A 111,566-nucleotide genomic window follows, 5' to 3' on the forward strand; every position below is an offset into this window, starting at 1 on the left:
TCGGACCGCCTTCCAGCGGGCCCTCCGGGCGCTTCGTTCTTTCGTGTTTCCAGCTTACCAGATGTTTTCCGCTCCGTTTTCCGGAGTTTCATTCACCGATTCGCTGCTGTCTTCTGCGGCTTGGCGCCCCGTTCGACGTTTCAAACTGTAGCCGACCCCCGCTCCGGAAAGCGAATCCAGCCGCAATCCCCATAAACGCGCACGCCGAATTCACCTCGGGCCGCGACACGAAAAAGCGAATGCGACACAGCCCAGGACGGGAAGTGGTGTTTCAAGGGATTGGCTGCTCCGGGACCGTCCGCGCCGACGCGTGTCCGGTGCTCCCAGCCGAGCAGCTAGAGAACACTACGCCCAACAGCCGCCCCACGCAAACGGGCCGGTCACCGGTGGCGGGCTCAACGCTCGCGGCCGCGGGCCTTCAACGGGACGGCGGGGAGTTCCGGGGCGGCGAGCCGGGCGCCGGCGTAGCCGTGGACCTCGCCGAAGCGGTCGCCCGTCATCCAGTCGGCGCGGGCCAGGGCGATGTCCTCCGTCGAGCGGCCGATGAAGTTCCACCACATGACGATCTTCTCCTCGAAGGGCTCGCCCCCGAGGAGCAGCACCGAGCCGTCGGAGTGGGCGTGGAGCGGGAGCGCGCGACGGCCGCAGCCGAGGTAGAGCATCGAGCCGGGTTCGACGGGGACGCCGTCGACGTCGATCCGGCCGGTCATCGCGAGGACGGCGTACTCGAACTCGGGGACCAGCGGGAGCGTGAGGTGGGTGCCCTCGGTGAGGGCGAGGTCGGCACCGACCAGGGGGCTGTGGGTGGTGCCGGGCGAGGTGGCGGTGTCCAGGGTGCCGAGGATGACGGTGGCGCGCAGGCCGGGGGCGGTGACCACTGGCAGGTCGGCGTGGTGCTCGAAGGTGGGGGCGGTGTGCCGGTGGGCGTCCGGGAGGGCGACCCAGAGCTGGGCGCCGTGCAGGTAGCGGGCGTGCGGGCGCGGGGACTCCTCGGAGTGGGAGATCGCCCGCCCGGAGGTCATCAGGCCCAGCTCGTAGGGCCGGACGGTCTGCAGGCTGCCGAGGCTGTCGCGGTGCAGGACCTCACCCTGGTGCAGCCAGCTGACCGTCTGCAGGCCCATGTGCGGGTGCGGCGGCACCTGCATGCCGGGTTCGTCGGCGATGTCGTCCGGGCCGTAGTGGTCGACGAAGCACCAGGCGCCCACCATCCGGCGGCCCAGGGTCGGGAGCAGTCGGCGGACCGCCGTGCTCTCGCCGAGCTGGACCTGGCGCCCGGTCAGCAGGTCCTTGACCGGTCCGCTGCTGGCCTCGCGGCCGCAGGTGGTCGGGGCGGGCTTGAGGTCGAGGTTGCTCATCGCAGTTCCACCACCGTCATGGGAAGAGCCGGGCCGGGGAGGGCGCACCGTCACCGATCATCCGTGACGGTGCGGAGTTCCTCCACCCGTGCCCGGCCATCCGGCACCGCCGCGGGGGTGCCGCGGGGGCGGGGCGGCTCAGTGCTCGCAGGCCCACCAGGCGTCCTTGCTCGCCCCGGAGGCGAGCTCGCGCAGGTTGCGGACGGCCTCGGCCGGGTCCGCCGCGCCGTAGACGGCCGACCCGGCCACGAACACGTCCGCGCCGGCCTCGGCGCAGCGCTCGATGGTGGCCGCGGAGACGCCGCCGTCGACCTGCAGCCACAGCTCCAGGTCGTGCTTGGCGATCAGCTCACGGGTGCGGCGGATCTTCGGCAGCATGATGTCGAGGAAGGCCTGGCCGCCGAAACCGGGCTCGACCGTCATGATCAGCAGCATGTCGAGCTCGGGCAGCAGGTCCTCGTAGGGCTCGATCGGGGTGCCCGGCTTGAGCGCCATCGAGGCGCGGGCGCCCTTGGCGCGGATCTCGCGGGCCAGCCGGACGGGGGCGGCGGCGGCCTCGACGTGGAAGGTGATCGAGCCGGCGCCGGCCTCGACGTACTGCGGGGCCCAGCGGTCCGGGTCCTCGATCATCAGGTGGCAGTCGAGCGGGATGTCGGTGGCCCGGGCGAGCGACTCGACCACCGGGACGCCCAGGGTCAGGTTCGGCACGAAGTGGTTGTCCATGACGTCCACGTGCAGCCAGTCGGAGCCCCGGACGGCCTCGGCCTCGTCGGCGAGCCGGGCGAAGTCGGCGGAGAGGATGCTGGGGCTGATCTGGGGCATGGCCGACTACCTTCGTACGAGGGCTTGCGAGGGCTGGGCACCCGGGGGGCGGGCGCCTCGCCCCATCATCTCGCGCCGTACGGCCGTCGACCGCACCCGCCGAGCGGCGCGTGACCGTGATCACACGCCGCCCGGGTTGCCGGGGCCGTCCTGGTGGCGGTCAGCTCTGGAGCGACCGTCGGCGACCGTCGGCGATCGCGAGCGCCCCGCAGCGACCCCCAGCACCCCCCGGCGCCCCCCGGTGCCCGCCCGCTCGTCGGGCCCCGCCCAGGATGAGGAAGAGGAAGGTGTCTCGATTGTCCGAACCCGTCCACCCCGCCCGCGCACTGTGGTGGCTCTTCGAACCGGTGTACGCCGTCACCTTCCTCCAGCCCGAGAGCCGGGCGGCCTTCGAGGCCGCCGGACTGGACGGTGGCTGGCCCGGCTACTTCGCCGCCCGCTCGGCTCCGCTGGGCGCGGTGGGCGCCCCGCCGGTGATCGCCGCGTTCTTCAACTTCGCCCCGGCGGCGGTCGAACGCGCCCTGCCGGAGGTGTGGTCCCGGGCGAGCCCCGAGCGGGCGCTCGCGGCCAGGGCCGAGGGCTCGGCGGCGGTGCTCGCCCGGCTGCTGGCACCGGTGGCGCCCGAGCTGGTCGAGGCCGTGGCAACCGCGCTGGAGGAGGCCGTGGACCGGGCGGACTGCGCAGGCCGGGTGCTGGCCGCCGCCAACGCCGCGCTGCCCCGACCCACGGACGTGTACGGGCGGCTGTGGCACGCCGCGACCGTGCTGCGCGAGCACCGCGGGGACGGCCACGTGGCCGCACTGGTCGCCGCCGGGCTGGACGGCTGCGAGGCGCCGGTGCTGCACTGCGCCACGGGCGCCGCCCGCGCGGTGCTCCAGCCCCTGCGGGGGTGGACGGACAAGGAGTGGGAGGCGGCGACGGCCCGGCTGGTCGGCCGGGGCTGGCTGACGGCGGCGGGCGCGGTCACCGAGCTGGGCCGGATCCGGCACCGGGAGCTGGAGGCGGCCACCGACCTGGCCGCCGGCCGGGTCTGGGAGCACCGGCCGGACGGCGAACTCGACCGTCTGACGGCCGCGTTGCGGCCGATCGCGGCGATCTGCCGGGCTCGGATGCCGATCGACCCGCTCGCGATGCCGCCCGTGCAGGCCTGAACGGTTCTGGGCCGTCCCAGCGGCTCCGGGCCTCCGGGCGGGTCAACGGGGCCCTCCCGGAGACCGCCCGAGCCCCACCCGCAAACCCGCCCGCAAGCCCGCCCGCAGACCCACCCGAGCCCCACCCGCAAACCCACCCGGCCGTCCCCCGCCCACCCCCACGTGACCGTCGTCACACCCCGCCGGGGATTACCGGGGCCGTCCCCGTGGTCATCAGCACGTGAACGGCCCACACACCCGCCCGGGCGGCCCCGGCGCTCCGCCACCCGCGCGACCGCCGCGGCCGTACCGACCAGCCGAGCTCCCCGCGCCCGCCCGGAGCCCCGTCCGAGGAAGGTCTCCTGATGACCGATCTCGTCCATCCCGCCCGCGCGCTCTGGTGGCTCTTCGAGCCGGTGCACGCCGTCACCTATTTCGAGCCCGAGTGTCGCGACGCCTTCGAGGCGGCCGGCCTGCGCGGCTTCTGGCGCGGCTACTTCGCCGGCCGCTCCGCCCCGCTCGGCGCGGTGGACGCGCCGCCGGTGACCGCCGCGTTCTTCAACTTCGCCCCGGCGATGGTCGAGCGGGCCCTGCCCGCGCTGTGGTCGCTGGCCGGCCCGGAGGAGGCGCTGGCCGCCCGCACCAAGGGTGCGGGCGCCGCGCTGGCCCGGCTGCTGGAGCACGTGGACCGTGGTCTGGTCGAGCGGGCGGTCGAGACCCTGGAGCAGTCCGCCGAGCGGCTGGACTGCGCCGGCCGGGTGCTGGCCGCCGCCAACGCGGCGCTCCCGGCCCCGCCGGGGTTGTACGAGCGGCTGTGGCGGGCCGCCACCGTGATGCGCGAGCACCGCGGGGACGGCCACGTGGCCGCGCTGGTCGCCGCCGGGCTGGACGGCTGCGAGGCCCTGGTGGTCCGCTGCGCGATGGACATGCGGCGCGAGCAGCTCCAGCCGGTGCGCGGCTGGACGGACACCGAGTGGGAGGCCGCCGCCGAGCGCCTGGTCGAGCGGGGCTGGCTGACCGCGACCGGCTCGCTGACCGAGCTGGGCCGGACCCACCACCAGGCCCTGGAGGCCGCCACCGACCTGGCCGCCGCGCGCGTCTGGGAGGACTACCCGCGCGCCGAACTCGATTCCCTGGCCGCCGCGTTGAAGCCGATCTCGGCACTGTGCCGGAGCAGCCTGCCGTTCTACCCGGTGGGACTGCCGGACAACACCTGACCGTCGTCGGCGCCGGGCGGGCCGAGCACGATCCCCCGCCCGGCGTAGAACTGCCCGAACGCGCGCCACGGCACCCGGGCGAAGGCCTGCGACTCCCCCGGGAAGCCGGACGGGTTGTGGATCAGCAGCGCCGTCGCGGTGGCCCCCACCGCCAGCACCAGGTGGCCGCCGCGCCGCACCGGCTCGGGCCCGTGCGGCTCCCGGATCGACGGGTGCACCGAGAGCATCACCAGCCGCCCGGCCGCCAGCTCGTCCGCGACCTCCGCGGGCGTCGACTCCGTCGCCCGGGCGGCCAGTCCCCAGCGCCGCCGGGCGTAGTCGGCGAACGGCACGTGGACCAGCCCGCGCAGGCTGTCGCCGTCCCGGACGTACGCGCCGGCCGCCAGGCACTCACGGGCCAGCACCATCGCCGCCGGGGTCACGCCCCACCAGTGCTCCAGGGCCATCCGCAGGCAGGCCACTCCGCAGAGCCGCCAGGACCACCAGGCGTACTCCTCCGGGGTGGCCGCGCCGGACTGCCCCCAGCGCGGGTCCCGCGCGGCGTCCAGGCGCCCGTCGACGATGTCCCGCACCAGCTCGGCGGACTCCCACTGCGCCCGGTACGGCACCTCGTGCACCACCCGCGCCGGCCGCACGGCGCCCTCCTGATCGACCATCCCCCGACGCTCCCACACCGGGGTCGCCGGACGGACTCACGACACTCCTTGAGCGCCCGTCCGGTCGTCCGCGCCGTACGGGCAGCTCAGGCCGTCCGGGCCCGCCGCCGCACCGTCCGCCTGCTCCGCGCCCGCCGCCTTCTCCGCGCCGCCCGCACCACCCGCACCGTCCACGCCACCCGCACCGCCCGCACCGTCGCCCGAGCGGAAGGCCAGGCGCTGCGCGGCGTGCCGGCCGCGCGCCTCCAGCGGCAGCTGCCCGGTGGCGCCGGCCAGGCCGAACGCCGGCATGTCGAAGTAGATCGACTCGTAGCCGCCCTCGGGGACGATGTAGGTCTCGTGCCAGAGCCCGACGTGGCCGCGCAGCTTGCCCTCGCGCATCTTCCGGTTGGCTATGCCCCAGACGGTGTGGTGGAAGCCGTCCGGTGCGCTCGCGTAGCGGTACAGGTGCTCCTTCGACTCCCAGTACTGGACGACGTAGTACGTCCGTGGCGAGGCGGTGAGCAGGATGCGTCCGCGCAGGCCGCGCTCGGGGCTGCGGCCCAGTTCGTACAGCATCCGGAACATCGCGAACATCACCGGGCCCCAGTGGTGCACCGCCCAGAAGCGGTTGATCCGCATGCCGATCAGCAGCACCACGGTGTCGCCGGTGGCGGCGGCGGTGGTGTAGCCCGGTTGCGGCTTGGCGAACAGCTGCATCTGTGCCTCCCGGTACTCGCGACTCGCGCTCATGTAATCGGTGATTACATCAGCGCGCACCAGGCCGGTCAAGGCTCGCCGCAGCCACAATTCCGTTACTGCTCAGGCGGGTTGACCGCCCCCGCGATCCCCGCTCGGAAGGTGTCCAGGACCCGGACGGCCAGCTCCTCCGCCCGCTCGGCGGGCAGGTAGCCGTCCACGATCATCTGCGCCAGCCCGTACACCAGCGCCTGCCCGGACAGCAGCACCAGCTCCGGATCGCCGGGGCCGACCCGCCCGGCCTGCTGGTCCGCCACGACCAGATCGGTGAACGCCCGGTCCAGGCCGTCCAGTTGCTCCCGCAGCTGCGGGTCCCGGGGCGCCGCGAACACCCGCGAGCGCACCAGCTCGAACCGGCGCGGATGGCGCAGCGCGTACCGGACGAACCCCAGCCCGAGCGCCCGCATCGCCGACCCGCCGACCGCCTCGGCGGCCGCCACCTCCGCCTCCTGCCAGCGGGCGAAGTCCGCCAGCACCCGGTCCGCGACCGCCGTCAACAGCGCCTGTTTGTCTGCGAAGTGACGGAACGGCGCCCCCGCCGAGACCCCCGCCCGGCGGGCCACCTCCCGCACGCTCACCTTCTCCTGGCCCTGCTCGTCCAGCACCTCGAACGCCGCCGCCACCAAGGCCTCCGGCAGCGCCCCGTGGTGGTAGGCGCCCCGGTCCCGCTCCCTGATCCGTTCCGTCATACCCGTCTTGCTACCACAGCGGGCAGGGGCCCCGGGTCGGGCGGCCCGGCCCCGGCACCCCGTCGTCCGGGGCCCGGCTCCGGCACCCGTCTTCCGGGGTGCCGGGGCCGGGCCGCCCGCGGGCCTACCAGGCGTAGTCCTCGGGGGCCGGCTTGTGGCCGGGGAAGAGTTCGTCGAGGCGGTCCAGGGTCTTCTGGTCGAGGTCCAGGTCGAGCGCCCGGAGGGCGGCGTCGAGGTGGGCCGGGGTGCGGGGGCCGATGATGGGGGCGGTGACGGCGGGGCGGGAGAGCAGCCAGGCGAGCGCGAGGTCGGCCGGGTCGGTGCCGAGTTCGTCGGCGAAGTCCTCGTAGGCCTGGAGCTGTTCGCGGTACTTGTCCAGGCGTTCGCTCGCGTAGCCCGTGGCGCTGCGGCCGCGGGTGCCCTCGCGCTCCTTGCGCAGGACGCCGCCGAGCAGCCCGCTGCGCAGCGGGGACCACGGGATCAGCCCGAGGCCGTAGTGCTGGACGGCGGGGATGACCTCCAGTTCGATCGCCCGGTCGAGGAGGTTGTAGAGGGACTGCTCGCTGACCAGGCCGAGGAAGTGCCGGGAGCGGGCGGCCTCCTGGGCCTGGGCGAGGTGCCAGCCGGCGAAGTTGCTGGAGCCGACGTAGATGATCTTGCCCTGGGCGACCAGGACCTCCATCGCCTGCCAGATCTCCTCCCAGGGCGTGGCCCGGTCGATGTGGTGCATCTGGTAGAGGTCGATGTGGTCGGTCTGCAGGCGGCGCAGGCTGGCCTCGACGGCCTTGCGGATGGCGAGCGCGGAGAGCTTGCCGTCGTTGGGCCAGTCGCTCGTGTTCGCGTAGGCCTTGGTGGCCAGGACGGTGCGCTCGCGGCGGCCGCCGCCCTGGGCGAACCAGCGGCCGATGATCTCCTCGGTGCGGCCCTGGAGGTTGCCCTCGCTGTCGCGGCCGTAGGAGTTCGCGGTGTCGAAGAAGTTGATGCCGCGCTCGTGGGCGGTGTCCATGAGGCGGTGGGCCTCGGCCTCCTCGGTGTGGGGGCCGAAGTTCATGGTGCCGAGGCAGAGGCGGGAGACGGTCAGGCCGGTGCGGCCGAGGTGGGTGTACTCCATGGCGCCCCACCTAAAGCCACACCGGCCACGGTGTCCAGCACATTACGGTGACCCGGCGGGTCATCGTCCGTGGGTGGCGAACTTCCGTACGGCCAGCGGCCCGCAGAGTGCCAGCAGGGCGGCGCTCCACAGCAGCGTGGCGAGGACGGCGTGCTGCATCGGCCAGGCGGAGCCGGGCGCCGCCGGGTTGCCGAAGAGTTCCCGGCTCGCCTCCACCACGGAGCTGATCGGGTTCCAGTCGGCGATCACCCGCAGCCAGCCGGGCATCCCGCCGGTGGGCACGTACGCGTTGGTGACCATCGCCAACGGGAAGACGATGACGGAGAGTTGCCCGGCGGCCTCCTCCTTGCCGACGGCCAGGCCGAGCAGCGTGCCGACCCAGGTCATCACGAAGCGGAAGAGCAGCAGCAGCGCGAACCCCTCCAGCGCGTCGGCGGCGCCGTGCCGGGCGCGCCAGCCGGCGGCCAGCCCGACCAGGGCCAGCAGGGCCAGGACGGCGACGCTGACCAGCAGGTCGGCGAGGTTCTGCCCGAGCAGCAGTCCGGTGCGGGAGACCGGCATCGAGCGCAGCCGGTCGGTGACCCCGCGCCCGACGTCCCGGGCGGCACCGACCATGGTGGGCATGATGCCGTTGGTGGCGACCATGGCGAACAGCCCGGGCATCAGGAACTCCCGGTAGTCCCCGCCGCCGGGCACCTGCATGGCGCTGCCGAAGACGTACCCGAAGACCACCACCATGATCACCGGAACGCCCAGCGAGGCGGCCAGCAGGCCGGGCGAGTGGCGGTAGTTGAGCAGGACGCGGAGCATCGACGTCCAGGTGTCGGAGAGCAGCCGGGCGCCGACCGAGGGGCGTGCGGCGGCCGGGGCGGCGGTGCCGACGGCGGTGCGGACGGTGGTGGCCATCAGGCGGCCCTCCCCGGCTCGGCGCTCTCCCGGGACTTCCCGGTGAGGGCGAGGAACACGTCGTCGAGCGAGGGCGCCCGGACCGCGACGTCCTCGGCGACGACCCCGGCGCCGTCCAACTCCCGCACCAGCGAGGGCAGCAGGACGGACGCGCCGGGCGCGGTCAGCACCGTGACCGTCCGCTCGGCGACGTCCACCTGGGCGTCGTTGCCCGACAGGGCGGACAGCACCACGGCGGTGGCGGCGAGCTGCTCCACCGTGGCCAGGGTGACGGAGACCTGGCTGCCGATCGCCGCCTTGAGCCGCTCCGGTGGGCCGGTGGCGATCGCGGCGCCGTGGTCGACCACCACGATGTCGTCGGCGAGCCGGTCGGCCTCCTCCAGGTACTGGGTGGTGAGCAGCACGGTGGTGCCGCCGTCGGCCAGCTCCTTGACGGTCTCCCAGATGCCCTGGCGGCTGCGCGGGTCGAGCCCGGTGGTGGGCTCGTCCAGGAAGAGCACCGGCGGGCTGGTGACCAGGCTGGCGATCAGGTCGAGGCGTCGGCGCATGCCGCCGGAGTAGGTGCGCACCAGCCGGTCGCCGGCCTCGGCGAGGCCGAAGCGGGTGAGCAGTTCGTCGGCGCGCGCCCGGGCCCGGCGGGCGCCGAGGCGGTGCAGCCGGCCGAACAGCCGGAGGTTGTCCCGGCCGGTGATGCCCTCGTCCAGCGCGGCGTGCTGGCCGGCCAGGCCGATCGCCCGCCGGACCTCCTCGGCCTCGCGGACGGCGTCGTGCCCGGCGACCCGGACGGTGCCCCCGTCGGGGGCGGCCAGGGTGGCGAGGACGCGGACGGCGGTGGTCTTGCCGGCGCCGTTGGGGCCGAGCAGGCCGCAGACGGTGCCGGCCCGGACGGTCAGGTCGAGGCCGCGCAGGGCCTCGGTGGCTCCGAAGCGTTTCCGCACGCCCGCCATCTCGATGACGGGTCGGGAGGTGTCGGACATGGCTCCGCCCTTCTCTAGGTACAGCGTACGTAGAATCTGGACGCCATGCTACTACGTACGACGTACGTATCTAAGATGGGGGAGCGAGGTGATCTTCCAGTGCCGTCCAGCGACTCCCCCACCACTCCTGATCAGCCGAATCGGCCCGATCGGACCGAGCGGCCCACGCCCCCCGAGGCCCCCGAACTGATCTGGCTGCGCCCCGAGCGCACCGGCCGCGGCCCACGACCGGCCCACAGCCGCGACTCCATCGCGGCGGCCGCCATCGTGATCGCCGACGCCGAGGGCCTGGAGGCCGTCTCGATGCGCCGGGTCGCGGCCGCGCTCGGCGCGGGCACCATGTCGCTCTACAACTACGTGCCGAAGAAGGAGCACCTGCTCGACCTGATGCTCGACGCGGCCACCGCCGAGTACCGGCTGCCGCCCGCGGCGAGTGGCGACGTCCGGGCCGACCTGGCGAGCCTCGCGCACGAGCAGCTCGCCATCTTCCGCCGCCATCCCTGGCTGCCCGCCCTGGTCATGGCCCGCCCGGGCATCGGCCCCAACGCCCTGCGCTACACCGACCACTTCCTCGCCGTCACCGCCCCCACCGGCCTGCCGGGCGGGGCGCGGATGGAGGCGATGGCGCTGTTCAACGGCTTCATCTGCCAGTTCGCCCAGTACGAGCAGACGGCGGCCGCGGGCGCCAAGTGGCAGGCGGAGATGGTCGGTTACCTCACCCAGGCGGCGCTGAGCGGCGCCTACCCCCACCTCGCCCAGGCCTTCGCCACCGCGGGCCCGCCCGCCGACCCGGACCAGGTCTTCGACCGCACCCTGGACCGGGTCATCCACGCCATCCTGGCGCCCGCGCCGGGGGGCTAGGTGTTCTGTCCCGTGAGGTCAGCCCAGGACCTCCCGGGTCAGCACCCCGGCCGCCCGGCCGTCCACCAGCACCACCACCGCCGGGTGCCCGCCCGCCAGCGCCGCCCGCGCCCCGGCGGCCGACTGCCCGACCCCGACCGTCGGCAGGGCCGGCCCGAGCAGCGGGCGCACCGGGTCGTCCGGCTTGGCGCCGCCGTCGGCCAGCGCCGCCGTCAGCACCTCCCGGGACACCGAGCCGACCACCTCGGTGGCGCTCACCCCGTACGGTCGCGCCGCCCGGGCCAGCACCGCCGGGGCGACCCCGCCCGGCGCCGCCCGCAGCGCGTCCAGCGCCCCGGCCACCGCCAGGTCCGCGCCGACGGCGACCAGCGGCCCGGCCGCGCCGAGCAGGCGCCGCAGGCCGTCCCCCTCCGCCGGGTCCTCCAGGAAGCCCCACTCCCGCATCCAGGCGTCGCTGTGCACCTTGGACAGGTAGGAGCGGCCCGAGTCCGGCAGCAGCACCACGACCAGGTGCTCCGGCCCCAGCCCGCGCGCCACCCGCAGGGCCGCCGCCACCGCCGTGCCGGAGGACGGTCCGGCCAGGATGCCCTCCTCGCGGGCGAGCCGGCGGGCCGTCAGCAGCGACTCGCGGTCCGGGATCCGCTCGAAGGCGTCGACCACCTCCGAGCGGTAGGCCTGCGGCCAGCGGTCCTCGACCGTCTCGGGGTGGAGGAAGTGGCCGATGCTCTCCACGAACCACGGGCTGCCGTCCCCGCCGCCGTAGGAGGAGGACTCCGGGTCCGCGCCGACGACCGTCACCGAGCCGCCGGACACCTGCTTGAGGTAGCCGCCGGTGCCGGTGACGGTGCCGCCGGTGCCGACACCCGCGACGAAGTGGGTCACCCGGCCGCCGGTCTGCTCCCAGACCTCCGGGCCGGTGGTCCGGACGTGCGCGTCGGGATTGGCCAGGTTGTCGTACTGGTTGGCGAGCCAGGCGCCGGGGATCTCCTCGCTGAGCCGCCTCACCACGTTGAACAGGTGCCGCGGGTCCTCCTGCGCGACCGCCGTCGGCGCGAGCACCACCTCCGCGCCGTACGCCCGCAGGATGTCCGCCTTCTCCGGCGCCGCCTTGTCCGACACCCCGGCGATCACCCGGTAGCCGCGCCGCCGTCCGACGATGGCCAGGCCGATCCCGGTGTTCCCGGAGGTCGCCTCGATGATCGTGCCGCCCGGGCCCAACAGCCCGTCCCGCTCGGCGGCCAGCACCATGGACAGCGCGGCGCGGTCCTTGACGCTGCCGCCGATGTTGAGGAACTCGGCCTTGGCGTAGACCGGCGCGGCGATCCCGGCCCCCAGCCGGGCCAACCGGATCAGCGGCGTCCCGCCGATCGCGTCCAGGACGGATTCGTGCACTGCGGTCATTCGGCAGCTCCCTCACTGCGTACGGACGTGTCCGCCCGAGCCTGCCCACGCCCGCGCCCGGCCATCCGTCCGGCGCGCGTCGCCCGCCCGGGCGGCCCCCCCGGGGTGGAGCGGGCCGAGGAGTGCCGGGTGGAGTCCTCCTGCGAGCGGGAGCAGGCCGCCGCCGTGCTGGGCGCCGTGCGCGCCGCCCACCCGTACGAGGAGCCGGTGGTCAACTTCCTGCCGCTGTACGACCCCGCCGCGGACTGAGCCGGACGGCCCGCCCGCCCCATCCGCCCCACCCTCCCCGGCCCGGGGAAATCCCCTCGTCCCGGCCGTCGCGACGCCGTACCGTGGTCCGGTCAACGATCTTGGAGCACGTGGAACGGGGCGGTACACCATGCAGGACTACCAGGGCTGGGTCGACGAACGCTACGGCGCCGTCGCCGACGCCTTCGCCGGCAACTTCGCCGACTTCCCCGAACTCGGCTCCGCCGTCACGGTCTTCGTCGGCGGCCGCAAGGTGGTCGAGCTCTGGGGCGGCACCGCCGACCAGCGGACCGGCCGGGCCTGGACGCAGGACACCGTCGTCCCGGTGTTCTCCTGCGCCAAGGGCGCGGTGAGCATCAGCGCCCTGCTGCTCGCCCAGCGGGGCCGGCTCGACCTGGACGCCCCGGTCGCCCGCTACTGGCCCGACTTCGCGCGCCACGGCAAGCAGGACATCACCACCCGGATGATCCTCGGCCACCGGGCCGGCATCCCGGCGCTGGACGCGGTGCTGCCGTTCGAGGAGGTCGCCGCCCGGGAGCCGGTGATCCGCGCGATCGAGGCCCAGCAGCCGCTCTGGGAGCCGGGCGCCACCTACGAGTACCACGGCCACGTGTTCGGCTTCGCGGTCGGCGAGGTGATCCGCCGGATCACCGGCCTGACCGCGGGCGCGTTCCTCCGCGAGGAGATCGCCGAGCCGCTCGGCCTGCCGCTGTGGATCGGTCTGCCGGAGAGCGAACTCCCGCGCTTGGCACGGCTGGTGGAGGCCGAGGGCCGCCGCCCGATGCCCGGCCCCGAGCACCTGCTCACCCGGATCGTCACCATGAACGGCGCCCTGGTCTTCCCCGGCCTGGACGTGCCGCACGGCTGGAACGACCCGGCCCTGCACGCGATCGAGCTCCCCGGCGCGGGCGCGGTCGCCTCCGCCACCGGGCTGGCCGGCCTGTACGCGGCCACGGCCACCGGCCTGGACGGCGGCCCCCGGCTGCTCTCCGCCGACACCCTGACCGACGCGGTGCGCGAAGTCTCCTCCGGCCAGGGCTTCCTGGGCTTCGACATGGGCGCCCGCTGGGGCTCCGGCCTGCTGCTGGACTCCGCCGGCTTCCGCCCGCTGCTCGGCGCGCGCAGCTTCGGCAACGACGGCGCCGGCGGCCAGTTCGCCTTCGGCGACGACGAGTTCGGCGTCGGCTTCGGCTACGTCGCGAACCGGATGATCGGCCACGGCGACGCCCGCGCCAACCGGCTGATCGAGGCGGTGCGCGGGTGCCTGGGATGACGGAGTTCCTCGACCGGCTGGTCGGGCTCGCCGCCACCGCCGACCTCGGCGGGCTGGGCTACGACGCCTCGCTGCCCGGACTCGCCGCCCGCTTCGGCGATCCGTACGACTCGGGCCGGGTCCACCAGGGCAGCCGCTGGCCGCACGCCTTCGGCTGGGGCGACGCCTGGACGGTGTTCTGCCGCTGCCGCCGGCTCCGTTCCTTCTCGCTGCCGACCTGGCACGGGGAGCTGGAACTCCCGGCGGACGGCGCGGGGTTGCGGACGTACGACACCCGCGTCACCGAGTCCGCGCTGGTCGCCGCGCTGACCGCGGCCGGCCTCGCCTGGGAGACGGTGACCTACGAGAACATCCCCGACCAGCGCACCCTGGAGGTGGCGCCGGCCGAGGAGGTCCGGGTGGCGTTCGTGCTGGTCGACCGGATCTCGCGGGACGAAGCGCCCGTGGACGACTGGCTGTTGTACAAGGTCGGCCTCTGGGGCTACGACCACCCCGACTGCCCCGAGCCGGACCGCACCCTGCCGGACGACGGCTGGGGTGCGGCGGAACTCTGAGCCGGCGCCGGGCCGTTCCGTCCCCTGTGCGGAACGGACCGGCGCCGACCGGCTACTTGAGCAGGAAGTCGTAGACCGCCTGCCGTCCGGCCGGGTTGGCCGCCCGGGTCTGCACCGAGTGCGCCGCCCCCGGGACGATCACGACCTGCGGGTCGTGCGTCAGCTTCGCCTGCTGGTACAGCCACTCGTACGGGGTGGACAGGTCCCGGTCCCCGCCGAGCAGCAGCACCGGCACGTCGGGCAGCTTGCGGTGCGCCGGGGGCAGCGGCGGCACCGGCTCGCGCGGCCAGTCCAGGCAGACCAGCAGGCTGCCGAGGCCGGTCGCGGTCGCCGGGTCGTACGGCCAGGTCTGCTCGGCCGTCAGGTTCTTCCGGGTCCGCTCCAGCGCGGCCGCCCGGCCCGCCACCGGGGTGTCCGAGGAGCCCCACGGGTAGCGCCCGTCGGCGCACAGGGTGGCGGCGTGCAGGCCCTGGCTGAGCAGTTCGGCCGGGGCGGCGTCGTTCTTGTGGACGTCGTCGATGAAGGACTGGAGCTTCTGCGGGTTGCCGCCGGCCGCTTCGTGCAGGGCTTCCGGCACCCCGCCGTAGTTGGGGTCGGCGAACTCGTAGCTGGTGAGCGCGTCCAGGATCTGCGCGCCGTTGCCGTACTTCCGCACGGTGGTGGCGAGGTCGGCGGCCGGGTCGGTGGTGCAGCCGGTGGCCTGGCAGGCGGTGCGCAGCACCCGGGCGGTGGCGGGCAGCGCGGCCAGGTCGAGCGGGTCGTAGCCGCCCTGCGGCACCACCGAGTCGAGCACCAGCCGCTCCACGTGCGCCGGGTGGGCGAGGGCGTAGCGCTCGGCGACGAAGGTGCCGTAGGAGACGCCGTCCAGGGTCAGCCGGCGGTCGCCGAGGGCCTGGCGCAGCAGGTCGATGTCGCCGACGGTGTCCGCGCTGCTGTAGTAGCGGGCGTTCGGGCCGAGGGCGGTGGCGCAGTCGGCGATGGACTGCTTGCGGGGCACGGCGAGGTCGGAGGAGCCCATGTCCTCCTGGAGGCCGGGGCACTGGAGGGCCCGCTCGCCGGTGCCGCGCTGGTCGTACATGATCAGCCGGTAGTCCTTGAGGACGGGCTCCAGCTTGCTCGCGATCCGGCGGATCAGCGGGACGCCGGGCTGGCCGGGGCCGCCGGCGAGGAACAGCAGGTCGCCCTTGGGGGCGTCGGCGTTGCCGGTCATCGCCACGTCGAGCTGGAGGGTGCCGGGGGTCCGGCCGCTGTGGTCGAGCGGCACGGTGAAAGTTCCGCAGGTGAATTCGGGCGCGCCCTGGCAGGGTGCCTGCCCGGTGACGCCGCCGCCGTGGTGCTGTGGTTCGGCCGGGGCGGCGACGGCGGGGCCGGCCAGGGTGGTGCCGGCGACCACCGCGACGGCGCCCAGCAGGGCGGCGATGCGGCCGCGCGTGCTCGTCATGTTCGTCGAGGTTCCTTCCGCTCGCGCCGCGTCCGTCCTGACGCGGTCACGGGAGAAGCCTGCGCCCGGGCGACTTCGAAGGCGAGCATTCGTGCCAGGATTCGACCAGGGTCGAAGGGTTGACGACCGAAAGGACGACAAACCCGACCGTTCCGGCAGGCTGGCAGAGGGGTGGACGGCATGATCCGGCTCACGATCGACTCGACCGGGCTCGCCCGCACCCGGTTCGTCGTCTCACCGCTGCACGAGGCGGTCAACACCCTGATGGCCGCCTCCGCGCTCAACTCCCGCACCGGCCCGTACGCCTGGGTCGGCCGGACCCGCCGGGTGCTGCGCCGGGAGGGGCTGGAACTGCTGTCCGGGCTGGCGCTGGAGCGGGCCGGCGGCTACCTCCCCGACTTCCTCGCCCCGCACCCGACCGGGCCGGACCCGACGATCGCCGAGCAGCTGGCGGCCGTCCGCCGCGCCGACCCGGACCGGGTGCTGGCCGAGCTGGACACCGTCCAGCACGGGCTGCCGGCCGCCAACCTGGCCGGCCGGCCGCTGCCGGACGTGGTGCTGAGCACGCTGCGGCGCGGCCCGCGCCACTTCGCCGAGCGGGTCGCCGACGAGCTGGGCCGGTACTGGGAGCTGGCGGTCGCCCCGTACTGGCCGGACGCCCGCGCGGTGCTGGACGCCGAGATCGACCAGCGCGGCCGGCACGTCGCCCGGTACGGCACCGGTTCGCTGTTCAACTCGCTCTCCCCGGAACTCTCCTGGTCGAACGGCCTGATCCAGCTGGAGAGCCGCTTCGAGGTGAACCTGCCGGCCCGCATGGTGCTGCTGATGCCGACGCTGGTCAGCCGCTCGATCCACGTCATCCTCGACACGGTCGACGGCTGTCACCGGGCGCCGACGCTGATGTACCCGATCACACCGTCCGTGCCCGCGCCCCGGACACCCGCGCCCGCCCTGGCCCAGCTGGTCGGGCCGACCCGGGCGGACCTGCTGGCCGCACTGGTCGACCCGGCGACCACCGCGGCGCTGGCCGCCCGGCACTTCCTCAGCGCCGGGACGGTCTCCTACCACCTGGGGGTGCTGCACCGCTCGGGCCTGGTCAGCCGGGTGCGCAGCGGGCGGGAGGTGCTGTACCGGCGGACACCGCGCGGGGAGGAGCTGGTGACGGCGCGCTGAGGAGCGCACCGAGGAGCGCACCGCGACGGGCGTATGAGCGGGCGCGTGCTCCTGATCTCGCGCCCCTCAGGTCCGTTTCACACCAACGCGCGCGGGAGCACCACCCGCACCCATTCCTCCGGCTGCGACAGGTGCGGAGCGTGACCGGCGCCCTGGTAGAGGTGCCGTTCCGCCTTCGCGAGGGTGAGGTCGATGATGTCCAGCACCTCGCCGTACATCGGCGGACTGTCGTCGCTCTGCGTGAGCAGCACGGCCTCGTTGAAGCCGCTGAGCGCGGTCAGGTCCAGATCCAGCGCGTCCGGGTCCCGCAGCTCGTCCAGGTAGGTCGGGGCATTGCGGATGAAGGTGTGCCGCACCGGCGCGGGCAACTGGGCCCACGCCCCCGGCCCGAAGGCGACCGTCTCGACGAACAGCTCCGCCGCCGCGGCCGACTCCGCCTGCTCCAGCAGCTCCCGGACGGCGGCGGTCCGGCCGGCGAGGGCGGCGGCGATCGGCCGCAGCTCCGGGTCGGTGAGCAGGATGCCGGTGCCGGGCGGCTCGTGCACGGCGACCCCGCGCAGCAGGTCGGGCCGGGCGGAGGCGAGCCGCAGCGCGATCAGCGCACCGTACGAGTCCCCGTAGACGAAGGCCGGAGCGAGCCCGAGGCCCTCGATCAGCCCGGCCAGGTCGGCGGCGTCCTCGTGCACCGAGCCCTGGGTCAGCGGGTCCTCGCTGCGGCTGTGGCCCCGGCGGTCGTAGGCGACGACGGTGGTGGACTCGGCCAGGCCCGGCATCACCCGGGCCCAGGAGTCACCGTCGGTCCACGAGCCGTGCACCAGGACGACACCGGGGCCTTCGCCTTGGGCCTCGTAGTGCAGCCCGACCCCGTTCACCCTGATCTCGGCCATCACGAGCCTCCCGATGTCGGCGGTGCTCCCTCACCAGCCTGACACAGGCGCGCGGAACGGACAGTCCGGTCAGATCGGGGACTCGAAGAGGTGCGGCTCCCAGTGACCGAGCCAGGAGCAGGTGGAGGAGGGCAGGGCCAGGCCCTCGGTGGACTCGTCGTAGGGGAGGAAGGAGGTGGGCGCGAACCAGCCCTCACCGGGGTCGATGCGCAGGCGGAGCAGGCGCAGCGGGCGGTGCAGGGCGAGGTAGGTGCGCAGGTCGTCGGTGGAGGGGTGGTGCTCCTCGTAGCGCTCCTGGACGCAGCGGCAGATGGTCAGGATGTCGGTGTCGGCGAGGAGGAGGTAGCGGGGGCCGGGGCCGAGGTTCACGCACAGTCGCCGGCGGGCCTTCCGGCGCTCGCCGTAGGGGAGGTTCTGGTGGTTGTCGACGTGGAGGCCGGGGCGTCGGCCCGACTCGGGGAGGACGTGGGTGGTGGGCTGCCCGGGCGGGTCCTCGGCGTCACCGAGGGTGATCGGGTGGGGGTCGCCGAGGGTCTCGACGAAGGCGGCGACGGTGTCGCGGTCGGTGACGGTGTCGGGGAGCCGGAACAGCTCGATCAGACCGGAGGCGGGGGTGAAGTAGCCGGGCGCGAACCGCTCGGGGTAGCCGCCGGGCAGGGGCTCCCAGGCGGCGGGGTCGGGGACGACGGCGCAGGTCTCGTAGTCGGGCTCGAAGTAGAGCCGGCGGGGGCGGCCGTAGTCGCAACGGGCGTGCAGGGCAGCCGGGTTGCGGAAGGCGATCGCGGCGGGGTGCATGGCGGGTGGACTTCCTTGCGGGGTGGTCGGCGGGGGGGGGGGAGTCAGGCGAGGAGGACGCGCGCCCAGACGCGCTTGCCCGAGCCCCGGCGGACGACGACGCCGAAGTCGAGCGAGAGCTCACGGACGAGCTGGATGCCCCGGCCGCCCTCGTTGAAGCGGCGCAGGCGGGGCTTCTGGAGCGGCAGGTCGAAGCGCGGGTCCCACACTTCGAGGCGGCAGTCGCCGCCGAACTCCTGGAGGTAGAGGCGGACTTCGCCGTGGCCCTGGCAGGCGTGGACGACGGCGTTGGTGACGAGCTCGGAGCCGATGAGGACGAGGTCGTCGACCTTCTCGCCGCAGTAGCCCCAGAGGCCCAACTGGTTGCGGATGTGGCGACGGGCGGTGCGGACCGAGGTGGCGTGCTCGGTGAGGGTGAGCTCGGAGGTGCGGAGGAGAGGTGTGCTCAACGCGGACATGGGTGCCCCTTCGCTTCGACACGACGTCAGGTGCGTGTCCGTGCGGTCACGTTGAGTGTGGGGGAGTTCGATTCGAAAACGCAACAAGAACGCCCTAGAAAATCGGTGGATCTTGAAACGGGCTTGAGTCTCGCGGCTCTCTGCGGTGAGACTGGCCACCAGCGTTGAAGGGAGGGAACCCACTTGAACACGAACCTGTCAGCGATCCGGCAGATCCGATTGGGCGACGAGCTGCGTGCCTTGCGACTGGACCAGAACAAGAAGCTCATCGAGGTCACGAAAGACCTCAAGGGCTGGAGCCCTGCTCGCCTGAGCAAGATGGAGCGAGCCGGCCAGCCAATCGGGCCGGCCGACCTCGCCACGCTGCTGGACTGTTACGGAATCACTGGTGCAGATCGCGACTACTACGAGAACCTGCTCGGCAGCGGCCCTCCGAAGCAGTGGTGGCGAAGTCTTGACTACGCAGACGCCATCACACCAGCGTTCGCGGAATACCTCGCCCTCGAAGCCGAGGCCTCACACATGGTGGACTACTTCTTCTCCGGCTTCCCTGGATTGATCCAGACGGAGGCCTACGCGAAGGAGATGATCGCCGCTGGCACCGATGCCCCCAACGAAGAGGAAGTCGAAGCGGGTGCCGAGGTTCGGATCCTCCGACAGCGCCGCCTTACAACGGAGCCCCCGCTCACGTTCGAGGCTTACTTCGGCGAGGTGGCGCTGCTCGTATCGGGCGACCAGGGTGTCCTCACAGAACAGATCCGCCACACCATCGAGGTCGCTCAGTACCCCAACGTAACGCTCCGGATGGTGCCACTGAGTGCAGGTCGGCCCGGCATCCTCACATCCGGCCTCACCCTGATGCACTTCCCCGCCGACCTCGAAAACAGCTTCGTATTCATCGAGGCTGTCGGCGGTATGCTCCCCCGCAAAAGGGGACGCGACGTTCGACGGGCAGAGCGAGTCTTCGCCCGCGTCGGACGATTCGCGCTGTCGCCCGAAGACACCATCACCGCCCTTGAACGTAAGTTGGAAGAGCTAACGTGAGCAAGCACGACCCGTACATGCACGACCCTGCCGACGCAGAGTGGGTCAAGTCCCCCTTCTCGGGGGAAGGCAACGGCAACTGCGTGACCATCGCCCGCTTCGCCAACGGCGACGTCTGGCTCGGCGACGACAAGAACCCCCACCGCCCCCACCTCGCCTTCGACCAGGCCGAGTGGACCGCCTTCATCCAAGCCATCGAAGCCCGCGACCCCCGCTTCACCGCCTAACTGACCCTCCGGCCCGGCCCGTTCACCAACGGGCCGGGCCGCTGCCCACCGGGAGGTCTCATGCACGACCCGTACAACCACAACTCCGCCGACGCCGAATGGGTCAAGTCCCCGTTCTCCGCCGACTCCAACGGCAACTGCGTGATCATCGCCCGCTTCGCCAACGGCGACGTCTGGCTCGGCGACGACAAGAACCCCCACCGCCCCCACCTCGCCTTCGACCAGGCCGAGTGGACCGCCTTCATCCAGGCCATCGAAGCCCGCGACCCCCGCTTCACCGCCTAACTGACCCTCCGGCCCGGCCCGTTCACCAACGGGCCGGGCCGCTGCCGCCTAGGACAGGCTCGGTGTGACGTCACCCCGGGGGCGACCAGTCCTGGTCCGCGCAGGTCAGCCACCGGTCGGCGGCCGTGCGTGCCTGGTCCGCCTGTTCCGGGGTCACGACGCCCTCGGCGTCCGGCGCCCGGTCGAGGAGATCCCGGACCATCCTCATCTGGTCCGCGCTGACGACCCACCGTAGCCAGGTGGAGGAGCCGTCCTCGTGCCAGTCCATGATGTTCAGGGTGTGCCGAACGCTCATCATGTCCTCCCGCGTGTCGGCCCGGGCGGGCCCGGGCGCGCCTGGCTCCGGCCCAGGGCGGGCCCGGGCCGACCGTCACCCGGCGAGGCGGACGCGTTCGGCCTGCGGTCCCTTCTGGCCCTGGGTCACGTCGAACTCGACCCTCTGGCCTTCCACCAGTTCACGGAAGCCCGAGCTGTCAATGTTCGAGTAGTGCACGAACACGTCCGGACCACCGCCGTCCTGCTCGATGAATCCGAAGCCCTTCTCGGCGTTGAACCACTTGACTGTCCCAGTAGCCATGACCCCTCCTGGGAAACGAGGCTGCGCTTCGCCGGGTCGGACGAAGCCGGTGCCGGAAGACTCGCCGACAAGAACCGACCTGGACACTCGTTCGGCAAAGAGCGGCTACCCGGTTCCACCGTAGAACCGGTACGCAAGCCTGTCCTGCGGAGAACTCGGAGGCAGCCGGCCTCCCCGACCACGCGGACCTCTCCCGCACGGCCCGGCCGCCCCCGGGCCCGAACGACACGGAGCCCGGGCCCCGCCGGGGTTCCGTACGACCAACTGCGCTACCGGTCCGGCCCGTTCAGCAACGGGCCGGGCCACTCCCTCAGCTGATCCCCCGGACCGGCGGCTCGTCCCTGGTGCCGTCCTCGGCGACCACCGTGAACTCCTCCCGGCCCGCCGCCGAGAGGTCCACCGGGTAGAGCGAGGCGGTGTCGTTGACGTCCAGCTCGCGGCTGCGCCGGCCGGTCGCCGCGTCGATCAGGGTCAGCCTGTCGCGGGTCATCGCCCACACCGACGTCCCGTCGACCAGGACGCCCGTCACCTGGTCGTCCAGGCCCGCCGTCCACTGCTTGGAGCCGTCCGCGAGGGAGTACGCGACCAGCCGCCCGGTGGCGGTGCGGCTCGGGTGCGGGCCGCCGCTGATGCTGACGTCGCCCTGCCGCTCCCCCGGCACGATGAACAGGTCGCCGACCACCACCCCGCCGAGCAGCGGCCGGGCGGTGAACTCGTCGAAGGCGTGGACGCCGCCCAGCATCACGTCGAGGTCGTACTCGTCGCCGGAGACCGCTATCGAGGCCCGCTGCTTCCCGGCCCGGTCGAAGCTGAGCACCGCGTGGGTGCCGCGCTCGGCCTGGGCGTCGACCCAGACCGCGAGCGGGTCGACGGAGACCACCATGAAATTCTTGAGCCCGCCCTCGGCCGGCACGGCGGCCCGCGTCCGCCCCTGCCCGTCCCCGGGCGCCAGGGTGCGCACGACCGCCGTCCCGTCACCGCACTCCGCGGCCGTCACCACGCCCTGGTCCCCGCCCGCGACCTCGATCGGGGTACACCCGGTGTCGGGCGCGCTGCGCCACAGCTCCCGGCCGTCGGCCAGCCGGACGGCCCGCCAGCCGTCGGTGCCCTGCAGCACGGCCTGGGCGCCCGCGACCGCGACGAGGTCGGAGTCCGCGCTGTCGCCGTCCCGGGCGGGCGCGGCCACGGTGGCGGTCCAGCCCTGCTTGCCGTCCGCGAGGTCCAGCGACGTCACCGCCGCGCAGGGCTTGCCGTGCGGGGAGTGCCCGACCAGGCCGATGCCGCCCGCGCCGATCCCCCGGCTCATCGTGCACACGGAGTCGGAGCCGGGCGGCGTCCACTGCCAGGCGACCGCTCCCCCGCGGCTGCGGTAGGCGACCACCTGGTCGGGGCGGACCCGCACCACCAGGCTGCCGCTGGTCCAGCTGCCGACCGCGCGGACGCTGGACGGCCGGTCCGCCGGGGCCTTCCAGGCGTCGTTGAGGCCGTCCCCGGCGAAGCAGAGGAAGATCGCCAGCCCCAGCACGGCGCCGACGGCCGCCGCGGGCAGCCCGCGCCTGGGGTGGATCAGCGCCCAGACGAAGCCGGCCCCGCAGGGCAGCAGGCCGAGGATGCTGATGGCGCCCAGATAGCCCAGGCTGTCGCCACCGAACCCGTTCGCCGGGCCGAACAGCACGGCCAGGCCCATGCTCGCGAACATGGCTCCCAGCACACCGCCGGTCAGTACGGCCCCGGTCTCCCTGTGCTCGGCGAACCTGGCGGCCCACCTCGTCCTCGCCCGGACGACGCTGTCCTCGGGCCGCTCGGCCATGCCCGTCTCTCCCCTGCGAAGCGCCGCCCCCGCAGTGGGGCGTCGATCATCGGATCGTCGCAGAACGGGGCAAGATCCTGAACAAAGAGCAGGGAAAACCACGTCCTTCCCTGCACATGGGAGGCCCTGACCGGCGCGATCGTTACGAATCGCGCCCTACCGCCCCGTGCAGCACCCGCGCCCGCTCCGGGGCGCCGGCGGCCGCCGGCGCCCCGGCAAGCGTCGTCCTGCCCGCACCGGCCCCGCCGGTCAGCGTCACCAGCATCTCCGCCCCCTCCTCATCAGCCGCGGCCCGTCAGCTCGCCGCCCAGCCCGGGAGCCCCGGAAGCACCGCCTCGGCGAGGCGGTAGAGGGCGGCGTCGTCGATCGGCAGCGAGTCCTTGCGCCAGACGCTGACCTCGAAGCTGCCGCCGCTCCCGTCCGGGTTCTTCGCGACGGCGAGCGCGTGGGCGGGGGCGCCGGTGCCCGTGGTGGACTTGCCGCCACCGAGGGAGAAGGACAGCGTCATCGTGGGGGCGCGGTAGAACAGCGCCTTGTGCCCGAGGACGGGTGCGCGCGGGTCCGCCGACGAGTAGAGCCGGGCGTAGTCGTCCACGTCGACGTCCGTGCTGTCCGCGAGCTGGACGTAGAGCTCGCCGAACTGCACCTCCGCCGCACCGTAGCCGTCCTTGTCCGGGCCCGGCCCGCCGCTCAGCGTCATCCCGGCCTGCGCCACCAGCACCCGCTCCTTCGGCACGCCCATCAGCACCGGCAGGTCGGGGCGGTTGAGCGCGGCGCACAGCGCCGGGTACCTGGCCGAGTCCGTCGGCTTCGCCGGACTGCACTTCGCCGGCGTGCTGCTCGGCCCGAGGCCCCGGCCGTCCCCGGTCAGGTACCAGAGGCCGGCGAACAGCGCCCCCACCAGGACCACCGCGAGGGCGACCTGCAAGCCCACCCGCGGCGCCCGGGCGTCGGCTTCGGGGCCGGGCTCCGGCCCCGTCCCGGGCTCTGCCTCGGCCTCCGGTTCCGGCTCCGGCTCGGTGGTGCCGGTCTCCACGATTCCCCCACGATCACCAGTCACCGGCGGACCCTATCCCCGTCGGCGCCCGTCCGCACCGGCATTTCCCCGACCCCGAGGCCGACCCCCGAGGCCCGCCCCCGAGGTCGGCTCCCGAGGCCGGCTCCCGCCCGCGTGGGGAGCCCGCCCCGAACGGCCCGGGCAGGCCGCCCCGGGAGCGGAAGGGGTGGCGACGGCCACGACGTGTCAGTCCGCGAAGACGGCCCGGTCCTTCACGAACTCGACGTACTCGAACACCGCCCCGCCCGGGTGCCGGACGGTCGCGTTGCGGCCGGTCGGCACCTCGTTGGGGCCGTCCAGCAACTCGCCCCCCAGGGCGGCCAGCAGCGGCCCGAGGCCGTCCAGGTCGTCGACCAGCAGCGTGCTCTGCACCCTGCGGAAGCGCGCCAGCGCCTCCTCCGGGCCGGCGACGACCAGCAGGCCGCCGATCCGCGCGACCTCCACCCCCGCGTAGGGGAAGCGCAACCCCTCGCGCTCGCCGGTGAGTTCGCGCAGCGTGGGCAGGACCTCGTCGAGGTCGTCCACGTACACCCGGGCCAGCGTCTCCAGCACCTTCATCGTCGCAACCTCCGGAGGATCCGATCGACCGTCAGAACAGTTCGAATTTCCCGAACTGTCGAACTGGGATACTAGACAGCGTGCCGCCCCGCCGCCAGGGCCGGCCGGAACCAGTGCCGGACCCGAGGAGCCCGAGGACCCGATGCGGACCCTGACCCAGCCCCACCCCGAGGACGTCGACCTCGCCACCGTCCTGCACGCCCTCGGCGACCCGGTCCGGCTCCAACTCGTCCGCCGCCTCGCCGAGGAGGGCGAGACCACCTGCAGCCCCGAAGGGCTCACCGTCCCCAAGTCGACCCTGTCCAACCACTGGCGGATCCTCCGCGAGGCCGGCCTGGTCACCGTCCGTACCAGCGGCCGGACCCGCCTGGTCACACTCCGCCGCGACGAGCTCGACGCCCGCCTCCCCGGCCTGCTCGCCGCCGTGCTCGACGCACCCGCACCCGCACCCCGCCGCGACCGGTGACGAACGCCCCTAGGGCGTGTCTGACAATTCCCGCCGGGCGCGCGACGCCGGGGCACGCACCTCGCCGCGTTGTCGTCAGTCGCCGATGCTCCGCATGGACTCCCTCCTCCGCCTTGCGATGCACGCACCCCAACGCCGCACGCTGATCCGACGCGAATTGTCAGACACGCCCTACCCCCGAGGCAGGTTGAGGCCCACCGGGGCACGGGCGCCGGATCGCGGAGACGCACGCATCCGACGCCTCGCCGCCGTCAAGGCGCTGCTCCCCGGCGCCACCGGCCCCACCGAGGACGCCGCCCGGTCCGCCCGGGAGGCGGCCACGACTGGGACTCGGCGCACGATCAACCAGCTCAAGCACTCCCGAGCTGTGGCGACACGCTACGACAAGCGCGCTTACGTCTTCACCGGCGCCGTTACCGTGGCCTCGATCCGCCTGTGGCTCAGCCTGTGCGTCACGCCGATTCCAGGGAGTCGGCCCGCCTCTCCAGGTCCGCCGCGATGGTGTCCCAGTCCGGGCCGTGCGACCACAGGCTCCGCGCCGCCTCCCGCAACAACGCCGGCTCATCCGGCCGCTGCAGGAGCACGAGCCGATACGCCAGGTTCCGAACCCACACCGGCAGGTAACCGTCGACCAGGTGCGGGCACAGCTCCCGCAGCATGGCCAGGATTGCATCCGCGTCGGCAAAGGTCAGCCGCTCGACGAAGGAGAACTCCGTGTGCTCCCTCGTGCACTCCGGCGTGGGTCGGTACTCGTCTCCGTAAAGACACCGGGCATGCTCCGTCAACGTGCTGTGCATGGCGAACAGCCTACGCAGCATGATCCGCCGGACAGCGCCGAGGCCGCCCTGCTCCGCCGCCGGGCCGACAGGCTGCGCGGCCACGCCGAGCAGCTGCGGCGCAGCGTGGACAACACCCGCCGACAGGCCTGGGACTTCCCGGCCGAGGCGGCGGCCGAGGCCGGGCTCGGCCCGGTCCCGGAACCCCGGCAGCAGCCGATCACCCCGCCCGCGCAGCAGCGGCGACGGCTCCCGAGCAGGCAGGAGCTGCTCGCCGGACCCTCCCGGACGGGCGGGCGGAACGGGCCGGGGCGGGCCGCGAGCGGCCCATCGGTGAGATCAACGTCCGTTTTCCCAGCACGAGTTGGGAAGGGGCCAAGCTTGGCCCGCCGCCGCTGCCGCCCGCCGCGCTCACCCGACCGGGTGAGCCTCCACGCCCGACCGTACGCGCACGCACGGCCGCTCGTTCTGCTGTACATGATCCCCGCGCTCCGCACAGCTCCCGCACGCCCCGGGCACAGCGTCACCCCGAGGCCGCCGTGGCGGTGATCGGCCGGGCCACGGCGGCGGTGCTCTCCCTCGCCATCCTGCTGGTCCCGGCGGCCGTCAGCCCGGTCGAGCAGCGGACGCCCCCGGTCGGGGACGGGTGGTGGGAGGTGTCCGCCAACGCGGCCAACGTCCGGCTCGACCACTTCGGCGGCGGCACCGTGATCGGGCTGGGCCGCTCCGGCGACCGGGTGGAGGTCGTGGACACCTGGACCTCGCCGCTGGGCGCCCGTTGGGCGAAGGTCATGGTCACCCGCACCCGGGTCACCGGCTGGGTGCTGTGGTCCCTCCTCACGCACCGCGACCCGCCGCCGGAACCGTAGAATCCGGCTGTTCGGCTGTCCGCCGTCCCACCGGACCTCACCGTCCCCAGACCGACACCCCCCGACCGTCATCCCCCGACCGTCGTCCCACGACCCTCCCCCCAGGAAGGACCGGCGTGTTCCGAGCGCAGCGCCCGCACACCGCACAGCTGACCCCGTGGGAGGGCGGCGGACCGGTCTCCGGCGTCGCCCTGCTGCTGCCCGGCGGGTTCATCCGGAGCAAGTTCGGGCCGCTGCGGATCGCCGAACTCGGCCTCCAGGGGCTCGCCACCGAACTCACCGACCGCGGCCGCCCGCACGGCCTCGCGGTGCACCTGCTGCGCTACCGCCACAGCGGCTGGAACGGCGCCGACGCCGACACCGCCGTCGACACCCAGTGGGCGCTGGAGGAACTCGACCGCCGCTACCCGGGCGTGCCGGTGGTGCTCATCGGCAACTCGCTCGGCGGGCGGGCCGCGTTCTGGTGCGCGGGGCACCCGAACGTCGTCGGGGTGGCCGGGCTCGCCCCCTGGCTGCCCACCGGCGACCGGGTCGACCAGCTCGCCGGACGGCGGGTGCTGATCGTGCACGGCACCGCCGACCACAGCGCGGCCAACGCCGCCCAGTCCCTGGAGTACGCGCTGCGCGCCCGGGAGGTCGCGCCCGACCTCGCGCGGTACGAGGTACCCGGCGGGAGCCACTACCTGGTCCGGCAGAGCGCCGACATCAATGCGCTGACCACGGACTTCACGCTGAGCGTGCTGGGCGCCGAGGCCTCGGCGCTGGCGACGGGGGCGGTCTGCACCCGGCTGCCGGTCCGGGCGTAGCCGCCGGACGGGCTCCCGGCGCCTGACGCCGGACGGCTGACGCCTGGCCCTGGCCCTGCCGATCGGCAGGGTCGGGTACCGGACCCGGTGCTCGCTTTATGCCGATCGGCACATGTGGGGAGGGGGTCGGGGCGGCCAGTCTTGGAGTCACCGAGACGGCGGCCACCGGGGCCGCCGGAAAAGGGGGGTCTCCACCGTGTTCCGCTTCGCCCGTACCGCCCGTACCGCCCGTACCGCCCGCACCCGCGCCACCCGCACCGCCGCGGCCGTCCTCGCGGGGCTCGCCCTCGCCGCGCTCACGGCGCCCGCACCGGCGGGTGCGGCTCCCTCCGCCGATCCCACCGCCCGGGTCAGTGGGTCCGGCCGGATCCACTACGCCCCCCGCCCGGACGACGAGATCCGGTTCACGGTCGACGCCGTGGCCGCCCCCGGCAGCCGTCCCCTCCCCGGCATCCCGCACGGTCTGCCCACCGACGCCCGGGGCACCGTGCACTTCTCCCACCGCGTGGTCGAGACCGGCGAGGTCCACCAGGCCGACGCCGCGGTCGACTGCCTCGCCACCGGTGGCCCCGTCGCCACCCTGACGGCCGTGATCACCAAGTCCGACGCGATGCCGGTCGGCCAGCGAATAGGCCTGAGCATCTACGACGCCCCCGGCCACGGGCGGGACCGCCTCGGCTTCTCCTGGGGCGTGGGCAACCTGGACGTGGACAAGGACGGCAAGCCCTACCAGCCCGTCGTGGGCACCTGCATGGCGCTGGCCCCCTTCGCCCCCGTCACCAGCGGCGGCTTCACGGTCCACTCCGTCGAACTGCCCTCCCCGTCCGCCCCCTGACCCGACCCGAAACAACTGCTGTGCCGGTAGCCGCTGTCCTGGGCGGCCGTCCGCGCCAGCGCGTACTGGAGCGGCACGGCAACGACCGCGACCGGCAGCACCAAGCAGAGCGCCAGCTGTCCCGCACCGGACGGCAGCGCCTTCCGCCGCCCGACCGTAAGCAGTTGTCCGCCACCCCAGCAGACCGCCACGACCCCCAGCACCAGGCCGGCCCAGGCCAGCGGCAGCACGTACGCCGGTGAGCCGGGGCTGTCCCGACAGTGGCTCACCAACGCCCGTACGTCATCGTCCGCGAAGAGCGTCGGCACACCGCAAAGCCAGCCCGCGCCGACCAGCACCAACGGGCCTCCGGCCCGGCCCCACCAGCGCGAACCGCGTCCTTCACGCACCGACCGCTCCGACTCGACACCCATCCGCGCCCATCCACACCCACTCGACCGATCTACCCGCCCCGTCCACGACGCCCGCCACCGACCGCCGGTTCCCCGGCCGAGCGGCGCCGAACCAGAACGCCGGCGGCCGATCGCCGGAATGACAGAACTGACGTGACGTCAGATCGCGTCCTCAGGGCTGGCACCGCAGAACCCACCCACCCCACCGGCCCTGGAGAGTTCATGCCCATCGCCAAACGCACCGCCCTCGCCCTCGCCGGCCTGCTCCTCGCCGCCACGCCCACGGCTGCCCGGGCCGACGACACCGCACCCCGGGGCGGCCCCGACAGAGCCGCGCTCAACGCCGCCATAGCCGCCCGACCAGGGGATCCCACCGCCGGTGCGCTCGCCCGGGTGACGGTCGGCGGCCAGGCGTGGCGCGGTACCGCCGACGACCCGGTGAGCGGGCAGCCGGTCGCGCCGAACGCCGCCTTCCGGATCGGAAGCATCAACAAGACCTTCGTGGCCGCCGTGGTGCTCCAGCTCGCCGCCGAGCAGCGAATCGACCTGGACGGGACCGTCCAGCAGTACCTGCCCGGGGTGCTGCCCGACGGGACGGGCGGCAGCCCGGTCTACCAGCCGGTCACCGTCCGCCGACTCCTCGACCACACCAGCGGACTGCCGCAGGCCGTGGAGGGCCCGGCGGGCGTCGAGGACGGCGACCACGACGGCCTGATCGCCCAGCGCTTCGGGATCGAGACCTTCGACGAGGTCGTCCAGCGCACCCTGCGGCCCACCGACCGGCCCTGGCCCGTGCCGACCACGCCCGGCACCGAGCAGGAGTACAACAACTTCAACTACCGCCTGGCCGGCCTGCTCGTCGAACGCGTGACGGGCCGCTCGCTCCAGCAGGAGGTGACCACCCGCATCTTCGACCCCCTCCACCTGCGGCACACCGAACTGACCGGGGGCGCACCGCAGATGCCCGAACCGCACCTGACCGGATACCTCGACAGCAACGCCGGCATCCCGACGGACGTCTCCGAGCAGGGTGGCAACTCCGAGTCGATGATCTCCACCCCGGCCGACCTGGACCGCTTCCTGCGCGCCCTGTTCGACGGCGAGCTCCTGCCGCCGCAGCAGCTGCACGACCTGTTCACCCTGCCGCGCGACGCCTCCGGGCAGTTGCTGCCCTACCACGGCACCGACGACTGCCGCTTGGGGCCGGACAAGGGCAAGGCCTGCTACAGCGCCGGGCTGCTGTCCCTCCCGTTGCAGGACGGCACCGTGGTCTGGGGCAAGACCGGGCACGACCTCGGCTACTCCGGCGGCTACTTCGCCACACCGGACCTGCGCAAGCGCCTGGTCTACTCCGTCGGCTCCAACGGCGGCACCCCGCCCCAGGCCCTGCGCCTGGCGGCCACCGTCTTCGGTCCCTTCGCCCGTTGACCCCACCGGCTCAGCGCCCGGCAGCGGCTTCGCGCCAGCGGCCGGGCGACGCCCCGGCGAGCCGCCGGAAGAAGGCGGCGAAGTTGGCGGCGTCGTCGAAGCCGACCCGCTCCCCGCACCGGGCCAGCGACAGGTCCGTGTGCGCCAGCAGTCGCTTGGCCTCCAGCAGGATGCGCTCGTCCAGGACGCGCTTCGCCCCGAGCCCACTGGCCGCGCGGCTCGCCCTGGTCAAGGTCCGCACCGTGTAGCCGAGTTCGTGGGCGTAGTCGGCGACGTGGTGCCGCCGGGCGAAGCCCTCCTCGACCGCCGTACGGTACCGCCGGAAGACCTCCCGGTCGCCGGCCGCCGCCGACGGCCGTACTGACTCGGGCGGGCCGACCCGGAGCAGCAGCGCCGCCAGCAGGTGCCCGAGCAAGGCCCCGGAGAAGGGCTCCTCCCGGGCCACCGCCGCCGCGTGCTCCCGCGCCAGGTGCTCGACCCCGGCCAGCACCAACCCCCAGTCCTCCTCGTCCACTTGCCAGCAGGACGCCCCGAACGCGGCAAGCCCGACCGCCCCGACCGCCCCCGCCCCCAACGCCCCCGCCAGGACCTCCGACTCGAACAGCACCAGCGGCCCGTCCACCCCGTCGACCTCCGCCCACCGGTGCACCGCACCTGGGCGGATCCAGACCACGCTCCGCTCCTCCAGCGGGTGGTCGACGAAGTCCGCCACCTGCCGACCGCTGCCCGAGCGCACCAGCGCCAGCACGTGGAAGTCCGGCCGCTGCGGCCGCTCCCGGCGCCGGGCCCGGTCCATCCGGCGCAACCGCTCGAAGCTCAACACCTCCACGCCGAACCCCGCCGACCCGGCCTCCGGGCTGTACCGCACCTGCCGGATCCCTGGAGCTTGTCCGTTTTCCACTGTCACCGTGCACCTTTCGACCGGGCCTCGGGCCCGCTCCCGACCGTAGCCTCCTGGGAACACCCACTCCGAGGAGACCACCATGCTGCCGGAATCCACCACCCGCCCCGACCCTGCCCAGGCCCCCGTCCACCCCCGCACCGCTGTCCCCGTCGACGGCGGCACCCTCCAGGTCCAGCACCAGGTCCAAGGCCGGCACCAGCTCCAGCGCCAGGGCCGACCCCAGGCCCAGCCCCAGGCCCAGCACCAGGCCCAGCAGCAGGCCCGGGGCGGCCCCACCCTGGTCCTCGCCCACTACTGGGGCGGCTCGGCCCGTACCTGGGACGCGTTCGTCGGCCACCTGCCGCCTGGGCGCAGCACCATGCGCTACGACCAGCGCGGCTGGGGCCGGTCCCGCGCGCTGCCCGGCCCGTACCACCTGGAGCAGCTCGCCGAGGACATCCTCGCCGTCACCCGTCGCCTCGGCCTGGACCATTTCGTCCTGGTAGGCCACTCCATGGGCGGCAAGGTGTGCCAACTCGCCGCCGCGCGAAGGCCGGAGGGCCTGGCCGGACTCGTCCTGGTCGCCCCCGCCCCGCCGCGGCCGGCCCCCAACGCCACTCTCGACCACCGGCAGGCGCTCGCCCACGCCTACGACTCACCGCAGTCCGTGGGCCACGCCCTCGACCACGTCCTGACCGCCACCCCGCTGCCGCCGGGGGTCCGCGCCGCCGCCGTCCAGGACAGCATGGCCGCCGACCTCCCGGCCCGCGAGGAGTGGCCGCTGCACGGCCTCGCCACCGACATCACCGCCGCCAGTGCCCGGATCCAGGTACCCACCCTGGTCCTGACGGGCCGGCACGACCGGGTCGAACCGGCGGACCTGCTCCGCACCCACCTGCTTCCCCACCTCCCGCACGCCCGCCTCACGGTCGTCCCCGGCGCCGGCCACCTGCTCCCGCTGGAAGCCCCCGCCTCCCTCGCCCACGCCGTCGAGTCCTTCACGGCAGGCCTCGCCGCACCGGCCGACCTCCGGTGAGCCGCGCCACGGCACACCGCCGACCCGGCCACCGGAATCGCATTGGCGGTCCGCCGTGTCCACTGCCTATCGTCGGGGCATGACCACCCGAACCTTCCGCATCATGGTGCGCGGCGTCTTCGACGGGCTCGGCGACGAGCAGCGCGCCGAGCTCCTCGCCGCCGCCCCCGAGCACGACGTGCTGCACGCCGCCTTCACCCGCGAGGGCCACCTCAGTTACGACCTCACCGCACGCACCGCCTTCACCTTCCGCTTCCTGGACGAGGGCGAGACCGAAGAGGACATCCTGGGGGCCACCGAGCGGGCCGAACGGACCGCGCAGTCCTGGCTGACGAGCCGTGGCTACGGCTACAAGAACCTCCGCTCCCAGGCCGAGGACCTCTCCCAGGCGCCGCTGGGCAAGCGCCGGCGCCGCGCCGCCGGCACCACCGGCTGACCGACCCCCTCCCTCTGCCATCTCCTTGACGGCTCCGCCCGTGCATATACTTGAGCAGTCAAGGAGGTGGCAATGACAAGCCCCGCGAACCCCGGCCCCAACCCCGACACCGCCCCCAACCCCGGCCCCAACCCCGACACCGCCCCCCGCCCCGACCCGCTCGACACCGCACTACGTCTCGTCCGCGCCCAGGCCGCCGTGGTCAAGCGCTTCGACGCGAGCCTCAGCGGCCTGCACGGCGTGAGCCTGTCCGACTTCACCCTGCTGCTGCACCTCGCCCAGGCCCCCGGTGGCCGGATGCGCCGGGTCGACCTCGCCGAGGCCCTCGGCCTCACCGCCTCCGGCGTCACCCGCGGCCTCGCCCCGCTGGAGCGGATCGGCCTGGTGACCCGCGAGGCCGCCGCCCGCGACGCCCGGGTCGCGTACGCCGCCCTCACCCCGACCGGCCGCGAGCGACTCGCCGAGATGCTGTACACCGCCCGCCAGGTCGCCACCGAGCACTTCGCCACCGACCAGTGGAGCGGCGAGGACCTCACCCAGCTCTCCGCCCTGCTCACCCGCCTCGGCGGCACCGCCCCCGAACAACGCCACATCCCGAAGCCCTAGGCTGGACCCAAACCACCGGCACCACCGGCACCACCAGCACTCCCCGGCATCTCCAGCACCACTGACACCACGACGCACCCCCCGCGAAGGGCACCGCCATGACCAGCACTCCCGGCCCGCCGCCCCGCCCGGCGCCGCGCCGGGAGCCCGCCCTCGCCGAGGTCCAACGCGCCCACTGGCAGCAGACCTACCGGGCCCACCCCGGGATGTACGGCGGGCAGCCGTCCGCTCCCGCCCGGTACGCCGCCGGGGCCTTCGCCGCCGCCGGCGCCCACGAGGTGCTCGAACTGGGCGCCGGCCACGGCCGCGACGCCCTCCACTTCGCCCGCGCCGGCTTCTCCGTCCTGGCCACCGATTTCAGCCCGACCGGTCTGGAGCAACTGCGCACCACCGCCGCCGCGCAGGGCCTGGCCGAGCGGGTCCGCACCGCCGTCCACGACGTCCGCGACCCGCTGCCGCTCCCCGACGCCTCCGTCGACGCGGTCTTCGCCCACATGCTGCTCTGCATGGCGCTCTCCACGCCCGAGATCGAGGCGCTGGTCGCCGAGGTCCGCCGGGTGCTGCGCCCGGGCGGCACCTTCGTCCACACCGTCCGTCACACCGGCGACGCCCACTACGGCGCCGGCACCGACCACGGGGACGACATCTGGGAACACGGCGGCTTCGCCGTCCACTTCTTCCCCCGCGAGCTGGTGGACCGGCTCGCCGAGAGCTGGCACCTCGTCGAGGTCCACGCCTTCGAGGAGGGCGACCTGCCCCGCCGCCTCTGGCGCATCACCCAGGAGATCCCCCGATGACCACCCCCGACGACGCCGCCGTCCGCCCCGCTGCCGACGGTACGGCCCCCGACCTCACCGTCGACGGCACCGGCCTGCTCTGCGTCCAGCTCCTGCTCCGCCTGCGCAAGCAGATCGCCCACCTCCCCGCCGGGGCCGTGGTCCACATCCTGACGACCGATCCGGCCGCCCCGCTCGACCTGCCCGCCTGGTGCCACCTGACCGGCCACGCGTACCTCGGCCCGGTCCCGTCCCCGGCGCCGGACCACGACGTGTACGCCCTGCGCCTCACCTCCGCCCCCGTCCCGACCCGTCCCGACCGCCCGTGGCACCCCGCCCCGACCACCTCGAACACCGCGCGCGACACCGACGGCACCCCCGAGGGCACCCCCGAGGACACGACCGCCCCGCACTGAGCACCCCCGGCCGCGCCCGCCCCACGGGAGCCCGCCCCACCCGAACCCGGCCGAGCGGAAATTCCCGCGCGCCGACCGCCTCCCCGGTGAAGACTGCGGCCATGCCCACCGCAGCCCCTCCCCCGGACGGTCCGCGCGCCAACCGCCTCCTCGGCCACCCGCCCGAGGCCCGCCTCCTGCTGCTCAATTGCGACGACCTCGGCCTGGACGAGTCCGTCAACCTCGCCGTGGTCGAGGCGGTCCGGCAGGGCATCGCCGCCTCCGCCAGCCTGATGACCCCCTGTCACGCCGCCCCGCACGCGCTCCGCCTGCTGCGCCGCCACCCGGAGATCCCCTTCGGCGTCCACCTCACCCTGGTCTGCGAGGCACCGCACCTGCGCTGGGGCCCGCTCGCCGCCCGCGAGCGGGTGCCCTCCCTCCTCGACCCGGACGGCGAGTTCCACGCCCCCACCCCGGCCGGCCGGGCCGCACTCGCCGCGAACGCCCGGATCGAGGACGTGGAGCGCGAGTTCCGCGCCCAGATCGACGCCGTTGAGGCGAGCGGCCTCAGCCCGACCCACCTGGACTTCCACTGCCTGGCCGACGGCGGCCGCGAGGACGTCCTCGACCTCACCCTCGCCCTGGGCGCCGAGTACGACCTGGCGGTGCGGGTCTGGCTGCCGCCCGCCCTGGACCGGCTGCGCGAGCACGGGCTGCCGGTGGTCGACCACGGCTTCCTCGACAGCTTCGCCGTGCCGCCGGGGGACAAGCCCGCCCACTACGCCCGCCTGCTCGCGGCCCTCCCGCCGGGCCTGACCGAATGGGCTGTCCACCCGAGCCTCGCCACCGGCCCGCACCCCCGCCTCCCGCCCTCCATCACCGCCACCGACCCCGCCGCCACCGGCCCCGCCGGCGCCGACGACGGCTGGCGCGTCCGCCGCGGCGACTACGACTTCCTGGTCTCCCCCGAGGCCCCCCGCCTGCTCGCCGAGCACGCGATCACCGTGCTCGGCTACGACGCCCTGCGGGAAGCCTGGCGGGCCGCCCGCGGCCGGGCCGCGCCGCGCGCCCGCGTCGGACCGGTGTGCCACGATGAGGAGAAAACGTAACGGCACGGCCCCACAGGGAGGTTGACCACCATGGACTCGATCCTCAACTGCCACTGGCACGACCAGGACGGCGCGTGGGAACTGACCGTCCGTCGCAACGGCCCCGCATGGGAGCTGTTCGCGGCCGCGCCGTTCGGTGCGGAGTCGCTCCCCTTCGCCGACCCGGACGAGGTCCGCCGGCTCGCCCAGACCCTCCTCGACCTGCCCGCCGAGCCCGAGCCGTACGAGTTCGAATGGACGCTCTCCCGGACGGACTTCGCCCACACCGAGCGGGAGCGCACCCTCTTCGCGACCCTCGCCGTCGGGTTGGACCCCGACGACGGCCACCGCCCGTACCTCGCCTACCAGTCCTCCTACCACCTGCGCGGGTTCGCGGCGCTCGGCCTGGAGGTGATCTGCGAGGACCCCCCGGTCGACCACCTCCGCGCCCAGGCCCACGCCTTCCTCACCAACTGCCCGGCCCCGCCTCCCCTCCAGCCGTAGCCCCGGCCGCCCGGACCACCCGCACGGCGTGCACGGCCCGCACCGCCCAGTCCAGCACCTCACCCGAACCCTCGGGCGCCACCCACCCGTTGACGACCGCCAGCAGCTCCAGGTACCGCTCCCGCCGGGGGTCCGCCATCGCCCGCAGTCGCTCCACCAGTCGATCCACCAGCGGCTCCGCCGGACCCGAGCCCAGCAGGCCCGCGTACCGCTCCAGCAGGGCCGCGACCACCCGCGCCGCCTCCACCGATCCCGGCTCCACTCCCGCCGCCACCGCCGGCCCGACGGTCTCCCGCACCAGCACGGCCAGCCCGGGCCGGGGCGGCGCACCGGGCGCGGCCTCCGCCGCCTCATCCTGCGCCAGTGCGCGCAACAGCTCCCGGAACCCGTCGTCCCCGGCCAGCAGCGCCAACTCCACCCAGGCCTCGACCTGTTCGTCCGACGGCTGCTCCGGCAGCCGGGGCGTCAGCGACGCGGCCGGCCCACCCCAGCGCCCCTCCCCGCCGCACACCTCAGCCCCGCCGGACACGGCAGCCGTTCCGGACACTGCCCCCGTTCCGGACACTGCCGCCACGCCGAACACCGCCGCCAGGAACTCCCCGACCAGGCGCCCCCGTTCGTCCTCCGTCAACCTGGCCAGCCGGTGCACGAGCGTCAACTCCTCCGTGGTCGCCCCGCGCGCGGCCACCGTCCGCAGCACCGCCTGCCGCAGCCGCAGCACCCGGATCCGGACGTCCAGCGCCGCGGCGTGCGCCGCCGCGACCTCGGACAGCGCGCGCTCCCGGCCCAGCACCTGCCGGATCTCCGGCAGGCCGAGCCCGAGCTCGCGCAGGGTGCGCACCAGATCCAGGCGGGCGACGGCGTCCGCGCCGTACCGTCGGTGGCCGGCCGGGGTGCGGTCGGCCGGCGACACGATCCCCTGGTCCGAGTAGAACCGGACGGTCTTCACCGTCAGCCCGGTCCGCCGGGCCAGTTCACCGATCGTCAGGGCCGGTCCTACCGGCCGGAGCGCGTCGCCGTTCATGCCCACCACCCTGCCGCCTCCCCCTACGGGAGGTGCAAGCAGAGAGGTTCAAGCGTGGTGCGACCAGTGGTGCGATCAGAGGTGCGCCCCGACCTGCGACCAGCTGCTCAGGCCGTCCGCCGCAGCAGCGCCAGGTACATCGCGTCCGTCCCGTGCAGGTGCGGCCACAGCTGCACGTCCGGCCCGTCGCCGAGCGCCGGAACGCCGGGCAGCAGCGGCCGGGCGTCGATCCACTCGACCCGGCCGCCCTGCTCGCGCAGCACGTCGTCGACCACCGCCCGGGTCTCCGCGAGGTGCGGCGAGCAGGTGGCGTAGCCGACCACGCCGCCGATCCGGGTGGCCTCGACCGCCGAGCGCAGCAGGTCCCGCTGGAGCGGGCCGAAGGCCGCGACATCGGCCGGCCGGCGCCGCCATCGCGCCTCCGGGCGGCGCCGCAGCGCGCCCAGTCCGGAGCAGGGAACGTCGACCAGGACCCGGTCGAAGCCGCCGGAGCGCCAGGCCGGGCGCGTCCCGTCGGCCGCGATCACCGTGTACGGGCCGGGGTTGCCCTCCAGTGCCCGCGCCACCAGCCGGGCCCGGTGCGGCTGCTTCTCGCTCGCGACGAGTCCCGCACCCCGCTCCGCGGCCAGGGCGCCGAGCAGGGCGGCCTTGCCGCCCGGTCCGGCGCAGCCGTCCAGCCAGAGCCGGTCCGGGCCGTCCAGCGGCGCGTTCGCGAGCGCCAGGGCGACCAGCTGGCTGCCCTCGTCCTGGACGCCGGCCCGGTTCTCCTGGACGGCGGTCAGCGCACCGGGGTCGCCGCCCTCGGCGAGCCGCAGCGCGAACGGGGACCAGCGCCCGGGCTCGGCCTCGGGCAGCACCTCGGCGAGCTCGCCGACGGTGGCCCGGCCGGGCCGGGCGACCAGGGTGACCTCGGGCCGGGCGTTGTCGGCCCGCAGCAGTTCCTCGATCGCGGTGCGCCCGGAGGCGTCCGGCTGCCAGCGGCCGAGCGAGTCCCAGAGTGCGGAGACCACCCAGCGCGGGTGCGAGTGCACAACCGCCAGGTGGTCCTCGGCGTCCTTGTCGTACGGCGGGGCGACCCGCTCGATCCAGGCGTCCAGATCGTGGGCGCTGATCCGGCGCAGCACGGCGTTGACGAACTTGGCCTTGCCGTCGCCGAGCACCACCCGGGCCAGCTCGACGGTCGCCGAGACGGCCGCGTGGCTGGGGATGCGGGTGGTGAGCAGCTGGTGGGCGCCGAGCGAGAGCACGTCCAGCACCGGCGGGTCGACCTTGCTCAGCGGCCGGTCGATGCAGGCGGCGATGACCGCGTCGTAGGTGCCCTGGAGTCGCAGGGTGCCGTAGACGAGTTCGGTGGCGAGGGCGGCGTCGCGCCGGTCCATGCCCTTCTGCTCGGCCTCGCGGAGCAGGGAGGGCAGGATCAGGTTGGCGTACGCGTCGCGCTCGTCGACGGCGCGCAGCGCCCGGAACGCGACGATCCGGGCCGGGTCCTTCTTGGGCCGCCGGTGCGGACGGGGGGCGCGCTTGGCGCCGGCGGGAGTGTTCGGGGGCGTGCTCACGGATACCTCAAAAGTGCTGCGGTGGTTATTTCGGTACGGATCAAACAGTTCAACGGTTCAAACGAATCGAACGAACCGAAACGGATCGCACGGATCGCACGGATCGCACGGATCAAGTGGATCGTACGGATCACACGAACAGTAACGCCAAAACGGAGGCTCAGCCTCCGAACCGCTCCCCGGCCTCCAGCCGCGCCCCGCGCGCCCAGTCGGCGGCCCGCATCTCCTTCTTCCCCTGCGGACGCACCTCCGCCAGCTCCAGGTCGTGCGAGCCGGTACCGACCCGCACGCTGTTCTTGCCGACCATCGCGACCTCGCCCGGCGCCAGCTCGGCCGACTCCGGCAGCAACTTGACCGGCCCGGTGACCTTGAGCCGCTCGCCCCGGAACTCCGTCCAGGCGCCCGGCGCGGGCGCGCACCCGCGCACCACCCGGTCGATCCGCAGCGCGGGGTGGTCCCAGTCGATCCGGGCGTCCTCGACGGTGATCTTCGGCGCGAGGGTGACGCCCTCGGCGGGCTGCGGCACGGCGTGCAGCGAGTCGTCCTCGATGCCGTCCATGGTGGCCACCAGCAGCCGGGCGCCGGAGACCGAGAGCCGGGTGAGCAGTTCGCCGCTGGTGTCGCTCGGGCGGATCTCCTCGGTGATCACGCCGTAGACCGGGCCGGAGTCCAGGCCCTGCTCGATCAGGAAGGTGGAGGCGCCGGTCACCTCGTCCCCGGCCAGCACCGAGTGCTGGACGGGGGCCGCGCCGCGCCAGGCGGGCAGCAGCGAGAAGTGCAGGTTGACCCAGCCGTGCTTGGGGATCTCCAGGGTGCCGGGGCGCAGCAGCGCGCCGTAGGCGACCACCGGGCAGCAGTCGGGGGCGAGCTCGGTGAGCCGGGCGACGAAGTCCGGGTCGCTGGGCTTCGCCGGCTTGAGGACCTCGATCCCGGCCTCCTCGGCGCGCTGGGCGACGGGGCTGGCGACCAGCTTGCGCCCGCGCCCGGCGGGGGCGTCGGGGCGGGTGACCACCGCGACGACCTCGTGCCGGTCGGAGGCGATCAGCGCGTCGAGGGCGGGAACGGCGACCTCGGGGGTGCCGGCGAAGACGAGACGCATCAAGTGCCTTTCTGCATACGAGAATCGAGGAACGAGCTCAGCGCGCGGAGCCGAAGGTGCTGTGCGGCGAGACCTTGACGACGGGCGCCGGCCCGGTGCCCCAGTCGGCCTCCCGGATGGCCTTCAACGCGGCCTTGCGCTGCTCCCGGTCGAGCCGGTCGATGAAGATGATGCCGTCCAGGTGGTCGGTCTCGTGCTGGATGCACCGCGCGAGCAGCTGGGTGCCCTCCAGCGTGACCGGATCCCCGTACATGTTGAAGCCCTTGGCCACCACGCCGTACGCGCGCTTGGTGTCGTAGCGCAGTCCGGGCAGCGAGAGGCAGCCCTCCGGGCCCTCCTGCTCGTCCTCGCTGAGCGACAGGTCCGGATTGATCAGGTGCCCGGTGACGCCGTCCACGTGGTACGTGAACACCCGCAGCGAGACGCCGAGTTGGGGCGCGGCGAGGCCGGCGCCGGGGGCGTCGAGCATGGTGTCGGTGAGGTCGGCGACCAGCGTGCGCAGTTCCCTGTCGAAGGTGGTCACCGGCTGGGCGGTGGACCGCAGGACGGGGTCTCCGAAGAGACGGATCGGCTGGATCGCCACGGGGTACGGGCTCCTGTCCGGGCTGGGCTCGGGCTTCGGGCAACGGCTGCTTCCCGCCAAGTCTATTCAACCCACCCGGGCGCTCCGACGGGCCGTCCTCGGACGCCCGCACCGGCTTCCGGCATATCCCGAGTCTGCCGAGCCGCGTTACCCCGGCCCCCGCTTCGGCGTTGGTCAAGAGAGATTGACCGGGGCCGGGCGCACGGGACACCGCGCCCCGGCTGAGCTGAACCGTACGGAAGGTGGCACGTAGGCCATGGCCGAGCAGATCAACCACGACGCCCGGGCGCGGGCGAGCCTGCACCTGCTGGTGCGGGACATCGAGCGGGTGAGGCGCCAGGTCGACGCGCTGCGGACGCTCACCGCCCAGCTGGGCAACGTATACCGACCCCGCCGTCCGAGCACCTCGGCCGGCTTCGTGGTGTACGGGCGGGCGCCCGCGCCGACCGTGCGCCTGGCGCAGGAGCTGCGGGAGAGCGTGGAGACCCTGGTGGCGGCGGCGGTCGAGTTCGACCGGGCGCTGGGCTTCTCCTGGGACTCGGTGGGCTCCGCCCTCGGGGTCACCAAGCAGGCGGTCCACCGCCGTTACGGGATGCGCCGCCCGACCAGCGAACTCCTCGCCGCCAGCGGCGCCGTCCCCGGCCCCGCCCGCCCGGACCGCTCCGAGGAGCTGCCCGTCCCCACCGAGCGCAGCGGCGGCCTGGCCGCCACCGTCCCGGCGGCCCGCCAGGGCGGCCTGGACCGCTCCAGCCTGGAGCGCAACGCCCTCGACCGCACCCCGATCGACCGCACCCCCGTCGGCACGCCCATCGACCGCACCCCCATCGACCGGACCCCGCTCGACCGGACCTCCGTCGACCGCGACCTCACTCCCGCCGAGCGCCCGCCGACCGGCATCCCCCTCCGCGGCTGACCACCCGCGCCGACGACCGGGCCACCCCGGGGCGGGGTGGCCCACTCACCCCGCCCCCGGAGGCCCGCCACCCTCAGGCCTGCCGCCCCCCACAAGCCCGCCACCCCCGACGCCCGCCGCTACCCGATGTCCGTCGGATCCACCCGCACCCGCACCGGCTCCGCCGTCCGCAACGCGATCCGCGCGATCTGCGCCGCCTTGAGCGCCGCCGCCAGCGCGGCCCCCTGCCCGGGCGCCACCCGCAGCAGCGCCCGCTCCTGCTCCTCCCCGCGCAGCGCGGGCACCGCCACCGGCCCCAGCACGTCCGCGCCCTCCGGCAGCCGGATCAGGTTCAGCAGGTCGGCGACGGCCGCCGGGCTCCCGCTGACGGCGGCCATCCGCGACACCGGCGGGAAGTGCAGCTGCGCCCGTTCGTCCCGTTCCTGTCCGGCGTGCCCCAGCGGGTCCCAGCGGACCAGGGCCTGCACCGGCCGGGCCGAGGGCTCGGCGACCACGACGACCGTCCCGCCCTCCCCGGCGGGCCGGGTCAGGGCGGCGGCGGCCAGCCAGAGCCGCAGGGTCTCCTCCCCCGCCCGCAGGTCGGGCCTGCCGAGCAGGGCCCAGCCGTCCAGCAGCAGCACCGCCCCGTACCCAGTGCCGCCCTCGACCACCGGCTCCGCGCCCGGGGTGGAGATCACCAGCGAGGGCTCGTCCGGCACGGTGTCCAGCACCGCGTCCCGCCCCGAGGTCCGGACCGGGATCCGTGGGAACGCCTTGCCCAGTTCCTCCGCGGTGCGCCGGGCGCCGACCACCTGGGCCCGCAGCCGGAAGGAGCCGCACTCGGGGCAGTGCCAGTCGTTCTCCGCCTCCCCGCACCAGCCGCAGCTGAGCGAGGCGTCGGCCGAGGGCGCCTCCAGCGGCCCCTCGCAGCGCCGGCAGCGGGCGGGTGCGCGGCAGCGACCGCAGGCGAGCCGGGGCACGTAGCCGCGCCGGGGCACCTGGATCAGCACCGGGTGCCCGGCCGCCAGCGACTCCCGGGCGGCCTCCCAGGCGACCGAGGGCAGCCGGGCGGCCTGGGCGGCGGCGTCCCGGTGCTGGTCCTGGTCGGTGACGGTCCGTACCCGGGGGGCGACCTGCCGCACCGTCTCCCGGTCGGCGACCAGCGGCCGGGCCCAGCCGGTGGCGACCAGCTGGGCGCCCTCCACGGTCACCGCGTGCCCGCCGAGCAGCACGGCCGCTCCCTCCTCGGCGGCGCGCAGCAGCGCCACCTCGCGCACGTGCGGGTGGGGGGCGCGCGGGTCGCTGTGGCTGCCGTCCCCGTCGGACCAGACCACGACCAGTCCGAGGTCGCGGACCGGCGCGAACATGGTGGCCCTGGTCCCGATCGCGGCGCGCACCGAGCCGCGGCTGACCGCGAGCCAGCGCCGGTAGCGTTCGCGCGGGCCGAGGTCGGCCTCCAAGGCCATGTGCATCCCGGGGCCGAGCAGCTCGGTCAGCGCCCGGTCGACCCGGGCGACCGACCGGCGGTCCGGCAGCACGACCAGGGCGCCGCGCCCGCCGGCCAGCGTCGCCGCGACCGCCCGGGCGATCTCGTACGGCCAGCCGGGCCCCGGGAGCGCCGCCCACACCGCCCTCGGCGAGCCGCCGCCGGCCAGCGCGGTGAGGAAGTCCGGCCCGGCCGGGTAGCGCTGCCAGCCCCCGGGCGCCGGGGCCTGGGGGCGCGGCAGCGGCGCCGGGGAGGGCTCGGCCTCCGCTTTGGCGTGCCGGGGGGGTACGGCGAGCTGGAGCACGTCGGCCAGCGTCCCGGCGTACCGGTCGGCGACGGTGCGGCAGAGCCGCAGCAGCTGCGGGCTGAGCACCGGTTCGGGCGAGAGCACCTGGGCGAGCGGGGCGAGCGGGCCGGCGAAATCGCTCTTCTCCAGCCGGGCGACGATGAACCCGTCGTGCAGTTCCCCCCCCTCGCGCTGGCCCTTGACCACCCTTGCCCCGAAACGCACCCGGACCCGGACGCCGGGCTGGGCCTCCTCGGCCATCGCGGCGGGCACCTCGTAGTCGAAGAGCTTGTCGATGGTGAGCACGCCCTTGTCCACCACGACCCGGGCCACCGGCAGGTGCTCGGCCCGCTTGGCCCCGCGCCACGACCGGGGCTTGGCCCGCTTGACCGTCTCCCGGATGAACGCCAGCTGCTCCGGCTCGGCGCCCCCGTTCTCCCCTGTGCTGCTCATCGCTCCCAAGTACTACCAGGTCACACCGACAGGACGCACAAAGCAGAGCGGCGCCCGCCCCCGCGACGGGGGTGGGCGCCGCTCGGCAGAGCCGGGACGTCAGTCCTGGACGGCAGCCTTGAGCTGCTCCACGCGGTCGGTGCGCTCCCAGGTGAAGTCCGGCAGCTCACGGCCGAAGTGGCCGTACGCGGCGGTCTGGGAGTAGATCGGGCGCAGCAGGTCCAGGTCGCGGATGATCGCGGCCGGGCGCAGGTCGAAGACCTCGGAGACGGCCTTCTGGATGCTGAGGACCGGGACGGTCTCGGTGCCGAAGGTCTCCACGAACAGGCCGACCGGCTCGGCCTTGCCGATCGCGTACGCGACCTGCACCTCGGCGCGGCGGGCGAGGCCGGCGGCGACGATGTTCTTCGCCACCCAGCGCATCGCGTACGCGGCCGAGCGGTCCACCTTGGACGGGTCCTTGCCCGAGAAGGCGCCGCCACCGTGGCGGGCCATGCCGCCGTAGGTGTCGATGATGATCTTGCGGCCGGTGAGGCCGGCGTCGCCCATCGGGCCGCCGATCTCGAAGCGGCCGGTCGGGTTGACCAGCAGGCGGTAGCCGTCGGTGGTCAGCTTGATGCCCTGGTCGGCCAGCGCCTTGAGCTCCGGCTCCACGACGAACTCGCGGATGTCCGGGGTGAGCAGCGACTCCAGGTCGATGTCACTGGCGTGCTGGGTGGAGACGACCACGGTGTCCAGGCGGACGGCCTTGTCACCGTCGTACTCGATGGTGACCTGGGTCTTGCCGTCGGGGCGCAGGTACGGGATGGTCCCGTTCTTGCGCACCTCGGTGAGGCGGCGGGAGAGGCGGTGCGCCAGGGTGATCGGCAGCGGCATCAGCTCGGGCGTCTCGTCGGACGCGTAGCCGAACATCAGGCCCTGGTCGCCGGCACCCTGCTTGTCCAGGTCGTCCTCGTCGCCCTCGACCCGGGCCTCGTACGCGGTGTCGACACCCTGCGCGATGTCGGGCGACTGGGCACCGATGGACACCGACACGCCGCAGGAGGCGCCGTCGAAGCCCTTCTTGGAGCTGTCGTAGCCGATCTCCAGGATCTTGTCCCGGACGAGCTGGGCGATCGGGGCGTACGCCTTGGTGGTCACCTCGCCGGCCACGTGCACCTGGCCGGTCGTGATGAGCGTCTCCACGGCGACCCGGGACGTCGGGTCCTCCCGCAGGAGAGCGTCAAGGATGGTGTCGCTGATCTGGTCAGCGATCTTGTCGGGGTGTCCCTCGGTCACGGACTCCGAGGTGAACAGGCGGCGAGACACAGCGCTCCCTGGGGTTGCAGCGGCTGCTGACTGAAGGCCCCCGGCGAACCGGGGACATCCGGAAAGACTTGATTCCTGGAGTCTAACCGGCTGCTTCCGCCGAACGTCACCCGCTTCCGGAAATCAAGAACGTTCTCAAGCGGGAATCCATCGGGATTCGAGCGGGAATCGATCAGTTCCGACCCGATTCCAGCCGCTTTGCCACCAGATCCCAGACCACGTCCGCGAGCACCTCCTTGGGGCCCACCGGTACGGGGGTCTCGCTGCCGTCCGCTCCCAGTACCACGGCCTCGTTGACGTCCTGCCCGAAGGCCTTGCCGTCGCCCACCTCGTTGACCACCAGCAGGTCGCACCCCTTCCGGGCGAGCTTGGCGCGACCGTTGGCGAGCACGTCGTCGGTCTCCGCCGCGAAACCCACCACCAGCTGGCCCGAACGGGGGCGGTGCGCCGACAGCTCGGCCAGCACGTCGGGGTTGCGGACCAGCGCGACCGGCGCCGGCTCGACCCCCTCGACCTTCTTGATCTTGCCGGTGGCGTACTCGGCGGGCCGGAAGTCCGCCACCGCCGCGGCCATCACCACCGCGTCCGCGTCCGCCGCCGCCGCCAGCGCCGCCTCGCGCAGCTCCAGCGCGGTCGAGACGTGCACCACGTCCACCCCGGCCGGGTCGGGCAGCTCGGCGTTGGCCGAGACGAGGGTCACCCTCGCCCCGCGGGCCGCGGCGGTCACGGCGAGCGCGTAGCCCTGCTTGCCGGAGGAGCGGTTGCCGAGGTAGCGCACCGGGTCCAGCGGCTCCCGGGTGCCGCCGGCCGAGACCACCAGGTGCCGGCCGGCCAGGTCGGTCGACACCGCCCCGCCGCGGCGCAGCACGGCCCGGCAGGCCTCGAAGATCGCGCCGGGCTCGGGCAGCCGCCCCTTGCCGGTGTCCTTGCCGGTCAGCCGCCCGACGGCCGGCTCCAGCACGATCACGCCGCGGCGGCGCAGGGTGGCGACGTTCTCCCGGGTGGCCGGGTGCTCCCACATCTCGGTGTGCATCGCGGGCGCCACCACGACCGGGCAGCGGGCGGTGAGCAGGGTGTTGGTGAGCAGGTCGTCGGCGAGCCCGTGGGCGGCCTTGGCGATCAGGTCGGCGGTGGCGGGGGCGACCACCACCAGGTCGGCCTGCTGTCCGATCCGGACGTGCGGCACCTCGTGCACGCGCTCCCAGGTCTCGGTGGCGGCCGGGCGGCCGGACAGCGCGGCCCAGGTGGCCTCGCCGACGAAGTGCAGCGCCGCCGCGGTGGGCACCACGGTGACCTGGTGGCCGGACTCGGTGAACCTGCGCAGCAGCTCGCACGCCTTGTAGGCGGCGATCCCGCCGCTGACACCGAGGACCACGCGGGGGGCGTCCGCACTCGCGCTCATCTACCGGCCTTTCTCCGCATCGGGCACCCGACAGCTCGGGAACCCGCTCACCCTACGACCCCTCGACGATCACTCGCACCGTGCCCCACCACCCGCGCGACCGAGCCCGCACTGCCGGCCCGCGGAAACGCCGGAGGGCCGGGCGGAAAGGTTTCCGCCCGGCCCTCCGGGGAAGTCGCGGGGCTGCCTCAGGCGGCGCCCTCGACCGCCTCGGCGGTCAGCATGCCGGCGTTGATCTCGCGCAGCGCGATCGACAGCGGCTTCTCGTGCACGTGGGTGTCGACCAGCGGGCCGACGTACTCCAGCAGGCCCTCGCCGAGCTGGGAGTAGTAAGCGTTGATCTGGCGCGCGCGCTTGGCGGCGTAGATCACGAGGCTGTACTTCGAGTCGGTGGCCTCAAGCAGCTCGTCGATCGGCGGGTTGATGATGCCCTCGGGCGCGGTCATGGAAGAGGACACGCGAAAACCTTCCGAAAGGGTGGAAAAGACTGACAGGTCAGGCTACACCGAGCAAGGCTAGCAGTTCGGCCGCTACCTGCTCGACGGAGGTGTTGACAAGGGTCCTGTCGAACTCGGCCTCGGCCGCGAGCTCGACCTTGGCCGCCTCCAGCCGCCGATCGATCACGTCCTGCGGCTCGGTGCCCCGGCCGGTCAGCCGACGGACCAGCTCGTCCCAGCTCGGCGGAGCCAGGAAGACCAGCTGGGCGTCCGGCATCGACTCGCGCACCTGGCGGGCGCCCTGGAGGTCGATCTCCAGCAGGACGGGCTCACCACGCTCCAGCTTCTCCAGCACCGCCGCGCGCGGGGTGCCGTAGCGGTTCCCCGCGAACTCGGCCCACTCCAGCAGTTCGCCGTTGGCGATCAGCTTGTCGAACTCGTCGTTGTCGACGAAGTGGTACTGGACCCCGTTCTTCTCGCCGGGCCTCGGGTGCCGGGTGGTGGCCGACACCGAGAGCCAGACCTCGGGGTACATCTTCCTCATATGAGCGACGACCGTGCTCTTGCCGACCCCCGAGGGGCCGGAGAGCACGGTCAGCCGCGGACGCTCACTCATGCACCGATTATCCCGGATCGCGGACGATCCTGGGACCACGGGGGCACGGTCAGGCGGCGCCACCGCCGAACTCCCGCTCCAGGGAGGCGATCTGGTTCGTTCCGAGACCGCGGACACGGCGGCTCTCGCTGATGCCGAGGCGCTCCATGATCTGCTTGGCACGAACCTTGCCGACGCCCGGAAGGGACTCCAGCAGGGCCGACACCTTCATCTTGCCGATGACGTCGTTGTCGTTCTTGCCGGCCTTGATCACCTCGTGCAGGGAGGCGCCGGAGTGCTTGAGCCGGTTCTTGACCTCGGCGCGCTCCCGGCGAGCCTCGGCGGCCTTGGCGAGCGCGGCGGTGCGCTGTTCAGGGGTAAGGGGCGGAAGAGCCACGCCGTTCACCTCAGGGTGTGGAAGGAAGGGATTGAGCTATGACTGGTTCGGTACCTAGGACACCGTCCGCAAGGGGAGCCCAATGGGGAACCACAGGGCCCTGACCTGCGGGAGCTACAGGATTCGCGGCTCGCCGATGACCTATCGCCGGACACTACCCGGATTGCGGCGCCACGTCAGGAAAAGAACACGAAAAGTCCTGGTCAGCCAAGGCCGACCAGGACTTTCCAGGGCAAAATGACCGCGATTGCGAGACTTTGGCGGGCTCGATGTGACGGCGCTCACGTCAACTCCGGTGCCGCCCCGCCGTCCTGCGGACACTGCGGACGGTCACCGATCGGCTACCGCGGCCCCACCGGCCGGACCGCTCCGGCCACTTGACGGCACCCGCCGGCGGCTACTTGACGGCGGCTACTTGACGGCGTCCGCGAACTCGCCGACGAAGCGCTCCGCCGCCGCCCGCAGCGCCGGAACCGACGGCCCGTGCTTGAGCACGTCCCGGCTGACGCTCGGCACCACGTTGATCACCGAGGCGCCGAACACCCGCGGCAGGTCCGCCATGGTCGCGCCCTGGGCCCCGATCCCGGGGGCCAGCAGCGGCCCGTTGATGGCCAGGTCCACGCCCGCGTCGGCCAGCGTCGCGCCGACCACCGCGCCGAAGGAGCCCAGCGGCGCGGCGTCCGCGTTCTCCGCCGCCAGCTGGCGCAGCACCGAGGCCGCGACCGGCTCGCCGTCCGCCCCGACGGCGCGCTGCACCTCGGCGCCCTCCGGGTTGGAGGTGAGCGCCAGCGCGAACACCCCGCAGCCCTGCTCGCGGGCCAGGTCGAGGGCCGGACGCAGCGAACCGAAGCCCAGGTACGGGCTGACCGTGACGGCGTCCGAGAACAGCGGGCTCGCGGGCGACAGGAAGGCCTCCGCGTAGGCGGCCATGGTGGAGCCGATGTCGCCGCGCTTGGCGTCCATCAGCACCAGCGCACCGGCCGCCCGGGCCTCCTCGACGGCCTTCTCCAGCACCGCGACGCCCTTGCTGCCGAAGCGCTCGAAGAAGGCGGCCTGCGGCTTGAGCACCGCGACCCGGTCGGCCAGGGCCTCCACCACGGTGCGGCTGAACGTCTCCAGCCCCGCGAGGTCGTCGCCGAGCCCCCAGGCGGAGAGCAGGGAGGCGTGCGGGTCGATGCCGACGCAGAGCTGGCCGCGGGTGTCGAGGGCCTGGCGCAGCCGGGCGCCGAACGGGGCGAGGGTCATGTCGTCCTTTCCAGGGGTGGTACGGCCTGCTGCGAGACCGGTCAGGGGGGTCAGGCGCCGCGGACGGCGCTGCCGACGGCCGCGGCGAGGTCGCGGAAGCCCGCGGCCCGGATCCGGGCGGAGAGGCCCCGGTGGATCCGGCGGCACCAGAACGGACCCTCGTAGATGAAGGCGCTGTAGCCCTGCACCAGGTCGGCGCCGTGGATGATCCGCTGCCAGGCGTCCTCGGCGGTCTCCACGCCGCCGACCGAGACCAGGGTCAGCCGGCCGCCGGTGCGGGCGCGCAGCCGCTGGAGCACCTCCAGGGCGCGGGCCTTGAGCGGGGCGCCGGACAGGCCGCCCATGCCGATCTCCTCGACCCGCTGCGGGTCGGCCAGCAGGCCGTCCCGGCCGATCGTGGTGTTGGTGGCGATGATGCCGTCCAGGCCCAGTTCCAGGGCGAGGTCGGCGACGGCGTCGACGTCCTCGTCGGCCAGGTCCGGGGCGATCTTGACCAGCAGCGGCACGTGGTGCGCGGTGGTGCGGTCGGCGGCCTCGCGCACGGCGGCGAGCAGCGGGCGCAGGTGGTCGACGGCCTGGAGGTTGCGCAGCCCGGGGGTGTTCGGGGAGCTGACGTTGACCACCAGGTAGTCGGCGTACTTGGCGAGCCGCTCGGTCGACTTGACGTAGTCGGCGACGGCGTCGGCCTCCTCGACCACCTTGGTCTTGCCGATGTTGACGCCGATCACCGGGGTGGAGCTGGTGTGCGGGCGGGCGGCCAGCCGGGCGGCGACCCGGGCCGAGCCCTGGTTGTTGAAGCCCATCCGGTTGATCAGCGCGCGGTCCTCGACCAGGCGGAACAGCCGGGGCGCCGGGTTGCCGGGCTGGGGCTCCCCGGTGATGGTGCCGATCTCGACGTAGTCGAAGCCGAGCATGGCCAGGCCGTCGATGCCGACGCCGTTCTTGTCGAAGCCGGCCGCGAGCCCGAACGGGCCGGGCAGGTCGAGGCCGAGGGCCCGGGTGCGCAGCGCCCGGTCGCGCGGGGCCAGCACCAGCCGCACCAGGGTGCGCAGACCGGGTACCGAGGAGGCCAGGCGGATCCAGAAGAAGGCCAGGTGGTGCGCCTTCTCCGGGTCCATCCGCTTGAACACGAGGTCGAACAGGAACTTGTACAAAGCGGGGTCAACTCCCGGGGCAAGCAGTGGATTCGGGCAGGCGAGTGGGGGGCACCGATCCGGCTCCGGTGCCCCCCACTGCGGTGGTGCTACTTGCGGCCGGCGTTGATCAGCTCGGCGTGCTCCTGGAGCGACATCACTCCGACCTCGTCGCGCAGCAGCGCGTCCATGCCCTGGACGGCCGCGCCCATGGCCTGGACGGTGGTCAGGCAGGGCACCCCGCGGGAGACCGCCGCGGTGCGGATCTCGTAGCCGTCCAGGCGCCCGCCGGTGCCGTACGGCGTGTTGATGATCAGGTCGACCTCGCCGTCGTGGATCAGCTGGACGATGGTCTTCTCGCCGTTCGGGCCCTCGCCCTCGCTGTGCTTGCGCACCAGCGTGGACGGGATGCCGCCGCGCTGGAGCACCTCGGCGGTGCCGGCGGTGGCGAGCACCTCGAAGCCGAGGCCGACCAGCGCCCGGGCCGGGAAGACCAGGTTGCGCTTGTCCCGGTTGGCGACCGAGACGAAGACCTTGCCCTTGGTCGGCAGCGCGCCGTAGGCGCCGGCCTGGGCCTTGGCGTAGGCGGTGCCGAAGACCTTGTCGATGCCCATGACCTCACCGGTCGAGCGCATCTCCGGGCCGAGCACGGTGTCCACGCCGCGGCCGTGGATGTCGCGGAAGCGGCTCCACGGCATCACCGCCTCCTTGACCGCGATCGGCGCGTCGGCCGGCAGCGTGCCGCCGTCGCCCTCGGCCGGGAGCAGGCCCTCGGCGCGCAGCTCGGCGATGGTGGCGCCGAGCGAGATCCGGGCGGCGGCCTTGGCCAGCGGCACCGCGGTCGCCTTGGAGGTGAACGGGACGGTGCGGGAGGCGCGCGGGTTGGCCTCCAGCACGTAGAGGATGTCCCCGGCCAGCGCGAACTGGATGTTGATCAGGCCGCGGACGCCGACACCGCGCGCGATGGCCTCGGTGGAGGTGCGCAGGCGCTTGATGTCGTAGCCGCCGAGGGTGATCGGGGGCAGCGCGCAGGCGGAGTCGCCGGAGTGGATGCCGGCCTCCTCGATGTGCTCCATGACGCCGCCGAGGTAGAGCTCGGTGCCGTCGTAGAGCGCGTCGACGTCGATCTCCACCGCGTCGTCCAGGAAGCGGTCGATCAGCACCGGGTGCTCGGAGATCAGACCGGCGTGCCGCTCCAGGTAGGAGGCGAGCGAGGCCTCGTCGTAGACGATCTCCATGCCGCGGCCGCCGAGCACGTAGGACGGGCGGGCCAGGACGGGGTAGCCGATCTCGTCGGCGATCGCCTTGGCCTCCGCGAAGGAGAAGGCGGTGCCGTGCTTGGGGGCGGGCAGCCCGGCGTCGCGCAGCACGCGGCCGAAGGCGCCGCGCTCCTCGGCGAGGTCGATCGCCTCGGGCTGGGTGCCGACGATCGGCACGCCGTTGTCCTTGAGCGCCTGGGCCAGGCCGAGCGGGGTCTGGCCGCCGAGCTGGACGATCACACCGGCCAGCGGACCGGCCAGCTGCTCGGCGTGGACGATCTCCAGCACGTCCTCCAGGGTGAGCGGCTCGAAGTAGAGCCGGTCGGAGGTGTCGTAGTCGGTGGAGACGGTCTCCGGGTTGCAGTTGACCATGACGGTCTCGAACCCGGCCTCGGCCAGCGCGAAGGAGGCGTGCACGCAGGAGTAGTCGAACTCGATGCCCTGGCCGATGCGGTTGGGGCCCGAGCCGAGGATGATCACGGCCGGCTTGGTGCGCGGGGCGACCTCGCTCTCCTCGTCGTAGGACGAGTAGAAGTACGGGGTCTTGGCGGCGAACTCGGCGGCGCAGGTGTCGACGGTCTTGAACACCGGGCGGATGCCGAGCGCGTGGCGCACCTCGCGGACGACGTCCGTGCGCAGGCCGCGGATCTCGCCGATCTGCTGGTCGGAGAAGCCGTGCCGCTTGGCGTGGCGCAGCAGCTCGGGGGTGAGCTCCTCGGCCTCGGCCAGCTCGCCGGCGATCTCGTCCAGCAGGAAGAGCTGGTCGACGAACCACGGGTCGATCTTCGTGTACTCGAAGACCTCCTCCGGGGTGGCGCCGGCCCGGATGGCGTCCATCACGGTGTTGATCCGGCCGTCGGTCGGCACGGTGGCCTTGACCAGCAGCTCGGTCTTGTCGCCGAGCGGGCCGGTCCAGTTGAACTGGGAGCCCTTCTTCTCCAGCGAGCGCAGCGCCTTCTGCAGCGCCTCGGGGAAGTTGCGGCCCATGGCCATCGCCTCGCCGACCGACTTCATGGTGGTGGTCAGCGTGGCGTCGGCGCTCGGGAACTTCTCGAACGCGAACCGCGGGACCTTGACCACGACGTAGTCGAGGGTCGGCTCGAAGGAGGCCGGGGTCTGCTCGGTGATGTCGTTGGGGATCTCGTCCAGGGTGTAGCCGACGGCCAGCTTGGCGGCGATCTTGGCGATCGGGAAGCCGGTGGCCTTGGAGGCGAGCGCCGAGGAGCGGGAGACGCGCGGGTTCATCTCGATGACGATGACCCGGCCGTCGACGGGGTTGACGGCGAACTGGATGTTGCAGCCGCCGGTGTCGACGCCGACCTCGCGGATCACGGCGATGCCGATGTCGCGCAGGATCTGGTACTCGCGGTCGGTGAGGGTCATCGCCGGGGCGACGGTGATCGAGTCACCGGTGTGCACGCCCATCGGGTCGAAGTTCTCGATGGAGCAGACGACCACGACGTTGTCGTTCTTGTCGCGCATCAGCTCCAGCTCGTACTCCTTCCAGCCGAGGATGGACTCCTCCAGGAGCACCTCGGTGGTGGGCGAGAGGGCCAGGCCCTGGCCGGCGATCCGGCGCAGGTCCTCCTCGTTGTGGGCGAAGCCGGAGCCGGCGCCGCCCATGGTGAAGGAGGGGCGGACCACGACCGGGTAGCCGCCGAGCGTGTCGACGCCGGCCAGCACCTCGTCCATGGTGTGGCAGATGACCGAGCGGGCGGACTCGCCGTGGCCGATCTTGGCCTTGACGGCCTCGACGACGCCCTTGAACAGCTCGCGGTCCTCGCCCTTGTTGATCGCCACCACGTCGGCGCCGATCAGCTCGACGCCGTACTTCTCCAGCGTGCCGGCGCTGTGCAGCGAGATCGCGGTGTTGAGCGCGGTCTGGCCGCCCAGGGTCGGCAGCAGCGCGTCGGGGCGCTCCTTGGCGATGATCTTCTCGACGAAGTCCGGGGTGATCGGCTCGACGTAGGTGGCGTCGGCGATCTCCGGGTCGGTCATGATCGTGGCCGGGTTGGAGTTGACCAGCACGACCCGCAGGCCCTCGGCCTTGAGGACGCGGCAGGCCTGGGTGCCCGAGTAGTCGAACTCGGCGGCCTGGCCGATGACGATCGGGCCGGAGCCGATCACCAGGACGGACTTGATGTCAGTGCGCTTAGGCACGCTGGCCCTCCATGAGCTTCACGAAGCGGTCGAACAGGTAGGCGGCGTCGTGCGGGCCGGCGGCCGCTTCGGGGTGGTACTGCACGCTGAAGGCGGGGACGTCGAGTGCCTGCAGGCCCTCGACCACGTCGTCGTTGAGGCAGACGTGGGAGACCTCGACCCGCCCGTAGGGGGTGTCGCTCACCTTGTCCAGCGGCGCGTTCACGGCGAAGCCGTGGTTGTGGGCGGTCACCTCGACCTTGCCGGTGGTGCGGTCCTGCACCGGCTGGTTGATGCCGCGGTGGCCGTACTTGAGCTTGTAGGTGCCGAAGCCGAGGGCGCGGCCGAGGATCTGGTTGCCGAAGCAGATCCCGAAGAACGGGGTCCCCCGCTCCAGCACGCCCTGCGCGACGGCGACCTGGTGGTCGGCGGTGGCCGGGTCGCCCGGGCCGTTGGAGAAGAAGACGCCGTCCGGGTTGACCGCGTAGACGTCCTCCAGGGTGGAGTTGGCGGGCAGCACGTGCACCTCGATGCCGCGCTCGGCCATCCGCTGCGGGGTCATCGCCTTGATGCCGAGGTCCAGCGCGGCGACGGTGAACCTCTTCTCACCGACGGCGGGCACGATGTACGGCTCGGTGGTGGCGACCTCGGCGCACAGGTCGGCGCCCTTCATCTCGGGCGACTGCTGCACCCGGGAGAGCAGGGCGGCCGGGTCGGCCAGCGCCTCGCCGGAGAAGATGCCGCAGCGCATCGCGCCGCGCTCGCGCAGGTGGCGGGTCAGCGCGCGGGTGTCGATGCCGCTGATGCCGACGACGCCCTGGCGGGTCAGCTCCTCGTCCAGCGAGCGGCGGGAGCGCCAGTTGGAGGCCACCCGGGCGGGGTCGCGCACGACGTAGCCGGCGACCCAGATCTGCTTGGACTCGTCGTCCTCGTCGTTCCAGCCGGTGTTGCCGATCTGCGGCGCGGTCATCACGACCACCTGGCGGTGGTACGACGGGTCGGTGAGGGTCTCCTGGTAGCCGGACATGCCGGTGTTGAAGACCGCCTCGCCGAAGGTCTCGCCGGTCGCGCCGTAGGCCTGGCCGCGGAAGGTCCGGCCGTCCTCCAGGACGAGCACGGCCGGGATGCGCTCCCGCCGTTGGCGCTGCGTGGTGGGGGCAGGTGCGGTCATTGCGCGGCCTCTTCCGTCTTCTTCGTCTTCGTGGTACGTGTTGCGAGCTCGTTGATCGCCTCGACCCAGGCGGCGTGCTCGTCGGGGTGGTCGGCCCGGAAGCCGGAGTCCAGCTCGGTGCCCTCGTGGGCCCAGGTGACGACCAGCAGTCCGGAGGGGACGACCTTGCCGGCGATCCCGGAGTCCGTCCGGGCACCGGTGAGGTGCTCGGCCGGGATCCAGAGGTCGACGTCGCCGGGGCGCCGCACCAGCAGGCCGTCCGTGCCGAGGGTGAGGTCGGCCCGGCTGCGGGTGCCCAGGCCGTGCGCGACGACCCGGTCGAGCCAGTTCCCGGCGGTGGTGGTGCCGTGGTACCGGCCGCTGGTCTCCAGGATGGTGCGTCCGGCGCGGGCCGGCACGGCGGGCAGCGGCGGGATCCCGGACTGCAGGGTGCGGCGCCAGTTCCAGCCCTGGCGCATCAGCCAGTAGATCAGGCCGATGATCACCAGCAGTCCGACCGACCAGCCGATGTAGCCCGGCCAGTCGGTGACCCTCGCCTGCTCCCTGGCCAGCGTGACGTAGCCGGTCACGCCAGGCCGCCCTGCTCGGCCAGCTCGCCGGCCAGCACCGTGGCGCGGCCGCGCAGGAAGGTGGCGTGCACCCGTCCGGGCAGGTCCATGCCCTTGTAAGGGGTGTTGCGGCTGCGGGTGGCGAAGCTCTCGGGGTTCACGGCCCCACGGTACGCGGGATCGAAGAGCACCAGGTTGGCGGGCTCACCCACCGAGATCGGCCGGCCGTGTCCGGTGAGGCGGCCGATCCGGGCCGGGCGGTGCGACATCCGGTCGGCGACGCCCTCCCAGTTCAGCAGGCCGGTGTCGACCATGGTCTGCTGGACGACCGACAGCGCGGTCTCCAGGCCGACCATGCCCATCGCGGCCACGGCCCACTCGCAGTCCTTGTCCTCGGCCGGGTGCGGCGCGTGGTCGGTGGCGACGGCGTCGATGGTGCCGTCGGCCAGCGCCTTGCGCAGTGCCTGGACGTCCTCGGCGGTGCGCAGCGGCGGGTTCACCTTGTACACCGGGTCGTAGGAGCGGACCAGCTCGTCGGTGAGCAGCAGGTGGTGCGGGGTCACCTCGGCGGTGACGTCCCAGCCCTTGGACTTGGCCCAGCGGACGATCTCGACCGAGCCGGCCGTGGAGAGGTGGCAGACGTGCAGCCGGGAGCCGACGTGCGCGGCGAGCAGCACGTCGCGGGCGATGATCGACTCCTCGGCGACGGCCGGCCAGCCGCCGAGCCCGAGCTCGCCGGAGACCTGGCCCTCGTTCATCTGGGCGCCCTCGGTCAGCCGCGGCTCCTGGGCGTGCTGGGCGACGACACCGTCGAAGGCCTTGACGTACTCCAGGGCGCGGCGCATCAGCACCGCGTCGTCCACGCACTTGCCGTCGTCGGAGAAGACCCGGACGCCGGCCGCGGACTCGTGCATCGCGCCGAGTTCGGCGAGCTTCTTGCCCTCCAGGCCGACGGTGACGGCGCCGACCGGCTGCACGTCGCAGTAGCCGGCCTCCTGGCCGAGCCGCCAGACCTGCTCGACCACGCCGGCGGTGTCGGCCACCGGGGTGGTGTTGGCCATCGCGTGCACGGCGGTGAAGCCGCCCATCGCGGCGGCCTGGGTTCCGGTGAGCACCGTCTCGGCGTCCTCGCGGCCGGGCTCGCGCAGGTGGGTGTGCAGGTCGACCAGGCCGGGCAGGGCGATCATGCCGCTGGCGTCGATCTCGATGTCCGCCTCGACCGCCAGGCCGGTGCCGATCTCCTGGATGACGCCGTCGGCGAGGTGGAGGTCCTGCGGGGCGCCGCCCAGGATCCTGGCGTTGCGGATCAGGTAGCTGACCTTGTTGTCGGTTCGCTCGCTGCGCTCGTTCACTGGGCGGTCTCCACGGAGTCGGTGCGGGGGGCGGCGGCGGTGTCGGCGAGGGTGGCCCCGCCGAGCAGCAGGTACAGGACGGCCATCCGGACGGAGACGCCGTTGGCGACCTGCTCGACCACGGTGCAGCGCGGCGAGTCGGCGACCTCGGCGGTGATCTCCATGCCGCGGACCATCGGGCCGGGGTGCATCACGATGGCGTGCCCGGGCAGCTGGGCCATCCGGAGGCCGTTCATGCCGTAGCGGCGGCTGTACTCGCGCTCGGTCGGGAAGAACGCGGCGTTCATCCGCTCGCGCTGCACCCGCAGCATCATCAGCGCGTCGGTCTTGGGCAGCACGCTGTCGAGGTCGTAGCTGACCTCGCAGGGCCAGTTCTCGATGCCGATCGGCAGCAGGGTCGGCGGGGCGACGAAGGTCACCTGGGCACCGAGGGTGGTCAGCAGGTGCACGTTGGAGCGGGCGACCCGGCTGTGCAGGATGTCGCCGACGATGGTGATCCGGCGCCCGGCCAGGTCGTTGCCGAGGCCGGCGTTGAGGTGGCGGCGCATGGTGAAGGCGTCGAGCAGGGCCTGGGTGGGGTGCTCGTGGGTGCCGTCACCGGCGTTGATCACACTGCCGTGCAGCCAGTCGGACTGGGCCAGCCGGGCCGGCGCGCCCGAGGCGTGGTGGCGGATGACGACGGCGTCGGCCCCCATCGCCTGGAGGGTGAGCGCGGTGTCCTTGAGGCTCTCGCCCTTGGAGACCGACGAACCCTTGGCGGAGAAGTTGATGACGTCCGCGGACAGCCGCTTCTCGGCGGCCTCGAAGGAGGTCTTGGTGCGGGTGGAGTCCTCGAAGAAGAGGTTGACGACGGTGCGGCCGCGCAGCGTGGGCAGCTTCTTGACGGCCCGGCCGGAGAGCTGGGCGAGCTCCTCGGCGGTGTCCAGGATCAGCAGCGCGTCGTCGCGGCTGAGATCGGCGGCGGAGACGAGGTGGCGCTTCACGCGGCTACTCCGGGAGGTGCGGTTCGGTGGGCTGGGAGGCCAGGGCCTGCGTGCTGCGGGCGGTGTGGTCGCGGTCGCCGACCAGGACGGCGTCCACGCCGTCGGTGTCGGCCAGGCGGACCTGCACGGCCTCGCGCAGCGAGGTGGGGAGGTTCTTGCCCACGTAGTCGGCCCGGATCGGCAGCTCGCGGTGGCCGCGGTCGACCAGGACGGCGAGCTGCACGGCGCGCGGGCGGCCGATGTCGTTCAGCGCGTCCAGCGCGGCGCGGATGGTGCGGCCGGAGAACAGCACGTCGTCGACGAGGATGACCAGCTTGCCGTCGATGCCGCCGGGCGGGATCTCGGTGTGCTCCAGGGCGCGGGCGGGCTTCAACCGCAGGTCGTCCCGGTACATGGTGATGTCCAGGGTGCCCAGCGGGATCTCGCGCCCGGTGATCTGGGCCAGCCGGCCGTGCAGGCGGCGGGCGAGGTGGACGCCCCTGGTGTGGATGCCGAGCAGCACGACGTCCTCCGCGCCCTTGGCGCGCTCGACGATCTCGTGCGCTATCCGGGTGACGACCCGGGCGATGTCCGTGCCGTCCAGCACCTGGTGCGGCGGCCGCGGCGTGGGTTCGTGATGTGTGGTCATGCCGAAGCGGACCTCCTTCCCCGCCTCACTGGACGGGCCTTAAAGGATGTCTGGGATTGCGCCCCCGCCGACCGGGCGTGGGCTTCGGGTCATCCTATCAGCGCGCCGCACGGCAAACGGACCTCCACCATTCCGCTTCTCCGGGTTCACGCACCGGATGCGCCGATGATGCGGGCCATTCGCACGACTGCCCCATTCGGCTTGACGCAACTACCTTACTCTACGTAACCTCACAGTGAGTTACGAGACAGGCGTCGAACCCACCGGTAACGACGCCGGCAACGCCCGTGACCCACCACTGAACGCGAAGCAATCTCGTCCGGGGAGATCAATGTCCAGCGACTACGCGAAGCAGCTCGGAGGCAAGCTCCGAGCGATCCGCACTCAGCAGGGGCTCTCCCTGCACGGTGTCGAGGAGAAGTCCCAGGGGCGCTGGAAGGCAGTCGTCGTCGGCTCGTACGAGCGCGGCGACCGTGCGGTCACCGTGCAGCGGCTGGCCGAGCTCGCCGAGTTCTACGGCGTGCCGGTGCAGGAACTGCTGCCCGGAGGCACCCCCGGCGGCGCGGCCGAGCCGCCGCCGCGCCTGGTCCTCGACCTGGAGAGACTGACCCAGGTCCCGTCCGAGAAGGCCGGTCCGCTGCAGCGCTACGCGGCGACCATCCAGAGCCAGCGCGGCGACTACAACGGCAAGGTCCTCTCGATCCGCCAGGACGACCTACGCACGCTGGCCGTCATCTACGACCAGTCGCCGTCGATCCTCACCGAGCAGCTGATCTCCTGGGGTGTGCTCAACCCCGACGCGCGCCGCGCGGTGCGCGAGGAGGACGCGAGCTGACGCTCGCCACACCGGCTCCGCCGGGAAGCGGGTCTAGGCCGGCAACGGCCAGCAGAAACGTCACGGCGCGGCCCCCGGTGCCGGGGGCCGCGCCGCGGTGTGCCGGGCGGTCACCGGCTCAGCAGACCGTGCCCAGGCTGTAGCCCGGCTGCGCCGCCACGCCGTCCAGCCGCACCGGCCGGGCGGCCGGCGCCCAGTCCGGGCCGCTGCTCGACCAGGCCCATGCGGCCGGCAGGAAGCACTCGTCGGCGGCGCCGCCGCGGGCTCCGTCGGCGTCCGCACCGCGGGCCCCGCCGGAGGCCGCCGTGCCCTGCGAGCCGTGCAGTACCGCGACGCCCGGCAGCTCCAGCGCCAGCCCGGCGCACAGCACCGCGCAGACCAGCTCCAGGTCCTCGTCGTTGATCCGCACCACGCCGTCCTCCCACTGCAGGACCCGGGCCGCCGCGGCCAGCCGCCCGCCCGGCGCGTCCACCCGCACGCGCAGCTCGTACACCCCGGCGCCCGCGCCCACCAGCATCCGGCGGAACACCTCGCCACCGCGCTGGTAGGCGGCCCGCACCCAGCGCGCGTGCTCCTCGTCGGCCTCCCCCGCGCCCCCGTACAGCCCGCCGTCGAGCAGCAGGTCGGCGTGGCAGAGCGTCAGCCCGTTCTCCCGGGCCCGGACCAGTCGCGGCACGAAGTCCCCGGCCAGCTCCTCGCCCTGGTAGGGCAGCAGCTGGGTCTGCAACGGCGGGTTGACCAGGTAGCGGTCGCGGGCGGCGGGCTCGGCCGGGTCCAGGCCGTGCAGCAGGCAGAACTCCTCGAAGTCCTGCGGGTGGAACATCCGGGCCCGGACCGTCTCGAACCGCTCCAGCGCGTCGGCCAGCAGCTCGGCGGTGTCGGCCAGGTAGCGCTCGTAGTCGGGGGCGTCGCACACGCCCCAGGCCCGGGCCCGCGCGAAGTCCGCGGCATTGGTGAGCACACCGAGGACGAACGCCTGCTCGGCCCCCTCGACCCGCTGCGGCCGGTGCGGCGCCCGCAGCGCGGGGCGCAGGCCGCCGGCGGTGCAGTCGGAGTTGCGGCGGGCGCGGCCCTTGCGGCTGGTCATCGGTGGCTCCTGACATCTGCGGAGGGCCGTCGAGCGGTGACGGTCAGCGGCGGGGCTCGCCGCTGACCGTGTTACTCCCCAGTTCCGCGCGCCACACACGTACGGCGTGTCACGGAAATGTAACCACCGGTAATAGGGGTCGCCGCCGCCTCAGCGCGGCACCCGGGCCAGCTGGCGGGACTGGGCGACCAGGCGTCCGGCCTCGTCCCAGACCTCGGCGTCCTCCTCGAAGTAGCCGCCGGCCACGTTGCGGGTGGAGTGGACGACCCGCAGCCAGCCCGGGGCGGGCCTGGCCCGCAGGTGGACGGTCAGCTCGACGGTCGGGGCCCAGCCCGGCAGGCCGAGGTCGAAGGTGACCGGCGGGAGCGCGTCGGCGACCAGCAGGAGCAGCAGCGGGTCGGGGTCGCGGCCGTCGGCGAGCCGGAACCAGCCCTGGATCCGGCCGTGGCCGGAGGGCCGGCCGAGCGCCCAGCCGACGGTGGCCGGGTCGAGCCGCAGGTCGAAGCGCTCCAGCAGGGCGGCCTGCTCGATCAGCTGCTTGGGCGCGTGCTCGACGCCGATGCACTGGTCCGGCGGCGGCAGCTGCGGCGGGGTCGCGGTGGTGCGCACCTCGCCGTCCGCGGCCGAGAGGTCGCCGTGGCTGGCCACCACGCGCAGGCGTTCGACGCCGTCCTGGCTGAGCGAGGCGGTGCCGGTGGAGAGCCCGCGGCCGGTGCGCAGCACCTCGGTGCGGACGGTGGCCGGGCCGGGGGTGGAGGCGGACAGGTAGTAACCACTGATCGACACCGGGTCGGGGTGCCGGCCGTGCTCCAGCGACAGCGCGTGTCCGGCCACCGCGAGCAGCAGCCCGCCGTTGACCCCGCCGCCGATCTGCCAGCCGGCGCCGAGCTCGGCCTCGTAGCGGCCGGCCTCCTCGGGGTGTCTGGTGAGGGCGATGCCCCGGTCGAACTCGCTGCGGGTCGCGGTGGTCATGGCTGTGGCCTGCCCTTCGGGTCACCGACGGCGCCGTCGGCGAAGTTACTGACGAGTAGGGCCACCCTACGCCCACCGGGTGAAACGCGGAACGGCCGCAGGCCCCGGAGTTCCGGGGCCTGCGGCCGACTGCGAGCGGCACCGCCTAGCGGCGGATGCTCGGCTTCAACTCCAGGAAGCGGGCGAGCATGCCGTTGACGAAGGCCGGGGAGTCGTCCGTGGAGAACTCCTTGGCGATCTCGACCGACTCGTCCAGGACGACCGCGTCCGGGACGCCGTCCTCCCAGATCAGCTCGTACGCGCCGAGCCGCAGGACGTTGCGGTCCACGATCGGCATCCGGTCGAGGGTCCAGCCCACCGCGTACTGCTCGATCAGGTCGTCGATGCGACGCGCGTGCTGGACGTACCCCTCGATCAGCTCCATGGTGTACTCGCCCACCTGCGGGGTGCCCTCGTCAGGCTTGGGCTCGCGGGCGCGCGCCACCCAGTCGGCGAGGACCTGCTGCGGGTCGACCCCGCGGTGGTCGGCCTCGAAGAGGATCTGGAAGGCCCGGGTGCGGGCCTTGCTACGTGCGGCCGACACGGACTTACTTCACCCGGCCGAGGTAGCTGCCGTCGCGGGTGTCGACCTTGACCTTCTCGCCGGTGACGACGAAGAGCGGGACCTGGATCTCGGCACCGGTCTCCAGGGTGGCCGGCTTGGTGCCACCGGTGGAGCGGTCGCCCTGGACGCCCGGCTCGGTGTGGGAGATCTCGAGCTCGACGGAGGTCGGGAGCTCGATGTAGAGCACCGCGCCGTCGTTGGTCGCGACGAGGGCCTCGAAGCCCTCCAGCAGGTAGTTGGCGGCGTCACCGACGACGGCCGGCTCGATGGTGAGCTGGTCGTAGGTGTCCATGTCCATGAACACGAAGTTCTCGCCGTCCTTGTACGAGAACTGCATGCCGCGCTTGTCGACGTTGGCGGTCTCGACCTTGGTGCCGGCGTTGAAGGTCTTGTCGACGACCTTGCCCGTCAGGACCTCCTTGAGCTTCGTACGCACGAAGGCCGGGCCCTTGCCGGGCTTGACGTGCTGGAACTCGACGACGGACCAGAGCTTGCCGCCCTCCAGCTTGAGGACCATGCCGTTCTTGAGATCGTTCGTGGAAGCCACGGGCGCACTTACTCCTGGATATAGCTGTCAAGGAACCAAGGGTCGCGTCCTGCCGCCGTCGGCCCGGGGGCCGCCGTCACAGGGCGAGGAGCTCCTTGGTGGTGATGGTGAGCAGCTCTGGCCCGCCCTCCTCGAGGGGGCGCACCACGAGCGTGTCCTCGATCCGGACCCCGCCCTTGCCCGGGAGGTGGACCCCCGGACCGACGGTGACCGGCACGCGGCTGTCCAGTTTACCCATGTCCGACGGACCGAGGCGCGGCGCCTCCCGGATCTCCAGCCCGATGCCGTGGCCGACCGGGTGCGGGGAGGCCTCGGTGTGCCCGGCCGCCTCCAGGACCTGCCGGGCCACCCGGTCGGGTACGCACTGCTCCACGCCCGGGCCGAGCGCCTCCCGGCCGGCCCGCTGGGCGCGGAAGACCAGCCGGTGCAGCTCGACCTGCCAGGGCGCGGGAGCGGCCCCGATCACGAAGGTCCGGGCGGTCGAGACGCCGTAACCCCGGTACTGGGCGCCCAGCACCACGGTGAGGAAGTCGCCCTCCTCCACCCGGCGGTCGGTGGGCTGGTGGGCGGGCTGGCCGGAGTGGCTGCCGGTGCCGACCGACACCGGGAAGGCCGCCCGGTCGGCGCCGTGGTCGATCATCCGGCGCTCCAGCTCCATCGCCAGGTGCCGCTCGGTCCGGCCGACCAGGATCGACTCCAGCAACTCGCCCAGCGCCTGGTCGGCGATCTCGGCGGCGATCCGCAGGTCCGCGATCTCGTGCTCGTCCTTGACCACCCGCAGCCGCTCCACCACCTGGCCGAGGTCCGTCAGCCGGCCCCCCTCCAACAGGCCCGCGACCGCCCGGTGCCGGGTGACGGTCAGGTCGTGCTCCTCGACCGCCAGGTCGCGCACCCCCAGCCGGCCCGCGGTGGCGGCGGCCGCCAGGGCGGTGTCCGCCCCGGCCACCACCGGCACCTGGGTGACGTCCGCGGCGATCAGGTGCTCCCCCGAGTCGTCCGGCGGCAGGTCGTCCGGCAGCGTCAGCAGCACCCGGTCCCGGGTCAGCAGCAGGGTCGCCCCGCAGGGCGCGCAGCCCGTCAGGTACCGCACGTTCGCCGCCCGGGTGATCAGCGCCGCATCGGCCCCGGCCGCGCTGCAGTGCTCCCTCACCCGCTCCCGCCGCCCCGCGTACGCATCCGCCATGCGTCGAGCCTACGAACCCCCGGCCCGAACCGCCCGCCGAGCACCCCCGAGGGATGCGCCGACACCCCACTGCGCCCCGCGCGACCCTGCTCACCCCCTGCCGCCCGCCGTCACCTCCCCTCCGGGTCGAGCAGGCCCCGGCGGTAGGCCCGGACGAGGTTCTGCGGGACGAGCAGCTCCCGACCGTTCAGGGTGATCGGGACGAGCTTCGGGCCGGTCGCCTTCCACTGGGCGCGGCGGTGCCGGGTGTTGCTGCGCGAGGTCCTGCGCTTGGGGACTGCCATCGGGGCTCCTTGTCGGGTGGTGCCGGGCCTTCGGGTGCTGCCGGAGGCGTACGGGGTCGGTCAGAGGCGGACGGGGTCGAGGAGGTCCCGGAAGCCGTCTGGGAGGGCCTTCCAGCCGGTTTCGCCGGCGGCGAGTTCGGCGTCGGTGAGCAGGCAGGAGTCGAGCAGTTCGGTGAGGCCGTCGACGTCCAGCCCCGCCGCGGTGAAGCTGAGCTGCTGCACCCGGTCCCCGTGCACGGGGTGCCAGTCGAGGGCGGCCGCGGCGCGGCGGGCCGGCGGGTAGCGGTCCCAGGCGGCGTCGGACAGGGCGGTCAGCCAGGGGCCGCACTCCTCGACCGCGAGATTGGCCCCGGCCGCGTCCCAGGCGAGCATCAGGTCGGGCCGGTTGGCCAGCCAGAACCGGCCGCGGCTGCGCTGGGCGGCCGGGACGAGCAGTTCGAGGGCCCGGTGCAGCCGTTCCGGATGCAGCGGGCGGCGGCGCTCCCAGACCAGGGTGCTCACCCCGGCCTCGTCGCTCTCCTGGGGGAGCAGCGCGATCGCCGGGTTGATGCGGTCGCGCGCGGCGGCCACGTCGAAGCCGCCGAGGGCGGCCCGGGTGAGCGCGCCGGTGCCGAGCCGGACCACCCGGGCGGTCGGGTGGAGCTGGCGCAGCAGCGCGAGCCCCGGCGCGTGCGCGGTGGCGCGCGGCACGGCGAGCGTGGTGGCGTACTCGACCTGGTGGGCGAGCGCCTCGGCGCGGGTGCGTTCGTCCCGAGCGGCGGTGTGCTGCCCGTGCTCCACCAGCTCGTCGGGGACGGAGAGTTCGCCGATCAGTCGGTCCGGGTCGACGGCGGCGACCACGCCCGCGAGTTCGATCGCCGCCGCCAGGGGGCGGCCGTCCACCTCGCCCCCGGCGAGCACCTCGACCGCGGGGTGCGGGTCGCTGCCGCCCCAGAGTTCGACCACCGCGAGCCCGTACCGGCCGCCGTCGGCGAGTTCCAGCAGCCGGGGCAGCAGGTCCTCGCGCAGGGCGCAGCACGGGCAGTCGTTCACCAGCGGGCCCGACCCGGTGTCGAAGGCCCCGCCGGCGTCCCGCAGTTCGCGGTGGACCAGGCCGCGCGAGGCGTCCCGCAGGTCGTGCCGCAGCACCACGGCGTCCACCGCGGCGGCCGTCAACTCCTGGACGGCGGCGTGGCGTTCGTCCGGGTGCAGCCCGGCGACCACCACCACCGGGAGCCTGGTGCCGTCCATGCCGCTCACCAGCTCGCCTTGCGCACGCCCGGCAGGTGTCCGGCGTGGGCGTGGACGCGCAGGTTGACCCGGGAGAGGCCGAAGGCGCGCAGGTAGCCGCGCGGCCGGCCGTCGACGGCGTCGCGGTTGCGGACCCTGGTGGGGCTCGCGTCGCGGGGCTGGCGGGCGAGTTCGGCCTGGGCGGCGGCGCGCTCGGCCGGGGCGGTGCCGGGGTGGGCGATGATCCGCTTGAGTTCGGCCCGGCGCTCGGCGTAGCGGGCGACGGTCGCGCGCCGCTGCTCGTTCTTGGCGATCTTGCTCTGCTTGGCCATCAGACCTTCTCCCCGCGGGCGCGGATGCGGGCGACGGCGGCCTCGACGCCGATCGTGTCGACGGTCTTGATCCCCTTGGCGCTCAGCACCAGCCGGACGTACCGGCCCTCGCCGGGCAGCCAGTAGCGCTTGCGCTGGATGTTGGGGTCGAAGCGGCGCGGGGTGCGGCGGTGCGAGTGCGAGATCGCGTTGCCGAAGCCGGGCCGGCGGCCGGTGAGCTGGCAGTGGGCGGACATGGGTGCTCCCTGGCGTCCGGGAATGGGCAGGACGGAGGTCACGTTACACCAGATGAAAATGACATCCATTTCGGTGTACGGTTCCGATCCAGCCCCGCGAACCCCGCACCACGTGGCCCCGGGACCGCGACGGCCCAGGAGCCCGAGACCCCAGGAGGACGCCCGATGGCCCGCAGCGAACTGCGCCCCGTGATCAAGCTCCGCTCCACCGCCGGCACCGGCTTCACGTACCTGACCCGCAAGAACCGCCGGAACGACCCGGACCGGATGGTCCTGCGCAAGTACGACCCGGTCGCGGGCCGGCACGTCGACTTCCGCGAAGAGCGCTGACCGCACCCACCCCTCGGAGGAGCCCCGCCATGAAGCCCGGAATCCACCCCGCCTACCGCCCGGTCGTCTTCCGCGACAAGGTCGGCGGCCTCGCCTTCCTCACCCGCTCGACGGTCACCGGCGACCGCACCGTCGAGTGGGAGGACGGCAACACCTACCCGGTGATCGACGTGGAGATCTCCTCGGCGAGCCACCCCTTCTACACCGGCCAGTCCCGGGTGCTCGACACCGCCGGCCGGGTCGAGCAGTTCCGCCGCCGCTACGGCGACCGGCACTGACGACGGAACGCGAACGGCGCCTCCCCGGCTCGGGGAGGCGCCGTTGTCGGCGTCGGGTGCCCGGTGGTCACCGCACGGCCGGCGCGCGGGGTGGCGAAGGAGCGGCTGCGTCCGGTCCAGGTGGCCGGCGCCGGGCTCGCCGTGGCGGGCACCCTGCTGCTCGCGGCAGCGTGACCCCGACCGCTACCCGCTGCTGCGCTACTGCTGCTGCTGCGCGGGCGTCCAGCGCTTCTCGACGCCCGCCAGCTTCCAGTACCCGATGGCGATCGCCCACACCACCACGAACAGCCCGGCGATCGCGTAGCCGACGTTGTCCAGCGAGATGTCCGCGATGAACCCGGTCACCGGGTCGGTCAGGTCGAGCTTCTCGTGCAGCACGCCGACCAGCTCGATGGTGCCGATGATGAAGGCCACCGCGATCGACAGCCCGGTGATGGTCAGGTTGTAGTACACCTTGCGCACCGGGTTGGAGAAGGCCCACTGGTACGCGAAGTTCATGAACGTCCCGTCCAGGGTGTCGAACAGGCTCATCCCGGCCGCGAACAGCAGCGGCAGGCAGACGATCGCGTACCAGGGCAGCCCGGCCGCCGCGCCCGAACCGGCCATCACCATCAGGGTGACCTCGGTCGCGGTGTCGAAGCCCAGGCCCAGCACCATGCCGACCGGGAACATCTGCCCGGGCCGGGTGATCGAGCGGGTCGCCCGGTTCAGGATCCGGGCCATGAAGCCGCGCGAGTCGAGGTGCGCCTCCAGCTCCGACTCGTCGAACTGCCCGGCCCGCATCGAGCGGAACACCTTGAGGATGCCGAGCAGCGCCGCCAGGTTGAGCGCGCCGATCAGGTAGAGGAAGGCGCCGGAGGCCGTGGTGCCGACCAGCCCGAGCCACTTGTGGGTGGCCGAGTCGTCGTCCATCAGCGTGTTCGCCAGCTGGGCGCCGCCCGCCACCAGGGCGGCCATGACGACCACCATCGAGGAGTGGCCCAGGGCGAACCAGAAACCGACCGAGACCGGCCGCTTGCCGTCCGCCATCAGCTTGCGGGTGGTGTTGTCGATCACCGCGATGTGGTCGGCGTCGAAGGCGTGCCGCATGCCGAGGGTGTAGGCGGTGATGCCCAGGCCCACCCCGAAGACCTGGGTGCCGACGGCGTAGTTGTGCGGCGCGACCAGGAAGACGAGGGTCCCGAAGGCCACCACGTGCATGGCCAGGATCACCCCCATCAACCCGGCGGTCCGGAGGGTGTCCTCGCGCTTCCACCGGAAGGTGGGCAGGACGGAGGGGGCGGGGCCCGCCTCGGCGGGCGCGGCGGTTTCGGGCAGGGTCATCTTCGGTTCACGCTCCAGCACCTCGTGGAATGACTTCGTGAGATGCCGTGGCCGGTCTCCTGGCTTACGGGGCTTCCGGACCCGCCTTCCCAGGTGCACGAAGCACCCAGTGGCACGTGGATCCGGACGACTGTCCCCCGATCACAGTGGCGAGGGCCGCTCCGGAATGGGACCTGTTGAGGGTCCGTCACCGGTCTTCCCGAGCACCACGGCGGGGAACACCGTAGGGGCAGGACCGCACCCTCGCAAGGTTGCGCACCTGTGCAGGTGTCCAGGATCACAGGTCGTGAGCTGCCAGAATGTCCGCATGCATCTCGTACCGGCCGACCGCGCGGGCCACCGCACCATCGACGGACACCGGGTCTGCGAGGCCATCGCCGCCATCGGGGACACCGCCCACGTCCGGACCTGGGCCGAGCGGTTCTCCCTGCTCTCCGACCCCGGCCGGCTCGCCCTGCTGCTCGCCCTCCACCGGGCCGGCCCGCTCGCCGTCAGCGACCTGGCGGTCGCCACCGGCATGCGCGACCCGGCCGTCTCCCAGGCCCTGCGACTGCTCCGCACGGCGGGCGTGGTCACCGGCGACAAGGACGGACGCGTGGTGCGCTACCGGCTCGTGGACGACGCCATGCGCCCCCTCCTCGACGAGTGCGCCGCCGCCGACCACGAGGAGCCCGCCGCGGCGGCGGGCTGACCGACACTCGGCAAACCACGCCGGGGGCGCGGCGGGATGAGTACGATCACGATGTGCCGTCCCACCCCCACGTCCGGCCAGCCGACCGCTGGAACACCCGCCCGGTCAAGGCCCGCGTGCTGGCGGTCGCCCGCACCCTCACCTCGGCGACCCGGGTCCTGGACGTCCTCACCCTGCTCGACCCGGACGGCATCGAGCGGTACTTCACCGTCAACCCCGGCTCCGCCTTCGCCGACCGCGCCCTGGACGAGTACCTCCACGGCCTGCCCGGCTACACCGTGCTGGACTGGGAGGACGCCGTCCGCCACCGCTTCGACCTGGCCGTCGCCTGCGCCGTCCACGCCTCCATGCACCGGCTGGACGCCCGTCTGGTCGTCCTCCCGCACGGCGCCGGCTACAACCGCCTGGTCACCGAGTCCACCGGCGACGCGGTCAGCTCCGCCGGCCTCTCCCGCAACGAACTCACCCACCACGGAAGGGTGTTCGTCGACGTCCTCGGCCTCTCCCACCCCGAACAGCTGGACCGGCTGCGGAGCTCCTGCCCCGAGGCCCTGGACGTCGCCGAGGTCGTCGGCGACCCGTGCTTCGACCGGATCCTGCGCAGCCGACGCTCCCGCGACGGCTACCGCGCCGCCCTCGGCGCCGTCGACGGCCGCCGGCTCGTCGTCGTCGACTCCACCTGGAGCGAGCACTCGTTATTCGGCCGTCACCCCGACCTGCCGCAGCGGCTGGTCCGCCAACTGCCCGCCGACGAGTACGCGGTGGCCGTCGTCCTGCACCCCAACATCTGGAGCCGGCACGACCCGGCGGCCCTGCTCGACGACGCCCGGCGGATGGGCCTGCGCCTCGTCCCGCCCCACCAGGGCTGGCAGGCCGCACTCGTCGCCGCCGACTTCATGATCGGCGACCACGGCTCGGTCTCCTTCTACGGCGCCGCCCTGAAACGGCCCACGATGATCGTCGCCACCGGCGCCGCCGAACTCGACCCGCGCTCCCCCAGCTACGCCTTCGGCCAGGCCGCGCCCGCGCTCGACCCCGACGGCGACCTCGCCGCCCAGCTCGAACTGGCCCTGGTGCGAGCCCAGGACGACCACACCGACCTGACCGCCATCACCGACCGCTCGCTCGCCCACCGCGGCGAATCCGCCCGGCTGCTGCGCCCCCTGCTGTACTCCTTCCTCGACGGCCTCGACGAACCCGCCGGTGAACCCGTCCTGCCGCCCTACCCCAGGCCCGCACCCCAACCCGCCGGCGCCGAGCGGCCCAGCGCGTACGACGTCGAGGGCAAGAGCGAGGGGACGGAGGTCAGCCTGCGGCGCTACCCCTTCCACCCCGACGACCACACCCCGCGCGGCTTCCACGCCCTCACCGACGAGCACCCGGGCGACGCGCTTCGGTACACCGCCGAGGTCCTCGCCCGCACCGAGGCCAGGGCCGAACGCCCCGCCGTCGACTGGCTCGCCGAGACCGCCCTCGAACTGCCCGGCCTCGCCGTCGCGGTGGCCGCCCTCGGGCCGGCCCGGCACCTGCTCCGGTTGCCCGGCGGCCGACTCCTCGAAGCCCACGCCGAACGCGACTTCGGCGGCCCCGACCCCGTCCTCGACCCCCTGCTGCTCGGCTCCGCCGTCGCCTGCTGGCTCTCCGACGGCGGCGACCCGGCCGGCCTGCCCGAGCACGGCCTCACCGTCCGCACCGGCCGGCACTGCACCCGGGTCGCCTTCACCGCCGGGCCCTAGCCGGCCAGCTCCCGCAGCCGGGCCCGGCTCCGCTCCGCCAGCTCCGGGTCGTCCAGTTCCTCGGCGAGGGCGAGCAGCAGGGTGTGTGCCTGGGCCTCCTTCGGGTACGCCTTGCGCTCCTCGGCCCGCCGGACGCAGTCGCCCGCGTCCGCGACGGCCAGGTCGAGCCGGCCGAGCGCGCGGTGGGCCCGGGCGCGGACCAGCGGCAGCTTCATCAGCATGTCCCGGTCGTCCGTGTCCACGGCCCGGGCACCGGCCTCCGCGAGCACGGCCAGCGCCTCCTCCGGGCGGCCGTCGGCGATCAGGGCCTGCGCCAGGTTGTAGCTCTGCACGATCTCGCCGTGGGCATCGCCGCGGTTCTCCTCCAGCGCCAGCGTGAACCTCTCGACGGCGTCGCCGGGCCGGCCGTCGGCCAGGCACAGCAGGCCGTCCGTCTCGTACAGCACGCCCACCACCTGACGGTCGGCCACCAGCGGCACCTGCTCGGTGGCGAGCGCCAACTGCTCGGCGGCGAGCCGGAAGTCCTGGCGCTCGTAGTGCGCCCGGGCCAGCTGGTTGTGCATGCGGACCACCGCGTCCGGGTTGTTGGCCCACCGGGCCGACTCGATGCCGGTCCGGTGGGTGGCGATCCAGTCCTCGTAGAGCTTCCGGCCGTGGTAGAGCGGCCACAGCGACTCGCACAGCCACCACGCCTCGTCGTGCCACTGCTGGTCGGCCGCCGCCTTCACCACCGCCCGCAGGTTCGCCCGTTCCGCGTGCAGCCACTCCAGCGCGTCCGCTCCGGACGGGAAGCCGGGCAGACCGTCGCCGGTCGGGTCCTGCAACCGGAGCCGCGGCCCGGTCGCCCGGTCGGCCACCGACGCCCTGCCCCGGTAGTACGCCACCACCCGGGCCAGCAGCTCGGTGCGGTCGGGCAGTTCACGCGCGCAGACGTAGGCGTGGGTGCGCACCACCTCGTGGGCCTGGAAGCGGTCGTCCGCTCCCTGATCGACGACCACGTCCAGGAGGTGCACGGCACACAGCTCGTCCAGGGCGTCCTCCGCCGCTTCGACGCCCACCGCGGCCGCCAGTTCGGCCGACACGAACGGGCCCGGGTGCACACCGATCAGGTGGTAGAGCGCCCGCCCCTGCGGCGAGAGCCGCTCGTACACCGGGTCGTACGTCCCCCGGAGGTTCCCCTCGTCATTGTCCAGCACCGCCAACCTGCCCTCCTGGTGGGAGAGTTCGGCGATCACCTGACCCACCGACAGCCGACCCCGGCGCAGCAGTTGGCTGCCGACCGCGTTCAGGGCGATCGGCAGCCCGTCGCAGCGCTCCACCAGCGCCGCCACCTCGTCGTCGGTGCCGCGATCGGCGCTCAGCCAGCCCCGCACCAGAGCGGCCGCGGCCGTCGGGCCCAGGCGGTCCAGCCGCCGCACCTCGGCACCGTCCATCCGCAACGCGTCCAGCCGCCGTCGGCTCGCCACCACCACCATCCCGCTGGAGGGCAGCAGGGCGCGGACCTCGGCGGCGTGCTCGGCGTTGTCCAGGAAGACCAAGCAGCGCTGCTCGGCGGTCACCGTCCGGAACTCCCCGAAACGCTCCGCCTCCGCGTCCGGCGGCCGGACCCCGAGGGCGCGGAGGAAGCCCTCCAGTACCCCGGCCAGATCCACTGCCGAGCGGTGCCGGTAGGCCTTGAGATCCGCGTAGAGCACACCCCCGGGGAAACGCTCCGCCTGCTCCTTCGCGAACCTGGCCACCAGTTCGGTCTTGCCGACGCCGCCCAGGCCGGTGAACACCACGATGGCCGGTCCGCCCTGCCCGGCCTTGCCCGAAGCGGCGGCGAGCGCGGCGAGTTCGCGCTCCCGGTTGACGAAGCTCTGCCGCGGCGGCCTGACCTGGTACGGGACCCGGTGCTTCGGGGGCAGCCGGACCGTGACGTTCCCGCCCTGGATCACGTTGCCGTGCACCACCGTGTCCGACACGCTGTTGGACACCTCGTAGCCGTCCACCCGTCCGCTCCCTCCGACCAGCCCCGGCCCAGCCTACGGCGTCGGGCGGTGCGTGGCGCCTGAATCCTCCTCAGGCCGCCTGGCAGGTCGGGCACCAGAACAGGTTGCGCGCCGCGTGCTCCTCCGTCCGCACGTCCGTGCCGCAGACCAGGCAGGGCATCGCGGCGCGGCGGTAGACGTACACCTCGCCGCCGTGGTCGTCGACCCGGGGCGGGCGGCCCATCGCCTCGGGGGTGTGCTCGGGGCGCACGGTGTCGATCCGGCCGGCCGCGACGCCCTGGTGCATCAACTCGACCAGGTCGGCCCAGATCGCGTCCCACTCGCGGCGGGTGAGGTCGCGGCCGGCCCGGTGCGGGGCGATGCGGTGGCGGAACAGCACCTCGGCGCGGTACACGTTGCCGACCCCGGCCAGCACCTTCTGGTCCATCAGCAGCGCGGCGACGGTCGTGCGGCTGCCCGATATCCGGCGCCAGGCGGCCTCCGGGTCGGCGTCGGCGCGCAGCGGGTCGGGGCCGAGGCGAGCGGCGACGGCGGCCTTCTCGGCCCCGGTGACCAGCGCGCAGGTGTTGGGGCCGCGCAGGTCGGCGTAGCCGTCGTCGTTGGCCAGCCGCAGCCGGACCAGCCCGACCGGCTCGGGCGCCGGGCCGGTGCCGAAGGTGAAGCCGCCGTAGAGCCCGAGGTGGACGTGCACCCAGCCGCCCTCCTCGAAGCCGAGGAAGAGGTGCTTGCCGGTGGCCTCCGCGCCGGTGAGCAGCTGCCCGTCGAGCGCCTTGGCCTCGTCGGCGAAGCGGCCCTGCGGGCTGGAGACCTGCACCGGGCGGCCGCCGAAGGCCTGCCGGTTCTGGCCGGCGAGGCGGTGGATGATGTGGCCTTCCGGCACGGACGTCAGCTCCCCGGGTGGTTCTGGCAGGACCCGTCCATCATCTCAGCCGCCCCGGCGGGGCCCGCACCACGTGGTCAGCGGACCGGCATGCCCATCAGCCGGGCCAGGATGACCCGGTCCAGCTCGGCGGCCGTGCCGGCGACGTCCAGGTACGAGTTGTCGATGATCGGCAGTCCGGAGTTGTACCAGCCGGCCATCCGCCCGTGGATGCGCGCGACCTCCTCGTCACCGAGCCGCCTGGTGCCGCCGCGGCGGGCGTTGCGGCGCAGCACCGAGTCCAGGCTGGGCAGCAGCACCACCGGGATCATGCCCGGGCCGATGTGCCGCTTCCAGCCGCCGAGGCCGATCGCCGGGCGGTCCGGGAAGACGGCGTCGTCGATGATGCAGGAGATGCCGTTGGCCAGGTAGTTGCGGCAGGCGAAGCCGCAGGTCCGGCGGGCCAGCCGGTACTGGGCCTCGGAGGCGTTGTTCCAGCCGGCCTGCGGGTTGGCGAAGCCGGACTGCACCCACTCGCGGACGTCGTCCAGGCTGATGTGCGCGGTCGGGGTGCCCCGGCGCTCGGCCCAGTACCGGGCGACGGTGGTCTTGCCCGCCCCGGCCGGGCCGATCAGCAGGACGGCGATGGGGCCGGCGGGCGCGTGGCGCTGCGAGGGGTGGGCGGGGAGCTGGACGGGCGTGCCGGCGGGCAGCACGAAGTGCCCGGTGCCGCCGGCCGGGAGGGGCGCCGGCGACGGCACGGGGTTCGACACCGGGTTCGACACCGGAGCCGGCGCGGGATTCGGCGCGGGAGCCGGAGCCGCCAGGGTGGCCGGAGCCGGCCGGGGTGCGGCCGGCGCCACGGCGACCGGAACCGGCGCGGCGACAGGCGCCGCAACGCGAGCCGGGACGGGCACGGCGGCCGGCGGCGGGGGAGGCGTGGTGGCGGGCGCGGCGACCGGGGCCGGAGCGACCGGCGGCGGGGGAACCGGCGCCCCCGGCGGAAACACCCCCGCGCCGCCTCCCGGCGGCACCGGTGGAGCGGCGGGACGCGGCGGGACCTCCCCACCTCCGGCGTACTGCGTCACGGCACCTCCCGACACCTCTCAGCGGGGACATTACACGGCGGCCCGGCAGCGGGCACAGTCCGCCGCCGGGCCGCCGAACGCGCCCTGCTCCCCCGGCCACGGGCGGTTTCGGCTCAGGTCGACCCGTGGTCGACTACCGTCAACTCAGGTCAACCGTCGGCCAACCCACGCCCATACCAAGGTCAACTCACGTCGAATCCGATCGGTTCCCGTCACAGCCGTTCAGCGACCGTCGACGGCACCCGGCCGTCACCGCACTCCTCAGCGCGAGGCGAGCTGCTCCGCCAGCGCCCGCAGCGCCAGCTCGTACGACCCGATCCCGAAGCCCGCGATGGTGCCGGAGGCCACCGCCGCGATCACCGAGTTGTGCCGGAAGGTCTCCCGGGCGTACGGGTTGGAGATGTGCACCTCGATCAGCGGCGCGGTGCGCTGCGCCGCGGCGTCCCGCATCGCGTACGAGTAGTGGGTGAACGCGCCCGGGTTGATCACCACGGGCACCTGCCCGTCGGCCGCCTCGTGCAGCCACTCCACCATCTGCTGCTCGGAGTTGGTCTCGTGCACCTCGACCTCGAAGCCGAACTCCTTGCCCAGCGCGGTGCAGCGCTCGACCAGCCCGGCGTACGAGGTGGCGCCGTAGACGTCCGGCTCCCGGCTGCCCAGCCGGCCCAGGTTGGGGCCGTTGAGCACCATCACCCGGGTCACGCCGCGACCTCCGCGTACGCGGCGACCAGCAGCGACGGGTCGGGGCCCTCCAGCACGGAGGTCTTGCCGAGGCCGTCCAGGACGATGAAGCGGATCAGGTCGCCGCGCGACTTCTTGTCGATCTTCATCGCGTCCAGCAGCTTCGGCCAGGCGTCCGCCCGGTAGGTCAGCGGCAGGCCGACCGAGGCCAGCACGGTGCGGTGGCGGTCGGCCGTCTCGTCGTCCAACCGGCCCGCCAGCCGGCCGAGTTCGGCGGCGAAGACCATGCCGATGGAGATCGCCGCGCCGTGCCGCCACTTGTAGCGCTCGTTGCGCTCGATGGCGTGGCCGAGGGTGTGGCCGTAGTTGAGGATCTCGCGCCGGCCGGACTCCTTGAGGTCCCCGGAGACGACGTCGGCCTTGACCTGGATGGCCCGGCGGATCAGCTCGACGGTGTGCGGCCCGGCCGGGGACTTCGCACCCTCCGGGTCGGCCTCGATCAGGTCGAGGATGGCCGGGTCGGCGATGAAGCCGCACTTGATGACCTCGGCGAGACCGGAGACGTAGTCGTGCCTGGGCACGGTCTCCAGGGTGCCGAGGTCGGCCAGCACACCCACCGGCGGGTGGAAGGCGCCGACCATGTTCTTGCCCTCGGCGATGTTGATGCCGGTCTTGCCGCCGACGGCCGCGTCGACCATGCCGAGCAGCGTGGTGGGCATGGAGATCCAGCGCACCCCGCGCAGCCAGGTGGCCGCGACGAAGCCGGCCAGGTCGGTGGTGGCCCCGCCGCCGAGGCCGACCACGACGTCGCTGCGGGTGAAGCCGGTCTGCCCGAGCACCGACCAGCAGTACGCGGCGACCTCGGCGCTCTTCGCCTCCTCGGCGTTCGGCACCTGGAGCGCGATCGCCTCGTACCCCTCGCCGGCCAGGTCCTCGCGGACGGCGTCGGCGGTGGCGGCCAGCGCCTCCGGGTGGATGATCGCGACCCGCTTGGCCCGGGTCCCGATCAGCGGCGCCAGCTCGCCGAGCAGCTGGTGCCCGATCAGCACGTCGTACGGGTCGTGGCCGGCGCTGCCGCCGACGTGAATCCTGACGGTGGTGTCAGTCATGGGGGGTGTTCAGCTCCAGTGCTTCCAGTACGGCGTCCGCGACCTGCTCGGGGGTGCGGTCGGCGGTGTCGACGACGGCGGTGGCCACCTCCAGGTAGAGGGGGCGGCGGGCCTCCATCAGCTCGCGCCAGCGCGCCCGGGGGTTGACGGCCAGCAGCGGGCGCGGGGCGTCCAGGCCGACCCGCTTGACCGCGTCGCCCAGCGGGACCTCCAGGAGGACGACCGGCAGCTCGCGCAGCAGCGCGCGGGTGGCCTCGGCCATCACCGCGCCGCCGCCGAGCGCCAGCACCCCGTCGTGTCCCTCGGCGGCCGCGCGCACGGCGCGGACCTCCAGCTCGCGGAAGTGCGGCTCGCCCTCGTCGATGAAGATCTCCGGGATGGGCTTGCCGGCCAGCGCCTCGATGTCGGCGTCGGTGTCCCGGAAACCGACGCCCAGGCGCTCGGCCAGGGCCCGCCCGACGGTGGACTTGCCACTGCCGGGCGGGCCGACCAGCACCACGACGGGCTTCGTCATCGGATGATCAGGTTGTCGAGGTAACCCTGGACGTTGCGGCGGGTCTCGGAGACGTTGTCGCCACCGAACTTCTCGTTCACCGCGTCCGCCAGCACCAGCGCGACCATCGCCTCGGCGACGATGCCGGCGGCCGGCACCGCGCAGACGTCCGAACGCTGGTGGTGCGCCTTGGCCGGCTCACCGGTGCGCACGTCCAGGGTCTGCAGCGCCCGCGGCACGGTGGCGATCGGCTTCATCGCGGCGCGCACCCGCAGCACCTCACCGGTGGACAGGCCGCCCTCGGTGCCGCCGGAGCGGCCGGAGGTGCGCTTGACGCCCTCGGGGGTCGGGACGATCTCGTCGTGCGCCTGCGACCCGGGGACCCGGGCCAGCTCGAAGCCGTCGCCGACCTCGACGCCCTTGATCGCCTGGATGCCCATCAGCGCGGCGGCCAGCCGCGCGTCCAGCCGACGGTCCCAGTGCACGTGCGAGCCGAGGCCCACCGGCACGCCGTACGCGAGCACCTCGACCACGCCGCCGAGGGTGTCGCCGTCCTTGTGGGCCTGGTCGATCTCGGCGACCATCGCCTTCGACGCGTCCGCGTCCAGGCAGCGCACCAGGTCGGCGTCCAGCCGGGCCTCGTCCGAGGGCAGCGGCACCACGCCGGCCGGCGCCTTGGCGGCGGCCAGCTCGACCACGTGGCTGACGATCTCGATCCCGGCCACCTCGCGCAGGTAGGCGCGGGCGACCGCGCCCAGCGCGACCCGGGCCGCCGTCTCCCGGGCGCTGGCGCGCTCCAGGATCGGCCGGGCCTCCTCGATCGAGTACTTCTGCATGCCGGCCAGGTCGGCGTGGCCGGGCCGGGGGCGGGTCAGCGCCTCGTTGCGGGCCAGGCCCGCCAGCACCTCGGGGTCGACCGGATCGGCCGACATGACCTGCTCCCACTTCGGCCACTCGGTGTTGCCGACCATGATCGCGACCGGGCTGCCCATGGTCAGACCGTGCCGGACGCCGCCGAGGAAGGTCACCTCGTCCTGTTCGAACTTCATCCGCGCCCCGCGGCCGTAACCGAGCCGGCGGCGCGCCAGCGCGTCGGCCACCACGTCGGTGGTGACCGGTACACCGGCGGGCAGGCCTTCCAGCGTCGCGACGAGTGCGGGGCCGTGCGACTCCCCCGCCGTCAGCCAGCGCAACGTACCCAACGGAGCTCCTTCATCAGCGGGCCGGCCCACGGCACCGCCGGGGCCCGCCCGAGCGTGCCTTCTGTCCGAATCCTTTCATGACCCGGCAGCCCCCGGGGGCACAGTCCGCGTGACGGACGGCAACCGGTCACTCCACGAAACGATTCGGCCGCGCGCGGCGGGCTCAGCGCCCGGCGAGCGCCTTCTCCCCCGCTTCGCGCATCGCCGCCAGCGGCCCGGGCGCCCGCCCGGTGAAGGCCTCGCTCTGCAGCACCGCCTGGTGGACCAGCAGGTCCAGCCCGCCGAGGACGGTCGCCCCGCGTGCGGCACAGGCGGCGGCCAGCGCCGTCGGCCACGGGTGGTACAGCACGTCGAACAGTGCCCCCGGGTCCGCGGGCAGCCGGGCGGCGAAGGCGTCGGTCGCCCCGACCGGGGTGGTGGAGACGGTCAGCGGCCGCTCCAGCGCCTCCGCGCCGCGCTCCCAGTCCGCGGTCCGCACCGCCACGCCGAGCCGCTCGCCCAGCTCGGCCATCTCCCGGGCCCGCTCGGCGCTGCGCACGTAGACCGTCACCTCGCCGGTGCAGACCTGGGCCAGCGCGGCCAGCGCCGAGGAGGCGGTGGCCCCGGCCCCCAGCACGGCGGCGGCGGACACCTCGGCGATGCCGCGCTCGCGCAGCGCGTTGACCAGTCCGGGGACGTCGGTGTTGTCCCCGGTGCGCCGCCCGTCGGCGGTGAACACCACGGTGTTCACCGCGTCCACGGCGCGGGCCGTGGCGCTGACCTCGTCCAGCAGCGGGATGATCGCCCGCTTCAACGGCATGGTCAGCGACAGCCCCGCCCACTCGGCCTCGTCCAGCCCGGCGAGGAACCCGGGCAGGGCGGCCTCGTCGACCTCGAAGCGGTCGTAGCGCCAACCGTCCAGCCCGAGCGCCGCGAAGGCGGCCCGGTGCAGGTCGGGCGAGAGCGAGTGGGCGATCGGCGAGCCGAGGACGGCCGCCCGGTGCTTGCTGGTCAACACTGCCTCTCCGTGAACGACGGTGCGGTGACGGCTACTCGGGTGTGCCGGCTACTTCGTGGTGCAGTGCAGGCCGACCTTGTCGAAGCCCTGGCCCGCCGCCTTGCAGTACGCCTCGACGTTGGCCGCGTGCTCCTTGTCCGTGTCGGCGAACAGGGTGTTGGTCGGGGACATCGCGATGAAGTACAGCCACTTGCCGTCCGCCGGGTTGAGCACCGCGTTGAGCGCCTCGTCACCGGGGTTGGAGATCGGCGTCGGCGGCAGGCCCGGGTTGATGTAGGTGTTGTACTTGTTGGACCCGTCGTTGATGTCCTTCGACGTGAGTTCCTTGCGGCCCAGCGAGTACTGCAGCGTGGTGTCCATGCCGAGCGTGTGGCGCACCGTGTCGCTGGCCAGCCGGTTCTGGATGGTCCTGGCCATCTTGGCGAAGTCGCCCGGGTTGTTGCCCTCGCGCTGCAGGATGCTCGCCTCGATGACCACCTCGTAGCCGTTCTTGAGGCCCGCCTTGGAGGCCTGGCCGTCGAGGTTGGCGTACTTGTCGGTGGCGGTCTTCACCATCTGCTTGAGCAGGTCCTCGGGCTTCATGCCGTCGGCGATGTTGTAGCGGGTCGGCCAGAGGAAGCCCTCGATGTTGCCGTTCGCGTACGCGGGCAGCCCGAGGTCGTTGACCTGGGCCTTGGCGACGTTCGCCGTGGTGCCCTTCTGGAGCTTCAGCTTGTCGTCGATCTTGGCGAAGATCTCGGAGGAGTTCTTGCCCTCCGGGAACACGATCGCCGCGCCACCCGCCTGGTCCAGCAGTTCCTTGACCGCGGCCGCGGCCGGCATCTCCTTCTTCAAGGTGTAGAAGCCGTACTGGATCGTGGCGCACTTGGGCTCGGCGTCGCAGGCCTTGGTGAAGGCGTCGACGCTCTTGACCACGCCGGCGGCCTTGAGGGCGGCGCCGATCTGCCCGCCGACCGCGCCCTGCTTGACCTCGATCTGGACGGAACCGGTGCCCTCGCCGGTGTAGTCCGGCGGCGGGCCGAAGTGGTCCTGGTAGAAGCCGTAGCCCCACCAGCCGGCGCCGCCGAGCAGCCCGAGCAGCACCACGGCGACGACCAGGCAGGCGCCGCCGTTGCGACGGCCCGCCTTCTTGCCGCTCTCCTTGCGCTTCTTCTTCGCCTCGCGGGAGTCGTCCTGCTCGCCGAGGAAGCCGCTCTGCTCGGCCTCCGCGTGCTCATCGACGTAGCGGTCGCCCTCGTGGCGCTCCTCCTCGGCGCGGCCGTCCCACTCGCCCTCCGCGGGTTCGTGCGCGCCGCCGACCGGATCGGCGCCGGACTCCAGCGCGGCGGCCTCGGCCTCCCAGTCGATGCCGTCCGGGCCGGGACCGGAGGCGGCCTCGGGCGCCGGGGCCGGGCGGGCGGCCTGCGGCCGGGCCTGTTGCGGAGCGGGCTGCTGCATGCCGGCCTGCTGCTGGGGCATCCCCTGCTGCATCTGCTGCGCCTGCTGCGGCATGCCCTGCTGCTGCATCGGCATCTGCTGCTGCCCGTACCCCTGCTGGGGCATCCCCTGCTGCATCTGCTGCGGGTAGGCCTGCCCCTGCTGGCCCATGCCCTGCTGGCCCATGCCCTGCTGCGGGTACCCCTGGTCGTAGCCCTGCTGCGGCATCTGCTGCTGCGGGTACCCCTGCTGCGGCATGCCCTGCTGCTGGTGCCCCTGCGGCGCCATCATCTGCTGGGGGTGGCCGCCGTGCATCGGCTGCTGCTGCATCTGCTGCTGCTGTTGCTGCGCCTGCGCGTACCCCTGCTGCGCGTCCCCGTACGGCTGCTGGCCGTGCTGGTCCTGCTGCGGGTACTGCTGCCACTGGCCGTCCTGCTGGCCGGGGATCGGCTGCTGGCCGCCGTACCCGGGATCACCGGGGTGCCACGGCTCGCCCTGGGGGCCGTAGCCCCGACCCAGATCGGTCATTGATCCCCTTAACCGACGGTGACGACCGGAGGATCGGACCGGCCGTCCGGGACGACGCGGTCCCGGCTGATTCTCGAACCGGCGTGCTAGCGCAGCGCCTGGGAGGAGACGTTACCGTACCGCAGCCGTACCCCCGCCCGGGCGGACGCACTGTCAGTGAGCGACCTCACGCTCGGCGTACGGGGCCGTCACGGTGCGGCGGCGCCCGGTGTCGAGGGGGTGGCGGCGGCGCTCGGAGCGGTGGGGTCGGGGGCGCTCGGCTTGGCCGCCCGGGCGGCGTTGAACTCGGCGACGTTCTTCTGCTGCACCTCGAAGCTGTCGGTGAAGCGGGTGTCCCCGGGCTTCACGGTCACGAAGTAGACCCAGTCCCCCGGCGTCGGGTCCAGCGCCGCCATGATCGCCTGCCGGCCCGGGTTGGAGATCGGCGACGGCGGCAGGCCCGGGTGCAGGTAGGTGTTGTAGGGGGAGTCCAGTTTGGTGTCGGTGACCGTGGTGTTCAGGGTCGAGCGGCCGAGGGCGTAGTTGATGGTGGAGTCCAGCTGGAGCGGCATCCCCTTTGCCAGCCGGTTGTAGATGACCCGGGCCACCTTGCCCATGTCCTCGGTGTTGTCGGCCTCGCCCTGGACCATGCTGGCGACGGTGACCAGCCCGTACAGGCTCTGCCCGAGGTTCTGCGCGACGACGTTGGCGTCGTCCCGGCTGAACTCCTTGCCCGCCCGCTCGACCATCTGCTTCAACAGGTCCAGCGCGGTGGTCCCGTCGGTGACGGCGTAGGTCGCCGGGAACAGGTAGCCCTCGGGGCTGCCCTTGGCGAAGTCCGGGAGGCCGAGTTCGGCGCCCTGGTCCTGGGCGGCCTTCTGGGTGGTGCCCGCCGGGAGGTTGAGCTTCTTGTCGATCGCCGCGTAGATCTGGTAGCCGCGCCAACCCTCGGGAATGGTCAGGCCGTTGGCGTTGGCCGGGTCGATCAGGACGGACAGCGCGGCGGCGGCCGACATCTTCTGCTTCAAGGTGTACGTGCCGGGCTGGATCCGCCCGGCGGCGGCCGCGCTGCCCTTCGCCGCCCGGGTGAAGGCGAGCGAACTGGCGACCACCCCGTTGCGGACCAGCGCGGAGGCGATCTGGGACAGGCCCGCGCCCTCCGGCACCGAGACCTGGACGCTGCCGTTGCCCTGCCCCGCGTAGTCGGCGGCCGCCGCGGGTTTGCGCTGGTGCTGGAACCAGGTGTAGCCGGTGAGCCCGATCCCGCCGAAGACCGCGACGAGGGCGAAGGCGGTGAGGCCGCAGGCCAGTCCGTTACGCCGTCGGTGCGGATCCGGCGCATCGGAGCGCGGCCGGGGCGCTCCCGGAGGACGGCCCTCCGGCTCCAGCACCGGCGCACCCAGGTGCCCCGGGGTGAGCCCCGGGTGGAAGTCCTGGTCGGTCATGGCTCGCGGCCCCCTCGGCGGTCCCGAATCGCTGAGAATCGCTCCGGGCCGACACGAATCGATGCAGATCGATCCGAAACGGACACGGAAACGAACGAAAGAGGGGCCCGTGCGGACGTGTCCGCACGGACCCCTCTTCGGGACGTTAGAGCAGGCCGGTCAGCCGGCCGCCTCGACGCTCTCACCGGGCGGGCGTCCGCTCACCCGTTCGGACTCAAGGGCGGTCTGCAGGATCACCACCGCGGCGGCCTGGTCGACCACCGAGCGGCCCTTCTTCGCCTTGACCCCCGAGGCGCGCAGCCCGTGGGTCGCGGTGACGGTCGTCATCCGCTCGTCCACCAGCCGCACCGTCACCGGGTAGAGCCGGTTGGCCAGCCGCGTGGCATAGGCCCGGACCTTCTCCGCCGCCGGGCCCTCCCTGCCGCTGAGCGAGCGCGGCAGGCCGACGACCACCTCGATCGCGTCGTACTCCTCGACGATCGCGGCGATCCTGGCCTGCGACTTCACACCGGCCGGAACGGTCTCCACCGGCGTGGCGAGCACCCCGTCGGGGTCGCAGGACGCGACCCCGATCCGGGCGTCACCGACGTCGACGGCGATCCGCCGCCCCCGCCGGAAGGGCCTCTCCTCCTGCTCCATCAGCTGGCGCGCTCCGCGACCAGGCCGCGCACCGCGGCGATCGCCTCGCCGACCGCGGCCGGGTTGGAGCCGCCGCCCTGGGCGACGTCGTCCTTGCCGCCACCGCCGCCGCCGAGGGTCTTGGCGGCGGTACGGACCAGCTCGCCGGCCTTGATGCCGCGGCTGCGGGCGTCCTCGTTGGTGGCGATCACGGTCAGCGGGCGGTCGTTGGCCACCGTGAACGCGGCGACCACGGCCGGGCGGGCGCCCAGGCGGCCGCGCACGTCCAGGACCAGCTTGCGCAGCTCGTCCGCGCCCACGCCGTCGGCGACCTGCGCGGCGACCACGGCGATGCCGTGCACGTCCTCGGCCGAGTCGGCCAGGCCCGCCGCGGCGGCCAGCACCTTCTCGGCGCGGAAGCGCTCGATCTCCTTCTCGGCGTCCTTGAGCTTGGTGAGCATGCCCGAGATCTTCTCCGGCAGCTCCTCCGGGCGGCCCTTGACCAGCTCGGTGAGCTGGGCCACCACGGTGTGCTCGCGGGCCAGGAACTTGTACGCGTCGACGCCGACCAGCGCCTCGACCCGACGCACGCCGGAGCCGATCGAGGCCTCACCGAGCAGCTTCACCAGGCCCAGCTGGGCGGTGTTGCCGACGTGGGTGCCGCCGCACAGCTCCTTGGAGAAGTCGCCGATCGAGACGACCCGCACCTCGTCGCCGTACTTCTCGCCGAACATCGCGATGGCGCCGGCCTTGCGGGCCTGGTCCATCGTCATGACCTCGGCGGTGACCTCCAGCTCGCGGCCCAGCACGTCGTTGATCTTCTGCTCGACGTCCACCAGCACGCTGCCCGGAACGGCGGCGGGCGAGCCGAAGTCGAAGCGGAAGCGGCCCGGGGCGTTCTCGGAACCGGCCTGGGCGGCCGTCGGGCCGAGCGCGTCGCGCAGCGCCTGGTGGGTCAGGTGGGTGGCCGAGTGGGCGCGGGCGATCGCCCGGCGGCGGTCGGTGTCGATCGTGGCGTACGCCGAGGCGCCGAGCACGACCTCGCCGAACAGCACGCCGCCCGAGTGCACGATGACGCCCGGGACCGGCTGCTGCACGTCGCGGATCTCGACGACCGCGCCGGACTCCAGCCGGATCCGGCCGTGGTCGGCGAGCTGGCCGCCGCCCTCGGCGTAGAACGGGGTGCGGTCGAGGATCAGCTCGACCTCGTCGCCCTCGGAGGCGGCCGGCGACGGGACGCCGTCCACCAGCAGGCCGACGACGGTGGCCTCGCCCTCGGTCAGGGCGTAGCCGGTGAAGACGCTCGCGCCGGACTTGTCGGCGACCTCGCGGTACGCGGCGACGTCGGCGTGGCCCATCTTCTTCGCCTTGGCGTCCGCCTTGGCGCGGTCCCGCTGCTCCTGCATCAGGCGGCGGAAGCCGGCCTCGTCGACCTGGAGGCCCTGCTCCTCGGCCATCTCCAGGGTGAGGTCGATCGGGAAGCCGTAGGTGTCGTGCAGCTTGAAGGCCTGCTCGCCGGAGAGCACCGCGCCGCCGGACTGCTTGGTCTCGGTGACCGCGACGTCCAGCAGGTTGGTGCCGGCCTTGAGGGTCTGGAGGAAGGCGACCTCCTCGCCGATGACGACCGTCTCGATGCGCTTGCGGTCGGACTCCAGCTCGGGGTACTGCGGGGCCATCGCCTTGATCGCGACGTCGATGAGCTCCTTGGCCACCGGCTCGGTGGCGCCCAGCAGGCGCATGTTGCGGATGGCGCGGCGCAGGATGCGGCGCAGCACGTAGCCGCGGCCCTCGTTGCCGGGGGTGACGCCGTCGCCGACCAGCATCAGCGCGGTGCGGATGTGGTCGGTGACCACGCGCAGCGAGACGTCCGACTTGTGGTCGGCGCCGTAGGTGTGGCCGGTGAGCTCGGCGGCGCGGTCCAGGATCATCCGGCTGGTGTCGATCTCGAAGAGGTTGTCGACGTCCTGCAGGATCGCGGCGAGGCGCTCCAGGCCGAGACCGGTGTCGATGTTCTTGCTCGGCAGGTCGCCGAGGATCTCGAAGCCGTCCTTGCCGTCGCCGTGGCCGCGCTCGTACTGCATGAAGACCAGGTTCCAGATCTCCAGGTAGCGCTCGCCGTTGACCGCCGGGCCGCCCTCCTCGCCGTACGCGGGGCCGCGGTCGTAGTTGATCTCCGAGCACGGGCCGCACGGGCCGGGCACGCCCATCGACCAGAAGTTGTCCTTCATGCCCAGGCGCTGGATGCGCTCGGAGGGCACGCCGATGACGTCGCGCCAGATCTGCTCGGCCTCGTCGTCGTCCTTGTAGACGGTGATCCAGAGCTTCTCCTTCTCCAGGCCGTAGCCACCGTCCGCGACGGGAGTGGTGAGCAGCTCCCAGGCGAACTTGATGGCTCCTTCCTTGAAGTAGTCACCGAAGGAGAAGTTGCCGCACATCTGGAAGAAGGAGCCGTGCCGGGTGGTCTTCCCGACCTCCTCGATGTCGAGGGTGCGCACGCACTTCTGGACGCTGGTGGCGCGCGAGAACTGCGGCTTGACCTCGCCCAGGAAGTAGGGCTTGAACGGCACCATGCCGGCGTTGACCAGCAGCAGGGTGGGGTCGTCGGCGACCAGGGACGCCGACGGAACGACGGTGTGGCCGCGCTCCTCGAAGAAGCGCAGCCAGCGGCGGCGGATCTCAGCCGACTCCATTAGTGGTCCTTCCGGTTCGTTCCGCCCCGCGGCAGGGCTCGGCGGGGCGTTTCTTCAATGGTCTGTGGGACGGTGCGGCCCCCGCCGTCGGGCAGGGCGCGGGCGGGGGGCAGGGCGGCGGCCGGGCGACCGGGCACCGCCGAGATAGCTCGGTACTGCGGCTCGCCGCGCAGCACCCGGCGGGTGCTGCGGGGCTCCGCCACGGCGGTGCCGTGCAGTCCGAGGTCGTCCTTGAGCTGCTCCTCGCGCTCGGCCATGCCGGAGCGCACGTCCTGGGCGAACTGCTTGGCCCGGTCGCCCAGGTGCAGCGCACCGCGCGCGGCGGTGCCGGAGAGACTGTCCGGGGTGAGCCGCTGCACGGCGCCGTTGGCCTTGTTCATGGCCCACACCGCGGCACCGGCGCCGACGGCCATCCAGAAGATCCGTGCCATGCGGTCAGCCCCTCACCGCTCGCCGGACCCGGGAGAACAGGCCGCTCCTGGGCGCGGTCGCGGCGCGCACCTCGGCCCGGATCAGCCGGGCCAGCTCGTCGCGCTCGGCGGGCTGCACCGGCACGCTCGGCAGGGTGCCCTGCTGCTTGGCGACGGCCTTGCGGACGCCGTAGCTGAACGCGGCGACCTTCATCAGCGGCCCGCCCAGCGTGGCGGCCGCGGTGGAGGAGAGCGCCTTGGCGTTGGCGGCGGCGTCCTGGACGTTGGCGGTGATCTCGTCCACCCGGTCCAGCTGCTCGTTGGCGCTGCGCACCGCCGCACCGGCGTCGGCCAGCAGCGGGACGGCCTGTTCGGTGACCGCGGAGACCAGGACGGTGGCCTCCTTCAACACCCGGGAGAGGCGCACCAGCACCACCGCGAGCAGGGTGACCAGGACCGCCCAGAACACGGCGACGAGCAAGCCGGCCAGCTCTCCCACGGACACTTCTGCGCGCTCCCTCGCCTTGCGGTTCCCAACCGAACCCTATCGCGCCCGGGCCCGCTTTCCGGACCGGGTCACGGCCGTGGCCTCGCCCGGATGTGCGAACCGCGCGCGTAACCTACCGTCCGGTCACCTCGTTCAGCCAGGCGGGCCGTCGCCCGTACGGCCCGACGCACGCCCGGACCGCCACGGTCCGGGCCGGGAACAACGGGGAGCAGCGCTTGGCCGGCGACTGGACAGCACAGCCCGCGGTGTGGCCGCGCGAGCCGGAACCGGGCCGGCTGCCGGCCGAGGTGACGGGCTTCGTCGGGCGCGAGCGGGAACTGGCCGAGCTGGCGGGCCTGCTCGCCGGGGCGCGGCTGGTGACGGTGACCGGGCCCGGCGGGGTGGGCAAGAGCCGGCTCGCGCTGCGGGCGGCGGCCGAGGCGGCCGGGGCCTTCCCGGACGGCACCTGGTTGGTGAACGTGGCCCCGGTGCAGGACCCGCTGCTGCTCGGCCACGCCGTGCTGGAGGCGCTGCGGCTGACCGACGGCACCGCCCGGCCGCCGCTGGACGTGCTGGGCGAGCACCTGACGGGGCGCCGCCTGCTGCTGGTGCTGGACGGCTGCGAGCACCTGGTGGAGGCGTGTGCCGAGCTGACCGACGCGCTGCTGCGCGCGCTGCCCGGGCTGCGGGTGCTGGCCACCAGCCGCGCCGCGCTGCGGGCCTCGGGGGAGCACCTGCTGACGCTGGCCCCGCTGCCGGTCGACCCGCCCCCGGAGCTGCCGGAGGCCCCGGGGCCGCTGTCGGACGCGGTGCGGCTGTTCGCCGACCGGGCGCGGGCCGTACTGCCGTCCTTCGCGGTGACGGAGGCGAACGCGGAGGCGGTCGGCCTGCTCTGCCGTCGGCTGGACGGCATCCCGCTGGCCGTGGAGCTGGCGGCCGGGCGGCTGCGCGCGCTGTCGGTGGAGCAGATCACGGCCCGGCTGGACGACCGCTTCCGGCTGCTCACCGGCGGCTCCCGGACGGCCCTGCCGAGGCACCAGACGCTGCGCACCACGATCGGCTGGAGTCATGAGCTCTGCACGGTGCAGGAACGTTTACTCTGGGCCCGCCTGTCGGTCTTCGCCGGCAGTTTCGACCTGGAGGCCGCCGAGTACGTCTGCGCCGGCGAGGGCATCGAGCCCGAGGACGTGCTCGACCTGCTCGACGAACTCGTCGCCAAGTCCGTGGTGCTGCGCGAGGACAGCGCCTTCGGCGTCCGCTTCCGGCTGCTGGACACCCTGCGCGAGTACGGCGGCCACTGGCTGCGCGCCGCCGGCGAGGAGCAGCGGCTGCTGCGCCGCCACCGGGACTGGTACCTGGGCGTGGCCACCTGGGGCGAGGTCGAGTGGTTCGGCCCCCGGCAGGCCGAGACCGCCGAGCGCACCCTGCTCGCCCACGCCAACCTGCGCGCCGCGCTGGAGTTCTGCCTCGCCGAGCCCGGCGAGGAGCAGCTCGCCCTGCTGCTGGCCGGCACCCTGTGGTTCTACTGGGTCGGCTGCGGCCACCTCGGCGAGGGCCGGCACTGGCTGGACCGCGCGCTCGCCCTGGACCGCGAGCCCACCGAGGTCCGGGCCAAGGCCCTCTGGGTGACCGGCTACATGGCCACCCTCCAGGGCGACCTCGGCGCCGCCCGCCCCGCCCTGGAGGAGTGCCGCCGCCAGGCCCTGGACACCGGCGACGACCGGGCCCTCGCCTACGCCGTCCACCGCCAGGGCTGCGCCGCCCTGATCGGTGACGACCCGGAGCGCGCCGCCGAGCTGTTCGAGGAGGCGCTCTGGCACTACCGGACCATCGGCGAGCTCAACAGCAACGTGGTGATGGCGATGGTCGAGCTGGGCCTCGCCTACCTCTTCCAGGGCGACCCGGACAGCGCCGAGCTCTGGTTCGGCCAGGCCCGCGAGGTGTGCGAGGAGCACGGAGAGCAGTGGGCGTACGGCTACGTGCTGTACGCGATGGCGTACTCGCACTACCTGGACGGCGCCGTCCAGCCGGCCCGCGCGCTGGCCCGCGAGTGCGTCCGGCTGAACCACCGCTTCCACGACCTGCTCGGCATCGTGCTGGGGATCGACCTGCTGGCGCTGCTGGAGACCGAGCCGACCGGTCCGGGCGCGCCGGCCGCCCTGTGCGAGGCCCGGGTGCTGCAGGGCGCCGCGCACCGGATCTGGCGTACGGTCGGCAACCCCTTCCTGGGTTCGCGCTCCTTCTTCGGCCCCCACCAGGAATGCGCCGAGCGCGCCCGGGCGGGGCTGACCGAGCAGGAGTACGAGGACTGCTACCTGGCGGGCGGGCGGCTGGACCTGGACGCCGCGGTCGGCCGGGCGCTCGGCGACGGGGGCTCGCCGGGCGGCCCGGAACCCGGCGCCGGGCCCTGTTCGGTGCCGCCCGCGCCGGCCCCGGCACCGGTGCGGAATAGCTGAAACTTGCGGATTGCTTGAGAAGGCAAGGATCCACCCGGAAGGAGCACCATGGCCGTCCACGACGAGTACCGCCTCGCGAACTTCTACTTCGAGTCCAAGGCGTACACCGACGCCGCCCGCATGCTGGAAGGCGTGCTGGCCGAGGAGCCGGCCAACCTCTCGGTCCGGCTGCTGCTGGCCCGCAGCTACTTCCACTCCGCCCAGCTCGGCCGCGCCGAGGCCGAACTGCGCCGGATCCTCGACCTCGACCCGGCCGAGGACTACGCCCGGCTGATGCTCGGCCGCACCCTGGAGCGCCAGGGCCGCGGCCAGGAGGCCCGCCCGCACCTGCGGCTGGCCGCCGCGATGACCGGCGCGGAGCTGTAGCCGGGCGGAGCTGTGGCCGGAGGGCCGGCCGGCACCGGAAAAGGGGCGAGCCCCCGCCGCCTCGAAAGGCGACGGGGGCTCGCTGCCGGTTCAGCGAACTGCGAACCGAGCGCGGGTCAGCGCGAGTAGTACTCGACGACCAGCTGCTCGTCACAGATCACCGGGACCTCCTTGCGCTGCGGCGCACGGTCCAGGCGGAAGGCCAGGGCCTTCAGGTTGACCTCGAGGTACTTCGGGGTCTGGCCCTCACCCGCGTAGCCACCCTCACGGGCGACCTGGAAGGGGACCTTCTCCTTGGAGCGCTCGCGGACGGTGACCACGAAGCCCGGCTTCATCTGGAACGACGGCTTGTTGACCTTGCCGCCGTTGACCTCGATGTGGCCGTGGACGACCATCTGGCGGGCCTGGTAGATGGTGCGGGCGATGCCCGAACGCAGGACCAGGGAGTCCAGACGGGTCTCCAGGTCGGCGACGAGCGCCTCACCGGTCTTGCCCTCGGCCTTCTTCGCGCGGTCGAACGCGCGGGCCATCTGCTTCTCGCTCAGGTCGTACTGGGCGCGCAGACGCTGCTTCTCGAGCAGACGGACCTTGTAGTCCGAGTTCTGCTTGCGACCACGGCCGTGCTGGCCGGGCGGGTACGGGCGGGCCTCGAAGTACTTGACGGACTTCGGGGTCAGCGGCACGCCGAGCGCACGCGCGATCTTGACCTTGGGACGCTTCTGGTTCGCCATGAACCAAACCTTCCTTGCTTACGAATACGGCTTTCACCAGGTGTTGACGGAGGTCGCATGTCGCGACCCGGAGAAAACCCCGACGCCTGTGCGAAGGGATCAGCCGCTCTCCGGAGCCGGGCACATGAAGTGCTGGTCACACGAAGGGCCCGGATAACCGGGCCGTCCGCGACACCGAAACGGTGCGCGACGCTCCTGGTGCGGGCCTCCCGGAGGAGGCCTACGGCCGATGTCCCGCTGGTGCGGCCGGTCGGTGGGGTCTCCCCCGCCGCCGTCCCGGGACATGGCACTCCGACGAAGTATACCCGTCGATCACTCGCCCTTCGTCCCGGGCTCCTCCTCTGCCTTCCGCTCCGGCTTCGCGGCCTTCTCCTCGGCCTTCCGCTCCGGCTTCGCGGCCTTCGGGTCCGCCTTCTCCACCCGGCGCTCCCCCCGCAGCCGCCCGCGCGTCCACTCCACGGTGTCCGCGTACCGGACCTCGCCGCCGCGCCGGTTCGGCCGGTAGTACTCCCGGCCGTGCACCGAGTCCGGCGCGTACTGCTGGGCGGCGATGCCCTCCGGCAGGTCGTGCGGGTACTGGTAGCCCTTGCCGTGGCCGAGCTTGCCCGCGCCGCCGTAGTGGGCGTCCCGCAGGTGCGGCGGGACGGCCCCGGCCAGCCCCTGCCGGACGTCCGCCAGCGCCGCGTCGATCGCCAGGTAGGCCGAGTTGGACTTCGGCGCCAGGGCCAGCGCGATCGCCGCCTGGGACAGGATGATCCGGGCCTCGGGGAAGCCGATCAGCGCCACCGCCTGGGCCGCCGCCACCGCCGTCTGCAGCGCCGTCGGGTCGGCCAGGCCGACGTCCTCGCTGGCCGAGATCATCAGCCGCCGGGCGATGAACCGCGGGTCCTCCCCCGCCTCGATCATCCGGGCCAGGTAGTGCAGGGTGGCGTCCACGTCGCTGCCGCGGATCGACTTGATCAGCGCGCTGGCCACGTCGTAGTGCTGGTCGCCGTCCTTGTCGTAACGGACCGCCGCCTGGTTCACGGCGGTCTCGGTGGTGGCCAGCGAGATGCTCGCCTCGCCCTTCTCCAGCGCCGCCCCGGCCGCCGCCTCCAGCGTGGTCAGCGCCCGCCGGGCGTCCCCGCCGGCGAGCCGCACCAGGTGGTCCTCGGCCTCCGCGGTCAGCTCCAGCGCACCCTCCAGGCCGCGCTCGTCGTCCACCGCCCGGCGCAGCAGCGCCCGGATGTCCTCGTCGGTGAGCGACTCCAGGGTGAGCAGCAGCGAGCGGGACAGCAGCGGGGAGATCACCGAGAAGTACGGGTTCTCGGTGGTCGCGGCGATCAGGGTGACCCAGCGGTTCTCCACGGCGGGCAGCAGCGAGTCCTGCTGGGCCTTGGAGAAGCGGTGGATCTCGTCCAGGAACAGCACCGTCTCCCGGCCGGACATGCCGACCGCCCGCCGGGCGCCGTCGATCACCGCCCGGACCTCCTTGACCCCGGCGGTGATCGCGGACAGCTCGACGAAGCGGCCCTCCACGGCCTGGCTGATCACGTGCGCCAGGGTGGTCTTGCCGGTGCCGGGCGGCCCCCAGAGGATCACCGAGCTGGTGGCGGCCGGCCCGCGGGAGTTGGCCACCAGCCGGCGCAGCGGCGAGCCGGGCTTCAACAGCTGCCGCTGCCCGGCGACCTCGTCCAGGGTGCGCGGGCGCATCCGTACGGCCAGCGGCGCCCGGCCGGGCTCCCTGGTCTGGAGTTCCTCGGCGGCGGCGGTGAAGAGGTCCGGTTCGTCCACACCGGAAGCCTAGTTGAGGCCGCCGACAGAGCTATTGCGCCGGGGTCCGCCGATCCAGCAGGACCACCTCGAACTCCTCCAGCGACCGCAGCGTGCCGCCCAGCGCGGCCAACGCCCGCGCCCGGGAGTCGGCCGTCGGCCCCCGCGCGGCGTCGAAGCTCGCCCGGTCCGCGTAGATCGAGCCCACGGACAGCCGGCCGGTCGCACGGTCGGCCAGCATCGAGCCGGTCACGAAGCCGGGCTTCTTCTCCAGCACCGGCAGCACCTGGTCCCGGAAGATCTCGGCGGCCGTGTCCACCTTGGCCGGGTCGACGTCGGACCTCGTCAGCCGGAACATCGCACCGGGTCCGGCCACACCGGGCGGCGCCGTCGCCACGGCCTCCCAGAGTTCCGTGGTCACGGTGCCGGCCAGCGGCGCCAGCAGCTCACGTCGGCGCTCACCGAGCGCCGCGTCGCTGTCGCGCTCGGCCTGGGCGGACTCCCACCACGAGCCCATCGTGATCTTGCCGACGGTCCGGTCCGCGAACAGGCCGTAGCCGCGGTACCCGGGCTGCCCGGAGAGCAGGTCGACGGCCTCCGTGGCGAGGCCGTCGAGGGTCTCGCCGATCCGGTCCGGATCACCGGTCGCGTAGACGGTACGGACGAACATGAGCGCGCCTCCTGTGCACGCCCGGGCGCCACGCGGGGCCGTTCGGTAGCAGCGCCCGGCCGGGGCCCCGTCTACTCCAGTCTGGCAGCGTGGTCCGGGACGTACTTCTGCAGGTCGCGCGGGGGCCGCTGGTAGCCGCGCGGGGCCGGGCGGGGCGGCAGCTCGATCCGCGGCGGGGCGACCTCGTGGTACGGGACGGTGGAGACCAGGTGGGCGATCATGTTGATCCGGGCCCGCCGCTTGTCGTCGCTCTCCACCACGTGCCAGGGCGACTGCGGGATGTCGGTGTAGACGAACATCTCGTCCTTGGCCCGCGAGTAGTCCTCCCAGTGGGTGATCGACTCCACGTCCATCGGGGAGAGCTTCCAGCGCTTCATCGGGTCCTCCAGCCGGTCCCGGAACCGCTGCTCCTGCTCGGTGTCACTGACCGAGAACCAGTACTTGCGCAGCAGGATGCCCGCCTCGATCAGCATCTGCTCGAAGGTCGGGCACTGGTGCAGGAACTGCCAGTACTCCTCGTCGCTGCAGAAGCCCATCACCCGCTCGACCCCGGCCCGGTTGTACCAGCTGCGGTCGAACAGGACGATCTCCCCGGCCGCCGGGAGGTGTTCGACGTACCGCTGGAAGTACCACTGGGTCTTCTGCCGCTCGGTCGGGGTGGGCAGCGCCGCGACCCGGGCGATGCGCGGGTTCAGGTACTCCGTCACCCGCTTGATCGCCCCGCCCTTGCCGGCCGCGTCCCGCCCCTCGAAGACCACCACCAGGCGGGCGCCCTCGACCCGCACCCACTCCTGGAGCTTCACCAGCTCCTGCTGCAGCCGCAGCAGTTCCCGCTCGTACGGCTTCTTCGCCAGTCGTTCCGGCTTCGCGGTCCGCTGCTGCCCCTTGGCCACTCTCGGGTCCTCCGTCCGACTCCTGCCGATGACCCTTCACCGTAGGCGCAGAACGGTGACCCCGCAGGTCGGACCGGAGGAACGGGCGAACCGGGTCGCGGTGCCGCCCCAGGGCCCTAGACCGCGACGAAGGGCTCCGGGTAGCGGCACAGCCCGCGCGGGTCGCCGTCGTACGCCGCCAGCGGCAGCACCTGGAAGTACGCCTCCGGCACCTCGAACGGGCCGGAGACCTCGTGCCGCCCGGCCGGGATGAAGCCGAACCGTCCGTAGTACTCCGGATCGCCGAGCACCACCACCAGCTTCTCCCCCGCCTCCTCGGCGGCCGACAGCGCCGCCCGGACGACGAGTTCGCCGACGCCCCGGCGCTGCCACTCGGGCGCCACCGCCACCGGCGCGAGCGCCAGCGCGTCCCCGGACCCGCCGCCGTCACCGACCCGCAGCCGGGTCAGCAGGGCGTGGCCGACCACCAGCCCGGCGTCGTCGACCGCGACCAGCGACAGCCCGGGCAGCCAGGCCGGGTCGCGGCGCAGCGCGTCCACCAGGTCCGCCTCGTCCGGCCCGGGGAACGCGGCCATGTGCACGCGCCTGGTCGCCGGGGCGTCCTGCGGACATTCGACTCTCGTGGTGACCTGCATCGAGTCAACCCTCCCTGTGTCACACCACGTTGTGGACCGGCCCCGGACGGTGGGTGGACCGTCCGGGGCCGTTGCAGGTTAGCGCGTATGACGAGGCGTCAGCTCTTGGGCTGTGCCTCGGACTTGGCGTCCTCGCGGACCTTGGGCTGGGCGTCCACGCCGGCCTCGCGGCGCTGGGCCGGGGTGATCGGGGTCGGCGCGCCGGTCAGCGGGTCACCACCGGTGGACGTCTTCGGGAAGGCGATGACGTCGCGGATGGTGTCGTAGCCACCGAGCAGCGTGACGATCCGGTCGAGGCCGAAGGCGACCCCACCGTGCGGCGGCGGGCCGTAGTTGAAGGCGTCCAGCAGGAAGCCGAACTGCGAGGCCGCCTCCTCCTCGGACAGGCCGATCGCGTCGAACGCCCGCTTCTGGACGTCCCGCTGGTGGATACGGATCGAACCGCCGCCCAGCTCCGAGCCGTTGAGGACCAGGTCGTAGGCGTTGGACAGGGCCGAGCCCGGGTCGGTGTCGAAGGTGTCCAGCGACTCCGCGGTCGGGGCGGTGAACGGGTGGTGCACCGCGTGCCAGCCCTGGAACTGGCCCTTGTCGTCCTCGATCGGCTCGAACATCGGGAAGTCGACGACCCAGAGGAAGGCCCACTGGGACTCGTCGATCAGCTCGCAGCGGCGGCCGATCTCCAGGCGGGCGGCGCCGAGCAGCTCCTGCGAGGGGCGCTCCTTGCCGGCCGCGAAGAAGACCGCGTCGCCGTTCTTGGCGCCGGCCGCGGCGGCGAGGCCGGCCAGGTGCTCCGCGGAGAGGTTCTTGGCGACCGGGCCGCGCAGCTCGCCGGTCTCGGCGTCGATCAGCACGTAGGCGAGGCCCTTGGCGCCGCGCGCCTTGGCCCAGTCCTGCCAGGCGTCCAGCTGCTTGCGCGGCTGCGAGGCGCCGCCCGGCATGACCACGGCACCGACGTACGGGGCCTGGAAGACGCGGAACTCGGTGCCCTTGAAGTACTCGGTGAGGTCGGTGAGTTCCTGGCCGAAGCGGACGTCCGGCTTGTCGGAGCCGTAGCGGCCCATGGCGTCCGCGTAGGTCATCCGCGGCAGCGGGTTCGGGATCTCGTAGCCGTGGACCTCGCGCCAGATCGAGCCGACGATCTTCTCGCCGAGGGCCAGGATGTCCTCCTGGTCGACGAAGGAGGCCTCGATGTCCAGCTGGGTGAACTCCGGCTGGCGGTCGGCGCGGAAGTCCTCGTCGCGGAAGCAGCGGGCGATCTGGTAGTACCGCTCCATGCCGGCCACCATCAGCAGCTGCTTGAACAGCTGGGGCGACTGCGGCAGGGCGTACCAGTGGCCCGGCTGCAGGCGGACCGGGACGAGGAAGTCGCGGGCGCCCTCGGGGGTGGAGCGGGTGAGGTACGGCGTCTCGATGTCGAGGAAGTCGTTCTCCTCCATCACCCGGCGGATGATGTTGTTGACCTTCGAGCGCAGCCGCAGGCCCTTGGCCGGGCCCTCGCGGCGCAGGTCCAGGTAGCGGTAGCGCAGCCGGACCTCCTCGTTGACCGTGCCCGGCTCGTACTCGGCGACCGGGAACGGCAGCGGGGCGGCCTCGGAGAGCACCTCGATGTCGCTGACGACGACCTCGACCGCGCCGGTCGGGATGTCCGGGTTCTCGTTGCCCTCGGGGCGGACCCGGACGTCGCCGACGACCTTGACGCAGTACTCGGCGCGCAGGCCGTGCACCGAGTCGAGGTCGCGGACCACGATCTGCACGGTGCCGGAGGCGTCGCGCAGGTCGATGAAGGCGACGCCGCCGTGGTCGCGGCGGCGGGCGACCCAGCCGGCCAGGGTGACGGTGGTGCCTGCGTGCTCCGGGCGGAGCGTGCCCGCGTCGTGCGTGCGGATCACAGCTGCTTCTCCTTCAAGGTGGTGACGAGTGCGTCGAGGGCGACGGGGGACTGCTCGCCGGTGCTCATGTCCTTGAGCTGGACGACGCCCTCGGCGAGGTCCCGGTCACCGGCGATCAGGGCGAAGCGGGCGCCGGACCGGTCGGCGGACTTCATGGCGTTCTTGATGCTCTTGACGCCGAAGGCGAGGTCGGTGGCGACGCCGGCCCGGCGCAGCTCGATCACCTTGGCGAACAGCAGGTTCTTGGCCTCCTCGCCGAGCGCGACGGCGTAGACGGAGGTGGCAGCCGGCAGGTCGAGGACGACGCCCTCGGCCTCCAGGGCCAGGTAGGTGCGGTCCACGCCGAGCGCCCAGCCGACGGACGGCAGCGCCGGGCCGCCGATCATCTCGGACAGGCCGTCGTAGCGGCCGCCGCCGCCGATCGCGGACTGGGCGCCGAGGCCGTTGTGCACGAACTCGAAGGTGGTGCGGGTGTAGTAGTCCAGGCCGCGGACCAGCTTCGGGTCGTCGACGAAGGCGACGCCGGCGGCGGTGAGCAGCTCGCGCACCTTCTCGTCGTACGCCTTGCACTCCTCGCACAGGAAGTCGCGCAGCATCGGCGCGCCGACCAGCTGCTCCTGCACCGACTCGCGCTTGTCGTCCAGCACGCGCAGCGGGTTGATCTCCGCGCGGCGGCGGGTCTCCTCGTCCAGGTCCAGGCCGGAGAGGAACTCGATCAGGGCGGCGCGGTAGACCGGGCGGCACTGCTTGTCGCCGAGGCTGTTGAGCAGCAGCGAGTAGTCGCTCAGGCCCAGCGAGCGGAAGGCGTCGTCGGCCAGGATGATCAGTTCGGCGTCCAGTGCCGGGTCCTCGGCGCCGATCGCCTCCGCGCCGACCTGGGAGAACTGGCGGTAACGGCCCTTCTGGGCGCGCTCGTAGCGGTAGTACGAGCCCGAGTACCAGAGCTTGACCGGCAGGTTGCCCTGCTTGTGCAGGTTGGCCTGGAGGGCGGCGCGCAGCACCGAGGCGGTGCCCTCGGGGCGCAGCGCGAGCTCGTCGCCGCCCTTGGTGGTGAGGGTGTACATCTCCTTGGTGACGATGTCGGTGGACTCGCCGACACCGCGGGAGAACAGCTTCACGTCCTCGAAGACCGGGGTCTCGACGTAGCCGTAACCGGCCCGGCGGGCGGGCGCGGCGATGCGCTCGCGGATCGCCAGGAAGGTCGCGGAGCTGGGGGGCAGCAGGTCGTAGGTGCCCTTGGGGGCGGTGAAGGTGCTCAACTTCTCTTCCGTCACATTCCTCGTCGCGGGAAAGCCGGGGCGCCGGCCGCCCCCGCTGCCTGTCGGAGGTAGGGGTTGGTGGCGCGCTCGCGGCCGATGGTGGTCTGACCGCCGTGGCCGGAGAGGACCACGGTGGAGTCGTCGAGGGGCAGGCACACCCGGGCCAGCGAGCGCATGATCGCTTCGCCGTCCCCGCCCGGGAGGTCGGTACGCCCGATGGAGCCGGCGAACAGCAGGTCGCCCGAGAACAGCACCGGGGGGAGGTCCTCGGCACCGGGCGTCCGGAAGGTCACCGACCCCCCGGTATGGCCCGGGGCGTGGTCCACGGTGAGCCGCAGGCCGGCCAGCTCCAGCACGCTGCCGTCGGTGAGCTCGCGCACGTCGTCGGGCTCGCCGACGGTGAGCTCGCCCATCAACTGGGTGCCCAGGGAGCGGCCGAGCGCCTTCTCCGGGTCGGACATCATGTACCGGTCCTCGGGGTGGATCCAGGCCGGGACGCCGCGGGCGCCGCAGACCGGGACCACCGAGGCGACGTGGTCGATGTGGCCGTGGGTGAGCAGGACGGCGACGGGCTTGAGCCGGTGCTCACGGATGAGCTCCTCGACGCCCCGCGCGGCCTGGTGCCCGGGGTCGACGATGACGCACTCCTCGCCCGCCGCCGGCGCGACCAGGTAGCAGTTGGTGCCCCAGGCTCCAGCGGGGAATCCGGCGATGAACACGCGCGTCCTTCGGGTGTGTGCGGCGGTGGGCTGCGGTGGCTACCAGTAGTGATGACGTAAGGGAAGCCTACCGGCGGTCCGGGCCCGGTTGCGAACCAGATGGGCGGTGGCGGGCCGGGGCCATGACAGGTTCACCGCGTCCTTACGGGCCCGGTCCCTACACTTGGCCGCCGATGGGTGCGATGATCCGCTCCGGAACCCATCCACTTTTCCCGCACATGCTCAGGAGACACGGCCGGTGGTCAGCAGCGAACAGCGGCGGCGGCAGCTCGCCCGCGAGAAGTACGAGCGCCAGATGGAGCGCCGCGCCGCGGCGGCGTCCGCCCGCAGGCGCCGCAACACGATCCTGGGCGCCTCGCTCGCGGTGGTGGTGCTGGCCGGCGGCGGCGGGCTGTTCGCCAGCGGCGCGTTCAGCTCCGACAAGGACAAGAGCGCCTCGGCCGCCGCCACCCCGCAGGCCGCGCCGAGCCAGACCGACCCGGCCCAGGCCGACCCGGCCGCCACCCCGACCCGCAAGCCGGTCGAGGGCTGCGCCGCCCCGGCGGCGGGCTCGCCCAACGGCAAGCAGTTCAAGGCCGAGCCGGCCATGTCGATCAACCAGGGTGCCTCGTACACCATGTCGCTGGACAGCAACTGCGGCAAGGTCACCATCGCGCTGGACGCGGCCAAGGCCCCGCACACCGTGAACTCGTTCAACTTCCTGGCGGGCGAGCAGTACTTCGACCACACCAAGTGCCACCGGCTCACCACCGACGGCATCTTCGTGCTCCAGTGCGGCGACCCGACCGCCAAGGGTTCCGGCGGCCCCGGCTACCAGTTCGCGGACGAGAACCTGACCGGTGCGACCTACCCGGCGGGCACCGTGGCGATGGCCAACGCCGGCCCGGGCACCAACGGCAGCCAGTTCTTCCTGGTGTACAAGGACACCCAGCTGCCGCCGAACTACACCCCGTTCGGCAAGATCACCGGCGGCCTGGACGTGGTCCAGAAGATCGCCGCCGCGGGCACCCTGGAGGGCGCCGGCGACGGCCACCCGATGGCCGACGTCACCCTCAACTCGGTTACGGTCTCGAAGGGTTGACCGGACCCGGGACCGCCGGCGGCGGGCGCGCGGAGCGCCCCCCGCCCGGTCCCGGACCGAAATCGCCCGGCCCGGATGCGGACAGCACCGGTCCTGGTCGCCTATGTTGGCGTTGTATAGGGTGCCCGGACCCGCCTAGCCGTCACCCTCGGCAGCAAGGCACGGCGGACGGGGACGGCGGACTCATCGGTCCGCCGCACATCAACTGTGGACGACGGTCGTGCGCCGCCCCGGCGCGGGCGCGACGTCATGTGGAGGACGCGCTATGAGCAGCGACCCGTGGGGCCGTGTGGACGAGCAGGGCACGGTGTACGTCAGGACGGCCGACGGCGAACGCGTCGTGGGTTCCTGGCAGGCCGGCTCGCCCGAGGAGGCCCTCGCCTACTTCGAGCGCAAGTACCAGGGCATCGAGGTGGAGATCGGCCTGCTGGAGAAGCGGGTGCGCACCACCGACCTGGCCGCCAAGGACGCCCAGACCGCGCTGGAGCACCTCCGTGCCCAGGTGACCGAGGGACACGCGGTCGGCGACCTGGACGCGCTGGCCAAGCGCCTGGACACGCTCACCGGTGAGATCGAGAGCCGGCGGGAGGAGCGCAAGGCCGCCCGGGCCAAGGCCCAGGACGAGACCCGCACCGCCAAGGAGGCGCTGGTCTCCGAGGCCGAGCAGCTCGCCGAGTCCACCCAGTGGCGGGAGGCCGGGGACCGGCTGCGCGCCCTGGTGGACACCTGGAAGGGCCTGCCGCGGCTGGACCGCAAGAGCGACGACGAGCTGTGGCACCGCTTCTCGCACGCCCGCTCGGTCTTCTCCAAGCACCGCAAGGCGCACTTCGCCACCCTGGACGCCGAGCGCGAGCAGGCCCGGCAGGCCAAGGAGGCGCTGGTCTCCGAGGCCGAGGCGCTCTCCTCGTCCACCGACTGGGGCAGCACCGCGGCCGCCTACCGCGACCTGATGGCGCGCTGGAAGTCCGCCGGCCGGGCGCAGCGGGACGTCGAGGACGAGCTGTGGGCGCGGTTCCGCGGCGCCCAGGACGTGTTCTTCCAGGCCCGTTCCGCGGTGTTCAGCGAGCGCGACGCCGAGCAGGTGGAGAACCAGAAGCTCAAGGAGGCGCTGGCCACCGAGGCCGAGGCGATCCTGCCGATCACCGACCTCAAGGCCGCCAAGGCCGCGCTGCGCGAGGTCAACGAGCGCTGGGAGGCCATCGGCCACGTCCCGCGCGACATCCGTCCGAAGCTGGACGGCCGGCTGAACGCGGTCGAGCGGGCGATCCGCGAGGCCGAGGACAGCGAGTGGAAGCGCTCCAACCCGGAGGCCAAGGCCCGCGCGGCCGGCATGGTCGGGCTGTTCCAGGCCAAGGCCGACAAGATCCAGGCCGACCTGGACAAGGCCCGCGCGGCCGGCAACACCGGCCGGATCGCCAAGCTGGAGTCCGAGCTGTCCGGCGTGCAGACCCTGCTGGAGCAGGCGCACAAGAGCCAGGAGGAGTTCAGCGGCTGATCCGGCCCGCTGAACGGCGAAGGCCCCCGGGGGTGCTCCCCGGGGGCTTTCCTCATGCGCCGGGCCTCACTTGCGGGCGGAGGTGACCCGGTAGACGTCGTACACGCCCTCGACGCCGCGGACCGCCTTGAGCACGTGGCCCAGGTGCTTCGGGTCGCCCATCTCGAAGGTGAAGCGGCTCATCGCCACCCGGTCCCGGGAGGTCTGGACCGCCGCCGACAGGATGTTGACGTGCTGGTCGGAGAGCACCCGGGTGACGTCCGAGAGCAGCCGGGAGCGGTCCAGCGCCTCGACCTGGATGGCCACCAGGAAGACCGAGGACTGGGTGGCCGCCCACTCGACGTCGATCATCCGCTCGGGCTGCTGGCTCAGCGACTCGACGTTGACGCAGTCGGCGCGGTGCACCGAGACGCCGTTGCCGCGGGTGACGAAGCCGACGATCGGGTCGCCCGGCACCGGGGTGCAGCAGCGGGACAGCTTGACCCAGACGTCCTCGACGCCCTTGACGATCACGCCGGGGTCGCCCTTGGCCCGGCGGCGCACGGCCCGCCGGTTGTCGTGGGTCGGGGTGGCCGTCTCGGCGAGGTCCTCGGTGGCCCCTTCCTCGCCGCCGAGCGCCTGGACCAGCTTCTGGACGATGTTCTGCGCGGCGACGTGCCCCTCGCCGATGGCGGCGTAGAGCGAGGAGATGTCGGGGTAGCGCATCTCGTGGGCCAGGGTGACCAGCGAGTCGCCGGTCAGGATCCGCTGGATCGGCAGGCCCTGCTTGCGCATCGCCCGGACGATCGCCTCCTTGCCGTGCTCGATCGCCTCCTCGCGGCGCTCCTTGGAGAACCAGGCGCGGATCTTGTTGCGGGCGCGCGGGGACTTGACGAAGCCCAGCCAGTCCCGGGAGGGTCCGGCGTTCTCCGCCTTGGAGGTGAACACCTCGACGGCGTCGCCGTTCTCCAGGGTCGACTCCAGCGGCACCAGGCGGCCGTTGACCCGGGCCCCTATGGTCCGGTAGCCGACCTCGGTGTGCACCGCGAAGGCGAAGTCGACCGGGGTCGACCCGGCCGGCAGGGCTATCACGTCACCCTTGGGGGTGAAGACGAAGACCTCGTTGCTGGCCAGGTCGAAGCGCAGCGACTCCAGGAACTCGCCCGGGTCGGCGGTCTCCTTCTGCCAGTCCAGCAGCTGCCGCAGCCAGGCCATCTCGTTGACGGCGCCGGCCTTGTCGTCCTTGCGGACCTGGGTCGGGGTGTCGGTGCGGATCTTGGAGGCCCCGGCGACGGCGCGCTGCTTGTACTTCCAGTGCGCGGCGATGCCGTACTCGGCCCGCCGGTGCATGTCGAAGGTGCGGATCTGGAGTTCGACGGGCTTGCCGCCGGGGCCGATCACCGTGGTGTGCAGCGACTGGTACATGTTGAACTTGGGCATCGCGATGTAGTCCTTGAACCGCCCCGGCACCGGGTTCCACCGCGCGTGGATGGTGCCCAGTGCCGCGTAGCAGTCGCGGACGGTGTCGACCAGGACCCGGATGCCCACCAGGTCGTAGATCTCGGCGAAGTCCCGGCCCCGGACGATCATCTTCTGGTAGACCGAGTAGTAGTGCTTCGGCCGGCCGGTGACGGAGGCGGTGATCCGGGCACCGCGCAGGTCCGCCTGGACCTGGTCGATGACGGTCGCCAGGTACTCGTCCCGCTTGGGGGCGCGCTCGGCGACCAGCCGGACGATCTCGTCGTACATCTTGGGGTAGAGGATCGCGAAGGCGAGGTCCTCCAGCTCCCACTTGATGGTGTTCATGCCCAGCCGGTGCGCCAGCGGGGCGTAGATCTCCAGCGTCTCGCGGGCCTTCTTCTCCTGCTTCTCCCGCTTGAGGTAGCGCATGGTGCGCATGTTGTGCAGGCGGTCGGCGAGCTTGATCACCAGGACCCGCGGGTCCTTGGCCATCGCCACGACCATCTTGCGGACGGTCTCGGCCTGCGCGGCCTCGCCGAACTTGACCCGGTCCAGCTTGGTGACGCCGTCGACCAGCAGGGCCACCGAGTCGCCGAAGTCCTTGCGCAGGGTCTCCAGGCCGTAGTCGGTGTCCTCGACGGTGTCGTGCAGCAGCCCGGCCATCAGGGTCGCGGCGTCCATGCCGAGCTCGGCCAGGATGGTCGCGACCGCCAGCGGGTGGGTGATGTACGGGTCGCCGCTCTTGCGCTTCTGCCCGCGGTGCCACTTCTCGGCGACGGCGTAGGCGCGCTCGATGTCGCGCAGCAGCGCCGGGTCGGCCTTGGGGTCGTTCGCCCGGATCGAGCGGAACAGCGGCTCCAGGACGGGGTTGAGCACGCTGGAGCGCTGGCCGCCGAGGCGGGCCAGCCGGGCGCGCATCCCGCCGCCGCCGCTGCCGGAGCCGCGGCCGAGCGGAGCGAGCTGGCGCGAGGAGGCCGGCGTGGGGCGTGCCGGGGTGGCCCCCGAGGGCGTGGGACGGTTCTCGGGGGCGGCCGCTGCGGCCGTGGGCACAACCTCGTCGGGCAAGGACACTCCTCGGGGCACCGGGGCCGACCCCCGCCGAAGCCCGTGCGGTCCGGGCACAACCGGGAGGGGATGAATCTTCATGGTACCGAGCCGGGCGGCCCGGTGTTCATCGGGCCGGGCCCGGAAACGGAAGGGCGGCGGTCGGATGATCCGACCGCCGCCCTTCCGTCCTGCTTCTCAGACCGTGACCAGCGTCTCCAGCGGGGCGTCGCCCAGGTGCCCGGTCAGCCGCTCGCGGCCGTCCAGGAAGCCCAGCTCCATCAGCACCACGACGCCCGCCAGCTCGGCGCCGGCCTCCTTCACCAGGTCCAGCGAGGCACCGATGGTGCCACCGGTGGCCAGCACGTCGTCCACCACCAGCACCCGCTCACCGGGCGTGAAGGCGTCGCACTGCACCTCCAGCGTCGCCGAGCCGTACTCCAGCTCGTACGAGCGCCGGAACACCTCGCCGGGCAGCTTGCCGGCCTTGCGGACCGGCACGAAGCCGAGCCCGGCCGCGAAGGCCGCCGGAGCCGCCAGCACGAAGCCGCGCGCCTCCAGGCCCACCACCTTGGTCGCCCCGAGCTCCAGCGCCCGGTCCGCCAGCGCCCGGGTGAGGGCGCCGAAGGCCTCGGCGTCGGCGAGCAGCGGCGCGATGTCCTTGAACAGCACACCCGGCTTCGGGTAGTCCGGGACGTCCCGGATCCGGCTGTTCAGCAGCTCGGCCAGTGCGGTGTCGGCGGTGGTCACGGTGTTCTGTCCTCAGGGTCGGGTGCGGTTCAGCGCTTGGTGGACGGACGGCCCTTGGCACGCGTGGTGCCGGCCGACCGGCCGCGCTGACCGACCATACCCGCAGGCTGGTCGTCCTCCGGGCCCTCGTCCGTCGCCGTCGCGTCGGCGCCCTCGCCCTTGGCCGCCGCGGCGGCCCGGTGCTGCAGGACGCGCTTGCGCAGCGCCTTCATCTCCGGCTGCTCCTCCTTGAGCTGCGCCAGCAGCGGGGTGGCGACGCAGATCGAGGAGTAGGCACCGGCCGCGAGGCCGATGAACAGCGCGAGCGAGATGTCGTTCAGGGTGCCGGCGCCCAGCAGGCCGCCACCGATGAACAGCAGCGCGGCGACCGGCAGCAGCGCCACCACGGTGGTGTTGAGCGAGCGCACCAGGGTCTGGTTGAGGCCCGCGTTGGCCGCCTCGCTGTAGGTGAGCTTGTTCTGCTTGGTGATCCCCTTGGCGTTCTCCTTCACGGTGTCGAAGACGACGACCGTGTCGTAGAGCGAGTACCCGAGGATGGTCAGGAAGCCGATCACCGTACCGGGGGTGACCTCGAAGCCCACCAGGGCGTAGACGCCGATGGTGATCAGGAGGTCGTGGATGAGGGCGACCAGGGCGGCCACCGCCATCCGCCACTCGAAGGCGATCGCCAGGTAGACCGTCACCAGGACCATGAAGACGACCAGGCCGGTGAGCGCCTTGTTGGAGATCTGCTTGCCCCAGCTGGGGCCGATCACCTGGGCCTCGACGGTGTCCAGCGGCACGCCGAGCTTCTGCGAGAGCTGCGCGCGGATCTCGTCCGAGCTCTTCGCCTCGTCGGTGCTGACCTGGATGCGGATCTTGTTGCTGTCCGTCGACTGCACCAGCGGGTGCGAGGAGACGATCCCGTCGGCGGTGTCCTGGGCCTGGGAGACCGTCAGGCCAGGCTTGGTCACGGTGTAGACCGAGCCGCCCTTGAACTCGATGCCCAGGTGCAGGCCCATCGCCAGGCCGATCGCCGCGACCAGCACGATCACGCCGGAGATCGAGTACCAGAGCTTGCGGCGCCCGACGAAGTCGAAGCTGACCTCGCCCTGGTAGAGCCGGTGACCCAGATTGGAGAAGCGCGACACGGTGTCAGGCCTCCTTCACGGCGGCAGAGGAGGGGTTACGACGACGGGTGCTGCGCAGCGGCGGGCGGGCACCCAGCCGCTTCGGGTCCAGGCCGGACCACGGGTGGCCGTCGGAGAAGAACTTCCGCCGGGCCAGCAGCGTGATCATCGGCTTGGTGAAGAGGAAGATCACCACGACGTCCAGCGCGGTGGTCAGACCCAGGGTGAACGCGAAGCCCTGGACCTTGCCGACCGAGACCACGTAGAGCACCGCGGCACAGAGGAAGGAGACGAAGTCCGAGACCAGGATGGTGCGTCGGGCCCGCGGCCAGGCCCGCTGGACGGCCGGGCGCAGCGGGGCGCCCTCGCGGACCTCGTCGCGGATGCGCTCGAAGTACACGATGAAGGAGTCGGCGGTGATGCCGATCGCGACGATCGCACCGCAGACCGCGGGCAGGTTCAGCGCGAAGCCGATCCCGCCGCCGAGCAGGCTCATGATCGAGTAGGTCAGGGCCGCCGAGACGAGCAGACCGGCGATCGAGACCAGGCCGAGGCCGCGGTAGTAGACCAGCGAGTAGGCGACCACCAGCAGCATGCCGATCGCGCCGGCGATCAGACCCGCCTTGAGCTGGTCGCTGCCGAGCGCCGGGGAGACGGTGGTGACGTCGCCCTTGCTGAACTCCAGCGGCAGGGCGCCGTAGCTCAGCACGTTGGAGAGGTCCTGCGCCTCGGCCTGGCTGAACTGGCCGGTGATCACGGCGCTGCCGCCGGGGATCGGGCCGTTCACCTGCGGGTGCGAGACGACCTGGTTGTCCAGCACGATCGCGAACTGGTTGTTCGGCGGGGTCTGGGAGGCGAGCTGGCCGGTGACCTTGGTGAAGGCGTCGGTGCCGGTGCCGTTGAACTGCAGCTGGACCTGCCAGCCGGCACCCGTCTGGGTGTCGAGGCTGGGCTGGGCCTTGGAGACGTCCGAGCCCTTGACCGCGACGGGGCCGAGCGCCAGCTTCTCGTAGTAGCCGCCCTTGGCGGGCTTCTGCGAGCAGGCGACGACGGCCTTGTCCACGGCGCCGGTCTGGTTCGTGCGCTCCTCCGGCTTGGTGCAGTCGAGGTTGGCGAACGCGGTCGCCAGCTCCGGCGGCACGGTGCCCTGGGTCATCGCGGCGGACACGTCGGCGGCGCTCGGCTGCGTGGCCTGGGCGCTCGGGGTGCCCGAGGCGGACGGGGCGGCCGACCCGGTGGCGGGGGCGGACGGGGTGCCGCTGACGCCCGTGGCGGCGGCGCTCGGGGAGGAGCCCTCGGCGGCCAGGGCCTCACCGACGGAACGGCCCTGCTTGGTGGCGCTCGCGCTGGCGGACGGGGTGGGCGCGTGGCTCGCGGAGCCGCTCGCGCCGGCCGTGGGGGTCGCGTTGCCCGACGGGGCGGCGCTCGGGGTGCCCGAGGCGCCCGCGGACGGGGTGCCGGTGGGCGCGGGCGGGGTGAAGCCGCTCGGCGCGACCGCCAGGACCGGACGGAAGAACAGCTGGGCAGTGGTCCCGACCTGGTCCGCCGCGTTCTGCTTGTCGCCGCCCTTGGGGATGTTCACGATGATCGTGTCCGAGCCCTGGGTCTGGACCTCCGCCTCGGAGACACCCATCCCGTTGACGCGGCGCTCCATGATCCCGACGGCGATGTCCATGTTCGCCTTGCTGATCGCCTTGGGATCCTTCGACTTCGCGGTCAGCGTGATGCTGGTGCCACCTGCGAGGTCGATACCGAGCCGGGGCTTGGTGTTGCCCGTCCCGAACATGAGGGCGACCAGTCCGACGGTGACGACCAGGATGAGGGCCAGCGCCCGCCCTGGGTAGCCGTCGCGCGGGCGCGACTTGGGTGTTGCCACCTTGCTCGTTTCTCCCTGTCCATGCCACTTCGCCGACCGGACCCCCGTCCGGCTCGTGGCGGAACGGGGGCATGGCGGGTCTGCGGCCCTGAGGTCCTGTGGGCTCGCGGCACTGCGCCGCGCGACCGGGCGGGTTGCCCGGCCGTACTACTTGCTCGCGGGAGCCCCGCCCTCGACATCCCCCTTGACATCGCCCTTCTCGGCGCTGTCCTTGGTGAGCGTCAGCGGCTTGTCCTCGACCGGCGCGGCGTCGGCGTCCTCGGCCTCCGGCTCGGACAGCTCGTCGTCGGCGGGGCGACCGTTGATGATCGCGTCGTACTCCTGGGGGTCCAGGACGGCCGCGATGGCGCTCTTCGTGAAGTAGGTGACCACGCCGGGCGCGATCTCCAGCTCGACGGTCTCGTCGTTGACCGCCTTCACCTGGGCGTACAGGCCGCCGATGGTGCGCACCCCCGCCCCGGGCTCCAGCGACGTCTGCATCTGCTGCATCTGCGACTGGCGCTTCTTCTGCGACCGGAACATGAGCACGATCGCGATGATCGGGAGGAGGAGGATGATGAGGTTCACAGCAGCCAGGGTCCTTTACGGGCCGCCGGCCGGCGGCCTGTGTGGTATGGGTCGGCCCGTCAGGTGAGAGGGGCGGTCCGGCGGAGTCTAGGCGACCCCGAACTGATCGGACAACGCCAAGCATCGCATCCTGCCGCCGAAAGTGGCGACCCTCCGCCTGCACGGATTCCCGGGACTTCTCCCCTGCCTCCTCCCCGGGGCACAGCTCCGGGGAGGAGCGGGAACCGACGGCCAGGTCTCACCCGTTCGGCCGAGAGCGGTCAACTTCCGTCCGGCCGGAACAGCTCCGGCTGGGGCGGCACGCTGCCCCGGGTGGTCTGGACCGGCGGGGTCAGGCCCAGGTGCTGCCAGGCCGCGGCGGTGGCGATCCGGCCGCGCGGGGTGCGGGCGAGCAGTCCCTCGCGGACCAGGAAGGGCTCGGCCACCTCCTCGACCGTCTCGGCCTCCTCCCCCACCGCGACGGCGAGGGTCGACAGGCCGACCGGACCGCCGCCGAACAGCCGCAGCAGCGCGTCCAGCACCGCGCGGTCCAGCCGGTCCAGGCCGCGCGCGTCCACCTCGTAGACGTCCAGCGCCCGGGCGGCGATCCCGGCGCTGACCACGCCGTCGTGCCGGACCTGGGCGAAGTCGCGGACCCGGCGCAGCAGCCGGTTGGCGATGCGCGGGGTGCCGCGCGAGCGCCCGGCGATCTCGGCCGCGCCGGCCGGGTCTATCTCGACGTCCAGCAGCGCGGCCGAGCGGTGCACCACCCGCTGGAGCTCGGCCGGGGCGTAGAACTCCATGTGCCCGGTGAAGCCGAAGCGGTCGCGCAGCGGCGGCGGCAGCAGCCCGGCCCGGGTGGTGGCGCCGACCAGGGTGAAGGGCGGCAGTTCCAGCGGGATGGCGGTGGCGCCCGGGCCCTTGCCGACGATCACGTCGACCCGGAAGTCCTCCATCGCCATGTAGAGCATCTCCTCGGCCGGCCGGGACATCCGGTGGATCTCGTCGAGGAAGAGCACCTCGCCCTCGGTGAGCGAGGAGAGGATCGCCGCGAGGTCCCCCGCGTGCTGGATGGCCGGGCCGGAGGTGATCCGGATCGGGGCGCCCAGCTCGGCGGCGATGATCATGGAGAGGGTGGTCTTGCCCAGTCCGGGCGGGCCGCTCAGCAGCACGTGGTCGGGCGCACTGCCGCGCTGGCGGGCCGCCTGGAGCACCAGCGACAGCTGCTCGCGCACCCGCTCCTGGCCGATGAACTCGTCCAGCGCCTTGGGGCGCAGCGCGGCCTCGACCGCCTGGTCCTCGCCGTCGGCGGCGGCGGTCACCAGCCGGTCGGCGGGTTCCGAGTCGTACATCCTCGCGGGCTCCAGAGTCTCCGGTGTCGGTGTCGACAAACGGACAGGTCGTCAGGTGGATTCAGCGGGCGCGGTTGAGGCCGCGCAGGGCCAGCCGCAGCAGGGCGCCGACGTCCGGCGTCTGCTGGGCCTCCGCCTCCGGGGTGACGGCGGCGACCGCGTCGTCCGCCTCGCGCGGGGCGTAGCCGAGGCCGGTCAGCGCGGAGTGCAGCTGCTCGCTCCACGGCGCGGGGCCGGTGGCGATCGGCTTCTGCGCGGGCACCGCGCCGTGCGGGGCGCCCAGCTTGTCCTTGTACTCCAGCAGCAGCTTGGCCGCCTTCGCCTTGCCGATGCCCGGCACCGCGACCAGCGCCTTCTCGTCCCCGCCCGCCACCGCGGCGCGCAGCGCGTCGGGGCTGTGCACGCCCAGGATCGCCTGCGCCAGCTTGGGGCCCACGCCCGGTGCGGCCTGGAGGATCTCGAACACGGCCCGCTCGTCGTCGTCGGCGAAGCCGAACAGGGTCAGCGAGTCCTCCCGGACCACCAGCGAGGTGGCCAGCCGGGCGGGCTCACCGAGCCGCAGGCCGGCCAGGGTGTTCGGGGTGCACTGGACGGCCATGCCGACCCCACCGACCTCGACCACCGCGATGCCGGAGGCGATGGCCGCCACCGGTCCTTGCACGAAGGCGATCACCGACTACTGCCTTTCACGGAGAAGGGGCCCCGCGCGGGCCCGGAGCGGGCGGCCTGGGCGGCGGCCTGCGCCGCCGCCTGCAGCCGGTTGGTCGTCCCGCCGCGCCAGATGTGGCAGATCGCCAGCGCCAGCGCGTCGGCCGCGTCCGCGGGCTTGGGCGGGGCGTCCAGCCGCAGCAGGCGCTGCACCATGGCCGTGACCTGGGCCTTGTCCGCCCGGCCGGAGCCGGTGACGGCGGCCTTGACCTCACTGGGGGTGTGCAGGGTGACCGGGATGCCGCGCCGGGTGGCGCAGAGCATCGCGACCGCGCTCGCCTGGGCCGTGCCCATCACGGTGCGGACATTGTGCTGGGCGAAGACCCGCTCGACCGCGACCAGGTCGGGCCGGTGCTCGTCCAGCCAGCTCTCCAGCCCCTGCTCCACCAGCAGCAGCCGCTGCCCGATCTCGGCGTCGGCCGGTGTGCGCACCACGCCCACCCCGGCCATCCGCAACGGCCGGCCCGGCGTGCCCTCGACCACGCCGACCCCGCACCTGGTCAGCCCCGGGTCAACACCCAGCACCCGCACGCCACGCCCCGTCCCTCGCCGATCCGCCCGCTCACGGCGAGCGGCCTCCGCGAAGGCTACCGCCCGGGTCCGACAACCCCGCCGACGACACCGGCCCGGCGGTCCTGGGACCACCGGGCCGGGCCGTGCGAACGATCACCCGCCGTCGTACGGGCGACGCCGGGTCACTCGGAGTCGAGCTCCGCGCCGACCTCGTCGGAGATGTCGAAGTTGGCGAAGACGTTCTGCACGTCGTCGCTGTCCTCCAGCGCGTCGATCAGCTTGAGGATCTTGCGGGCGCCGTCGACGTCCAGCTCGACCTGCATGCTCGGGAGGAAGTTGGCCTCGGCCGAGTCGTAGTCGACACCGGCGTCCACCAGCGCGGTGCGCACGGCGACCATCTTGGAGGCCTCGGAGACGATCTCGAAGGAGTCGCCGAGGTCGTTGATCTCCTCCGGCTCCTGGTCGAGGACGACCTCGAACAGCTTGTCCTCGTCCACGCCGTCGGCCTTCGGGACGATCACGACGCCCTTGCGGTTGAACAGGTACGACACCGAGCCCGGGTCGGCCATCGAGCCGCCGTTGCGGGTCATCGCGACGCGCACGTCGGAGGCCGCGCGGTTGCGGTTGTCGGTGAGGCACTCGATCAGGACGGCGACACCGTTCGGGCCGTAGCCCTCGTACATGATGGTCTGGTAGTCGGCGCCGCCGGCCTCCAGACCGCCACCGCGCTTGACGGCGCGGTTGATGTTGTCGATCGGGACCGAGCTCTTCTTCGCCTTCTGGATGGCGTCGTAGAGGGTCGGGTTGCCCGCCGGGTCGGGACCGCCGGTACGCGCCGCCACCTCGATGTTCTTGATCATCTTGGCGAAGAGCTTGCCGCGCTTGGCGTCGATCACGGCCTTCTTGTGCTTGGTGGTAGCCCACTTAGAGTGGCCGGACATCGCCAGCTCCTTTACGTCGCCAAATGGAAATGAAACAGATGAGATCTTACCGGTGTCGTCACCGGTGGGACGCACACGGCCGCCGCGGCCTACCGGGCGGCGAGGTGCTCCTCGACCATCTGCACGAAGTAGGCGTGCACGCGGTGGTCGCCGGTGAGCTCCGGGTGGAACGAGGTGGCCAGCAGGTTGCCCTGGCGCACGGCCACGATCCGGCTCTCCGGACCGTCCGCACCGGGCAGCTCGGCCAGTACCTCGACGCCCGCGCCGACCGCCTCGACCCAGGGGGCGCGGATGAAGACGCCGTGCACCGGCTGCTCCTCCAAGCCCTTGAAGGCGAGGCCGGACTCGAAGGACTCGTTCTGCCGGCCGAAGGCGTTGCGGCGCACCGTCATGTCGATGCCGCCGACGCTCTCCTGGTCCTCCCGGCCGTCGAGGATCTTGTCGGCCAGCATGATCATGCCCGCGCAGGTGCCGTACACCGGCATGCCCGCCGCGACCCGCTCGCGCAGCGGCTCCATCACGCCGAACAGCAGGGCCAGCTTGGACATGGTGGTGGACTCCCCGCCGGGGATCACCAGCGCGTCGACCTCGGCCAGTTCCTCGGCGCGGCGCACCGGACGGGCCAGCGCGTCGGCCTCGGCCAGCGCCACCAGGTGCTCGCGGACGTCGCCCTGGAGGGCGAGGACGCCGATGACTGGAGTGCTCACGGTCTTCAACCTCTATCGATCGTTACTACGGAAGGACGCGGCGCGGCCCGCCGCACACCGAAGCGCTGCGGCGGGCCGGGCGAAGGGCGGGGGTGACTACCAGCCGCGGTTGGCGTAGCGCTCGGTCTCCGGCAGGGTGTCGCAGTTGATGCCGACCATGGCCTCGCCCAGGTTGCGGGAGGCGTCCGCGATGATCTTCGGGTCGTCGAAGAAGGTGGTGGCCTTCACGATGGCGGCGGCACGCTTGGCCGGGTCGCCCGACTTGAAGATGCCGGAGCCGACGAAGACGCCCTCGGCGCCCAGCTGGCGCATCAGCGCGGCGTCGGCCGGGGTGGCCACGCCACCGGCGGAGAACAGCACGACCGGCAGCTTGCCGAGCTCGGCGACCTCCTTGACCAGCTCGTACGGGGCGCGCAGCTCCTTGGCGGCGGCGTACAGCTCGTTGTGGTCCAGGGCCCGCAGCTGGCCGATCTCGTTCTTGATCTGGCGCAGGTGGCGGACGGCCTCGACGACGTTGCCGGTGCCGGCCTCGCCCTTCGAGCGGATCATGGCCGCACCCTCGGCGATGCGGCGCAGGGCCTCACCCAGGTTGGTGGCACCGCAGACGAAGGGGGTGGTGAAGGCGAACTTGTCGGAGTGGTTGACCTCGTCGGCCGGGGTCAGCACCTCGGACTCGTCGATGTAGTCGACACCCAGCGACTGCAGGACCTGGGCCTCCACGAAGTGCCCGATGCGGGACTTGGCCATCACCGGGATGGAGACCGCCTCGATGATCTCCTCGATCATGTTCGGGTCGGACATGCGGGCCACGCCGCCGTCCTTGCGGATGTCGGCCGGAACCCGCTCCAGCGCCATGACGGCCACCGCGCCGGCGTCCTCGGCGATCTTCGCCTGCTCGGCGTTGACCACATCCATGATCACACCGCCCTTGAGCTGCTCGGCCATGCCGCGCTTGACCCGGGCGGTACCGATCTGCGGCTGGTCTGCGGTGGTGGGGGTGGTGGACACGTGAGACCTCACTCGAAGATTAACCAGTGCTATCGCCCTATGGTAGGCAGATCGGGTGGCCCAACCATGCGCCACCAAGTCCAGCCCGGACGACGGGATGCGACAAACGGGCCGTATCCGAGGACAGCCTAAGCAGGCGCTCCCTCGGGCGTAAGGGCGGGCGGCGGGGCGTCGTCCATCTCGAAGGCCATCGGGAACGGCGCCTTGCCCGCCAACCGGAAGTACCGCACCAGCCGGTGCTCCCGCACCGCCCGCGCCGCCCGCACCGCGTCGTTGTGGAACCGGCGGGCCATCGGCACCCGCCGCACCGCGGCCGTCAGATCACGAACCGCCTCGTCACCACCCGGCTCCGCGACCAGCGCCGTCACCTGCTCCGACTCCTCGAAGACCGCCCGCAGCGCCAGGCTCAACTGACTCTCCGCCACCTCGCGGTGCTCGTCCTCGGCCTGCCGGGCCGCGTGCG

Annotated in this window: 112 protein-coding genes, 2 pseudogenes and 1 riboswitch (1 of these 115 running past the window's edge); of the genes and pseudogenes, 32 read left to right on the forward strand and 82 right to left on the reverse strand. The window is 73.2% G+C overall.

The window, feature by feature from the left end:
* Window positions 1-395: 395 nt before the first annotated feature.
* Window positions 396-1,355 carry a pirin family protein gene (locus tag ACZ58X_RS15245; RefSeq protein WP_470334119.1) on the reverse strand — a complete coding sequence of 320 codons (960 nt, stop codon included), beginning with the start codon at window positions 1,353-1,355 and terminating at the stop codon, window positions 396-398.
* A gap of 138 nt (window positions 1,356-1,493) precedes the next feature.
* On the reverse strand, window positions 1,494-2,177 hold the full coding sequence (gene rpe / locus ACZ58X_RS15250) for a ribulose-phosphate 3-epimerase (RefSeq protein WP_470334120.1): 684 nt from the start codon (window positions 2,175-2,177) through the stop codon (window positions 1,494-1,496).
* A 296-nt stretch (window positions 2,178-2,473) separates the two neighbouring features.
* Here rpe and ACZ58X_RS15255 point away from each other — a divergent pair, with 296 nt between their 5' ends.
* Both ACZ58X_RS15255 and ACZ58X_RS15260 read left to right on the forward strand, forming a co-directional pair.
* Window positions 2,474-3,328 (forward strand): SCO6745 family protein, encoded by an 855-nt coding sequence (locus tag ACZ58X_RS15255; RefSeq protein WP_470334121.1) that lies wholly within the window; start codon window positions 2,474-2,476, stop codon window positions 3,326-3,328.
* 344 nt (window positions 3,329-3,672) lie between these two features.
* Window positions 3,673-4,524 carry an SCO6745 family protein gene (locus ACZ58X_RS15260; protein WP_470334122.1) on the forward strand — a complete coding sequence of 284 codons (852 nt, stop codon included), beginning with the start codon at window positions 3,673-3,675 and terminating at the stop codon, window positions 4,522-4,524.
* On the opposite strand, the gene ACZ58X_RS15265 is transcribed toward ACZ58X_RS15260, so the two are convergent.
* The 6 genes and pseudogenes from ACZ58X_RS15265 to ACZ58X_RS15290 form a co-directional block, all read right to left on the reverse strand.
* Window positions 4,494-5,180: a C39 family peptidase gene (locus ACZ58X_RS15265; protein WP_470334123.1), complete on the reverse strand. Its 687-nt coding sequence runs from the start codon at window positions 5,178-5,180 to the stop codon at window positions 4,494-4,496. The two genes, ACZ58X_RS15260 and ACZ58X_RS15265, sit on opposite strands and share 31 nt — an antisense overlap.
* A gap of 198 nt (window positions 5,181-5,378) precedes the next feature.
* Window positions 5,379-5,873 (reverse strand): annotated as a pseudogene (locus ACZ58X_RS15270) (DUF4188 domain-containing protein); the annotation flags it as partial.
* Window positions 5,874-5,974: 101 nt separating this feature from the next.
* Window positions 5,975-6,607 (reverse strand): TetR/AcrR family transcriptional regulator, encoded by a 633-nt coding sequence (locus ACZ58X_RS15275; protein WP_470334124.1) that lies wholly within the window; start codon window positions 6,605-6,607, stop codon window positions 5,975-5,977.
* 124 nt (window positions 6,608-6,731) lie between these two features.
* On the reverse strand, window positions 6,732-7,718 hold the full coding sequence (locus tag ACZ58X_RS15280; protein WP_470334125.1) for an aldo/keto reductase: 987 nt from the start codon (window positions 7,716-7,718) through the stop codon (window positions 6,732-6,734).
* A 60-nt stretch (window positions 7,719-7,778) separates the two neighbouring features.
* Complete coding sequence (locus ACZ58X_RS15285) at window positions 7,779-8,624, reverse strand: ABC transporter permease (protein WP_470334126.1); 846 nt, start codon at window positions 8,622-8,624, stop codon at window positions 7,779-7,781.
* Window positions 8,624-9,601 (reverse strand): ATP-binding cassette domain-containing protein, encoded by a 978-nt coding sequence (locus ACZ58X_RS15290; RefSeq protein ID WP_470334127.1) that lies wholly within the window; start codon window positions 9,599-9,601, stop codon window positions 8,624-8,626. Before ACZ58X_RS15290 ends, ACZ58X_RS15285 begins: the two co-directional genes overlap by 1 nt.
* A 99-nt stretch (window positions 9,602-9,700) precedes the next feature.
* On the opposite strand from ACZ58X_RS15290, the gene ACZ58X_RS15295 reads away from it, so the two are divergent.
* The gene (locus tag ACZ58X_RS15295) at window positions 9,701-10,462 is read left to right on the forward strand and encodes a TetR/AcrR family transcriptional regulator (RefSeq protein WP_470334128.1); all 762 of its coding nucleotides are present in this window, start codon (window positions 9,701-9,703) and stop codon (window positions 10,460-10,462) included.
* Between the two features lie 18 nt (window positions 10,463-10,480).
* Here the strand turns inward: ACZ58X_RS15295 and ACZ58X_RS15300 are convergent, their stop codons facing one another.
* Window positions 10,481-11,863, reverse strand: coding sequence for a pyridoxal-phosphate dependent enzyme (locus ACZ58X_RS15300; protein ID WP_470334129.1), 1,383 nt, complete (start codon window positions 11,861-11,863; stop codon window positions 10,481-10,483).
* Window positions 11,864-12,242: 379 nt separating this feature from the next.
* Between ACZ58X_RS15300 and ACZ58X_RS15305 the strand changes: the two genes are divergently transcribed.
* Together ACZ58X_RS15305 and ACZ58X_RS15310 are read left to right on the forward strand one after the other, a co-directional pair.
* Window positions 12,243-13,385, forward strand: a complete 1,143-nt coding sequence (locus ACZ58X_RS15305; RefSeq protein WP_470334130.1) for a serine hydrolase domain-containing protein — start codon at window positions 12,243-12,245, stop codon at window positions 13,383-13,385.
* Window positions 13,382-13,939 (forward strand): hypothetical protein, encoded by a 558-nt coding sequence (locus ACZ58X_RS15310; protein ID WP_470334131.1) that lies wholly within the window; start codon window positions 13,382-13,384, stop codon window positions 13,937-13,939. Before ACZ58X_RS15305 ends, ACZ58X_RS15310 begins: the two co-directional genes overlap by 4 nt.
* Before the next feature lie 52 nt (window positions 13,940-13,991).
* Here ACZ58X_RS15310 and ACZ58X_RS15315 read toward each other — a convergent pair whose 3' ends face one another.
* Window positions 13,992-15,380 carry an alpha/beta fold hydrolase gene (locus ACZ58X_RS15315; protein ID WP_470334132.1) on the reverse strand — a complete coding sequence of 463 codons (1,389 nt, stop codon included), beginning with the start codon at window positions 15,378-15,380 and terminating at the stop codon, window positions 13,992-13,994.
* A 180-nt stretch (window positions 15,381-15,560) separates the two neighbouring features.
* On the opposite strand from ACZ58X_RS15315, the gene ACZ58X_RS15320 reads away from it, so the two are divergent.
* Complete coding sequence (locus ACZ58X_RS15320) at window positions 15,561-16,553, forward strand: ArsR/SmtB family transcription factor (protein WP_470334133.1); 993 nt, start codon at window positions 15,561-15,563, stop codon at window positions 16,551-16,553.
* A 77-nt stretch (window positions 16,554-16,630) separates the two neighbouring features.
* Here the strand turns inward: ACZ58X_RS15320 and ACZ58X_RS15325 are convergent, their stop codons facing one another.
* The 3 genes from ACZ58X_RS15325 to ACZ58X_RS15335 all read right to left on the reverse strand — a co-directional run bounded on the left by ACZ58X_RS15325 (window position 16,631) and on the right by ACZ58X_RS15335 (window position 18,693).
* Window positions 16,631-17,440 (reverse strand): alpha/beta fold hydrolase, encoded by an 810-nt coding sequence (locus ACZ58X_RS15325; RefSeq protein WP_470334134.1) that lies wholly within the window; start codon window positions 17,438-17,440, stop codon window positions 16,631-16,633.
* Between the two features lie 69 nt (window positions 17,441-17,509).
* Complete coding sequence (locus ACZ58X_RS15330) at window positions 17,510-18,235, reverse strand: hypothetical protein (protein WP_470334135.1); 726 nt, start codon at window positions 18,233-18,235, stop codon at window positions 17,510-17,512.
* 44 nt (window positions 18,236-18,279) lie between these two features.
* Window positions 18,280-18,693: an ATP-binding protein gene (locus tag ACZ58X_RS15335; protein ID WP_470334136.1), complete on the reverse strand. Its 414-nt coding sequence runs from the start codon at window positions 18,691-18,693 to the stop codon at window positions 18,280-18,282.
* A gap of 183 nt (window positions 18,694-18,876) precedes the next feature.
* On the opposite strand from ACZ58X_RS15335, the gene ACZ58X_RS15340 reads away from it, so the two are divergent.
* The 3 genes from ACZ58X_RS15340 to ACZ58X_RS15350 are packed head-to-tail and all read left to right on the forward strand — an operon-like array spanning window position 18,877 to window position 20,249.
* Window positions 18,877-19,737 carry a helix-turn-helix domain-containing protein gene (locus ACZ58X_RS15340; RefSeq protein WP_470334137.1) on the forward strand — a complete coding sequence of 287 codons (861 nt, stop codon included), beginning with the start codon at window positions 18,877-18,879 and terminating at the stop codon, window positions 19,735-19,737.
* Window positions 19,734-19,964: a DUF397 domain-containing protein gene (locus ACZ58X_RS15345; RefSeq protein WP_470334138.1), complete on the forward strand. Its 231-nt coding sequence runs from the start codon at window positions 19,734-19,736 to the stop codon at window positions 19,962-19,964. Before ACZ58X_RS15340 ends, ACZ58X_RS15345 begins: the two co-directional genes overlap by 4 nt.
* Before the next feature lie 60 nt (window positions 19,965-20,024).
* Window positions 20,025-20,249: a DUF397 domain-containing protein gene (locus ACZ58X_RS15350; RefSeq protein WP_470334139.1), complete on the forward strand. Its 225-nt coding sequence runs from the start codon at window positions 20,025-20,027 to the stop codon at window positions 20,247-20,249.
* Between the two features lie 70 nt (window positions 20,250-20,319).
* Here ACZ58X_RS15350 and ACZ58X_RS15355 read toward each other — a convergent pair whose 3' ends face one another.
* The 5 genes from ACZ58X_RS15355 to ACZ58X_RS15375 all read right to left on the reverse strand — a co-directional run bounded on the left by ACZ58X_RS15355 (window position 20,320) and on the right by ACZ58X_RS15375 (window position 24,251).
* A complete protein-coding gene (locus ACZ58X_RS15355; protein ID WP_470334140.1) occupies window positions 20,320-20,544 on the reverse strand; it encodes a hypothetical protein in 225 nt (74 codons plus the stop codon).
* 75 nt (window positions 20,545-20,619) lie between these two features.
* Complete coding sequence (locus tag ACZ58X_RS15360) at window positions 20,620-20,826, reverse strand: cold-shock protein (protein WP_188308314.1); 207 nt, start codon at window positions 20,824-20,826, stop codon at window positions 20,620-20,622.
* A 310-nt stretch (window positions 20,827-21,136) separates the two neighbouring features.
* Window positions 21,137-22,636: an outer membrane protein assembly factor BamB family protein gene (locus ACZ58X_RS15365; protein WP_470334141.1), complete on the reverse strand. Its 1,500-nt coding sequence runs from the start codon at window positions 22,634-22,636 to the stop codon at window positions 21,137-21,139.
* A gap of 295 nt (window positions 22,637-22,931) precedes the next feature.
* Entirely contained in the window at window positions 22,932-23,696 is a 765-nt protein-coding gene (locus tag ACZ58X_RS15370) for a DUF6215 domain-containing protein (protein WP_470334142.1), read from the reverse strand.
* A gap of 183 nt (window positions 23,697-23,879) precedes the next feature.
* The gene (locus ACZ58X_RS15375) at window positions 23,880-24,251 is read right to left on the reverse strand and encodes a VOC family protein (RefSeq protein WP_470334143.1); all 372 of its coding nucleotides are present in this window, start codon (window positions 24,249-24,251) and stop codon (window positions 23,880-23,882) included.
* A gap of 142 nt (window positions 24,252-24,393) precedes the next feature.
* Between ACZ58X_RS15375 and ACZ58X_RS15380 the strand changes: the two genes are divergently transcribed.
* Together ACZ58X_RS15380 and ACZ58X_RS15385 are read left to right on the forward strand one after the other, a co-directional pair.
* Window positions 24,394-24,717 (forward strand): ArsR/SmtB family transcription factor, encoded by a 324-nt coding sequence (locus ACZ58X_RS15380; protein ID WP_470334144.1) that lies wholly within the window; start codon window positions 24,394-24,396, stop codon window positions 24,715-24,717.
* A 340-nt stretch (window positions 24,718-25,057) separates the two neighbouring features.
* A pseudogene (locus ACZ58X_RS15385) lies at window positions 25,058-25,159 on the forward strand (IS5/IS1182 family transposase); the annotation flags it as partial.
* Window positions 25,160-25,169: 10 nt separating this feature from the next.
* Here the strand turns inward: ACZ58X_RS15385 and ACZ58X_RS15390 are convergent.
* Entirely contained in the window at window positions 25,170-25,514 is a 345-nt protein-coding gene (locus tag ACZ58X_RS15390; protein ID WP_470334145.1) for a hypothetical protein, read from the reverse strand.
* Window positions 25,515-26,032: 518 nt separating this feature from the next.
* Between ACZ58X_RS15390 and ACZ58X_RS15395 the strand changes: the two genes are divergently transcribed.
* From ACZ58X_RS15395 to ACZ58X_RS15410, 4 genes are all read left to right on the forward strand, one after another.
* Complete coding sequence (locus tag ACZ58X_RS15395; protein ID WP_470334146.1) at window positions 26,033-26,362, forward strand: hypothetical protein; 330 nt, start codon at window positions 26,033-26,035, stop codon at window positions 26,360-26,362.
* Between the two features lie 116 nt (window positions 26,363-26,478).
* Complete coding sequence (locus ACZ58X_RS15400; protein WP_470334147.1) at window positions 26,479-27,168, forward strand: alpha/beta fold hydrolase; 690 nt, start codon at window positions 26,479-26,481, stop codon at window positions 27,166-27,168.
* A gap of 196 nt (window positions 27,169-27,364) precedes the next feature.
* Window positions 27,365-28,003 carry a hypothetical protein gene (locus tag ACZ58X_RS15405; protein WP_470334148.1) on the forward strand — a complete coding sequence of 213 codons (639 nt, stop codon included), beginning with the start codon at window positions 27,365-27,367 and terminating at the stop codon, window positions 28,001-28,003.
* A gap of 614 nt (window positions 28,004-28,617) precedes the next feature.
* On the forward strand, window positions 28,618-29,823 hold the full coding sequence (locus ACZ58X_RS15410) for a serine hydrolase domain-containing protein (protein ID WP_470334149.1): 1,206 nt from the start codon (window positions 28,618-28,620) through the stop codon (window positions 29,821-29,823).
* 10 nt (window positions 29,824-29,833) lie between these two features.
* Here ACZ58X_RS15410 and ACZ58X_RS15415 read toward each other — a convergent pair whose 3' ends face one another.
* On the reverse strand, window positions 29,834-30,691 hold the full coding sequence (locus ACZ58X_RS15415) for a helix-turn-helix transcriptional regulator (protein WP_470334150.1): 858 nt from the start codon (window positions 30,689-30,691) through the stop codon (window positions 29,834-29,836).
* A 115-nt stretch (window positions 30,692-30,806) separates the two neighbouring features.
* Between ACZ58X_RS15415 and ACZ58X_RS15420 the strand changes: the two genes are divergently transcribed.
* From ACZ58X_RS15420 to ACZ58X_RS15450, 7 genes are all read left to right on the forward strand, one after another.
* Window positions 30,807-31,742 carry an alpha/beta fold hydrolase gene (locus tag ACZ58X_RS15420; protein ID WP_470334151.1) on the forward strand — a complete coding sequence of 312 codons (936 nt, stop codon included), beginning with the start codon at window positions 30,807-30,809 and terminating at the stop codon, window positions 31,740-31,742.
* 79 nt (window positions 31,743-31,821) lie between these two features.
* Window positions 31,822-32,178 carry a DUF6204 family protein gene (locus ACZ58X_RS15425; RefSeq protein ID WP_470334152.1) on the forward strand — a complete coding sequence of 119 codons (357 nt, stop codon included), beginning with the start codon at window positions 31,822-31,824 and terminating at the stop codon, window positions 32,176-32,178.
* A 72-nt stretch (window positions 32,179-32,250) separates the two neighbouring features.
* Entirely contained in the window at window positions 32,251-32,784 is a 534-nt protein-coding gene (locus tag ACZ58X_RS15430; protein WP_470334153.1) for a MarR family winged helix-turn-helix transcriptional regulator, read from the forward strand.
* A gap of 98 nt (window positions 32,785-32,882) precedes the next feature.
* Entirely contained in the window at window positions 32,883-33,581 is a 699-nt protein-coding gene (locus tag ACZ58X_RS15435) for a class I SAM-dependent methyltransferase (RefSeq protein ID WP_470334154.1), read from the forward strand.
* Window positions 33,578-33,976, forward strand: a complete 399-nt coding sequence (locus ACZ58X_RS15440; RefSeq protein ID WP_470334155.1) for a sulfurtransferase TusA family protein — start codon at window positions 33,578-33,580, stop codon at window positions 33,974-33,976. The genes ACZ58X_RS15435 and ACZ58X_RS15440 overlap by 4 nt, the downstream gene beginning before the upstream one ends.
* 101 nt (window positions 33,977-34,077) lie before the next feature.
* Complete coding sequence (locus tag ACZ58X_RS15445; RefSeq protein ID WP_470334156.1) at window positions 34,078-35,064, forward strand: polysaccharide deacetylase family protein; 987 nt, start codon at window positions 34,078-34,080, stop codon at window positions 35,062-35,064.
* A gap of 30 nt (window positions 35,065-35,094) precedes the next feature.
* Window positions 35,095-35,547 (forward strand): hypothetical protein, encoded by a 453-nt coding sequence (locus ACZ58X_RS15450; RefSeq protein WP_470334157.1) that lies wholly within the window; start codon window positions 35,095-35,097, stop codon window positions 35,545-35,547.
* Here the strand turns inward: ACZ58X_RS15450 and ACZ58X_RS15455 are convergent.
* From ACZ58X_RS15455 to def, 4 genes are all read right to left on the reverse strand, one after another.
* Window positions 35,510-36,571, reverse strand: a complete 1,062-nt coding sequence (locus tag ACZ58X_RS15455) for a MerR family transcriptional regulator (protein WP_470334158.1) — start codon at window positions 36,569-36,571, stop codon at window positions 35,510-35,512. The two genes, ACZ58X_RS15450 and ACZ58X_RS15455, sit on opposite strands and share 38 nt — an antisense overlap.
* A 107-nt stretch (window positions 36,572-36,678) precedes the next feature.
* Window positions 36,679-38,127 carry an RsmB/NOP family class I SAM-dependent RNA methyltransferase gene (locus tag ACZ58X_RS15460; RefSeq protein WP_470334159.1) on the reverse strand — a complete coding sequence of 483 codons (1,449 nt, stop codon included), beginning with the start codon at window positions 38,125-38,127 and terminating at the stop codon, window positions 36,679-36,681.
* Window positions 38,128-38,287: 160 nt separating this feature from the next.
* Window positions 38,288-39,226, reverse strand: coding sequence for a methionyl-tRNA formyltransferase (gene fmt / locus ACZ58X_RS15465; protein WP_470334160.1), 939 nt, complete (start codon window positions 39,224-39,226; stop codon window positions 38,288-38,290).
* Window positions 39,227-39,263: 37 nt separating this feature from the next.
* Window positions 39,264-39,809: a peptide deformylase gene (gene def / locus ACZ58X_RS15470; protein ID WP_470334161.1), complete on the reverse strand. Its 546-nt coding sequence runs from the start codon at window positions 39,807-39,809 to the stop codon at window positions 39,264-39,266.
* Window positions 39,810-40,065: 256 nt separating this feature from the next.
* Here def and ACZ58X_RS15475 point away from each other — a divergent pair, with 256 nt between their 5' ends.
* Window positions 40,066-40,722: a hypothetical protein gene (locus ACZ58X_RS15475; RefSeq protein WP_470334162.1), complete on the forward strand. Its 657-nt coding sequence runs from the start codon at window positions 40,066-40,068 to the stop codon at window positions 40,720-40,722.
* 119 nt (window positions 40,723-40,841) lie between these two features.
* Here ACZ58X_RS15475 and ACZ58X_RS15480 read toward each other — a convergent pair whose 3' ends face one another.
* The 14 genes from ACZ58X_RS15480 to pyrR all read right to left on the reverse strand — a co-directional run bounded on the left by ACZ58X_RS15480 (window position 40,842) and on the right by pyrR (window position 57,523).
* Window positions 40,842-42,926, reverse strand: coding sequence for a primosomal protein N' (locus ACZ58X_RS15480; RefSeq protein ID WP_470334163.1), 2,085 nt, complete (start codon window positions 42,924-42,926; stop codon window positions 40,842-40,844).
* A 99-nt stretch (window positions 42,927-43,025) separates the two neighbouring features.
* A complete protein-coding gene (gene metK / locus ACZ58X_RS15485) occupies window positions 43,026-44,234 on the reverse strand; it encodes a methionine adenosyltransferase (RefSeq protein WP_360230017.1) in 1,209 nt (402 codons plus the stop codon).
* Window positions 44,235-44,406: 172 nt separating this feature from the next.
* The gene (coaBC, locus tag ACZ58X_RS15490) at window positions 44,407-45,636 is read right to left on the reverse strand and encodes a bifunctional phosphopantothenoylcysteine decarboxylase/phosphopantothenate--cysteine ligase CoaBC (RefSeq protein ID WP_470334164.1); all 1,230 of its coding nucleotides are present in this window, start codon (window positions 45,634-45,636) and stop codon (window positions 44,407-44,409) included.
* A gap of 188 nt (window positions 45,637-45,824) precedes the next feature.
* Complete coding sequence (gene rpoZ / locus ACZ58X_RS15495; RefSeq protein ID WP_188297240.1) at window positions 45,825-46,094, reverse strand: DNA-directed RNA polymerase subunit omega; 270 nt, start codon at window positions 46,092-46,094, stop codon at window positions 45,825-45,827.
* 37 nt (window positions 46,095-46,131) lie between these two features.
* Window positions 46,132-46,689: a guanylate kinase gene (gene gmk, locus ACZ58X_RS15500; RefSeq protein WP_470334165.1), complete on the reverse strand. Its 558-nt coding sequence runs from the start codon at window positions 46,687-46,689 to the stop codon at window positions 46,132-46,134.
* Window positions 46,690-46,738: 49 nt separating this feature from the next.
* Entirely contained in the window at window positions 46,739-47,065 is a 327-nt protein-coding gene (gene mihF / locus ACZ58X_RS15505) for an integration host factor, actinobacterial type (protein WP_030290269.1), read from the reverse strand.
* 411 nt (window positions 47,066-47,476) lie between these two features.
* Window positions 47,477-48,310, reverse strand: coding sequence for an orotidine-5'-phosphate decarboxylase (gene pyrF, locus ACZ58X_RS15510; protein WP_470334166.1), 834 nt, complete (start codon window positions 48,308-48,310; stop codon window positions 47,477-47,479).
* A 50-nt stretch (window positions 48,311-48,360) separates the two neighbouring features.
* Window positions 48,361-49,464, reverse strand: coding sequence for a quinone-dependent dihydroorotate dehydrogenase (locus ACZ58X_RS15515; RefSeq protein WP_360230025.1), 1,104 nt, complete (start codon window positions 49,462-49,464; stop codon window positions 48,361-48,363).
* Between the two features lie 89 nt (window positions 49,465-49,553).
* A complete protein-coding gene (carB, locus tag ACZ58X_RS15520) occupies window positions 49,554-52,862 on the reverse strand; it encodes a carbamoyl-phosphate synthase large subunit (protein ID WP_470334167.1) in 3,309 nt (1,102 codons plus the stop codon).
* Window positions 52,855-54,012, reverse strand: a complete 1,158-nt coding sequence (carA, locus tag ACZ58X_RS15525) for a glutamine-hydrolyzing carbamoyl-phosphate synthase small subunit (protein ID WP_470334168.1) — start codon at window positions 54,010-54,012, stop codon at window positions 52,855-52,857. Before carA ends, carB begins: the two co-directional genes overlap by 8 nt.
* On the reverse strand, window positions 54,009-54,581 hold the full coding sequence (locus ACZ58X_RS15530) for a PH-like domain-containing protein (protein ID WP_470334169.1): 573 nt from the start codon (window positions 54,579-54,581) through the stop codon (window positions 54,009-54,011). Before ACZ58X_RS15530 ends, carA begins: the two co-directional genes overlap by 4 nt.
* The gene (locus ACZ58X_RS15535) at window positions 54,578-55,870 is read right to left on the reverse strand and encodes a dihydroorotase (RefSeq protein ID WP_470334341.1); all 1,293 of its coding nucleotides are present in this window, start codon (window positions 55,868-55,870) and stop codon (window positions 54,578-54,580) included. Before ACZ58X_RS15535 ends, ACZ58X_RS15530 begins: the two co-directional genes overlap by 4 nt.
* 38 nt (window positions 55,871-55,908) lie before the next feature.
* Entirely contained in the window at window positions 55,909-56,895 is a 987-nt protein-coding gene (locus ACZ58X_RS15540; protein ID WP_470334170.1) for an aspartate carbamoyltransferase catalytic subunit, read from the reverse strand.
* A 4-nt stretch (window positions 56,896-56,899) separates the two neighbouring features.
* Window positions 56,900-57,523, reverse strand: a complete 624-nt coding sequence (pyrR, locus tag ACZ58X_RS15545; RefSeq protein ID WP_470334171.1) for a bifunctional pyr operon transcriptional regulator/uracil phosphoribosyltransferase PyrR — start codon at window positions 57,521-57,523, stop codon at window positions 56,900-56,902.
* Window positions 57,524-57,854: 331 nt separating this feature from the next.
* Here pyrR and bldD point away from each other — a divergent pair, with 331 nt between their 5' ends.
* Window positions 57,855-58,358, forward strand: coding sequence for a transcriptional regulator BldD (gene bldD / locus ACZ58X_RS15550; protein ID WP_030056198.1), 504 nt, complete (start codon window positions 57,855-57,857; stop codon window positions 58,356-58,358).
* A 118-nt stretch (window positions 58,359-58,476) separates the two neighbouring features.
* Here bldD and ACZ58X_RS15555 read toward each other — a convergent pair whose 3' ends face one another.
* From ACZ58X_RS15555 to rpmB, 9 genes are all read right to left on the reverse strand, one after another.
* Window positions 58,477-59,445, reverse strand: coding sequence for a hypothetical protein (locus ACZ58X_RS15555; protein WP_470334172.1), 969 nt, complete (start codon window positions 59,443-59,445; stop codon window positions 58,477-58,479).
* 150 nt (window positions 59,446-59,595) lie between these two features.
* Window positions 59,596-60,417 carry a thioesterase family protein gene (locus tag ACZ58X_RS15560; protein ID WP_470334173.1) on the reverse strand — a complete coding sequence of 274 codons (822 nt, stop codon included), beginning with the start codon at window positions 60,415-60,417 and terminating at the stop codon, window positions 59,596-59,598.
* Window positions 60,418-60,562: 145 nt separating this feature from the next.
* Entirely contained in the window at window positions 60,563-61,000 is a 438-nt protein-coding gene (nusB, locus tag ACZ58X_RS15565; protein ID WP_350508646.1) for a transcription antitermination factor NusB, read from the reverse strand.
* 4 nt (window positions 61,001-61,004) lie between these two features.
* Complete coding sequence (gene efp / locus ACZ58X_RS15570) at window positions 61,005-61,568, reverse strand: elongation factor P (protein WP_470334174.1); 564 nt, start codon at window positions 61,566-61,568, stop codon at window positions 61,005-61,007.
* Window positions 61,569-61,644: 76 nt separating this feature from the next.
* The gene (locus tag ACZ58X_RS15575; protein ID WP_470334175.1) at window positions 61,645-62,751 is read right to left on the reverse strand and encodes a M24 family metallopeptidase; all 1,107 of its coding nucleotides are present in this window, start codon (window positions 62,749-62,751) and stop codon (window positions 61,645-61,647) included.
* Window positions 62,752-62,861: 110 nt separating this feature from the next.
* Window positions 62,862-63,035 carry a 50S ribosomal protein L32 gene (gene rpmF, locus ACZ58X_RS15580; RefSeq protein ID WP_470334176.1) on the reverse strand — a complete coding sequence of 58 codons (174 nt, stop codon included), beginning with the start codon at window positions 63,033-63,035 and terminating at the stop codon, window positions 62,862-62,864.
* Between the two features lie 60 nt (window positions 63,036-63,095).
* The gene (locus ACZ58X_RS15585) at window positions 63,096-64,265 is read right to left on the reverse strand and encodes a CobW family GTP-binding protein (protein WP_470334177.1); all 1,170 of its coding nucleotides are present in this window, start codon (window positions 64,263-64,265) and stop codon (window positions 63,096-63,098) included.
* Window positions 64,266-64,270: 5 nt separating this feature from the next.
* Complete coding sequence (gene rpsN, locus ACZ58X_RS15590) at window positions 64,271-64,576, reverse strand: 30S ribosomal protein S14 (RefSeq protein ID WP_470334178.1); 306 nt, start codon at window positions 64,574-64,576, stop codon at window positions 64,271-64,273.
* Window positions 64,576-64,812: a 50S ribosomal protein L28 gene (gene rpmB / locus ACZ58X_RS15595; RefSeq protein ID WP_470334179.1), complete on the reverse strand. Its 237-nt coding sequence runs from the start codon at window positions 64,810-64,812 to the stop codon at window positions 64,576-64,578. The genes rpsN and rpmB overlap by 1 nt, the downstream gene beginning before the upstream one ends.
* Before the next feature lie 165 nt (window positions 64,813-64,977).
* Between rpmB and rpmG the strand changes: the two genes are divergently transcribed.
* Together rpmG and ACZ58X_RS15605 are read left to right on the forward strand one after the other, a co-directional pair.
* Window positions 64,978-65,142 (forward strand): 50S ribosomal protein L33, encoded by a 165-nt coding sequence (rpmG, locus tag ACZ58X_RS15600; RefSeq protein WP_470334180.1) that lies wholly within the window; start codon window positions 64,978-64,980, stop codon window positions 65,140-65,142.
* 29 nt (window positions 65,143-65,171) lie between these two features.
* Window positions 65,172-65,420, forward strand: coding sequence for a type B 50S ribosomal protein L31 (locus ACZ58X_RS15605; RefSeq protein ID WP_375889960.1), 249 nt, complete (start codon window positions 65,172-65,174; stop codon window positions 65,418-65,420).
* A gap of 198 nt (window positions 65,421-65,618) precedes the next feature.
* Here ACZ58X_RS15605 and nicT read toward each other — a convergent pair whose 3' ends face one another.
* Complete coding sequence (gene nicT / locus ACZ58X_RS15610; protein ID WP_470334181.1) at window positions 65,619-66,743, reverse strand: Nickel transporter NicT; 1,125 nt, start codon at window positions 66,741-66,743, stop codon at window positions 65,619-65,621.
* A gap of 32 nt (window positions 66,744-66,775) precedes the next feature.
* Window positions 66,776-66,969, reverse strand: a riboswitch (cobalamin riboswitch).
* 81 nt (window positions 66,970-67,050) lie between these two features.
* Between nicT and ACZ58X_RS15615 the strand changes: the two genes are divergently transcribed.
* Window positions 67,051-67,434, forward strand: coding sequence for an ArsR/SmtB family transcription factor (locus ACZ58X_RS15615; protein ID WP_470334182.1), 384 nt, complete (start codon window positions 67,051-67,053; stop codon window positions 67,432-67,434).
* A gap of 53 nt (window positions 67,435-67,487) precedes the next feature.
* Window positions 67,488-69,170, forward strand: coding sequence for a hypothetical protein (locus tag ACZ58X_RS15620; RefSeq protein ID WP_470334183.1), 1,683 nt, complete (start codon window positions 67,488-67,490; stop codon window positions 69,168-69,170).
* Here the strand turns inward: ACZ58X_RS15620 and ACZ58X_RS15625 are convergent.
* The 14 genes from ACZ58X_RS15625 to ACZ58X_RS15690 form a co-directional block, all read right to left on the reverse strand.
* Complete coding sequence (locus ACZ58X_RS15625) at window positions 69,167-71,161, reverse strand: AAA family ATPase (RefSeq protein ID WP_470334184.1); 1,995 nt, start codon at window positions 71,159-71,161, stop codon at window positions 69,167-69,169. The two genes, ACZ58X_RS15620 and ACZ58X_RS15625, sit on opposite strands and share 4 nt — an antisense overlap.
* Window positions 71,162-71,231: 70 nt before the next feature.
* Window positions 71,232-72,041 (reverse strand): Fpg/Nei family DNA glycosylase, encoded by an 810-nt coding sequence (locus ACZ58X_RS15630; RefSeq protein ID WP_470334185.1) that lies wholly within the window; start codon window positions 72,039-72,041, stop codon window positions 71,232-71,234.
* 77 nt (window positions 72,042-72,118) lie between these two features.
* The gene (locus ACZ58X_RS15635) at window positions 72,119-73,054 is read right to left on the reverse strand and encodes an AAA family ATPase (protein WP_470334342.1); all 936 of its coding nucleotides are present in this window, start codon (window positions 73,052-73,054) and stop codon (window positions 72,119-72,121) included.
* Window positions 73,055-73,369: 315 nt separating this feature from the next.
* A complete protein-coding gene (gene aroQ / locus ACZ58X_RS15640; protein WP_360230367.1) occupies window positions 73,370-73,798 on the reverse strand; it encodes a type II 3-dehydroquinate dehydratase in 429 nt (142 codons plus the stop codon).
* An 8-nt stretch (window positions 73,799-73,806) separates the two neighbouring features.
* Window positions 73,807-74,898, reverse strand: a complete 1,092-nt coding sequence (gene aroB, locus ACZ58X_RS15645) for a 3-dehydroquinate synthase (protein ID WP_470334186.1) — start codon at window positions 74,896-74,898, stop codon at window positions 73,807-73,809.
* A complete protein-coding gene (locus tag ACZ58X_RS15650) occupies window positions 74,891-75,412 on the reverse strand; it encodes a shikimate kinase (RefSeq protein ID WP_470334187.1) in 522 nt (173 codons plus the stop codon). Before ACZ58X_RS15650 ends, aroB begins: the two co-directional genes overlap by 8 nt.
* Window positions 75,409-76,593, reverse strand: coding sequence for a chorismate synthase (aroC, locus tag ACZ58X_RS15655; RefSeq protein ID WP_470334188.1), 1,185 nt, complete (start codon window positions 76,591-76,593; stop codon window positions 75,409-75,411). Before aroC ends, ACZ58X_RS15650 begins: the two co-directional genes overlap by 4 nt.
* Before the next feature lie 163 nt (window positions 76,594-76,756).
* Window positions 76,757-77,587, reverse strand: a complete 831-nt coding sequence (locus ACZ58X_RS15660; protein ID WP_470334189.1) for a shikimate dehydrogenase — start codon at window positions 77,585-77,587, stop codon at window positions 76,757-76,759.
* Between the two features lie 51 nt (window positions 77,588-77,638).
* Window positions 77,639-79,534, reverse strand: coding sequence for an endolytic transglycosylase MltG (mltG, locus tag ACZ58X_RS15665; protein WP_470334190.1), 1,896 nt, complete (start codon window positions 79,532-79,534; stop codon window positions 77,639-77,641).
* A 188-nt stretch (window positions 79,535-79,722) separates the two neighbouring features.
* Window positions 79,723-80,958, reverse strand: coding sequence for an endolytic transglycosylase MltG (gene mltG, locus ACZ58X_RS15670; RefSeq protein WP_470334191.1), 1,236 nt, complete (start codon window positions 80,956-80,958; stop codon window positions 79,723-79,725).
* 159 nt (window positions 80,959-81,117) lie between these two features.
* A complete protein-coding gene (gene ruvX, locus ACZ58X_RS15675; RefSeq protein WP_470334192.1) occupies window positions 81,118-81,597 on the reverse strand; it encodes a Holliday junction resolvase RuvX in 480 nt (159 codons plus the stop codon).
* A complete protein-coding gene (gene alaS, locus ACZ58X_RS15680) occupies window positions 81,597-84,266 on the reverse strand; it encodes an alanine--tRNA ligase (RefSeq protein ID WP_470334193.1) in 2,670 nt (889 codons plus the stop codon). Before alaS ends, ruvX begins: the two co-directional genes overlap by 1 nt.
* On the reverse strand, window positions 84,266-84,697 hold the full coding sequence (locus ACZ58X_RS15685) for a DUF6167 family protein (RefSeq protein WP_360230085.1): 432 nt from the start codon (window positions 84,695-84,697) through the stop codon (window positions 84,266-84,268). The genes alaS and ACZ58X_RS15685 overlap by 1 nt, the downstream gene beginning before the upstream one ends.
* 4 nt (window positions 84,698-84,701) lie before the next feature.
* Complete coding sequence (locus tag ACZ58X_RS15690) at window positions 84,702-85,181, reverse strand: DUF948 domain-containing protein (protein WP_375889985.1); 480 nt, start codon at window positions 85,179-85,181, stop codon at window positions 84,702-84,704.
* A 218-nt stretch (window positions 85,182-85,399) separates the two neighbouring features.
* Here ACZ58X_RS15690 and ACZ58X_RS15695 point away from each other — a divergent pair, with 218 nt between their 5' ends.
* Window positions 85,400-87,619 (forward strand): ATP-binding protein, encoded by a 2,220-nt coding sequence (locus ACZ58X_RS15695; RefSeq protein WP_470334194.1) that lies wholly within the window; start codon window positions 85,400-85,402, stop codon window positions 87,617-87,619.
* Window positions 87,620-87,667: 48 nt separating this feature from the next.
* Window positions 87,668-87,985 (forward strand): tetratricopeptide repeat protein, encoded by a 318-nt coding sequence (locus tag ACZ58X_RS15700; RefSeq protein WP_470334195.1) that lies wholly within the window; start codon window positions 87,668-87,670, stop codon window positions 87,983-87,985.
* A gap of 116 nt (window positions 87,986-88,101) precedes the next feature.
* On the opposite strand, the gene rpsD is transcribed toward ACZ58X_RS15700, so the two are convergent.
* From rpsD to ACZ58X_RS15740, 8 genes are all read right to left on the reverse strand, one after another.
* Window positions 88,102-88,716, reverse strand: a complete 615-nt coding sequence (rpsD, locus tag ACZ58X_RS15705; protein WP_030240707.1) for a 30S ribosomal protein S4 — start codon at window positions 88,714-88,716, stop codon at window positions 88,102-88,104.
* 312 nt (window positions 88,717-89,028) lie between these two features.
* The gene (locus ACZ58X_RS15710) at window positions 89,029-90,489 is read right to left on the reverse strand and encodes a replication-associated recombination protein A (RefSeq protein WP_470334196.1); all 1,461 of its coding nucleotides are present in this window, start codon (window positions 90,487-90,489) and stop codon (window positions 89,029-89,031) included.
* A gap of 31 nt (window positions 90,490-90,520) precedes the next feature.
* Complete coding sequence (locus tag ACZ58X_RS15715) at window positions 90,521-91,138, reverse strand: antibiotic biosynthesis monooxygenase family protein (RefSeq protein ID WP_470334197.1); 618 nt, start codon at window positions 91,136-91,138, stop codon at window positions 90,521-90,523.
* A gap of 71 nt (window positions 91,139-91,209) precedes the next feature.
* A complete protein-coding gene (gene ppk2 / locus ACZ58X_RS15720) occupies window positions 91,210-92,031 on the reverse strand; it encodes a polyphosphate kinase 2 (protein ID WP_470334198.1) in 822 nt (273 codons plus the stop codon).
* Between the two features lie 116 nt (window positions 92,032-92,147).
* Window positions 92,148-92,666, reverse strand: a complete 519-nt coding sequence (locus ACZ58X_RS15725; RefSeq protein ID WP_470334199.1) for a GNAT family N-acetyltransferase — start codon at window positions 92,664-92,666, stop codon at window positions 92,148-92,150.
* Between the two features lie 98 nt (window positions 92,667-92,764).
* Window positions 92,765-94,555: an aspartate--tRNA ligase gene (gene aspS, locus ACZ58X_RS15730; RefSeq protein WP_470334200.1), complete on the reverse strand. Its 1,791-nt coding sequence runs from the start codon at window positions 94,553-94,555 to the stop codon at window positions 92,765-92,767.
* Window positions 94,552-95,814: a histidine--tRNA ligase gene (gene hisS / locus ACZ58X_RS15735; protein ID WP_470334201.1), complete on the reverse strand. Its 1,263-nt coding sequence runs from the start codon at window positions 95,812-95,814 to the stop codon at window positions 94,552-94,554. The genes aspS and hisS overlap by 4 nt, the downstream gene beginning before the upstream one ends.
* Window positions 95,815-95,825: 11 nt before the next feature.
* Window positions 95,826-96,533 carry an MBL fold metallo-hydrolase gene (locus ACZ58X_RS15740; protein ID WP_470334202.1) on the reverse strand — a complete coding sequence of 236 codons (708 nt, stop codon included), beginning with the start codon at window positions 96,531-96,533 and terminating at the stop codon, window positions 95,826-95,828.
* Between the two features lie 238 nt (window positions 96,534-96,771).
* Between ACZ58X_RS15740 and ACZ58X_RS15745 the strand changes: the two genes are divergently transcribed.
* The gene (locus ACZ58X_RS15745) at window positions 96,772-97,614 is read left to right on the forward strand and encodes a peptidylprolyl isomerase (protein WP_470334203.1); all 843 of its coding nucleotides are present in this window, start codon (window positions 96,772-96,774) and stop codon (window positions 97,612-97,614) included.
* A 265-nt stretch (window positions 97,615-97,879) separates the two neighbouring features.
* Window positions 97,880-99,109 (forward strand): DUF349 domain-containing protein, encoded by a 1,230-nt coding sequence (locus tag ACZ58X_RS15750; RefSeq protein ID WP_470334204.1) that lies wholly within the window; start codon window positions 97,880-97,882, stop codon window positions 99,107-99,109.
* A 66-nt stretch (window positions 99,110-99,175) separates the two neighbouring features.
* On the opposite strand, the gene ACZ58X_RS15755 is transcribed toward ACZ58X_RS15750, so the two are convergent.
* From ACZ58X_RS15755 to ACZ58X_RS15810, 12 genes are all read right to left on the reverse strand, one after another.
* The gene (locus ACZ58X_RS15755; protein WP_470334205.1) at window positions 99,176-101,695 is read right to left on the reverse strand and encodes a RelA/SpoT family protein; all 2,520 of its coding nucleotides are present in this window, start codon (window positions 101,693-101,695) and stop codon (window positions 99,176-99,178) included.
* A 96-nt stretch (window positions 101,696-101,791) separates the two neighbouring features.
* Window positions 101,792-102,343 (reverse strand): adenine phosphoribosyltransferase, encoded by a 552-nt coding sequence (locus ACZ58X_RS15760; protein ID WP_380406857.1) that lies wholly within the window; start codon window positions 102,341-102,343, stop codon window positions 101,792-101,794.
* A 29-nt stretch (window positions 102,344-102,372) separates the two neighbouring features.
* Entirely contained in the window at window positions 102,373-103,473 is a 1,101-nt protein-coding gene (gene secF, locus ACZ58X_RS15765) for a protein translocase subunit SecF (RefSeq protein ID WP_470334206.1), read from the reverse strand.
* Window positions 103,474-103,477: 4 nt separating this feature from the next.
* Window positions 103,478-105,328 carry a protein translocase subunit SecD gene (gene secD / locus ACZ58X_RS15770; protein ID WP_470334207.1) on the reverse strand — a complete coding sequence of 617 codons (1,851 nt, stop codon included), beginning with the start codon at window positions 105,326-105,328 and terminating at the stop codon, window positions 103,478-103,480.
* A gap of 147 nt (window positions 105,329-105,475) precedes the next feature.
* Window positions 105,476-105,895 (reverse strand): preprotein translocase subunit YajC, encoded by a 420-nt coding sequence (gene yajC / locus ACZ58X_RS15775; RefSeq protein ID WP_470334208.1) that lies wholly within the window; start codon window positions 105,893-105,895, stop codon window positions 105,476-105,478.
* A gap of 260 nt (window positions 105,896-106,155) precedes the next feature.
* Window positions 106,156-107,226, reverse strand: coding sequence for a Holliday junction branch migration DNA helicase RuvB (gene ruvB / locus ACZ58X_RS15780; protein ID WP_470334209.1), 1,071 nt, complete (start codon window positions 107,224-107,226; stop codon window positions 106,156-106,158).
* A 61-nt stretch (window positions 107,227-107,287) separates the two neighbouring features.
* Entirely contained in the window at window positions 107,288-107,899 is a 612-nt protein-coding gene (ruvA, locus tag ACZ58X_RS15785) for a Holliday junction branch migration protein RuvA (RefSeq protein ID WP_470334210.1), read from the reverse strand.
* Entirely contained in the window at window positions 107,896-108,465 is a 570-nt protein-coding gene (gene ruvC, locus ACZ58X_RS15790) for a crossover junction endodeoxyribonuclease RuvC (protein ID WP_470334211.1), read from the reverse strand. Before ruvC ends, ruvA begins: the two co-directional genes overlap by 4 nt.
* A gap of 164 nt (window positions 108,466-108,629) precedes the next feature.
* Window positions 108,630-109,388, reverse strand: a complete 759-nt coding sequence (locus ACZ58X_RS15795) for a YebC/PmpR family DNA-binding transcriptional regulator (protein ID WP_470334212.1) — start codon at window positions 109,386-109,388, stop codon at window positions 108,630-108,632.
* Window positions 109,389-109,477: 89 nt separating this feature from the next.
* The gene (pdxT, locus tag ACZ58X_RS15800) at window positions 109,478-110,095 is read right to left on the reverse strand and encodes a pyridoxal 5'-phosphate synthase glutaminase subunit PdxT (RefSeq protein ID WP_470334213.1); all 618 of its coding nucleotides are present in this window, start codon (window positions 110,093-110,095) and stop codon (window positions 109,478-109,480) included.
* A gap of 96 nt (window positions 110,096-110,191) precedes the next feature.
* Window positions 110,192-111,103, reverse strand: a complete 912-nt coding sequence (gene pdxS / locus ACZ58X_RS15805) for a pyridoxal 5'-phosphate synthase lyase subunit PdxS (protein WP_375890021.1) — start codon at window positions 111,101-111,103, stop codon at window positions 110,192-110,194.
* 128 nt (window positions 111,104-111,231) lie between these two features.
* Window positions 111,232-111,566 carry the 3' portion of a LemA family protein gene (locus ACZ58X_RS15810; RefSeq protein WP_470334214.1) on the reverse strand. It continues 211 nt past the right edge of the window, so only the last 335 of its 546 coding nucleotides appear in the window; its start codon lies off the right edge, out of view; it ends in the stop codon at window positions 111,232-111,234.

It is taken from the genome of Kitasatospora sp. NPDC040550 (assembly GCF_055594965.1).

Excerpts from the sequence above, each read along its gene's own strand:
- ACZ58X_RS15245 (WP_470334119.1), bottom strand. The coding sequence starts at position 1,355 with ATGAGCAACCTCGACCTCAAGCCCGCCCCGACCACCTGCGGCCGCGAG.
- rpe (WP_470334120.1), bottom strand. The coding sequence starts at position 2,177 with ATGCCCCAGATCAGCCCCAGCATCCTCTCCGCCGACTTCGCCCGGCTC.
- ACZ58X_RS15260 (WP_470334122.1), top strand. The coding sequence starts at position 3,673 with ATGACCGATCTCGTCCATCCCGCCCGCGCGCTCTGGTGGCTCTTCGAG.
- ACZ58X_RS15265 (WP_470334123.1), bottom strand. The coding sequence starts at position 5,180 with ATGGTCGATCAGGAGGGCGCCGTGCGGCCGGCGCGGGTGGTGCACGAG.
- ACZ58X_RS15275 (WP_470334124.1), bottom strand. The coding sequence starts at position 6,607 with ATGACGGAACGGATCAGGGAGCGGGACCGGGGCGCCTACCACCACGGG.
- ACZ58X_RS15280 (WP_470334125.1), bottom strand. The coding sequence starts at position 7,718 with ATGGAGTACACCCACCTCGGCCGCACCGGCCTGACCGTCTCCCGCCTC.
- ACZ58X_RS15285 (WP_470334126.1), bottom strand. The coding sequence starts at position 8,624 with ATGGCCACCACCGTCCGCACCGCCGTCGGCACCGCCGCCCCGGCCGCC.
- ACZ58X_RS15290 (WP_470334127.1), bottom strand. The coding sequence starts at position 9,601 with ATGTCCGACACCTCCCGACCCGTCATCGAGATGGCGGGCGTGCGGAAA.
- ACZ58X_RS15300 (WP_470334129.1), bottom strand. The coding sequence starts at position 11,863 with ATGACCGCAGTGCACGAATCCGTCCTGGACGCGATCGGCGGGACGCCG.
- ACZ58X_RS15305 (WP_470334130.1), top strand. The coding sequence starts at position 12,243 with ATGCAGGACTACCAGGGCTGGGTCGACGAACGCTACGGCGCCGTCGCC.
- ACZ58X_RS15310 (WP_470334131.1), top strand. The coding sequence starts at position 13,382 with ATGACGGAGTTCCTCGACCGGCTGGTCGGGCTCGCCGCCACCGCCGAC.
- ACZ58X_RS15315 (WP_470334132.1), bottom strand. The coding sequence starts at position 15,380 with ATGACGAGCACGCGCGGCCGCATCGCCGCCCTGCTGGGCGCCGTCGCG.
- ACZ58X_RS15320 (WP_470334133.1), top strand. The coding sequence starts at position 15,561 with ATGATCCGGCTCACGATCGACTCGACCGGGCTCGCCCGCACCCGGTTC.
- ACZ58X_RS15325 (WP_470334134.1), bottom strand. The coding sequence starts at position 17,440 with ATGGCCGAGATCAGGGTGAACGGGGTCGGGCTGCACTACGAGGCCCAA.
- ACZ58X_RS15330 (WP_470334135.1), bottom strand. The coding sequence starts at position 18,235 with ATGCACCCCGCCGCGATCGCCTTCCGCAACCCGGCTGCCCTGCACGCC.
- ACZ58X_RS15335 (WP_470334136.1), bottom strand. The coding sequence starts at position 18,693 with ATGTCCGCGTTGAGCACACCTCTCCTCCGCACCTCCGAGCTCACCCTC.
- ACZ58X_RS15350 (WP_470334139.1), top strand. The coding sequence starts at position 20,025 with ATGCACGACCCGTACAACCACAACTCCGCCGACGCCGAATGGGTCAAG.
- ACZ58X_RS15355 (WP_470334140.1), bottom strand. The coding sequence starts at position 20,544 with ATGAGCGTTCGGCACACCCTGAACATCATGGACTGGCACGAGGACGGC.
- ACZ58X_RS15360 (WP_188308314.1), bottom strand. The coding sequence starts at position 20,826 with ATGGCTACTGGGACAGTCAAGTGGTTCAACGCCGAGAAGGGCTTCGGA.
- ACZ58X_RS15365 (WP_470334141.1), bottom strand. The coding sequence starts at position 22,636 with ATGGCCGAGCGGCCCGAGGACAGCGTCGTCCGGGCGAGGACGAGGTGG.
- ACZ58X_RS15375 (WP_470334143.1), bottom strand. The coding sequence starts at position 24,251 with ATGAAGGTGCTGGAGACGCTGGCCCGGGTGTACGTGGACGACCTCGAC.
- ACZ58X_RS15380 (WP_470334144.1), top strand. The coding sequence starts at position 24,394 with ATGCGGACCCTGACCCAGCCCCACCCCGAGGACGTCGACCTCGCCACC.
- ACZ58X_RS15390 (WP_470334145.1), bottom strand. The coding sequence starts at position 25,514 with ATGCACAGCACGTTGACGGAGCATGCCCGGTGTCTTTACGGAGACGAG.
- ACZ58X_RS15410 (WP_470334149.1), top strand. The coding sequence starts at position 28,618 with ATGCCCATCGCCAAACGCACCGCCCTCGCCCTCGCCGGCCTGCTCCTC.
- ACZ58X_RS15420 (WP_470334151.1), top strand. The coding sequence starts at position 30,807 with ATGCTGCCGGAATCCACCACCCGCCCCGACCCTGCCCAGGCCCCCGTC.
- ACZ58X_RS15425 (WP_470334152.1), top strand. The coding sequence starts at position 31,822 with ATGACCACCCGAACCTTCCGCATCATGGTGCGCGGCGTCTTCGACGGG.
- ACZ58X_RS15430 (WP_470334153.1), top strand. The coding sequence starts at position 32,251 with ATGACAAGCCCCGCGAACCCCGGCCCCAACCCCGACACCGCCCCCAAC.
- ACZ58X_RS15435 (WP_470334154.1), top strand. The coding sequence starts at position 32,883 with ATGACCAGCACTCCCGGCCCGCCGCCCCGCCCGGCGCCGCGCCGGGAG.
- ACZ58X_RS15440 (WP_470334155.1), top strand. The coding sequence starts at position 33,578 with ATGACCACCCCCGACGACGCCGCCGTCCGCCCCGCTGCCGACGGTACG.
- ACZ58X_RS15445 (WP_470334156.1), top strand. The coding sequence starts at position 34,078 with ATGCCCACCGCAGCCCCTCCCCCGGACGGTCCGCGCGCCAACCGCCTC.
- ACZ58X_RS15450 (WP_470334157.1), top strand. The coding sequence starts at position 35,095 with ATGGACTCGATCCTCAACTGCCACTGGCACGACCAGGACGGCGCGTGG.
- ACZ58X_RS15455 (WP_470334158.1), bottom strand. The coding sequence starts at position 36,571 with ATGAACGGCGACGCGCTCCGGCCGGTAGGACCGGCCCTGACGATCGGT.
- fmt (WP_470334160.1), bottom strand. The coding sequence starts at position 39,226 with ATGCGTCTCGTCTTCGCCGGCACCCCCGAGGTCGCCGTTCCCGCCCTC.
- ACZ58X_RS15475 (WP_470334162.1), top strand. The coding sequence starts at position 40,066 with ATGGCCGAGCAGATCAACCACGACGCCCGGGCGCGGGCGAGCCTGCAC.
- ACZ58X_RS15480 (WP_470334163.1), bottom strand. The coding sequence starts at position 42,926 with ATGAGCAGCACAGGGGAGAACGGGGGCGCCGAGCCGGAGCAGCTGGCG.
- coaBC (WP_470334164.1), bottom strand. The coding sequence starts at position 45,636 with ATGAGCGCGAGTGCGGACGCCCCCCGCGTGGTCCTCGGTGTCAGCGGC.
- gmk (WP_470334165.1), bottom strand. The coding sequence starts at position 46,689 with ATGAGTGAGCGTCCGCGGCTGACCGTGCTCTCCGGCCCCTCGGGGGTC.
- pyrF (WP_470334166.1), bottom strand. The coding sequence starts at position 48,310 with ATGACCCTCGCCCCGTTCGGCGCCCGGCTGCGCCAGGCCCTCGACACC.
- carA (WP_470334168.1), bottom strand. The coding sequence starts at position 54,012 with ATGACCGCACCTGCCCCCACCACGCAGCGCCAACGGCGGGAGCGCATC.
- pyrR (WP_470334171.1), bottom strand. The coding sequence starts at position 57,523 with ATGACCACACATCACGAACCCACGCCGCGGCCGCCGCACCAGGTGCTG.
- bldD (WP_030056198.1), top strand. The coding sequence starts at position 57,855 with ATGTCCAGCGACTACGCGAAGCAGCTCGGAGGCAAGCTCCGAGCGATC.
- ACZ58X_RS15555 (WP_470334172.1), bottom strand. The coding sequence starts at position 59,445 with ATGACCAGCCGCAAGGGCCGCGCCCGCCGCAACTCCGACTGCACCGCC.
- ACZ58X_RS15560 (WP_470334173.1), bottom strand. The coding sequence starts at position 60,417 with ATGACCACCGCGACCCGCAGCGAGTTCGACCGGGGCATCGCCCTCACC.
- ACZ58X_RS15575 (WP_470334175.1), bottom strand. The coding sequence starts at position 62,751 with ATGGCGGATGCGTACGCGGGGCGGCGGGAGCGGGTGAGGGAGCACTGC.
- rpmF (WP_470334176.1), bottom strand. The coding sequence starts at position 63,035 with ATGGCAGTCCCCAAGCGCAGGACCTCGCGCAGCAACACCCGGCACCGC.
- ACZ58X_RS15585 (WP_470334177.1), bottom strand. The coding sequence starts at position 64,265 with ATGGACGGCACCAGGCTCCCGGTGGTGGTGGTCGCCGGGCTGCACCCG.
- rpsN (WP_470334178.1), bottom strand. The coding sequence starts at position 64,576 with ATGGCCAAGCAGAGCAAGATCGCCAAGAACGAGCAGCGGCGCGCGACC.
- rpmB (WP_470334179.1), bottom strand. The coding sequence starts at position 64,812 with ATGTCCGCCCACTGCCAGCTCACCGGCCGCCGGCCCGGCTTCGGCAAC.
- rpmG (WP_470334180.1), top strand. The coding sequence starts at position 64,978 with ATGGCCCGCAGCGAACTGCGCCCCGTGATCAAGCTCCGCTCCACCGCC.
- ACZ58X_RS15605 (WP_375889960.1), top strand. The coding sequence starts at position 65,172 with ATGAAGCCCGGAATCCACCCCGCCTACCGCCCGGTCGTCTTCCGCGAC.
- nicT (WP_470334181.1), bottom strand. The coding sequence starts at position 66,743 with ATGACCCTGCCCGAAACCGCCGCGCCCGCCGAGGCGGGCCCCGCCCCC.
- ACZ58X_RS15615 (WP_470334182.1), top strand. The coding sequence starts at position 67,051 with ATGCATCTCGTACCGGCCGACCGCGCGGGCCACCGCACCATCGACGGA.
- aroQ (WP_360230367.1), bottom strand. The coding sequence starts at position 73,798 with ATGGTGCTCAACGGCCCCAACCTGGGCCGGCTGGGCAGCCGGGAGCCG.
- aroB (WP_470334186.1), bottom strand. The coding sequence starts at position 74,898 with ATGACTGACACCACCGTCAGGATTCACGTCGGCGGCAGCGCCGGCCAC.
- ACZ58X_RS15650 (WP_470334187.1), bottom strand. The coding sequence starts at position 75,412 with ATGACGAAGCCCGTCGTGGTGCTGGTCGGCCCGCCCGGCAGTGGCAAG.
- mltG (WP_470334190.1), bottom strand. The coding sequence starts at position 79,534 with ATGACCGATCTGGGTCGGGGCTACGGCCCCCAGGGCGAGCCGTGGCAC.
- mltG (WP_470334191.1), bottom strand. The coding sequence starts at position 80,958 with ATGACCGACCAGGACTTCCACCCGGGGCTCACCCCGGGGCACCTGGGT.
- ruvX (WP_470334192.1), bottom strand. The coding sequence starts at position 81,597 with ATGGAGCAGGAGGAGAGGCCCTTCCGGCGGGGGCGGCGGATCGCCGTC.
- alaS (WP_470334193.1), bottom strand. The coding sequence starts at position 84,266 with ATGGAGTCGGCTGAGATCCGCCGCCGCTGGCTGCGCTTCTTCGAGGAG.
- ACZ58X_RS15685 (WP_360230085.1), bottom strand. The coding sequence starts at position 84,697 with ATGGCACGGATCTTCTGGATGGCCGTCGGCGCCGGTGCCGCGGTGTGG.
- ACZ58X_RS15700 (WP_470334195.1), top strand. The coding sequence starts at position 87,668 with ATGGCCGTCCACGACGAGTACCGCCTCGCGAACTTCTACTTCGAGTCC.
- rpsD (WP_030240707.1), bottom strand. The coding sequence starts at position 88,716 with ATGGCGAACCAGAAGCGTCCCAAGGTCAAGATCGCGCGTGCGCTCGGC.
- ACZ58X_RS15715 (WP_470334197.1), bottom strand. The coding sequence starts at position 91,138 with ATGTTCGTCCGTACCGTCTACGCGACCGGTGATCCGGACCGGATCGGC.
- ACZ58X_RS15725 (WP_470334199.1), bottom strand. The coding sequence starts at position 92,666 with ATGCAGGTCACCACGAGAGTCGAATGTCCGCAGGACGCCCCGGCGACC.
- ACZ58X_RS15750 (WP_470334204.1), top strand. The coding sequence starts at position 97,880 with ATGAGCAGCGACCCGTGGGGCCGTGTGGACGAGCAGGGCACGGTGTAC.
- ACZ58X_RS15755 (WP_470334205.1), bottom strand. The coding sequence starts at position 101,695 with ATGAAGATTCATCCCCTCCCGGTTGTGCCCGGACCGCACGGGCTTCGG.
- ruvB (WP_470334209.1), bottom strand. The coding sequence starts at position 107,226 with ATGTACGACTCGGAACCCGCCGACCGGCTGGTGACCGCCGCCGCCGAC.
- ACZ58X_RS15795 (WP_470334212.1), bottom strand. The coding sequence starts at position 109,388 with ATGTCCGGCCACTCTAAGTGGGCTACCACCAAGCACAAGAAGGCCGTG.